Source organism: Sphingomonas sp. PAMC 26621 (assembly GCF_000251145.1).
Taxonomy (GTDB): domain Bacteria; phylum Pseudomonadota; class Alphaproteobacteria; order Sphingomonadales; family Sphingomonadaceae; genus Sphingomonas.
This window is the reverse complement of sequence record NZ_AIDW01000004.1, coordinates 166638-281980: the sequence shown is the minus strand read 5'-3', so window position 1 is coordinate 281980 and position 115343 is coordinate 166638. Positions and strand designations below refer to the sequence as shown.

104 protein-coding genes (2 of these 104 cut by a window edge) are annotated in these 115343 nt (G+C 67.5%); 53 read left to right on the top strand and 51 right to left on the bottom strand.

Annotation, left to right across the window (positions count from 1 at the left end; genetic code table 11):
- Positions 1-1223: the 3' end of an NAD-glutamate dehydrogenase gene (locus tag RI03_RS02600; RefSeq protein ID WP_010214972.1), read on the top strand. Its footprint begins 3403 nt before the window's first position; 1223 of the gene's 4626 nt are visible here — the last part of the coding sequence; the start codon falls outside the window, past its left edge; it ends in the stop codon at positions 1221-1223.
- Positions 1224-1479: 256 nt separating this feature from the next.
- On the opposite strand, the gene RI03_RS02595 is transcribed toward RI03_RS02600, so the two are convergent.
- The 9 genes from RI03_RS02595 to RI03_RS02555 form a co-directional block, all read right to left on the bottom strand.
- On the bottom strand, positions 1480-2565 hold the full coding sequence (locus RI03_RS02595) for a PepSY-associated TM helix domain-containing protein (RefSeq protein WP_010214970.1): 1086 nt from the start codon (positions 2563-2565) through the stop codon (positions 1480-1482).
- A complete protein-coding gene (locus RI03_RS02590; protein WP_010214969.1) occupies positions 2565-3248 on the bottom strand; it encodes a Fe2+-dependent dioxygenase in 684 nt (227 codons plus the stop codon). Before RI03_RS02590 ends, RI03_RS02595 begins: the two co-directional genes overlap by 1 nt.
- Positions 3242-3982, bottom strand: coding sequence for a tetratricopeptide repeat protein (locus tag RI03_RS02585; protein WP_010214968.1), 741 nt, complete (start codon positions 3980-3982; stop codon positions 3242-3244). The genes RI03_RS02590 and RI03_RS02585 overlap by 7 nt, the downstream gene beginning before the upstream one ends.
- Positions 3982-6477, bottom strand: coding sequence for a TonB-dependent receptor domain-containing protein (locus RI03_RS02580; protein ID WP_026046387.1), 2496 nt, complete (start codon positions 6475-6477; stop codon positions 3982-3984). The genes RI03_RS02585 and RI03_RS02580 overlap by 1 nt, the downstream gene beginning before the upstream one ends.
- A gap of 314 nt (positions 6478-6791) precedes the next feature.
- Positions 6792-7046, bottom strand: a complete 255-nt coding sequence (locus tag RI03_RS02575) for a ribbon-helix-helix domain-containing protein (protein ID WP_010214965.1) — start codon at positions 7044-7046, stop codon at positions 6792-6794.
- Positions 7043-8875, bottom strand: a complete 1833-nt coding sequence (gene cobT, locus RI03_RS02570) for a cobaltochelatase subunit CobT (protein ID WP_010214964.1) — start codon at positions 8873-8875, stop codon at positions 7043-7045. Before cobT ends, RI03_RS02575 begins: the two co-directional genes overlap by 4 nt.
- A 175-nt stretch (positions 8876-9050) precedes the next feature.
- Positions 9051-9263, bottom strand: coding sequence for a hypothetical protein (locus RI03_RS02565; protein ID WP_010214963.1), 213 nt, complete (start codon positions 9261-9263; stop codon positions 9051-9053).
- Positions 9260-9547 (bottom strand): hypothetical protein, encoded by a 288-nt coding sequence (locus RI03_RS02560; protein ID WP_010214962.1) that lies wholly within the window; start codon positions 9545-9547, stop codon positions 9260-9262. The genes RI03_RS02565 and RI03_RS02560 overlap by 4 nt, the downstream gene beginning before the upstream one ends.
- Positions 9548-9614: 67 nt before the next feature.
- Entirely contained in the window at positions 9615-11141 is a 1527-nt protein-coding gene (locus tag RI03_RS02555; protein ID WP_010214961.1) for an acyl-CoA carboxylase subunit beta, read from the bottom strand.
- A gap of 174 nt (positions 11142-11315) precedes the next feature.
- Between RI03_RS02555 and RI03_RS02550 the strand changes: the two genes are divergently transcribed.
- On the top strand, positions 11316-13361 hold the full coding sequence (locus RI03_RS02550) for a M13 family metallopeptidase (protein WP_010214959.1): 2046 nt from the start codon (positions 11316-11318) through the stop codon (positions 13359-13361).
- Between the two features lie 215 nt (positions 13362-13576).
- Here the strand turns inward: RI03_RS02550 and gorA are convergent, their stop codons facing one another.
- From gorA to pgi, 3 genes are all read right to left on the bottom strand, one after another.
- Complete coding sequence (gene gorA / locus RI03_RS02545; RefSeq protein ID WP_010214957.1) at positions 13577-14926, bottom strand: glutathione-disulfide reductase; 1350 nt, start codon at positions 14924-14926, stop codon at positions 13577-13579.
- Positions 14927-15013: 87 nt separating this feature from the next.
- Complete coding sequence (locus RI03_RS02540) at positions 15014-15388, bottom strand: DUF4174 domain-containing protein (protein WP_010214956.1); 375 nt, start codon at positions 15386-15388, stop codon at positions 15014-15016.
- A complete protein-coding gene (gene pgi / locus RI03_RS02535) occupies positions 15385-16875 on the bottom strand; it encodes a glucose-6-phosphate isomerase (protein WP_010161020.1) in 1491 nt (496 codons plus the stop codon). Before pgi ends, RI03_RS02540 begins: the two co-directional genes overlap by 4 nt.
- 114 nt (positions 16876-16989) lie before the next feature.
- On the opposite strand from pgi, the gene lepB reads away from it, so the two are divergent.
- The 4 genes from lepB (at position 16990) to RI03_RS02515 (ending at position 20630) form a co-directional block, all read left to right on the top strand.
- Entirely contained in the window at positions 16990-17832 is an 843-nt protein-coding gene (gene lepB, locus RI03_RS02530; RefSeq protein WP_010214955.1) for a signal peptidase I, read from the top strand.
- Positions 17829-18494: a ribonuclease III gene (gene rnc, locus RI03_RS02525; RefSeq protein WP_010214954.1), complete on the top strand. Its 666-nt coding sequence runs from the start codon at positions 17829-17831 to the stop codon at positions 18492-18494. Before lepB ends, rnc begins: the two co-directional genes overlap by 4 nt.
- 208 nt (positions 18495-18702) lie before the next feature.
- Positions 18703-19704, top strand: a complete 1002-nt coding sequence (locus tag RI03_RS02520; protein ID WP_010214953.1) for a threonine aldolase family protein — start codon at positions 18703-18705, stop codon at positions 19702-19704.
- Positions 19701-20630 (top strand): DMT family transporter, encoded by a 930-nt coding sequence (locus RI03_RS02515; RefSeq protein ID WP_010214951.1) that lies wholly within the window; start codon positions 19701-19703, stop codon positions 20628-20630. The genes RI03_RS02520 and RI03_RS02515 overlap by 4 nt, the downstream gene beginning before the upstream one ends.
- Here the strand turns inward: RI03_RS02515 and RI03_RS02510 are convergent.
- Both RI03_RS02510 and RI03_RS02505 read right to left on the bottom strand, forming a co-directional pair.
- A complete protein-coding gene (locus tag RI03_RS02510; RefSeq protein ID WP_010214949.1) occupies positions 20540-21376 on the bottom strand; it encodes an epimerase in 837 nt (278 codons plus the stop codon). The two genes, RI03_RS02515 and RI03_RS02510, sit on opposite strands and share 91 nt — an antisense overlap.
- 384 nt (positions 21377-21760) lie before the next feature.
- Positions 21761-23365: a M28 family peptidase gene (locus RI03_RS02505; protein ID WP_010214947.1), complete on the bottom strand. Its 1605-nt coding sequence runs from the start codon at positions 23363-23365 to the stop codon at positions 21761-21763.
- Positions 23366-23463: 98 nt separating this feature from the next.
- On the opposite strand from RI03_RS02505, the gene pepN reads away from it, so the two are divergent.
- Complete coding sequence (pepN, locus tag RI03_RS02500) at positions 23464-26070, top strand: aminopeptidase N (RefSeq protein ID WP_010214946.1); 2607 nt, start codon at positions 23464-23466, stop codon at positions 26068-26070.
- Positions 26071-26265: 195 nt separating this feature from the next.
- Here the strand turns inward: pepN and RI03_RS23990 are convergent, their stop codons facing one another.
- The 3 genes from RI03_RS23990 to pabB all read right to left on the bottom strand — a co-directional run bounded on the left by RI03_RS23990 (position 26266) and on the right by pabB (position 29553).
- Positions 26266-26403, bottom strand: coding sequence for a hypothetical protein (locus tag RI03_RS23990; protein ID WP_170318333.1), 138 nt, complete (start codon positions 26401-26403; stop codon positions 26266-26268).
- Positions 26404-26535: 132 nt separating this feature from the next.
- Complete coding sequence (locus tag RI03_RS02495) at positions 26536-27735, bottom strand: pyridoxal phosphate-dependent aminotransferase (protein ID WP_010214945.1); 1200 nt, start codon at positions 27733-27735, stop codon at positions 26536-26538.
- A gap of 36 nt (positions 27736-27771) precedes the next feature.
- Positions 27772-29553, bottom strand: coding sequence for an aminodeoxychorismate synthase component I (gene pabB, locus RI03_RS02490; protein WP_010214944.1), 1782 nt, complete (start codon positions 29551-29553; stop codon positions 27772-27774).
- Between the two features lie 94 nt (positions 29554-29647).
- Here pabB and RI03_RS02485 point away from each other — a divergent pair, with 94 nt between their 5' ends.
- Positions 29648-30307 carry an MBL fold metallo-hydrolase gene (locus RI03_RS02485; RefSeq protein WP_010161031.1) on the top strand — a complete coding sequence of 220 codons (660 nt, stop codon included), beginning with the start codon at positions 29648-29650 and terminating at the stop codon, positions 30305-30307.
- A 61-nt stretch (positions 30308-30368) separates the two neighbouring features.
- Here RI03_RS02485 and RI03_RS02480 read toward each other — a convergent pair whose 3' ends face one another.
- Positions 30369-30791 (bottom strand): MAPEG family protein, encoded by a 423-nt coding sequence (locus RI03_RS02480; RefSeq protein WP_010214943.1) that lies wholly within the window; start codon positions 30789-30791, stop codon positions 30369-30371.
- A 219-nt stretch (positions 30792-31010) separates the two neighbouring features.
- Between RI03_RS02480 and rpmF the strand changes: the two genes are divergently transcribed.
- From rpmF to RI03_RS02455, 5 genes are all read left to right on the top strand, one after another.
- Positions 31011-31190 (top strand): 50S ribosomal protein L32, encoded by a 180-nt coding sequence (gene rpmF / locus RI03_RS02475; protein WP_010161033.1) that lies wholly within the window; start codon positions 31011-31013, stop codon positions 31188-31190.
- Positions 31191-31260: 70 nt separating this feature from the next.
- Positions 31261-32292: a phosphate acyltransferase PlsX gene (plsX, locus tag RI03_RS02470; RefSeq protein WP_026046386.1), complete on the top strand. Its 1032-nt coding sequence runs from the start codon at positions 31261-31263 to the stop codon at positions 32290-32292.
- Positions 32289-33263, top strand: coding sequence for a beta-ketoacyl-ACP synthase III (locus tag RI03_RS02465; RefSeq protein ID WP_010161036.1), 975 nt, complete (start codon positions 32289-32291; stop codon positions 33261-33263). Before plsX ends, RI03_RS02465 begins: the two co-directional genes overlap by 4 nt.
- Positions 33264-33356: 93 nt before the next feature.
- Positions 33357-33656, top strand: coding sequence for an integration host factor subunit alpha (locus RI03_RS02460; protein ID WP_026046385.1), 300 nt, complete (start codon positions 33357-33359; stop codon positions 33654-33656).
- A gap of 8 nt (positions 33657-33664) precedes the next feature.
- Positions 33665-34027: a MerR family transcriptional regulator gene (locus RI03_RS02455; protein WP_010214942.1), complete on the top strand. Its 363-nt coding sequence runs from the start codon at positions 33665-33667 to the stop codon at positions 34025-34027.
- A gap of 174 nt (positions 34028-34201) precedes the next feature.
- Here RI03_RS02455 and RI03_RS02450 read toward each other — a convergent pair whose 3' ends face one another.
- The 6 genes from RI03_RS02450 to rpmI all read right to left on the bottom strand — a co-directional run bounded on the left by RI03_RS02450 (position 34202) and on the right by rpmI (position 41175).
- The gene (locus RI03_RS02450) at positions 34202-35773 is read right to left on the bottom strand and encodes a peptide chain release factor 3 (RefSeq protein WP_010161039.1); all 1572 of its coding nucleotides are present in this window, start codon (positions 35771-35773) and stop codon (positions 34202-34204) included.
- Between the two features lie 17 nt (positions 35774-35790).
- Positions 35791-36666 (bottom strand): aldose 1-epimerase family protein, encoded by an 876-nt coding sequence (locus RI03_RS02445; protein WP_010214940.1) that lies wholly within the window; start codon positions 36664-36666, stop codon positions 35791-35793.
- Between the two features lie 141 nt (positions 36667-36807).
- Positions 36808-39171: a phenylalanine--tRNA ligase subunit beta gene (pheT, locus tag RI03_RS02440; protein ID WP_010214939.1), complete on the bottom strand. Its 2364-nt coding sequence runs from the start codon at positions 39169-39171 to the stop codon at positions 36808-36810.
- Positions 39168-40253: a phenylalanine--tRNA ligase subunit alpha gene (gene pheS / locus RI03_RS02435; RefSeq protein ID WP_010214937.1), complete on the bottom strand. Its 1086-nt coding sequence runs from the start codon at positions 40251-40253 to the stop codon at positions 39168-39170. Before pheS ends, pheT begins: the two co-directional genes overlap by 4 nt.
- 335 nt (positions 40254-40588) lie before the next feature.
- The gene (gene rplT, locus RI03_RS02430; RefSeq protein WP_010161044.1) at positions 40589-40954 is read right to left on the bottom strand and encodes a 50S ribosomal protein L20; all 366 of its coding nucleotides are present in this window, start codon (positions 40952-40954) and stop codon (positions 40589-40591) included.
- Between the two features lie 17 nt (positions 40955-40971).
- The gene (gene rpmI, locus RI03_RS02425; protein WP_010161045.1) at positions 40972-41175 is read right to left on the bottom strand and encodes a 50S ribosomal protein L35; all 204 of its coding nucleotides are present in this window, start codon (positions 41173-41175) and stop codon (positions 40972-40974) included.
- A 166-nt stretch (positions 41176-41341) separates the two neighbouring features.
- On the opposite strand from rpmI, the gene RI03_RS02420 reads away from it, so the two are divergent.
- The gene (locus tag RI03_RS02420) at positions 41342-43465 is read left to right on the top strand and encodes an AsmA family protein (protein ID WP_010214935.1); all 2124 of its coding nucleotides are present in this window, start codon (positions 41342-41344) and stop codon (positions 43463-43465) included.
- A gap of 110 nt (positions 43466-43575) precedes the next feature.
- Here RI03_RS02420 and hisN read toward each other — a convergent pair whose 3' ends face one another.
- Positions 43576-44361 (bottom strand): histidinol-phosphatase, encoded by a 786-nt coding sequence (gene hisN / locus RI03_RS02415; protein ID WP_010214934.1) that lies wholly within the window; start codon positions 44359-44361, stop codon positions 43576-43578.
- Positions 44362-44444: 83 nt separating this feature from the next.
- Here hisN and RI03_RS02410 point away from each other — a divergent pair, with 83 nt between their 5' ends.
- The 3 genes from RI03_RS02410 to RI03_RS02400 all read left to right on the top strand — a co-directional run bounded on the left by RI03_RS02410 (position 44445) and on the right by RI03_RS02400 (position 48511).
- Positions 44445-45536, top strand: a complete 1092-nt coding sequence (locus tag RI03_RS02410) for a phospholipase A (protein WP_238542201.1) — start codon at positions 44445-44447, stop codon at positions 45534-45536.
- A 117-nt stretch (positions 45537-45653) separates the two neighbouring features.
- Positions 45654-46676 (top strand): GGDEF domain-containing protein, encoded by a 1023-nt coding sequence (locus RI03_RS02405; RefSeq protein ID WP_010214931.1) that lies wholly within the window; start codon positions 45654-45656, stop codon positions 46674-46676.
- A gap of 518 nt (positions 46677-47194) precedes the next feature.
- Complete coding sequence (locus RI03_RS02400; RefSeq protein ID WP_010214930.1) at positions 47195-48511, top strand: S41 family peptidase; 1317 nt, start codon at positions 47195-47197, stop codon at positions 48509-48511.
- 199 nt (positions 48512-48710) lie between these two features.
- Here RI03_RS02400 and RI03_RS02395 read toward each other — a convergent pair whose 3' ends face one another.
- The gene (locus RI03_RS02395; protein ID WP_010214928.1) at positions 48711-49232 is read right to left on the bottom strand and encodes a YciE/YciF ferroxidase family protein; all 522 of its coding nucleotides are present in this window, start codon (positions 49230-49232) and stop codon (positions 48711-48713) included.
- Positions 49233-49463: 231 nt separating this feature from the next.
- On the opposite strand from RI03_RS02395, the gene RI03_RS25040 reads away from it, so the two are divergent.
- Both RI03_RS25040 and RI03_RS02390 read left to right on the top strand, forming a co-directional pair.
- Entirely contained in the window at positions 49464-49592 is a 129-nt protein-coding gene (locus RI03_RS25040; protein ID WP_274517549.1) for a hypothetical protein, read from the top strand.
- Positions 49593-49594: 2 nt separating this feature from the next.
- Entirely contained in the window at positions 49595-49909 is a 315-nt protein-coding gene (locus RI03_RS02390; protein ID WP_010161052.1) for an alkylphosphonate utilization protein, read from the top strand.
- Positions 49910-49946: 37 nt separating this feature from the next.
- On the opposite strand, the gene RI03_RS02385 is transcribed toward RI03_RS02390, so the two are convergent.
- Together RI03_RS02385 and RI03_RS02380 are read right to left on the bottom strand one after the other, a co-directional pair.
- Complete coding sequence (locus RI03_RS02385) at positions 49947-51380, bottom strand: GH1 family beta-glucosidase (RefSeq protein WP_010214927.1); 1434 nt, start codon at positions 51378-51380, stop codon at positions 49947-49949.
- Between the two features lie 199 nt (positions 51381-51579).
- Positions 51580-54786, bottom strand: coding sequence for a TonB-dependent receptor (locus RI03_RS02380; RefSeq protein ID WP_010214925.1), 3207 nt, complete (start codon positions 54784-54786; stop codon positions 51580-51582).
- 264 nt (positions 54787-55050) lie between these two features.
- Between RI03_RS02380 and RI03_RS02375 the strand changes: the two genes are divergently transcribed.
- The 3 genes from RI03_RS02375 to RI03_RS02365 all read left to right on the top strand — a co-directional run bounded on the left by RI03_RS02375 (position 55051) and on the right by RI03_RS02365 (position 60546).
- Entirely contained in the window at positions 55051-56088 is a 1038-nt protein-coding gene (locus RI03_RS02375; RefSeq protein WP_170318336.1) for a LacI family DNA-binding transcriptional regulator, read from the top strand.
- Positions 56085-57410: an MFS transporter gene (locus RI03_RS02370; protein ID WP_010214922.1), complete on the top strand. Its 1326-nt coding sequence runs from the start codon at positions 56085-56087 to the stop codon at positions 57408-57410. Before RI03_RS02375 ends, RI03_RS02370 begins: the two co-directional genes overlap by 4 nt.
- 484 nt (positions 57411-57894) lie before the next feature.
- Entirely contained in the window at positions 57895-60546 is a 2652-nt protein-coding gene (locus tag RI03_RS02365; RefSeq protein ID WP_026046382.1) for a TonB-dependent receptor, read from the top strand.
- Between the two features lie 61 nt (positions 60547-60607).
- Here the strand turns inward: RI03_RS02365 and RI03_RS02360 are convergent, their stop codons facing one another.
- From RI03_RS02360 to RI03_RS02325, 8 genes are all read right to left on the bottom strand, one after another.
- Positions 60608-61954: a sensor histidine kinase gene (locus RI03_RS02360; protein WP_010214920.1), complete on the bottom strand. Its 1347-nt coding sequence runs from the start codon at positions 61952-61954 to the stop codon at positions 60608-60610.
- On the bottom strand, positions 61951-62628 hold the full coding sequence (locus tag RI03_RS02355; protein ID WP_010214919.1) for a response regulator transcription factor: 678 nt from the start codon (positions 62626-62628) through the stop codon (positions 61951-61953). The genes RI03_RS02360 and RI03_RS02355 overlap by 4 nt, the downstream gene beginning before the upstream one ends.
- 88 nt (positions 62629-62716) lie before the next feature.
- Complete coding sequence (locus RI03_RS02350) at positions 62717-63100, bottom strand: hypothetical protein (protein ID WP_010214918.1); 384 nt, start codon at positions 63098-63100, stop codon at positions 62717-62719.
- A 95-nt stretch (positions 63101-63195) separates the two neighbouring features.
- Entirely contained in the window at positions 63196-63615 is a 420-nt protein-coding gene (locus RI03_RS02345) for a hypothetical protein (RefSeq protein WP_010161061.1), read from the bottom strand.
- Between the two features lie 141 nt (positions 63616-63756).
- A complete protein-coding gene (gene flgH, locus RI03_RS02340) occupies positions 63757-64521 on the bottom strand; it encodes a flagellar basal body L-ring protein FlgH (RefSeq protein WP_010214917.1) in 765 nt (254 codons plus the stop codon).
- 187 nt (positions 64522-64708) lie between these two features.
- Positions 64709-65182 (bottom strand): flagellar basal body P-ring formation chaperone FlgA, encoded by a 474-nt coding sequence (gene flgA, locus RI03_RS02335; protein ID WP_010214916.1) that lies wholly within the window; start codon positions 65180-65182, stop codon positions 64709-64711.
- Complete coding sequence (gene flgG / locus RI03_RS02330) at positions 65179-65961, bottom strand: flagellar basal-body rod protein FlgG (RefSeq protein WP_010161064.1); 783 nt, start codon at positions 65959-65961, stop codon at positions 65179-65181. The genes flgA and flgG overlap by 4 nt, the downstream gene beginning before the upstream one ends.
- A 24-nt stretch (positions 65962-65985) precedes the next feature.
- On the bottom strand, positions 65986-66726 hold the full coding sequence (locus RI03_RS02325) for a flagellar hook basal-body protein (RefSeq protein WP_026046381.1): 741 nt from the start codon (positions 66724-66726) through the stop codon (positions 65986-65988).
- 123 nt (positions 66727-66849) lie between these two features.
- On the opposite strand from RI03_RS02325, the gene RI03_RS02320 reads away from it, so the two are divergent.
- The 4 genes from RI03_RS02320 to RI03_RS02305 are packed head-to-tail and all read left to right on the top strand — an operon-like array spanning position 66850 to position 69276.
- A complete protein-coding gene (locus RI03_RS02320; RefSeq protein WP_010214913.1) occupies positions 66850-67425 on the top strand; it encodes a flagellar basal body-associated FliL family protein in 576 nt (191 codons plus the stop codon).
- Positions 67422-68438, top strand: coding sequence for a flagellar motor switch protein FliM (fliM, locus tag RI03_RS02315; RefSeq protein ID WP_010161067.1), 1017 nt, complete (start codon positions 67422-67424; stop codon positions 68436-68438). Before RI03_RS02320 ends, fliM begins: the two co-directional genes overlap by 4 nt.
- Complete coding sequence (locus tag RI03_RS02310) at positions 68435-68776, top strand: hypothetical protein (protein WP_010214912.1); 342 nt, start codon at positions 68435-68437, stop codon at positions 68774-68776. Before fliM ends, RI03_RS02310 begins: the two co-directional genes overlap by 4 nt.
- A 2-nt stretch (positions 68777-68778) precedes the next feature.
- Positions 68779-69276 (top strand): MotE family protein, encoded by a 498-nt coding sequence (locus tag RI03_RS02305; protein WP_010161070.1) that lies wholly within the window; start codon positions 68779-68781, stop codon positions 69274-69276.
- On the opposite strand, the gene RI03_RS02300 is transcribed toward RI03_RS02305, so the two are convergent.
- The gene (locus tag RI03_RS02300; RefSeq protein WP_010214910.1) at positions 69257-69646 is read right to left on the bottom strand and encodes a hypothetical protein; all 390 of its coding nucleotides are present in this window, start codon (positions 69644-69646) and stop codon (positions 69257-69259) included. The genes RI03_RS02305 and RI03_RS02300 overlap by 20 nt on opposite strands.
- A 79-nt stretch (positions 69647-69725) precedes the next feature.
- Here RI03_RS02300 and RI03_RS02295 point away from each other — a divergent pair, with 79 nt between their 5' ends.
- Positions 69726-69953 carry a hypothetical protein gene (locus tag RI03_RS02295; protein WP_010214909.1) on the top strand — a complete coding sequence of 76 codons (228 nt, stop codon included), beginning with the start codon at positions 69726-69728 and terminating at the stop codon, positions 69951-69953.
- Positions 69950-71689 (top strand): hypothetical protein, encoded by a 1740-nt coding sequence (locus RI03_RS02290; protein WP_010214908.1) that lies wholly within the window; start codon positions 69950-69952, stop codon positions 71687-71689. The genes RI03_RS02295 and RI03_RS02290 overlap by 4 nt, the downstream gene beginning before the upstream one ends.
- A gap of 27 nt (positions 71690-71716) precedes the next feature.
- On the opposite strand, the gene flhB is transcribed toward RI03_RS02290, so the two are convergent.
- A complete protein-coding gene (flhB, locus tag RI03_RS02285; protein WP_010214905.1) occupies positions 71717-72781 on the bottom strand; it encodes a flagellar biosynthesis protein FlhB in 1065 nt (354 codons plus the stop codon).
- Between flhB and RI03_RS02280 the strand changes: the two genes are divergently transcribed.
- The 3 genes from RI03_RS02280 (at position 72752) to RI03_RS02270 (ending at position 76411) form a co-directional block, all read left to right on the top strand.
- Positions 72752-73486: a flagellar basal body rod C-terminal domain-containing protein gene (locus RI03_RS02280; protein WP_238542200.1), complete on the top strand. Its 735-nt coding sequence runs from the start codon at positions 72752-72754 to the stop codon at positions 73484-73486. The two genes, flhB and RI03_RS02280, sit on opposite strands and share 30 nt — an antisense overlap.
- An 11-nt stretch (positions 73487-73497) precedes the next feature.
- Positions 73498-74400 carry a flagellin gene (locus RI03_RS02275; RefSeq protein WP_010214902.1) on the top strand — a complete coding sequence of 301 codons (903 nt, stop codon included), beginning with the start codon at positions 73498-73500 and terminating at the stop codon, positions 74398-74400.
- A gap of 112 nt (positions 74401-74512) precedes the next feature.
- Positions 74513-76411, top strand: a complete 1899-nt coding sequence (locus tag RI03_RS02270) for a methyl-accepting chemotaxis protein (protein WP_010214900.1) — start codon at positions 74513-74515, stop codon at positions 76409-76411.
- 86 nt (positions 76412-76497) lie between these two features.
- Here RI03_RS02270 and map read toward each other — a convergent pair whose 3' ends face one another.
- The 3 genes from map to RI03_RS02255 all read right to left on the bottom strand — a co-directional run bounded on the left by map (position 76498) and on the right by RI03_RS02255 (position 77971).
- Positions 76498-77268 carry a type I methionyl aminopeptidase gene (gene map, locus RI03_RS02265; protein ID WP_010214899.1) on the bottom strand — a complete coding sequence of 257 codons (771 nt, stop codon included), beginning with the start codon at positions 77266-77268 and terminating at the stop codon, positions 76498-76500.
- Between the two features lies 1 nt (position 77269).
- Positions 77270-77488: a ParD-like family protein gene (locus RI03_RS02260; protein ID WP_010214897.1), complete on the bottom strand. Its 219-nt coding sequence runs from the start codon at positions 77486-77488 to the stop codon at positions 77270-77272.
- 72 nt (positions 77489-77560) lie between these two features.
- Positions 77561-77971, bottom strand: a complete 411-nt coding sequence (locus RI03_RS02255; RefSeq protein ID WP_010214896.1) for a flagellar assembly protein FliX — start codon at positions 77969-77971, stop codon at positions 77561-77563.
- Positions 77972-78056: 85 nt separating this feature from the next.
- Here RI03_RS02255 and RI03_RS02250 point away from each other — a divergent pair, with 85 nt between their 5' ends.
- From RI03_RS02250 to RI03_RS02240, 3 genes are read left to right on the top strand one after another with little or no spacing between them, the layout of a single operon-like run.
- Positions 78057-79184, top strand: coding sequence for a flagellar basal body P-ring protein FlgI (locus tag RI03_RS02250; protein WP_010214895.1), 1128 nt, complete (start codon positions 78057-78059; stop codon positions 79182-79184).
- A complete protein-coding gene (locus RI03_RS02245) occupies positions 79184-79492 on the top strand; it encodes a rod-binding protein (protein ID WP_010214894.1) in 309 nt (102 codons plus the stop codon). Before RI03_RS02250 ends, RI03_RS02245 begins: the two co-directional genes overlap by 1 nt.
- Positions 79482-79904: a hypothetical protein gene (locus RI03_RS02240; protein WP_010214893.1), complete on the top strand. Its 423-nt coding sequence runs from the start codon at positions 79482-79484 to the stop codon at positions 79902-79904. Before RI03_RS02245 ends, RI03_RS02240 begins: the two co-directional genes overlap by 11 nt.
- Positions 79905-79994: 90 nt before the next feature.
- Here RI03_RS02240 and RI03_RS02235 read toward each other — a convergent pair whose 3' ends face one another.
- The gene (locus RI03_RS02235) at positions 79995-80402 is read right to left on the bottom strand and encodes a flagellar basal body protein (protein WP_010214891.1); all 408 of its coding nucleotides are present in this window, start codon (positions 80400-80402) and stop codon (positions 79995-79997) included.
- Between the two features lie 144 nt (positions 80403-80546).
- Here RI03_RS02235 and RI03_RS02230 point away from each other — a divergent pair, with 144 nt between their 5' ends.
- The 12 genes from RI03_RS02230 to RI03_RS02175 all read left to right on the top strand — a co-directional run bounded on the left by RI03_RS02230 (position 80547) and on the right by RI03_RS02175 (position 94377).
- The gene (locus tag RI03_RS02230; RefSeq protein ID WP_010161119.1) at positions 80547-81578 is read left to right on the top strand and encodes a flagellar motor switch protein FliG; all 1032 of its coding nucleotides are present in this window, start codon (positions 80547-80549) and stop codon (positions 81576-81578) included.
- 15 nt (positions 81579-81593) lie between these two features.
- Entirely contained in the window at positions 81594-82271 is a 678-nt protein-coding gene (locus tag RI03_RS02225) for a FliH/SctL family protein (protein WP_010214887.1), read from the top strand.
- A gap of 14 nt (positions 82272-82285) precedes the next feature.
- Positions 82286-82825, top strand: coding sequence for a heme NO-binding domain-containing protein (locus tag RI03_RS02220; protein WP_010214886.1), 540 nt, complete (start codon positions 82286-82288; stop codon positions 82823-82825).
- Entirely contained in the window at positions 82822-84837 is a 2016-nt protein-coding gene (locus tag RI03_RS02215; protein WP_010214884.1) for a putative bifunctional diguanylate cyclase/phosphodiesterase, read from the top strand. Before RI03_RS02220 ends, RI03_RS02215 begins: the two co-directional genes overlap by 4 nt.
- Before the next feature lie 97 nt (positions 84838-84934).
- A complete protein-coding gene (fliF, locus tag RI03_RS02210; protein ID WP_010214883.1) occupies positions 84935-86554 on the top strand; it encodes a flagellar basal-body MS-ring/collar protein FliF in 1620 nt (539 codons plus the stop codon).
- Positions 86554-86943 carry a flagellar motor switch protein FliN gene (fliN, locus tag RI03_RS02205; RefSeq protein WP_010214882.1) on the top strand — a complete coding sequence of 130 codons (390 nt, stop codon included), beginning with the start codon at positions 86554-86556 and terminating at the stop codon, positions 86941-86943. Before fliF ends, fliN begins: the two co-directional genes overlap by 1 nt.
- 4 nt (positions 86944-86947) lie before the next feature.
- Positions 86948-88249, top strand: a complete 1302-nt coding sequence (locus RI03_RS02200; RefSeq protein WP_010214881.1) for a sigma-54-dependent transcriptional regulator — start codon at positions 86948-86950, stop codon at positions 88247-88249.
- A 3-nt stretch (positions 88250-88252) separates the two neighbouring features.
- The gene (gene flhA, locus RI03_RS02195; RefSeq protein ID WP_010214878.1) at positions 88253-90334 is read left to right on the top strand and encodes a flagellar biosynthesis protein FlhA; all 2082 of its coding nucleotides are present in this window, start codon (positions 88253-88255) and stop codon (positions 90332-90334) included.
- Positions 90335-90488: 154 nt separating this feature from the next.
- Entirely contained in the window at positions 90489-91610 is a 1122-nt protein-coding gene (locus RI03_RS02190) for a glycosyltransferase family 4 protein (RefSeq protein ID WP_010214877.1), read from the top strand.
- A 104-nt stretch (positions 91611-91714) separates the two neighbouring features.
- Complete coding sequence (locus tag RI03_RS02185; protein ID WP_010214875.1) at positions 91715-93028, top strand: MFS family transporter; 1314 nt, start codon at positions 91715-91717, stop codon at positions 93026-93028.
- Positions 93029-93109: 81 nt separating this feature from the next.
- Entirely contained in the window at positions 93110-93400 is a 291-nt protein-coding gene (locus tag RI03_RS02180; RefSeq protein ID WP_010214874.1) for a hypothetical protein, read from the top strand.
- Positions 93401-93759: 359 nt separating this feature from the next.
- Positions 93760-94377 carry an N-acyl amino acid synthase FeeM domain-containing protein gene (locus RI03_RS02175; protein WP_238542198.1) on the top strand — a complete coding sequence of 206 codons (618 nt, stop codon included), beginning with the start codon at positions 93760-93762 and terminating at the stop codon, positions 94375-94377.
- Positions 94378-94440: 63 nt separating this feature from the next.
- Here RI03_RS02175 and RI03_RS02170 read toward each other — a convergent pair whose 3' ends face one another.
- Both RI03_RS02170 and RI03_RS02165 read right to left on the bottom strand, forming a co-directional pair.
- Positions 94441-95013 carry an FxDxF family PEP-CTERM protein gene (locus RI03_RS02170; protein ID WP_010214870.1) on the bottom strand — a complete coding sequence of 191 codons (573 nt, stop codon included), beginning with the start codon at positions 95011-95013 and terminating at the stop codon, positions 94441-94443.
- A 117-nt stretch (positions 95014-95130) separates the two neighbouring features.
- Positions 95131-97452, bottom strand: coding sequence for a GH92 family glycosyl hydrolase (locus RI03_RS02165; protein WP_010214868.1), 2322 nt, complete (start codon positions 97450-97452; stop codon positions 95131-95133).
- Positions 97453-97529: 77 nt separating this feature from the next.
- On the opposite strand from RI03_RS02165, the gene RI03_RS02160 reads away from it, so the two are divergent.
- A complete protein-coding gene (locus tag RI03_RS02160) occupies positions 97530-98114 on the top strand; it encodes a hemerythrin domain-containing protein (protein WP_026046380.1) in 585 nt (194 codons plus the stop codon).
- 10 nt (positions 98115-98124) lie between these two features.
- Here the strand turns inward: RI03_RS02160 and RI03_RS02155 are convergent, their stop codons facing one another.
- Both RI03_RS02155 and RI03_RS02150 read right to left on the bottom strand, forming a co-directional pair.
- Positions 98125-99426: a sigma-54-dependent transcriptional regulator gene (locus RI03_RS02155; RefSeq protein WP_010214865.1), complete on the bottom strand. Its 1302-nt coding sequence runs from the start codon at positions 99424-99426 to the stop codon at positions 98125-98127.
- The gene (locus tag RI03_RS02150; RefSeq protein ID WP_010214864.1) at positions 99423-101144 is read right to left on the bottom strand and encodes a sensor histidine kinase; all 1722 of its coding nucleotides are present in this window, start codon (positions 101142-101144) and stop codon (positions 99423-99425) included. Before RI03_RS02150 ends, RI03_RS02155 begins: the two co-directional genes overlap by 4 nt.
- 229 nt (positions 101145-101373) lie before the next feature.
- On the opposite strand from RI03_RS02150, the gene RI03_RS02145 reads away from it, so the two are divergent.
- From RI03_RS02145 to RI03_RS02125, 5 genes are all read left to right on the top strand, one after another.
- Positions 101374-102723, top strand: coding sequence for a dicarboxylate/amino acid:cation symporter (locus RI03_RS02145; RefSeq protein WP_010214863.1), 1350 nt, complete (start codon positions 101374-101376; stop codon positions 102721-102723).
- A 17-nt stretch (positions 102724-102740) separates the two neighbouring features.
- Entirely contained in the window at positions 102741-104234 is a 1494-nt protein-coding gene (locus RI03_RS02140) for an alginate export family protein (protein WP_010214862.1), read from the top strand.
- Positions 104179-105852 (top strand): NAD-dependent malic enzyme, encoded by a 1674-nt coding sequence (locus tag RI03_RS02135; RefSeq protein ID WP_010214861.1) that lies wholly within the window; start codon positions 104179-104181, stop codon positions 105850-105852. Before RI03_RS02140 ends, RI03_RS02135 begins: the two co-directional genes overlap by 56 nt.
- Positions 105853-105916: 64 nt before the next feature.
- Positions 105917-106645 carry an extensin family protein gene (locus RI03_RS02130; RefSeq protein ID WP_051007224.1) on the top strand — a complete coding sequence of 243 codons (729 nt, stop codon included), beginning with the start codon at positions 105917-105919 and terminating at the stop codon, positions 106643-106645.
- Between the two features lie 172 nt (positions 106646-106817).
- Complete coding sequence (locus tag RI03_RS02125) at positions 106818-109190, top strand: hypothetical protein (RefSeq protein ID WP_010214859.1); 2373 nt, start codon at positions 106818-106820, stop codon at positions 109188-109190.
- Positions 109191-109353: 163 nt separating this feature from the next.
- On the opposite strand, the gene RI03_RS02120 is transcribed toward RI03_RS02125, so the two are convergent.
- Genes RI03_RS02120 through RI03_RS02100 form a run of 5 tightly spaced genes read right to left on the bottom strand, consistent with a single transcriptional unit; the run spans position 109354 to position 115127 of the window.
- Positions 109354-110091: a PP2C family protein-serine/threonine phosphatase gene (locus tag RI03_RS02120; protein ID WP_010214858.1), complete on the bottom strand. Its 738-nt coding sequence runs from the start codon at positions 110089-110091 to the stop codon at positions 109354-109356.
- Positions 110088-111110 (bottom strand): type VI secretion system-associated FHA domain protein, encoded by a 1023-nt coding sequence (locus RI03_RS02115; protein ID WP_010214855.1) that lies wholly within the window; start codon positions 111108-111110, stop codon positions 110088-110090. Before RI03_RS02115 ends, RI03_RS02120 begins: the two co-directional genes overlap by 4 nt.
- A 14-nt stretch (positions 111111-111124) precedes the next feature.
- Positions 111125-112798, bottom strand: coding sequence for a serine/threonine-protein kinase (locus tag RI03_RS02110; protein WP_010214853.1), 1674 nt, complete (start codon positions 112796-112798; stop codon positions 111125-111127).
- Complete coding sequence (locus tag RI03_RS02105) at positions 112795-113526, bottom strand: LysM peptidoglycan-binding domain-containing protein (RefSeq protein ID WP_010214851.1); 732 nt, start codon at positions 113524-113526, stop codon at positions 112795-112797. The genes RI03_RS02110 and RI03_RS02105 overlap by 4 nt, the downstream gene beginning before the upstream one ends.
- Positions 113526-115127 (bottom strand): putative bifunctional diguanylate cyclase/phosphodiesterase, encoded by a 1602-nt coding sequence (locus RI03_RS02100; protein WP_010214850.1) that lies wholly within the window; start codon positions 115125-115127, stop codon positions 113526-113528. The genes RI03_RS02105 and RI03_RS02100 overlap by 1 nt, the downstream gene beginning before the upstream one ends.
- Before the next feature lie 152 nt (positions 115128-115279).
- On the opposite strand from RI03_RS02100, the gene RI03_RS02095 reads away from it, so the two are divergent.
- A protein-coding gene (locus RI03_RS02095) for a hypothetical protein (RefSeq protein WP_010214848.1) crosses the window boundary here: on the top strand, positions 115280-115343 show its 5' portion. Its footprint extends 137 nt past the window's final position; only the first 64 of its 201 coding nucleotides appear in the window; it begins with the start codon at positions 115280-115282; its stop codon lies off the right edge, out of view.

Below are 115343 nucleotides of genomic sequence, written 5' to 3'. Positions count from 1 at the left end.
TCGCCGGGATGACCGACGACGTCGCGCATCTGGTGCTCGAGGACAATCGGCTCCAGACGCTCGCGCTGTCGATCGCCGAGGCGGGCGGGGCACAGACCGTGCCGAGCTATGTCCGGCTGATCGAGATCTTCGAGGCGGCGGGCTCGCTCGACCGCGCGGTCGAGGGGCTGGCGGGGAATGACGACCTGCTCCGCCGCTCGGCCGAGGGCCGCGGGCTGACCCGGCCCGAGCTTGCGGTGCTGCTCGCAACCGCCAAGCTTGCGTTGCAGGCGGCGATCGAGCGGTCGGGGCTTGGCCTCGCCGATGAATTGCTGCCTGATCTCCACGCTGCCTTCCCGGCAGCGATGCAGGAACGGTTCGGCAAGGCGATCGACGAGCATCGGCTGCGCGGCGAGATCGTCGCGACCAAGCTCGCCAACCGGATCGTCAACCGGATGGGCGTGCTCTACCCGTTCGAACTGGCCGAGGAAGAAGGCGCCGCGATGAGCGACATCGCGGGCATGTTCGTCGTAGCGGAACGTCTGTTCGACCTGCCCGCCTTGTGGCGCGAGATCGAGACGACCGACATGCCCGAGGCGGCGCGGATCGCGCTGTTCGACGAGGTCGCGGTGGCGACGCGCTCGCAGATCGCGGACCTGCTCCGCGCAACGCGGACCGGGTCGGGGCCGGGCGATACGCTCAAGCGGCTCGGCAAGGGCATCGTCGAACTCGACCGGCAGACCAAGGCGTTGCTGCTCGACGAGGCGAGCGCGCAGAGCGCGCGGATCGCGGGGGCTTTGGAAGCGGCGGGCGCGCCGGCCGCGCTGGTGCAGAAGGTCGTGCGGCTGTTCGAGCTTGACGGCGCGGTCGGGCTTGCCGATCTCGGCGACCGGCTTGAGATCGACGAGACCGTGCTGACGCGCGCGTTCACGCGGCTCGGGCAGGCGCTCGGGCTCGACTGGGCGCAGGCGAATGCGGCGCGTATCGATTCGAGCGACCCGTGGGAGCGGCTGCTGATCGCGGGGCTGGCGCGCGACTTCCAGCAATTGCGGCTCGAGTTCCTCGCGCGCTCGGCGGGGGGCAAGCGCGATCCGCAGGCGCTGGTCGAGACGTGGCTCGGCGACAATGCGGCGCGCGTCGCGCAGTTCAAGGCGGTGGTCGACCGCGCGCGGCTGGCGCCTGCGCCCAATGCCGCGATGCTGGCGCAGATCGCGGGTCAGGCACGGGTGTTGCTGGGGCGGTAGGCGCGGTTCCGGTTATCAGGTTCGCGTCCCTGCCCGGCGCAGGGACGCGGCCTTTTTGCGACGTCGGCGTCATGAAAGCACCGCGCGCCCTCACCCAATTCGTCATTCCCGCGCAGGCGGGAATCCATTAGCGCAGCGGTTCCGCAAACGGGCACGGCGAGCCAGTATGGATCCCCGCCTCCGCGGGGATGACGTCTGATTGGGACCGTTCGTCGCGGCAATCAATCGTGGCGAAGAACTGCGGAGGCGCCTCCCCCTACGCCGCAGCCCGCGCGCGCTGCTTCGCCTTCACCGCCGCCTTCCACCCCAGCGCGCGCCACCACATGATGATCCCGGTCACCGCGAGCACCGCGGGCAGCACGCCACCCAGGAACACCAGCAGCTGCCAGACGAACCCCATCTGCGTCCCGTCGTGCAGCCGCCGCATCGTCCGCGCGAGCGTTTCGGGTTCGGCGCGTGCGATCTTCGCCATGCCCGAGGCGTCGTCGACGGCGACCCCCGGAGCCCGCGCGAACGTCACCTGCCACGCCGGCTTGCGATCGGTCGGCCATTCGATCCGCACGATCCGACCCGGTTCGACCGCGCCCGCGCGCGCCAGCACCGCTTCGAGTGAAAGCGCAGGCCGCTCCAACGCGACCGGCCGCCCGCCGCCGCCGCCCGGCCCGCGTCCTCCGCCGCCCCCATTGAACACCAGCGGGAACGCAATCCACACCCCGGTCAGCGACAGCACGAACAACGGCAGCGCGATCCAGAAGCCGAACAGATGGTGCAAATTGGTATCGGTGTTGCGATGCCGCCGCCAGCGCAGGCCCCGCGCCCAGCGCCCGACCGTCGGCCACCACAGCCACAAGCCCGACACGCTTGACAGCAGCATCGCCACCCCGATCCACCCGACGATCTGCCGCCCGACGCCGGGCACCAGCAGATTCCCGTGGAGATTGTGCAGCACGCGGAGCACGCCGCTCGCGCTGGAGCCGACCGCAAGGATCTTCGCGGTCGGCGGATCGAGATAGACGGTCGTGCGCAGCGGCGGCCCGCGCCGGGCAGGATCGGGCGGGGTGATCGCCGTCACCTGCACCGGCCCCTCCCGCTCGGGCAGCGCAAGACTGGCGATCCGCTCGCCGGGCTTGAGCACCCCACGTGCCACCGCGACATAGCGTTGCGGGTCGAGCGTGGTCGTGCCGGTCGTCGCGTAGCGTGCCGGGTTGAGGACGTGATCGACCGCCTCGTCCCACACCAGTACCGCACCGCTCAGCGAGAGCGGGATGATCAGCACCGCAAGCAGCAGCCCGATCCATTTGTGCACCTGGAACCAGGCGTTGCGCAGCGCAATTCTCGACATCAGACCTCCGCCCAGCGGCGTAACAGATTGTGATAGACGCCCGTCAGCCGGACGATTTCGGGATCGTCGCTGCCGAGCCGCGCCGCGATCGACTGGATCGCGGTATCCTGCTCGAACAGCAGCGCCCGCGCGCCGTCGTCGCGGACCATCGACTGAATCCAGAAGAACGACGCGACACGTGTGCCGCGCGTAACCGGGGTGACGTGATGGACGCTCGACGCGGGATAGAGCACGAGTTGCCCCGCCGGCAGCTTGACCCGCTGCTCCCCGAACTGCGTCGAGATCGTCAGCTCACCGCCGTCGTAGCTCTCGGGATCGGACAGGAACAGCGTCGCGGACAGGTCGCTGCGGATGCGGAAATCGCTCCCGCGACGGATCCTGATCGCGCTGTCGACATGCGCGCCGAACGCATCGCCCTCGGCGTAGCGGTTGAACAGCGGCGGAAAGACCTTGAGCGGCAAGGCTGCCGCCACGAACAGCGGCGACGCCGCGAGCGCATCGAGCATCATGCCGCCCCCCGCGCGCGCGGCAGCGCTGTCCTCGGGCAATTGCGTGTTGCGCTTGGCGAGCGCGGACTGCGCGCCCGAGGTCGCATTGCCGTCGATCCAGTCGGCGGCATCGAGCGCCGCGCGCAGATCGGCGACCTGCGCGGGCGCGAGCAGGTCGGGGATCACGGTCAGCATGACGGCCCCCGGATCGCCTGGACGCCGCGCGCGCGGAACGCCGCGATGTCGGATGCCGCGAGCCACGCCGCCGCCTTGTCGACGAACGCAGGGGTCGCGCTCGCGCTCGCGCGGCGGAGCCAGCCGAGCGCATCCTCAATCTTGCCCGCCGCGCCGAGCATCCGCGCATGGTTGAACGCGCCGCGAAAGTCGCCGCCCTGCGCCGCGCGCGCGTAGCAAAGCGCCGCTGCCGCCATGTCGCGCTCGACCACCCAGCCGTCCTCGTGAAAGCTGCCGATGAAATTGATCGCCTTCGCGTTGCCGAGCGCCGCTGCCTTGCGGAACCAGCCGAGCGCCGCCGCCTTGTCCTCCGCCACGCCCTGCCCGAGCGCGAGCAACGTCGCGTAGTTATACATCCCCCAATCGAGCCCCCGCTCCGCCGCGATCCGGTAACACGCCGCGGCGCGCGTCTTGTCGGGCGTGGTCCCCCAGCCGAGATCGTAGCAGCGCCCGACCATGTTGATCGCCATGACATGATGCTGTGCCGCCGCGCGCATGAACCAGCCGAGCGCGGCGGGGGCATCCGCCGCCACCCCTACCCCGTCGAGCAGCATCTGGCCGTACACCGCCTGAGCATCGGCGATGCCCGTCTCCGCCGCCGCGCGGACGAACGCCGCGCGCTGCTCGGGCGGCCCTGCCAGATGCCCGGCGATCTCCTCGGGCGACAGCGCCGCCAGTTGCTCCGCGTCCAGCATCAGAATTTGGCGGTGATCGTGCCGAATACCGTCCGGCCCGGCGCGATGCTCGCGTAATGCGAAGCGAAGGTCTGCGTGAAATAGACCTTGTTGGTCAGGTTCTGCGCATTGACGCTGAGTTCGATATTGCGAGTGACCGCGTAGCTCGCGCGCGCATCGAAGCGCCAGTAATCGGGGATGCCGCGCGACAGGGTGACGGTAGCGGGACTGATCGAGACGACCCCGGCGGTGGTCTGCGTCGCAGTGCGATTGTCGGCATAGCCGCCATATTGCCGCCCCATGTAGATCGCGCTGCCGCCGATCTGCACGCCCTTGACCAGTTCGTAGTTGGTCGTCGCGGTGAAGCTGTGTTGCGCGGTCTGCGGCACCTGCTTCCCGGTGTTGACCGACGCGACATAGACCGTCTGCGCAGCCGCCGGACCGTTGGCGGCGGCGGTCAGCGCGCTGTTGCCGCCGTCGATGATCTTCGGGTCGAGATAGGTATAGCCGCCGAACACCGTCCAGCCGGGCAGCACCGTCCCGCTCGCGTTGAGCTCGATCCCGCGGATCCGCGTCTTGCCGAAAAAACCGACGGTATTGGCGTCGATCTGGACGCGTGCGTTGGTGATGTCGGTCTGGAACACCGCGAGACCCAGCGCGAGTTGCTCGTGGAACAGGCTCGCCTTCGCGCCGACCTCATAGGATTTTGTCTTCTGGACCTTGAGGCTGTCGAGGATCGTGAGATTGACCGCGGTATTGGTGGTCGGCAGCGCATTGTCCTCGCGCCCTTCGCCAAGCAGCGCGTTGGGTGGGGTCGCGGCGGTGGCGTAGCTCGCGTAGAGGCTCGTCTCGCTGGTCGGCTTGAACACCAGCCCGGCCTGCCAGTTGAACAGGGCGTCGGTCCGCGACAGCTTCGAGGCGGTGGCACCGGTGGCGAACGGCAGCGTCACGCTCGACTTGAACCGGTCATAGCGCGCGCCGAGGTTGAGGATCAGTTGCGGGAGCAGCGTGATCGAATCGAACCCGTAGACCGAGATCGTGGTCGCATCGTTCTGCGTTTCGGTGTTGGCAGCCCCGCGCACGATCGGCGTCGCGACGCTCGACGTGTCGCTGGTGTAATTGACCCAGGGGTCGGACGGGTTGGGGTCGAACAGGCTGGTGCAATAGAAACGCGCGATCGTCGCGGTGTTGCAGCGCGGGCTGATGGTCGACCCGTTCGCCGACACGAAGGTGCCGCGCCGCGTCTTTTCCCACGCGACTTCGGTGCCGACCGCGAAGCTGTGCTTGATCCCGCCGGTGGTGATCGTCCCGCTCAGGTCGGTCTGGTCGATCAGGCTCTTGGTATAGCCATAGCGCGTATTGCCGCGCCGCCAGACATAGCCGCCGGTCAGCACGTCGCCGCGCGCGCCTGCCGCACCCGTGGTTGGGTTGGTCGCAGCGGTGCCGAAGACATTGCCCTGGCTGTCGTCGGGGAGCGTGAAGATATAGGACTGGTCGCTGTGCGCGTAGCGCGCGGTGTTGCGCAGCGTGATCTTGCCGAAATCATGCTCGACCCGGAGCATCCCCTGATTGGTGGTGGCATCGCGGAAGTCGCGATCCTCGAGGCCGTAGAACGCCGAGCGCTTGACGGTGCCGGTCTGCCCGCCACGCGTGGTGATCGTGCCGATCGCGGGCGTGGTGAAGACGTTGCCCGCCGGCAACGCGCAATTGGTCGCCGAGCAGACATATTGGTACGGGATGCCGCTGTCGGGCAGTTCGTGGTTCTCGAGATAGTAATAGCTCGCGGTCAGCCGGGTCGGCGTGCCGAGGCCAAGCGTGACGCTCGGCGCAAAGCCCCAGCGCTTGGCGTAGATCGAATCGCGGTCCGCAAACTTCTGGTCGTGCCACAGCCCCTGAAGCCGGACCGCGGCGGTGTCGCTCACGCGCACGTTCACGTCCCCGGTGACGCGCTTGAAGTCGGCATTGCCGTAACTGCCGCTGACCGAACCGAAGGTCTTGAGTTGCGGCAGCCGCGACAGGATGTTGAGCGACCCGCCGGCATTGCCGCGCCCGCCGAGCGTCGAATCCGACCCGCGCACGATCTGGATCGTCTCGACCGCGAACACCTCGCGGGTCTGCGACGACAGGTCGCGCACGCCATCGACATAGACGCTGCCCTGACTGTCAAACCCACGGATGAAGGGGCGATCGCCGATCGGATTCCCGCCCTCGGCCGCACCGAAGGTGATGCCGGGAACGGTGCGGAGCGCATCCTGAAGCGAGGTCGACCCGGTCTGCTGGATCACCTGCTTGTCGAGGACGAGGATCGACTTGGCCGTGTCGACGAGCGGCGCGACCTGCTTGGGGTCGCGGCGCGGCTCGCGCTGACCGTGGACGACGATGTCGAGCTTCTGGTCGGGGTCTTCGTCATTGGCGGGCGGCGGCGGCGCATCATTGGCAAAAGCGGGCAAGCTGGCAAACGCGCCGACGCAGGACATAGCGAGATAGGCAGGCTTGCTGGTTGCGAGACGTGACACTGTGAGACCCCCTGTTGTTGGGACCTCGCTATTGCGAGTCACTCGCACTGTCAACGCTATTGCGAATTATTCGCACTTGCTAGCCGCCGGGGAACCGCCACCAAGGGAGGGTCAACTAACGAATACAAACGCTTACGAACTTCCATTGGCCGGAATTAGGCTGCCTCCCACCACCGCTGTCACCCTGAACTCGTTTCAGGGTCCACGGCGCCGCAAATCCGGCCAGTGCCTGCTACGCAGTGGACCCTGAAACGAGTTCAGCATGACGGCGGTGTGGGACAAGTCCACCCTGCTCCGCCTTCGCCGCCCGACCATCACACGCTCGCAGAAACCACCCAGCTTCGCAGCGCACTCCCCAGGTTCGGCGGCTCCTCGGCGGTGATCCGCAGCGCATCGACCTGCGCAATCAACGCATTCAGCGGCAACCCGCGCGCACGCGCCGCATCGTCCAGCGCACGCCAGAAGACGGGCTCAAGACTGATCGAGGTCGCATGCCCGGCGATCGTCACGGACCGTTTGACGGGGCCGATGAACCCCCCCGGCGGCGCGACGATCCCCGGCACGCTCACGGCGTGTCGAACAATGCCGCGAGCTGCTCGATCAGCGTGCCCCCCAGTTGCTCGGCATCCATGATCGTCACCGCGCGCACATAATAGCGCGTCACGTCATGCCCGATCCCGATCGCCGCGAGTTCGACCGGCGACTTCGCCTCGATCCAGCCGATCACCTGCCGCAGATGGCGTTCCAGATACGAACCCGAATTGACCGACAGCGTCGAATCGTCGACCGGCGCGCCGTCCGAGATGACCATCAGGATCTTGCGCTCCTCGGGCCGCGCGATCAGCCGCGAATGCGCCCACAGCAGCGCCTCGCCGTCGATATTCTCCTTCAGCAGCCCCTCGCGCATCATCAGCCCGAGCGAATTGCGCGCGCGCCGCCACGGTTCGTCGGCCTTCTTGTAGACGATGTGGCGCACGTCGTTGAGCCGCCCCGGCTGTGGCGGACGCCCCGCCGCAAGCCACGTCTCGCGGCTTTGCCCGCCCTTCCAGGCACGCGTGGTGAAGCCGAGGATCTCGGTCTTGACCCCGCACCGCTCGAGTGTGCGCGCGAGGATGTCCGCGCTGATCGCCGCGATCGAGATCGGGCGGCCGCGCATCGATCCCGAGTTGTCGATCAGCAGCGTGACGACGGTATCGCGGAAATCGGTCTCGCGCTCGATCTTGTAGCTGAGCGACAGCGTCGGGTTGACGACGATCCGCGCGAGCCGCGCCGCGTCGAGGATGCCTTCTTCCTGGTCGAAATCCCAACTGCGGTTCTGCTGCGCCATCAGCCGGCGCTGGAGCCGGTTCGCGAGCTTGGTCACCGCGCCCTGCAAGTGGACGAGCTGCTGGTCGAGGTACGACCGCAACCGCACGAGTTCGTCCGCATCGCACAGGTCGGTCGCGGCGATTACCTCGTCATAGGCGGTGGTCCACGCCTTATATTCGAACTGCGGCGCGAAATCCTGCGCGGGGCGGTTGGGGCGGACCGGAAGCATCCCCTCCTCGCCATCGTCGCCCGGCTCGCCGTCCATGTCGTCGAACGAATCGTCGCCCTGCTCCTGGCCTTCGCCGTCCTCGGACTCGGACTCCTGGTCGGAGCCGCGCGCCTCGATCTCGCCCTGGCCTTCCTCGCCCTGATCGTCGCCGTCCTCGCTCTCGTTTTCCTGCTGCTGCTCCTCGGTGCCTTCGTCCTCGTTGCCGCCCTCACCCGATTCATCGGGCGTCATGTCGCCCTCGACCAGCTCGAGATCCTCGAGCACGCGCGTGACCATGCCGGCGAACGCACGCTGGTCGTCGATCGCGAGCGCGAGGCCGTCGAGGTCGGTCCCCGCCTTCTGCTCGATCCAGTCGCGCACCAGCGCCAGCCCGGAGTCGGCGACGGCGGGCGGTGCCGCGCCGGTCAGCCGCTCGCGCACGAGCAGCGCAAGCGCGGTCGACAACGGCACCTCGTCGCGCGTCCGTGCGCGCGTGATCGGGTCGGCGCGCAACCGCGTCTCGAGGGCGCTGTCGAGGTTCGCGGTGATCCCGGCATAGCCGCGGCTCCCCAGCGCCTCGACCCGCGCATTCTCGACCGAATCGAACACCGCGCGCGCGACCGCGTCGCCCGGCGCGTGGCGCGTGTGGATCGCGGCGTTGTGATGCCGCAACCGCAGCGCGAACCCGTCGGCGAAACCACGCGCTTCGGCGACCTGTTCGGGCGGCAGGCTGCGCGCAGGCATCGGCACCTTGATATGCTTGCCGGATTGCGTCGGCGCGTCGGCGGTATAGGCGAGCTCGATCTCGGGTTCGTCCGCGAGCACCCGCGCGGCCCCGCCGAGCACGGCCTTGAAACGATCGAGAGGGGTATCAGTAGCCACGGCTCAACTCCGGCACGACGCTGTGCCCGGGTGCAAGATCGTGATCCATGCGGATCGTCGCAACCCGGGTGGTGGGATCGGCGGGCGCCACGTGCAGGACAGCGCCACGAAACCTAGCTACCAGATTGCGCCCGCGCCGAAAGGCAAAACCGCGGATGGCGCACCGGTGCGGGGTTCAGCCTTCGATCCGCGGCTGGGCGCTGCTCCGCGTGCCCATCTCGATGATCGTCTCGATCCGCACGACTCGCTTGTCGATGATTGCGGCATAATCGCTCAGGCCCTTCACGTCGGTGGCGAGCCGGTCGACCTTTCGGTCCATCACTTCCAGGCGTTCCTGCATCAGCACGACGTTGCGGATCGCCTCCAGGGCGTCTCCCAGCGAACTCACTTGCGGATGCCCGCCGCGCGCAGGGTCCGGTCGACCTCTTCGTGCGTGGCGTCGAGCGTCTGTATCATCCGGTCGAGCGCGGCGGCCATGCGCGGCATTGCCACGTTGACTTCGCTGACCAGCGCCGCGAGGTCCGCGTCTTCACCGGCCGCGCCTTCGGCCATGTATCGGCTGGACGCCTCGCGCAGCACGTGCCCGACCGAATGACCGGTCCGCGCGGCATAGGCGTCGAGCGCTGCCTTGTTGTCGGGCGTCGTCAGAAACGTCACGCGCGCGGTCTGCATCGAGGCACTCCTTATAAGCACATTATAAGGTGGACCGGGCCGGTTGCAAGACGGCGCGCGGATGGATTCAGAGCGGAATGTTGTCGTGCTTCTTCCACGGATTCTCGAGCGCCTTGCCGCGCAGCTTGCGCAAGCCGAGCGCAATCCGGCGGCGAGTCGAGTGCGGCTGGATCACTTCGTCGATGAAGCCCTTGCTTGCCGCGACGAACGGGTTGGCGAAGCGCGCTTCGTACTGCGCGGTCTGCTCGGCGATTTCCTCCGGCGTGCGGCCGCGGAAGATGATCTCGACCGCCCCCTTCGCGCCCATCACCGCGATCTCGGCGGTCGGCCAGGCATAGTTGAGGTCGCCGCGCAGATGCTTGGACGCCATCACGTCATACGCGCCGCCATACGCCTTGCGCGTGATGACGGTGATCTTGGGGACGGTCGCTTCGGCGTAAGCGAACAGCAGCTTCGCGCCGTGCTTGATGATCCCGTTCAATTCCTGAGCGGTCCCCGGCAGGAAGCCCGGCACGTCGACGAAAGTGACGATCGGGATCTCGAACGCATCGCAGTAGCGCACGAACCGCGCGGCCTTCTTGGACGAATTGATGTCGAGGCACCCCGCCAGCACCATCGGCTGGTTCGCGACGAACCCGACGGTGCGCCCCTCGATCCGCCCGAAGCCGATGATGATGTTGGCAGCGTGCGTCGGCTGGACCTCGAAGAAATCGCCTTCGTCGACGGTCTTCCGGATCAGCTCGTGCATGTCATAGGGCTGGTTCGCGGACGCGGGCACCAGCGTGTCGAGCGACTCCTCGAGCCGGTCCCACGGATCGGACGAGGGCCGCTCGGGCGATCCCTCGCGGTTCGACGCGGGGAGGAAATCGATGAAATCGCGCGCCGCGAGCAGCGCCTCGATATCGTTCTCGAACGCGACGTCGGCGACGCCGGACTTGGTCGTATGCGTGACCGCGCCGCCGAGATCCTCCTGCGTGACGACCTCGTTGGTGACGGTCTTCACGACATCGGGGCCGGTGACGAACATGTAGGAGCTATCCTTCACCATGAAGATGAAGTCGGTCATCGCGGGCGAATAGACCGCACCGCCAGCGCATGGCCCCATGATGAGCGATATCTGCGGGACGACGCCGCTCGCCAGCACGTTGCGCTGGAACACCTCGGCATAGCCGCCGAGCGAGGCGACGCCCTCCTGGATGCGCGCGCCGCCGCTGTCGTTGAGGCCGATCACCGGCGCGCCGACCTTGAGCGCCATGTCCATGATCTTGCAGATCTTCTGCGCGTGACGTTCGGACAGCGAGCCGCCGAACACGGTAAAATCCTGCGAAAAGACGAACACCAGCCGTCCGTTGATCGTGCCCGACCCGGTGACGACGCCGTCGCCCGGGACGATCTGGTCCTGCATCCCGAAGTCGACGCAATTATGCTCGACGTACATGTCGAGTTCCTCGAACGAACCTTCGTCGAGCAGCACGTCGAGCCGCTCGCGCGCGGTCAGCTTGCCCTTGGCGTGCTGTGCGGCAATGCGTTTCTCGCCCCCGCCCAGCCGCGCCGCAGCGCGCTTGCGTTCCAGTTCGGCGATGGTCGAGGACATGGCAACTCCTAAGGATCGGCTTGAACACCCGGTTGCGGGTTCTTTTCGCGTTTTCAGGGCAGAAGGCAACAGCGCGTCCTTCAAACCAACGATGCGCGCGGCCAATTGCGCCGCCAGAAGTCAGCGCTATAGTCGGGTAAAACACAGGGAGGGAAATCCATGCGTCCTTTGCTTATGCTTCGTCTGTCCACCGCGCTTGCGCTGGGCACGCTGGCGACACCCGCGTTCGTCGCCGCCGAACCGACCCCCGCGGCACCGGCCACGGGCGCGCGCTACGGCAGCTTCGGCCTCGACCTGACGACGCAGGAGAAGACGATCAAGCCCGGCGACGATTTCTGGACCTATGCCAATGGCGGCTGGGACAAGCGGACGCAGATCGCGGCGGATCGCACTTCGGCAGGCTATGCGGTCGTGCTGGTCGACGAGGCGGAAGCCAACGTCCGCAAGATCCTCGACGATGCCGCCGCCAACCCTGCCGTGGTCGGCGCAGGCGCGAAGCAGTTCGGCGATCTCTACGCGAGCTTCATGGACGAAGCCGCGATCGACAAGGCAGGCGCAGCACCGCTCGCGCCCTATTTCGCCAGGATCGACGCGGCGACCGACCGCGCCAAGCTGCAGGCGTTGTTCGCCACCCCCGGCTACGCCAGCCCGGTCGAGATCGGCCAGCTCCCCAACCCGTCCGATCCATCGAAATATACCGTCGGTACCGGCCAGGGGTCGCTCGGCATGGGCGGTCGCGACTATTATCTCGAGACCGGCCCCAAATACGACGCGTTCCGCACCGCCTACCGCGCCTATGTCGAGCGGATGCTGACGCTGTCGGGCCTGACCGACGCGAGCGCGCGCGCCGACCGGATCATCGCACTCGAGACAGCGATGGCGAAGGTGCAATGGTCCCCGGTCCAGTCACGCGACCTGATGGCGATGCTGAAGCCGATGACCGCGGCGCAGCGGACCGCGCTCGCGCCCGAATTCGACTGGCCGTTGCTACTCCAGACATCGGGATACGGCGATTTCCCGGTCGTCATCATGAGCAACTCGACCGCATTGACCGGGCTCGGCAAGATCTTCGCCGCCACGCCGGTATCGACCTGGCAGGACTGGATGAAATTCCGCTTCGCGGTCGCCGCAGCGCCGATGCTGCCGAAGACGTTCGACGCGGCAACCTTCGATTTCTACGGCAAGACGCTCAGTGACCAGCCCTCGCAGCGGGCGCGCTGGAAGCGCGGGATCGCGATGGTCAACGGGACGATGGGCGAGGCGATCGGCGAGATCTACGTCAAGCGCCACTATCCGCCCGAAAGCGAAGCCAAGATGGGCGAGTTGATCACCAACCTGCGCGCCGCCTACAAGGACCGGATCGCCGCCAACAGCTGGATGGACGAAAAGACCAAGACCGCGGCGCTCGCCAAGCTCGCGGCGTTCGACCCGCGCGTCGGACATCCGGTGAAATATATCGACTACACCTCGCTGCAGGTCGTCCGGGGCGATCCGCTCGGCAATGCGATCCGCGCGGGCGAATTCCAGCACCGGCTCGATCTCTCGCGATTGAAGGCCCCGGTCGACCGGACTTTGTGGGACATGACCCCGCAGACGGTGAACGCCTATTACGACCCGCTGGCGAACCAGATCACCTTCCCCGCCGCGATCCTGCAGGCACCGTATTTCGACCCCAAGGCGGATGCCGCGATCAACTATGGCGCGATCGGGGCGATCATCGGACATGAGATGGGGCATGGCTTCGACGATCAGGGCAGCCTGTTCGGGCCGAGCGGCAAGTTCGAGAACTGGTGGACACCGGCCGCAAAGACCGCCTTCAAGGCGCGGACCGGTGCGCTCAGCCAGCAATATGACGCCTATGAGCCGATCCCCGGCGTCCATGTGAAGGGCGCACTGACGCTCGGCGAGAACATCGGCGATCTCGGCGGGGTCGAGACGGCGTATGCCGCCTATCAGAAATACCAGCAGACCCACGGCAAGGCCCCGGTGATCGACGGGCTGACCGGCGACCAGCGCTTCTTCCTGTCCTATGCGCAGGCGTGGCAGTCCAAGGTCCGCGAGGGTGCACTCCGTACCCGGTTGCTGACCGACCCGCATTCGCCACCCTTCTACCGGGTCAACGGGATCGTGCGGAACGTCGACGCCTGGTATGCGGCGTTCGGGGTGAAGCCTGGCGACAAGCTGTATCTGGCCCCGGCGGACCGGGTGCATATCTGGTAAGCGGGAGGGGATGGGCTGGACAGGTTTGCGGCCTGCCCGTTGGAAACAATCGCGTCACCCTGAACTCGTTTCAGGGTCCACCGTACAGCAAGTCCGGTCCGAGATCGTTGCGCGGTGGATGCTGAAACAAGTTCAGCATGACGCTGGGTGGGGCGGGTGCCGCGTGCTGCATCGGGCGATGCGCACGCGGGGTCGGTTGTAACGGCCAGCAGCCCTTACCGCAGCAACACCAGTTCCTCCGCCATCGACGGGTGCAGTGCGACGGTCTGGTCGAACGCATCCTTGGTCAGCCCGGCCTTCACCGCGACCGCCGCCGCCTGCAGGATCTCGGGCGAGTCCGGCCCGATCATGTGGAGCCCGAGCACCTGGCCCGTCTCGGCGTTGCACACCATCTTGTACAGCGCGCGCTCGTTGCGGCCCGCCAGCACGTTCTTCATCGGGCGGAAGTCGGACGTGTAGACCTTGACCGAGCCGAACTTGTTCTTCGCCTGCGCCTCGGTCAGCCCGACGCCCGCCATCGGGGGATGGCTGAACACCGCCGAGGGGATGTTCTCGTAATCCACCCGGTGCGGCTTGTTGCCGTACATCGTGTCGGCGAACGCCTGCCCCTCGCGGATCGCGACCGGGGTGAGCTGGACGCGGTTGGTGACGTCGCCGACCGCGTAGATGCTGTCACACGTCGACTTGTTGTCCTCGTCGACCACGATCGCGCCCTTGTCGTCCATCGTGACGCCCGCGCTGTCGAGCCCGAGCCCCTCGGTGTTGGGCGACCGCCCGGTCGCGAACAGCACGCAATCGACGTCGATCGGCTCATGCCCGGTCATCGACACGCGGAGACACCCGTCGGCCTGCTTCTCGATTCCCTGGAAGGCGGCGTTGAAGCGGAATTCGAGCCCCTTCATGATAGATATTTGCAACAGCCGGTCACGGATCGATTCGTCGTACCCACGCAGGATCACGTCGGTCCGGTTGATCAGCGTCACCTTGGTGCCGAATTCGTTGAAGATGCCCGCGAACTCGTTGGCGATATAGCCCGCGCCCGCGATCAGGATCCGCTTGGGGAGCGCGTCGAGATGGAACACTTCGTTCGAGGTGATGCCGAGGTCGCTCCCCGGGCATTCGGGGACGACCGGGGTCGCACCGACCGCGATCAGGATCTTGTCCGCGGTCACTTCGCGCCCGTCGCCGAGCCGGACCGAATGCGGACCCGTGACGGTCGCGCGGTCGAGGATGATGTCGACGCCATTGTTGTTGAGCGTGTCGGTATAGGCGCGGTTGATCCGGTCGACCTCCTCCATCACATTGTCGCGCAGGCGCGCCCAGTCGAACCCGAGATTGTCGGGCACGTCCCAGCCGAACCGCTTCGCGTCCTTCAGATCCTCCGCGAAATGCGCGCCATAGACGAGCAGCTTCTTGGGCACGCAGCCGCGGATGACGCAGGTGCCGCCGACACGATGTTCCTCGGCCACCGCGACCTTCGCGCCATGCGCCGCCGCAACGCGCGAGGCGCGGGTGCCGCCGGAGCCTGCACCGATGACAAAGAGGTCGTAGTCATACTCAGCCATGTCTTGTCCTTCTCAAGCCGCGAAACACGCGGCCTGTAAACTTGGTTGGTCACCGCCCCCCACGGATCGGGACAGATCCGCGTATCGCTAGCGTTGCCCCGCCCGGCGCATCGGCATCGCGTCGATCGTCGCGACCAGCGTGGCGGCGTCGATCGGCGCGGACCGGCGCAGCGCCGCGTGCCCGTCCTTGCCGACCAGCACCACGCCAAACGCCGCTTTGGGCAACCGCCACCGTTCGCGCAGCGATGCGGCAGAGTCCGCCGCGCCTTTCACCGTATCGCCCGTAACCTCGACCACCGTCACGTCACGGTCGTCGAGGTCCTTGGTCATCCCCGCCAATGCAGCGTCCTGCGCGACCCTGCGCGCATCCGCCATACCGGGCGCGGCGACGATCAGCACCCGGCGCTGGTGGCGCATGTCCGCCACCGTCATCGAAGCCATCGCCGCCGCCAGCACGATCATCCGAACGCGCGCTTAATCAGGTCGGTGGTCGACACGTCGAATTCCTGACCACCCGCATCCGCCGCCTTGGCCATTTCCTTGCCGAGCTCGACCCCGAACTGGTCGAACGGGTTGATCCCGATCAGCACCGCATTCACGAACACGCGCTGTTCGTAGAAGGCGATCAGCGCACCCAGCGTCCGCGCGTCGAGATCGTCGAGCAGGATCGTCGACGACGGCCGGTCGCCCGAATAGCTGCGCGCGGCATCATCATTGGGCCGGCCCTTCATCAGCGCGGCCCCTTGCGCGAACGCGTTGAGCAACAGCTGGCGGTGATGATCCTCGGCGAGCGTATCGCCCGCCTCGATCACCGCGACGAACTCGACCGGAACGAGATGCGTACCCTGATGCAGCAGCTGGAACACCGCATGCTGCGCATCGGTGCCGACCCCGCCCCAGGTGATCGGCGCGGACGGGCCCTTGAGCGGCTCGCCATCGATCGTCACGCCCTTGCCGTTCGATTCCATCTCGAGCTGCTGGAGATAGGACGGGAGCAGCCGCAACCGCTCGTCATAAGCGAAGGTCGCGCGCGTCTCGGCGTGGCGGTTGTGGGTGTAATACAGGTCCGCAAACGCAGCGAGAACCGGTGCGTTGTGTGCCAGCGAAGTCTGGCGGAAATGCCGGTCCATCTCGCCCGCGCCCTCGAGCATGTCCGAGAACTCGTCCCAGCCGAGCGCGAGCGCCGCGGGGAAGCCGATCGACGACCAGAGCGAATAACGCCCACCGACGCTTTCCGCGAATGGCAGGACGCGGGTTTCGTCGACACCCCATTCGACCGCCTTGTCGGGGTCCGCGGTCAGCGCGATCACGCGGCCATAGACGTCGTCGACGCCACCCTCGCCCATCCACTGCATCACCGATTCGGCGTTGAGCATGGTTTCCTTGGTGGTGAAGGTCTTGGACGCGACGACCAGCAGCGTCGCGGTCGGGTCGAACTTTGCGAACGCTTCCTCGAGCGCGACGCCGTCCACGTTGGAGACGATCGCAACGTCGTAGCGGCCCGATTCACGCCCCAGCGCATCGACCAGCAGGTCCGGCCCGAGCGCCGAGCCGCCGATCCCGACGTGGAGCACGTGACGGATCTCCCCGAGCGCGCCGCCCTCGATCGCATCGATCAGCGCACGCATCCGTGCGTGGAGGATGCGCGCGGCGGCGACATCGTCCTCGGAACCCTCTCCGCGTTCGGCGACATGCGTCGCGGCGCGGCCCTCGGTCGTGTTGATGACGGCACCCGAGAACAACGCCTCGCGCTTGCCGTGCAGGTCCTGCGCCTTGGCAAGCGTTTCGAAGGCGGCAAGCGCCTGTTCGGTCAGATGCGTCTTCGACCAGTCGAAGTGAATCCCCGCGACGTCGACGCTGAAGCGCGCCAGCCGCTCGGCATCGTCTGCGAACAGGGTTTCAAGCCGGGGGCTGGGAAGCCCCTCGATCGCGGTCCAGTCGGCTGCCATGAGTACCTCGTTGCTTGTAAGGGGTTGGTCGAATCCCGGTGTAGATCGCCCTAGCGTCACCCAGTTACAACCGCCAGCTTGACGACGCGCTCCGTCCCCCGCAAACCGCGCCGCATGGCCGATACCCAACCCTCCCCCGCCCCGATCGGCAAAACCCGCGCGCGCGCGGCCAAATCCGAGACGCGCGAGACGCTGAGCTTCTTCCTGAAGCTCGCGATCGTCGTTTTCGTGTTCCGCAGCTTCATCTTCGCGCCGTTCAGCATTCCGTCGCAGTCGATGCTGCCGCGACTGTACGTCGGCGATTACCTGTTCGTGTCGAAATGGAACTACGGTTATTCGCGCTGGTCGCTCCCGTGGGGGCTGCCGCTGATTCCCGGCCGGGTCCTGGGGCGGGATCCGGCCCGCGGCGACGTGGTCGTGTTCCGCGGACCTCCGGGCGAGGACCATGACGTGATCAAGCGCGTGATCGGCCTGCCCGGCGACACCGTCCAGATGCGCGGTGGCCAGGTGTTCCTCAACGACAAGGCGATCCCCAAGGTGCGGATGCCCGATTTCACGATCCCGCTCTCGCCCAATTATCCGGGCGGGACCGAATGCCCGGCCGAGTTCGAGGATGCCGATGCGGCGGGCAAGCCGATCTGCCGCTACCGCCAGTTCCGCGAGACGCTCCCCAACGGCAAGAGCTACGCGGTGCTCGATCGCGGCGAGATGCCGAGTGCGGACGATACCGCGGTGTACCAGGTCCCCGCAGGCAACGTCTTCGTGATGGGCGATAACCGCGACGACAGTGGCGACAGCCGGTTCGACCCGCCGCAGGGCATGGGGTTCGTGCCGATGGAGCGGATCGAGGGCAAGGCGGTCGTGTCGTTCTTCTCGACCGATGGCTCGGCGAGCTGGCTGCTCCCGTGGACGTGGTTCAGCGCGGCGCGCTGGTCGCGGATCGGGGAAGGTTTTTGACCGTTTCGTTGCAGGATTGGGTTGCCGCCGGCTTCGGGCATCGTCCGGTCGACCTCGCGCCGTTCGAACGCGCGCTGACGCATGGCAGCCAGGCGGCGGCGAATTACGAGCGGCTCGAGTTCCTGGGCGATCGCGTACTCGGGCTGGTAATGGCGGAGTGGCTGTTCGAGCTGTTCCCGAAAGAGCCCGAAGGCGCACTGTCCAAGCGACTGAACGCGCTGGTGACGGGGGCGATCTGCGCCGATGTCGCGCGGTCGATCGGGGTCGTGCCGTATCTCAAGCTCGGCAAGCAGGCGCGCGATGACGGCGCGTCGGACAGCGACAATGTGCTGGGCGACGTGATGGAAGCGCTGATCGGTGCGGTCTATCTCGAAGCGGGGCTCGAGGGCGCGCGCCATGCGGTCCGCACCTGCTGGGGCGACCGCGCGAGCCGGCAACTGGCCGCACCGCAGCATCCCAAATCCGGCCTGCAGGAATGGGCGGCGGCGAACAACCGCAAGGCGCCGATCTATGAGGTGATGGAGCGGTCGGGCCCGCATCACGCGCCACGCTTTCGCGTGAAGGTCGCGTTGGGCGGGTTTGCCGAGGCCGAGGCGGAGGGCAGCTCGAAGCAGGAAGCGGAGACCGCGGCAGCGACCGCACTGCTGGAGAAGCTGCGCTAGTTTCCCAACTTCAACCTCCTGCGCTTCCCCGGCGAAGGCCGGGGCCCAGTCGAGGAACAGGAGATTGCTGGCGACTGCGCACAGTTACCTCGACCATCGCTCCTGGGCCCCGGCCTTCGCCGGGGAAGCGTTAGTTACAGAAGGAAGCGCGCCTAGCCCCTCCTCCCTTCGGTTGACGCCCCCGCGACCGCGCGCGTAGGCACGACCCATGCGCTTCTTCTCCGATAATGCCGCCCCGGTGCACCCCGCCCTGTTCGCCGCCATGGCCGATGCGAACACCCTCGACACCGCCTATGACGGCGATCGTTGGAGCAAACAGCTCGACGCGCGCTTCTCCGAAGTGTTCGAGACGCAGGTCCGTGCCTTGTGGGTGCCCTCGGGCACTGCCGCCAACTGCCTCGCGCTCGCCGCGATGTGCCCGCCGCACGGGAGCATCATCTGCCACCGCGACGCGCATATCCAGAACGACGAATGCGGCGCACCCGAATTCTACACCCATGGTGCCAAGCTGTTCCTGGCCGAGGGCGACGGCGCGAAGTTGACGCCCGGGACGATCAGCGCGGTGCTCGACGCCACCCGCTACGATGTCCACCAGACCCAGCCGCACGCGATCTCGATCACCAACGCGACTGAATATGGCCGGGTCTATTCGCCCGCCGACGTCGCCGCGATCGGGGATCTCGCCAAGTCGCGCAAGCTCGGGCTGCACATGGACGGTGCGCGGTTTGCCAATGCGATCGCGTCGTCCGATTGCTCGCTTGCGGACATGACGTGGCGCGCGGGCGTCACCGCGCTCAGCTTCGGGTTCATCAAGAACGGCGGGATGAACGCGGAGGCTTTGGTGTTCTTCGACACCGACCTCGCCGACGCGACGCTGTACCGCCGCAAGCGCGCCGGGATGCTGCTGTGCAAGGGTCGCTATCTCGCCGCGCAGTTGCTCGCGATGCTCGAGGGCGACCTGTGGCTCGATCTCGCGCGCAACGCCAATGCGGGGGCGGCGCTGCTGGCGCAGGGCGCGGGCGACCGCCTAATCCATCCGACCGAGGCGAACGAGGTGTTCATCCGCGTGACCACGGAGGAAGCCGCAAAACTCCGCGCGCTCGGGTTCGACTTTTACGACTGGGGCCCCGGCGAGGCACGTCTGGTCGTTTCGTGGGACCAGAGGCCGGAGGACATCCGCCCGCTCGCCGACGCGATCGCCGCGCTTTGAGTTCCGCGCCCCCCGGCGCCTGGCCACCCCGCTCGAGCCAGCTCGCGATCCTGATCCCGTTCGGGATCGTGACGCTGATCTGGGGATCGACCTGGCTGGTCATCCGCGGGCAATTGGGCGTCGTGCCCGCAAGCTGGTCGGTCACGTACCGCTTCCTGATCGCGGGCATTGTGATGGCGGGCTATGCGCTCGCGCGGCGCGAGAAACTGCGGCTCGATGCGCGCGGCTGGCGGTTCGCGATCCTGCTCGGGCTCAGCCAGTTCTGCCTCAATTTCAACTTCGTCTACCGCGCCGAAATGCACATCACCTCGGGGCTGGTGGCGGTGGTGTTCGCGCTGATGCTGCTCCCCAATGCGGTGTTCGGGCGGATCTTCCTCGGGCAGAAGCTCGGGCGGCAATTGGTGATCGGGATGGGGGTCGCGATGGCGGGGGTGACGCTGCTGTTCGTCCGCGAGATGCGGGTCGATCCGCATGGGCCGACGCAGGTGCTGATCGGGATCGGGTTTACCGTGCTCGCGATCTTCTCTGCCTCCACCGCCAATGTGATGCAGGGCACGCAGACCGCGCGGGGCTATCCGATGATCCCGATGCTCGCGGTGGCGATGGTCCTCGGTGCCTTGTTCGACGGCGCGTTCGCCTGGATTACCACCGGCCCGCCGGTGTTCGAGCCGACGTTCGGCTATGTCGCGGCAACATTGTACCTTGGCGTGTTCGCCTCGGCGGTCGCCTTCCCGCTTTATTACGGCGTGCTCCGCGTCATCGGCCCGGCGAAGGCGGCCTATTCGGGCGTCCTCGTCCCCGTCATCGCGATGCTGCTGTCGACGCTGTTCGAGGGCTATCGCTGGTCGACACTTGCGGGGGCAGGCGCGGCGCTGGTCGTCGGCGGGCTGGTCATCGCCTTGAGGGCGCGCAGACCCGCGCGGTAATCGGGGTAGCGCGGGCTCCAGTAGAGCACGCGCTTGGCCTTGCCGTTGGCGACGCGGCGGTTCTCGGCATAGAAACCCTGCGCCATCGGTGACAGCGTCTCGAGCGCGACGAACGGTGGCGGGGCCATCCCGAGCAGCCGCGCGGCGAAGTCGACGACGTCGTTCTGGCTCGCGGGCAGATCGTCGGAGAGGTTGTACGCGCCCGCCGGGCCATTCACCCCCGCGATCACCCCCGCGACGATGTCCTCGACATGGCAGCGGCTGAACACCTGCCCCGGTGCTTCGATTCGGTGCGCCGCGCCGCTCGCGACGCGGTCGAGCGGCGAGCGCCCGGGGCCGTAGATGCCCGGCAGCCGGAACACGTGCGCGCCCGCCGCAAGCCACGCCGCATCCGCCTCGGCGCGCGCGCTGCGGCGGCCGGTGCCGGTCGGGGTGGTCTCGTCGACCCATGCGCCATTGGCGTCGCCATAGACGCCGGTCGACGACAAATACCCGCGCCACCCGCCCAGCCGGTCGAGGTCCGCGCCATAGGTCGCGAGGACGGGGTCGGCCTCGTTCGCTGGCGGAACCGAGGATAGCACGTGGGTCGCCACCGCGATCTCGCGCCGCACCGCATCCGTATCGTCGAAGCGGATCGTCCCGGCGCGGCCATCGCGGCTGGTGCCGGTGACGCGCCAGCCGTCCTTGCGCAACCGGTCCGCGAGGTGTTGCGCGGTGTAGCCGAGGCCGAAGATCAACAGGCGCATGACGGTTCCTCAGTTCGCCGGGTACACTTCAATAGCCCCGACCGTTCGTTTCGAGCGTAATCGAGAAACCGGGCACAGCGCAGGTTTCTCGACTACGCTCGAAACGAACGGACGGGGGATTCCCGACTATCCTCGCAACGAACGGCCAGACGGACGGTCATGTTCCTGCGGCTATCGCTACGAGCCCCGGCCTTCGCGAGACCTCTGCGAAACCATAATTGTTCTCCCGCGAAGGCGGGAGCCCAGGAGTCGCGGGAACTGTAAGCAGTTGTTTTGCTTGGCCCTGGATTCCCGCCTTCGCGGGAAAACAGCAAACGAGGGGTCCGTGAACCGACTTTCGCAGAGGTCTCGCCTTCGCCGGGGAAGCGAAGGCGGGCGTAACCTTCACTTCGCGCCATACCCCCCATAGAGCAGCCCGAAGAAATCGCCCTTGTTCCACCGCGGCCGCGCGTCGCCATCGGCGATCTCGCGCGCGATTGCGTAATTCGCGTTCACGAAGCGGATCCCCTGCGCCCAGTCGATCGGCTGCGCCAGATCGTCCGAGACCTGGTGATACCGCTTCGCGAAGAACTCCGCGGTCGCGGCCTTGCCCGGGCCCTTCTGCCCCGGCCACAGGAACACCGAGGGCACGCCCTGCTGGACGAAACGATAATGGTCCGACCGCACGAAGATCCCCTGCGCGGGATCGGGATCGGGCGACATCGTCACCCCCAGCGTCCCGACCGCCTTCGCCACGATCGGCCCGAGCGTCGAGCGATCCGCGCCGAACACGGTCATGTCCTCGAACGGATAGGACAGGATCGGCATGTCGAGATTGACGTCCGCGACGATGCTCCGGATCGGCACGGTCGGATGCCTTGCGAAATAGTCCGAGCCGACGAGCCCCTTCTCCTCGGCGGTCACTGCGAGGAACAGGATCGAGCGGCGCGGCGGCCTGCCCGATGCCTTGAAACGTTTCGCCTCCTCGATCAACGCAGCGATCCCGACCGCATTGTCCTCCGCGCCATTGTAGATCAGGTCGCCCGTCCCCTCGGCCTTGACCCCGAGATGGTCGAGATGCGCCGACAGCACGACGACGTCCTTGCCGAGCGCGGGGTCGCTGCCGCGGATCATCCCGGCGACATTCGCGCTCGTGCCCGCCTCGAACACGGTGCGGATCGCGACCGCGAGGTTCGCGCCGAGCGGCTCGGCGGCGAAGCGCGCTTCGCCGTCGCTCGCCTTGGCGAGGATCGTCTTCCACGGCGTCCGCGCACCCGCGAACAGCTTGGCCGCGCCGCCTGCGCTGAGCGTTGCGAGCATCGGCGCGCCCTGCATCTCGCCGGTCCCGTCGGGCCGCGCCCAGGTCGTGCGGGCGCGGTCCCACCCGCCGCCGCCGGGCGGCAGGGTGCCGCGCGACAGGACGATCACGCCGACCGCGCCATGCGCCGCCGCGATCGCCGCCTTGGTCGCGGGGCTCTGGAAATGCGCACGTTCCTCGCTCTGGAAACTTGCGGGCGCACCAGCGAAGAGCGCGACGACCTTGCCGCGCACGTCGACCCCGGCATAATCGTCGCGCTTGTAGCGCGGCGCGACCAGCCCGTGCCCGACGAACACGACCGGCGCATCGAGCGTCGTCCGCGCCGCGCCGGCGATTGCCCCCGGCGTGTAATCCTCGGCAAAGACAAATGGCTGCGGTGCGGTGCCGGGGCGCGTCAGCACCACGTCGCCGTGGTCCGCGGGGTGAAACGCGACGAGCGGCACCTTCTGGAGATACCCGCCGGCATCGCCCGCGGGTGCCAGCCCCGCCGCGAAGAACTGCGCCGCGACATATTCCGCCGCGATACGATATTCGGGGCTCGCCGCCTCGCGCCCGCGCAGCGCATCGGACGCCAGGAACAGCACATGCGCCTTCATCTGCGCCTGATCGTCGGGCAAGACGGGCGGCGTCTGCGCGAAAGACGTCGTGGTCAGGGAAAGGGCCGCCAGCGCGGTGAGGACGGAGCTACGCATCGCCCTCGGGTAGCAGCGCCGCGAGGCGAGACAAGCGCCATGACCGGCAAAACCGATTTCGGTGGCACCGCGCGCATGCCCCCCTTACATCTCGGGACATGCTCGATATCCAGACCAGCCTCGCCCAGCCGCACGTCACCCGCCGCGCGGACTATACCGCGCCCGACTGGCAGGTTCCGGAAATCGCGCTGGATTTCGATCTCGATCCGGCGAAGACGCGGGTGAAGGCAACGCTCCACGTGCTCCGCACCGACGCGCATGATCGCCCGCTGCGGCTCGACGGCGAGGGCCAGACGCTGCTGTCGGTCAAGGTCGACGGTGCGCAAGTCAACGACTGGGTGATCGAGGACGGTGCGCTGCTGCTCCACCTGACGGGCTCGGCGCACGTCATCGAGACCGAAGTCGAGATCGCGCCCGATCGCAACACGCAGCTGATGGGGCTCTATGCCTCGGGCGGGAACCTCTGCACCCAGTGCGAGGCGGAGGGCTTCCGCCGCATCACCTTCTTCCCCGACCGGCCCGACGTGCTCAGCCGCTACACCGTGCGGATGACCGCGGACAAGGCGCGCTATCCGGTGCTGCTCGCGAATGGCGACCCGGTCGCGCAGGGCGATGCGGGCGACGGGCGGCATTGGGCGGAGTGGAACGATCCCTTCCCCAAGCCGTGCTATCTGTTCGCGCTGGTCGCGGGCGATCTCGCGGTCAATCGCGGCACGTTCGTCACCGCCTCGGGCCGGACGGTCGAGCTCGGCATCTGGGTCCGCGCGGCGGATCTGGAGCGCACGCACCACGCGCTCGACGCGCTCAAGACTTCAATGGCGTGGGACGAGCGGACCTATGGCCGCGAATATGACCTCGACGTGTTCAACATCGTCGCGGTCGACGATTTCAACTTCGGCGCGATGGAGAACAAGGGGCTCAACATCTTCAACAGCCGCTACATCCTGGCGGACCCCGACACCGCGACCGATTACGATTACGACGCGATCGCCGCGGTCGTCGCGCACGAATATTTTCACAACTGGTCGGGCAACCGAGTCACCTGCCGCGACTGGTTCCAGCTCTCGCTGAAGGAAGGCTTCACGGTCTACCGCGACCAGACCTTCTCCGCCGACCAGGGCTCCGCCGCGGTCAAGCGGATCGAGGACGTCCGGGGCCTGCGCGCCGCGCAATTCCCGGAAGATGCGGGGCCGCTCGCGCACCCGATCCGGCCGGACGCGTATCAGGAAATCTCGAACTTCTACACCGCGACGATCTACAACAAGGGTGCCGAGATCATCCGGATGCTGGCCACGATCCTCGGCCCGGACCGCTTCCGCGCGGGCACCGACCTGTATTTCGACCGGTTCGACGGGACCGCCGCGACCTGCGAGGACTTCGTCGCGAGCCTCGAGGACGCGAGCGGGGTCGACCTTGCGCAATTCCGCCGCTGGTACGGACAGGCGGGCACGCCACGCGTCACCGCGTCGCTGACGCACCACCTGGGCTCGGCGCGCGCCGAACTGGTGCTGACGCAGCGCACCCCGCCGACGCCCGGCCAGTCGGACAAGCTACCGGTCGTCCTCCCGCTCAAGATCAAGCTGTTCGGTGCGGAGACCGGCCACGCGCTGACCGACGAACAGACGATCCTGCTGACCGATGCCGAGCAGACGATCGTGTTCGAGACCGTCACCGAGCGGCCCGTGCTGTCGATCAACCGCGGCTTCTCCGCACCCGCGATCATCGCGACCGACCGGAGTGCCGAAGACCTCGCCTTCCTCGGCGCGCACGACGACGATCCGTTCGCGCGCTACGAGGCGCTCCAGCAGCTGATGCTCGATACGCTCGTCCAGGGCGCATCGAACGGCCGCGCGGATCATGCGGCGGTGGTTGCCGCGATCAAGGGCACGCTTGCCGACGCGAAGCTCGACTCGGCGTTCATCGCCGAGGCGGTGCTGCTCCCGTCGGAGAGCTTCATCGGCGACCAGTTGGCGATCGTCGACCCCGAGGCGATCTTCCGCACGCGCGAGTCGCTCCGCCGCGACATCGGACGTGCGCTGGAGAGTGAATGGCGGTCGGCCTACGATCGCGCCCGCGCCAACACCGCCGGCGGCTATGTCTATTCACCCGACGCGAAGGGCCAGCGCCGGCTCAAGGCGGTCGCGCTCGGCTATATCGCGGCATCGGGCGCGTCGGACGCGGGCGACCTCGCGTTCGCGCAGTTCGAGGCGGCGGACAACATGACCGACCGGCAGAGCGCGCTCACCACGTTGGTCGGCGGCGAAGCCCCGCAGCGCGAGCCCGCGCTCGACATCTTCTACAACCGCTACAGCGACAATGCGCTGGTGCTCGACAAGTGGTTCTCGGTGCAGGCGATGGCCCCGCGCGACGATACCGGCGCGGCGGTCGAGGCGCTGTCGCGGCATCGCGACTTCACCTTGTCCAACCCCAACCGCGCGCGCGCGCTGATCGGTGCGTTCGGGGTGAACCAGCGTGCGTTCAATGCGGCATCGGGGGCGGGGTATCGCTTCCTGGCGGACCAGTTGATCGCGCTCGACAAGCTCAACCCGCAGACCGCGGCCAAGCTGATCCCGCCGCTGGGCCGGTGGCGGCGGTTCGATACGGCGCGTGCCGGGCTGATGCGCGCGGAGCTGGAGCGGATCGTGGCGACGCCGGGGCTGTCGAAGGACATGTTCGAACAGGCGTCGAAGAGTCTGGAGGGGTAGGTCCGGGGGGGGTGTGTCTCCACCCCCCAAACCGTCATCCCCGCGGAGGCGGGGATCCATACTGGCTGGCGGCGCCCGCCTTACACACCGCTAGTATCAATGGCTTCCCGCCTTCGCGGGAATGACGAATGGGTGGCGGTGGGAATCACGAAAAATGGGCGCGGGGCCGAGCACAGCCGGCACCGCAAACGCGCTTCAGCGCGTCGCCGCAACCTCGGTCCGCATCGCGGCGTGCGCGCCCTCGACCGGGTGCAACGTGACGAGCGCAACCGCGCCCAGCGCGAAACCGCCAACGAACTGCCAGATGAAATCGGACTTCAGGATGCGGCGCATCGTCTTACCTCTTCGTCGCCGGCAGGAACGCCGGAAAACGTAGCGGTCAGATCGTCCTGATGCTGCACCGCGACAAGAGCCAAATCGCAAACGCAGCGTTGCCAAAAGCTGAACGATCGTTTCGGATACGGTTCATCGGAGCGCCGAGCATGCTGCCTGGATCCGCTCGCATGCCGATTTCAGCAGCACGTCCGAGGTCGCATAGGAGATCCGCATCGCGGGCGACAGACCGAACGCCGCACCCTGCACCGCCGCAACCTTTGCATCGTCGAGCAGATAGGCGACCATCGCCTCGTCGCTGTCGATCAGCTTGCCCGACGGGGTCGACTTGCCGATCAGCGCGGAGAACTCCGGATATACGTAGAACGCACCATCGGGCTTGGGGCAGGTAATCCCTTCGGCATCGTTGAGCATCCCGACCACCAGATCGCGCCGCACCTGGAATGCGGCCGCACGGTCCTTGAGGAACGACTGGTCGCCGTTGAGCGCCGCCACCGCCGCCGCCTGCGCGATCGAGCAGGGGTTGCTGGTCGATTGCGACTGCAGCTTGGCCATCGCCTTGATCAGCCACGACGCGCCCCCCGCGAAGCCGATCCGCCAGCCGGTCATCGCGTAGGCCTTGGAGCAACCGTTCACCGTCAGCGTGCGCTCGTACAGCGACGGGCAGACCTGCGCGATCGTCGCGAATTCGAAGCCGTCGTACAGGATGTGCTCGTACATATCGTCCGAGAAGATCCACACGTGCGGATGCCGCTCGAGCACATCGCCCAGCGCCTTGAGCTCGGCGGCGGTATAGGCCGCGCCCGTCGGGTTGGACGGCGAGTTGAGGATCACCCACTTGGTCCGGGGCGTGATCGCCGCCTCGAGCTGCTCGGGGAGCAGCTTGTAGCCCTGCTCGGGGCCAGCCGCGACGAACACGGGTGTGCCGCCTGCGAACAGCACGACGTCGGGGTAGCTGACCCAATAGGGCGCGGGGACGATCACCTCGTCGCCCGCTTCGACGGTCGCGACGATCACGTTGAACAGCGTGTGCTTCCCGCCGACGTTCACGCTGATCTGGTCCGCTGCATAGGTCAGGCCATTGTCGCGCGTGAACTTGGCGGCGATCGCCGCCTTCAGCTCGGGCGTGCCGTCGACGTTGGTATATTTGGTCTGGCCGTCCCGGATCGCCTTGATCGCGGCTTCCTTGACGAAATCGGGGGTATCGAAATCGGGTTCACCAGCGCCGAGGCCGATCACGTCGACGCCCGCGCGCTTCAATTCCTGCACGCGCGACGTGATTGCCAGCGTCGGCGATGGCTTGATCCGGTTGAGCGCGGCGGAGGGGTGCATAGCAAAGGCCTAAATGACGAACGGTCGGGCGTGCGCTTATCGTGGCGGTGGCGTCGTCGCAACCGTTCGTCGCGCACGAATCAGACCGCGCACTGCATTGCCGATGAAAAATTCGTGCGCGAGGTCGTCCGCGGTCAGCACACCCTCGACCGCGCGACCGGTCGCGAGCAGCTCGGTGCGCAATACCCCCGGGAGCAACCCGTCGGGCAGCGGCGGCGTCACCAGCACGTCGCCGCGCGGGACGAACAGCGCGGTGAAGCTCCCTTCGGTCAGCCGGCCGTCCGCGCGTTCGAACAGCACCTCGAAACACCCGGATGCGACTCGCGCAGAATCGTAGAAGGCACGGTCGGTCGTCTTGTGGCGCAATCGGAAATCGGCGGGCGCGACCGGGAGCGGGACGATCGCCACCGCGACGGGTTCGGCGGGCATTGCGGGCAATGCGGCGACCTCGATCGCCACCGCGCCGCTCGGCGCGAGCATCAGCCGCACGCGCGACGCGACGCGCAGCCGGAAGGTCGCCGCCTGCAATTCGTTGCGCGCGCTGTGCCGGTCGAACGCGAACCCGAGCGCGGCCGCGCTCGCCGCGATCCGGCGGAGATGCCGGTCGAGCAGCAGCAGCCCCTCTTCGGGGTCGAATGCCATCGTCTCGATCAGGTCGAACCGGCGAACCCCGTGCGTCAGGAACGCGAGCTTGGCGCGCGCCTCGTCCCATTCCGCCGCCGGGTCGGAGTCAGCGACGATCCCGCCGCCCGCGCCGATCGTCGCTTGCTCCGCGCCGTGGGGCCACACCAACGTGCGGATCGCGACATTGGCGATCGCGTCGCCGTTCGCATCGAACCGCACGACCGCCCCGGTGTAGAGCCCGCGTGGGCCATCCTCGATACCCTGGATCGCGCGCATCGCGGCGATCTTGGGCGCGCCGGTGATCGACCCGCACGGGAACAGCGCGGCGAGCACGTCGACCGCGTCCTGCCCGGGCGCGAGTTCGGCGGTCACGGTCGACACCATCTGGTGGACCGTCGGGTAGCTTTCCACTGCGAACAGCGTCGGCACCGCGACCGAGCCGGCGCGCGCAACTCGCGCGAGATCGTTGCGCATCAAGTCGACGATCATCAGATTTTCCGCGCGCTGCTTCGGGTCGTCGCGCAGCGCAGCGATCGCCGCCGCATCGGCTGCGGGCGTCGCTCCCCGGCGCGCCGTGCCTTTCATCGGGCGACACGTCAGCCGGTCGCCGTCGAGCGCGAAGAACAGCTCTGGTGACAACGACAGGATCGTCTCCGCGCCGGTATCGATCAGCGCGCCGAACCCCGCGCGCGCACTGCCGCGCAACCGGGCATAAAGCGACAACGGATCACCGCACGCCGGCAGCGTGGCGCGATAGGTCAGGTTCGCCTGATACAGCCCGCCCGCGACGATCTCCTCGCGGACTGCGGCAAACTGCGCGTGATAGGTCTCCGGCGTTATGGCCGGCTCGGGCGGGCCATTCCAAGCCCCCGCCGGATCGGGCAGCAACGCCGCAACCGCATCGGGCGCGATTTCGCGATAGGTCGCAAAGAAGCCGAACCACGCGAGCAGCTGGCCGGTCGTGGGGGGCGAGTCGAGCGCGGGTTCGAACGCGGCAGCCGCCTCATATGTGAGGAAGCCGACCGCATGGAGCCCCTCGGCGCGCGCCGCGCGTACCGCCGCCAGCACCGCGTCGATCTCGTCGACCGTGCGCGCCTGCACGATCCTTAGCGGATCGGTATAGAGCCGCGCCGGTGCGCCGCCGTCCTGCGCGTCGTCGAGCAGGATGAAGGGAGGGGTCTGTAGGCTCAGCATCGTCCCCCGGCAAATGCCTCGCTTGTTGCCTTGGGGGCAACCCCAAACCCGGTGAAGCTTGCCGCAAAAGCCGCGCCGCCGTATCGAGTCGGGCATGAGCACCCCGCCCCTCCGCGCCGCGATCCTCCCCGTCACCCCGCTCCAGCAGAATTGCACGCTGCTCTGGTGCACCGCCACGATGCGCGGCGCGTTCGTCGATCCGGGCGGCGACCTGCCCCGGCTGCGCGAAGCGGCGGCGCAGCATGGCGTGACGATCGAGAAGATCATCCTGACACACGGCCACATCGACCATTGCGGCGAGGCCAAGCCCCTTGCCGACGAGCTCGGCGTACAGATCGAGGGCCCGCACGAGGAAGACCGTTTCCTCACCTCCACGCTGTCCGAGAGCGGCGCGCAATATGGCATTCCGGGGGTCAATTTCGAGCCGGACCGCTGGCTGGTCGAAGGCGATACGGTAACGGTCGGCGATCTCGTGCTCGATGTCTACGAGACGCCCGGGCACACGCCCGGCCACGTCATCTTCCACCACGCACCGTCGAAGCTGGCGATCGTCGGCGACGTGCTGTTCGCAGGCTCGGTCGGTCGGACCGATTTCCCGCGCGGGAATCACCCCCAGCTGATCGAGTCGATCGTCACGAAGCTGTGGCCGCTCGGGGACGACACGACGTTCCTCCCCGGCCACGGCCCGGCCAGCACCTTCGCGCACGAGCGCGCGACCAACATGTTCGTCAGCGACTCGGCGCTCGCGGACTAGAAGCCGGTCGTCCTCCCGCGCCATGCCGGGCCAAACCCGGCATGGCGAAGGCGAAAGAACGTCACCCCGCCGGCGCGACACTCGGTGCGACAACGCTCGCCGTCGAATGCCCGATCAACGGCATTACGATCGCATAGCCGCCCAGCCCGAGCAGCAGCAGGAAGGTGATCAGCGTCCCCGCCATCCGCCCGAAACCCCAGCCGTCCATCCCCAGCGGATGCGCGACGCGCGCGACCAGGAACAGCGCGCTCGCGCTCCACAGCCACCACGAGCTGCCAGCGGTGAACTCGATCAGCGCAAGCAGGATCAGGATGAACGGCGCATATTCGACGAAATTGGCCTGTGCGCGCATCTGGCGGATCAGCCGCTCGTCGCCGCCGTCGCCAATAAACACCTTGGCCTTGCCGCGCGCCGCTCCAACGCGTGCCGCCAACCACAGGTTGATGATCGCCGCCGCGCCTGCGGTCACCAGCGTGATCGTCATGTCGGATCCCGAAACCATCGCACTCTCCCCTTTTGTATCAGGCCCGGTCCGTCGCACGAGCGCGCAAAGCTTGCAACGCCGCGAAGAATCGCTATAGCCCGCCATCTTCGCGAGATGTCTGGCCACCCGTGCCGCTTGCGCGGTCGACCTTGCGTCGATTGCGTCGCAACGGGTTCGGGCTTATCGCACCGGTTCAGACAAGTATAAGGTTTCGCCGAAATGGCCGTCCCCAAAAGAAAAACCACGCCGTCCAAGCGCGGCATGCGTCGTTCACACGATTCGCTCACCGTTGCGTCGTTCCAGGAATGCCCGAACTGTGGCGAACTGAAGCGCCCGCACAACCTGTGCGGGTCGTGCGGCCACTATAACGGCCGCGAGATCCTCTCGGTCGAAGGCTGATCCCGACGGATCGGCGGCGGCTCGTGCGATCGAGCGGGTGCTCAATGCGCGTATTCAGGGAGCGGCCAGCGTGACGAACAGCTCCCGAATCGCCGTCGATGCGATGGGTGGCGACGAGGGACTGGCGGTCATGCTCGCCGGTGTCGCACGCGCGTGTCGTAAATATGAAGACATGCGCTTCCTTCTCGTCGGTGACGAGTCGGCGATCGCAGCCGAACTCAAGCAGCATCCGGCCCTGAGCGCCTGCAGCGAGATCGTCCACGCCCCCGAGGTCGTCGGATCGAGTGAAAAGCCGACTCAGGCGATTCGTCGGTCCAAGAAGACGTCGATGGGGATTGCGATCGACATGGTGAAGCAGGGGCGTGCCGCTGCGTGCGTCTCAGCGGGCAACACCGGCGCGATGATGGCGATGGCGAAGCTGTCGCTGCGGATGATCCCCGGGATCGATCGGCCCGCACTCGCCGGGTTGATGCCGACGCTTGGCGACAATGACACGGTCGTGCTCGACCTCGGTGCCAACACCGAATGCGATGCACGCAACCTCATTCAATTCGCGGTGATGGGGGCAGCCTATGCCCGCACCTCGCTCGATCTCGCGCGTCCCCGGGTCGCGTTGCTCAACATCGGCAGCGAGGACCAGAAGGGCACCGACGTGATACGCGACGCCGCGCACGCGTTGCGACATGCGTCGCACCTCCCGCTCGACTTCACCGGCTTTATCGAGGGCGACAAACTGTCGCGCGGCGATGTCGACGTGATCGTCTGCGACGGTTTCTCGGGCAATATCGCGCTCAAGACCGCCGAGGGCACCGCGCGCTTCGTCGCGGACCTGCTCAAGCGCGCGTTCCGTTCGTCGGTCCGGTCGAAAATCGGGTTCCTGATCTCCAAGCCCGCGACAGACCTGTTGCGGCATCATCTGGACCCCAACAACCACAATGGCGCGGTCTTCCTCGGGCTCAACGGGCTCGTCGTCAAAAGCCATGGCAGCGCAAACGAGATTGGCGTCGCAACCGCGATCGCGGCGGCGGCAAAAATGGTGCGCGACGACCTGACTCGGCGAATCGCCGAGGACTTGCGTGAATTCGAGGCGAAAGCAGCATGATTCGATCGGTCATCGTCGGCACCGGATCGGCGCTCCCCGCACGGCGCGTCTCGAATGCCGAGCTTGCCGAGACCGTCGACACCTCGGACGAATGGATCGTCGAGCGGACCGGGATCCGCTTCCGCCATATCGCGTCCCCCGACGAAACCACCGCGACGCTCGCTGCCGATGCATGCCGCGCTGCCTTGGGTTCGGCCGGCCTCTCCGCGCAGGACATCGACCTGATCGTGCTCGCGACCGCGACGCCCGACCAGACGTTCCCGTCGAGCGCGACCAAGGTGCAGGCGAGCCTGGGCATCAACGACTGCGTCGCCTTCGACGTGGCGGCGGTCTGCTCGGGCTTCCTCTATGCGGTGCAGGTCGCCGACAGCATGATCCGCGCAGGGTCTGCCCGCCGCGCGCTGGTGATCGGGTCCGAGACGTTCAGCCGCATCCTCGACTGGGAGGACCGCACCACCTGCGTCCTGTTCGGCGATGGTGCGGGTGCTATCATTCTGGAAGGGCAGGAAAATAACGACAGCGGCAATGCGGGGCGCGGGATTCTCTCGACACGCCTGCATGCCGACGGTCGCCACAACGAGCTGCTCTACGTCGATGGCGGCCCCTCCACCACGGGCACCGTCGGCAAGGTCCGCATGAAGGGTCGCGAAGTCTTCCGCCACGCGGTCGTCAACCTCGCGAGCGTGATGACGGAGACGCTCGCCGCCAGCGGCCTTTCCGCCGAGGATGTCGACTGGGTCGTCCCGCACCAGGCGAACGCGCGCATCCTGGATGCCACCGCACGTAAGCTGGGCCTGCCGCCCGAGAAGGTGATCGTCACGGTCGACCAGCATGCGAACACCTCCGCTGCCTCGGTTCCGCTCGCGCTCGATACCGCGGTGAAGGACGGCCGGATCAAGCGCGGCGACCTGATCGTGCTCGAAGCGATGGGCGGCGGGTTCACGTGGGGCGCTGCAGTGGTCCGTTTTTGAGATTAACCTTGTTACGGTACTGTAACTAGCCCTTTCCGTTCGTGCCTTCTGTGTGTTAGACCAACGTCTTGCCGCTTGGGGAGGGAAACCGGAATGGCGCCTGCAGGAACGTTGACACGGGCCGATCTGGCCGAGGCTCTTCATCATCAAGTCGGCTTGTCGCGCGCGGATTCGTCGCGCCTCGTCGAACAAATTCTGTCGCACATGTGCGGGGCCCTCGCGAAGGGGGACAACGTCAAGATCTCGGGCTTCGGGACCTTCGTTCTGCGCGACAAGGGCGAACGGATCGGGCGCAATCCCAAGACCGGGGTCGAAGTGCCGATCGCGCCGCGTCGCGTCCTGACGTTCCGGGCAAGCCAGATGATGCGCGACCGCATCGTCAGCGCGGACTGAGACACATCATGGCAACGCCGCCGACGATCCCCGGCAAGGCCGAGGGGGCCTTTCGCACGATCGGAGAACTGTCGAAAGAGACGGGCTTGCCGCAGCATATCCTGCGCTATTGGGAAACCCGCTTTCCGCAGCTGCGACCGCTTCAGCGCGCGGGAAACCGGCGCTATTACCGGCCCGAGGACGTCGTTCTCGTCCAGCGGATCGCGCGAATGCTCAACGATGAGGGCTACACGATCCGGGGCGTGCAACAGGCGTTGATGGCGGATCGCAAGCGTTCTCCCGCGACGCCGCTTCCGCCCGCGAGCTATGGCGCGATCCTGGCGGTCCGCGAGGCGCTGGTCGAGGCGTTGGAACAGGACGCGCTGGCTTAGGCCTCTAGGCGCATCCCCTTACCCCCCCGTTCGTTTCGAGCGAAGTCGAGAAACCTGCGCTGTGCCGGGTTTCTCGACTTCGCTCGAAACGAACGGGGGGAAGGAATCGTAGAATATCCGCAACTGACGGGCCGACCCCTCCGTTCGCCCTGAGCGAAGTCGAAGGCCCCCGCATCAGCGCTCGCGCGTCGCCGCGAAGGTGACCTTGGGGTAACGATCCGCGACATAGCCGACGTCCCACGCGGTCTTCGCCATATAGACCGGGTTGTTGTCGCGATCCTTCGCCATCGACGTGCGGTTGAGGTCCATGAACGCCTTGAGATCCGCCGGATCCGCCGCTGATACCCAGCGCGCGGTATCGTACGGCGCCATCTCCAGCCCCGCATCGACCTTATATTCCGCCTCGAGCCGCGACAGAAGCACTTCGAGCTGGAGCTGACCGACCACCCCGATGATCCAGTTTGACCCGATCTCGGGGTAGAACACCTGCGTCACCCCCTCTTCGGCCATGTCGTCGAGCGCCTTGCGCAACTGCTTGGTCTTGGTTGGATCCTTGAGCGCGACGCGGCGCAGGATTTCGGGCGCGAAGTTCGGCAGGCCGGTGAAGCGCACGTCCGCCCGCTCGGACAGCGTATCGCCCACCCGCAGCGTCCCGTGGTTGGGAATGCCGATGATGTCGCCCGGAAACGCCTCGTCCGCCAGTTCGCGTTCGCGCGCGAAGAACAGGATCGGCGAGTGGATCGCGATCGGCTTGCCGTGGCCGGTCGGCGTCAGCTTCATGCCGCGCTTGAACGTGCCCGAGCAGAGCCGCATGAACGCGATCCGGTCGCGGTGGTTGGGGTCCATGTTGGCCTGGACCTTGAACACGAAGCCCGTGACGTCGGCGCGGTCGGGCAGCACCTCGGCGGGCTCTGCCGGCTGCGGGCGGGGGCCGGGTGCGTGGCGGCCGAGCGCGTCGATCAGTTCGGCGACCCCGAACTCCTTCAGCGCCGAGCCGAAATAGACCGGGGTCTGGTCGCCGCCGCGATACGCCTCGACGTCGAACGCGCCGTAGCCGCCGAGCGCGAGCTCGGACTCGTCCTGGAGCAACTGGAGCCCCGCCGGGCTAAGCGTGGCGGCGAGCGCGGGGTCGTCGAGCCCGGTGAACGACAGCGCCTTGCCGAGGAACTCGCGGCTCGGCCCCTCGGGCCGGCTCAGGCTGTTGGCGTGGAGATCGTACACCCCCTCGAAATCGCTCCCCATGCCGACCGGCCAGCTCATCGGCGTGACGTCGAGCTGGAGCATCTCGGCAATCTCGTCGAGCAGCTCGAACGGCGGGCGCCCCTCGCGGTCGACTTTGTTGACAAAGGTGATGATCGGCACCGAGCGCAACCGGCAGACCTCGAACAGCTTGCGCGTCTGCGCCTCGATCCCGCGTGCGGCGTCGATCACCATGACTGCCGAATCGACCGCGGTCAGCGTGCGATAGGTGTCTTCGGAAAAGTCTTCGTGGCCCGGCGTGTCGAGCAAGTTGAAGGTCAGCCCGTTGCGCTCGAACGTCATCACCGACGACGTCACCGAGATCCCGCGCTGCTGCTCGATCTTCATCCAGTCCGAGCGCGCCCGACGGTTCTGCCCGCGCGCCTTGACCTCGCCGGCAAGATGGATCGCGCCGCCGAACAGCAGCAGCTTTTCGGTCAGCGTGGTCTTGCCGGCGTCTGGGTGGGAGATGATCGCGAAGGTGCGGCGGTCGGACGTGTGATTCATCGCTGCGCTGTAGCGCCTCAGGCCTCCAACGTCACCTGCATCCCACAGGCGAGCGTCGCGCCCGGCGCGATCGCGACGATACCGGGTTTCTCGCGGATATCGCCCGCGAAGCCCGTCGGATCGGCGATGCCGTGCCACGGCTCGATGCAGACGAACGCGGCCCCCGGCTTGGTCCAGATTCCGAGCATCGGCATGAGAGGAAAATCGACGCGCAATTGCGGGCCGGTCGGCGCGCCGTAACGGACGCTGCGCGAGTGCGGCTGGTCCCAGATCAGCGCGTCGCGTTCGAACAGCGCATCGTTCAACGCCAGCGTACGGTCGTCGAGCGGGGACGGACGGAGTTGCTCGATGATAGCGCTGTCGACCAGTTCGCGGAGCGCTTCGGACTCGTCCTCGGCAAAGACGATGCGGTGGTCGGCGCGCGGCGCGCCGTAAGGGAGGGGCCAGGCAAAGGCGGGGTGGAAACCGAAGCTCGCCGGGAGCACGTCGCCGCCGCGATTCTCGATCACCACCGCAATGTCGAGTGTGGCATCGGTGATCGTGTAGGTGACGCGCAGCGCGAAGGCGAAGGGATAGATTGCGCGGCTTTCGGCGCTGTCCTCGAGCAGGAAGACCGCCTGCGCGTCGCTATGCTCGACCAGCGCGAACACGCTGCGGCGCGCGAAGCCATGCTGCTGCATCGGATAGTCGGTGCCGTCGATGTGGAGCACGTCCCCGTTGAGCCGCCCGACGATCGGGAACAGCAACGGCGCATGGCCGGTCCAGAACGCGGGGTCGGCGTTGGTCATCAGCTCGCGACCCTCCGCATCGTGCAGGTGCGTCAGTTCCGCGCCGAGCGGGTTGATCGCGGCGGAAAGCTGCGGCGTGGCGATGGTGATGAGAGCGTCGGCCATGTCGGTCTGTCCTTGTATGAAAATCACCTCCCCCACCCCGTCATGCCGGGCTCGTCTCGGCATCCACCGCGCCGCGCATCCCGCAGCCGGCAAGCGCAATCCCCGGTGGACCCCGGGACAAGCCCGGGGTGACGGAAGAGGTTACCCCCGCAAACTCGCCCCCAGCTTGCCAGCCGCAGCAACCACCTTGTCCGCGACCGCCTTCAGCTCCGCCTCGGTGAAGCTCTTGTCCCCCGGCTGGAGCGTCACCTCGACCGCGATGCTCTTGTGCCCCGGCTCGACACCCGCGCCCGTGAACACGTCGAACACCCGCGCCCCCACGATCGCCGCCTTGTCCGCCCCGCGCGCCGCGCGCACCAGCGCCTCGCCCGAAACGCTGTCGGGCACGAGGAACGCGAAGTCGCGCCGCACCGCCTGCAACGCCGGCGGCGCATAGGCCGCGCGCGCGAAGCTCGACGCGCGCTTGGCGGGGATCGCATCAAGATACAGCTCGACCGCCGCAACGGGACCATCCACGTCGAACGCGCGCGTCGTCAGCGGGTGGACCATGCCGAACGCCGCGAGCACCGTCTTTGGACCCAATCGCAGCGTGCCCGACTGGCCGGGATGCCACGCATCGCCAGCCTCGCCCATCACCTGCAGATTATCGACCGGAGCGCCTGCCGCCGCCAGCAGCGCGAGCGCCTCGGCCTTGGCGTCATAGGCAGTGAACTGAGTCGCCTTGCCATCCTGCCAGCCGCGTGACCGCGCCTCGCCCGCGAGCACCACACCCAGCGTCGGGCGTTCGCCATCGGCGAGATACCGCCGCCCGAGCTCGAACAGCCGGACGCCACCCGCGCCGCGCTTCATGTTGCGCTCCGCTGCCGCCAGCAGGCCGGGGAGCAGCGACGGGCGCATCACCTTGAGCTCCTCGCTGATCGGGTTGGCGAGCGTCCACGCCGCCCCGCCGATCGCGGTCGCCTGTGCGTCCGAAAGGAAGCTCCAGGTGATCGTCTCGTTGAGCCCCCGCGCAGCCGCCGCCCGGCGGACGCGACTCTCAATCTTCTGCGCTGGCGTTGCGGTCGGCTTCGCCACGCCCGCTGCGCGCGGCAGCGGGGTCGCGGGGACCGAATCGATCCCGACGATGCGGATCACTTCCTCGACCAGATCGGCCGGGCCATCGACGTCGCGTCGCGCGGGCGGCGGCAGGACGGTCCAGTCGTCCTCGACCGTGAAGCCGAGCGCAGTCAGGATCTCGCGCTGCCGTTCCGGCGCAACCGCGAGACCACCGAGCGTTTCGGCACGCGCGGGATCGTAAGCGATCCGCTTGCGCGTCGTCGGCGGGGTGCCCGAATGCGTCGGCGCGCTCGCGCTGCCGCCGCACAGGTCGAGCACCAGCCGCGTCGCGATCGCGAGGCCCTCTTCGAGGAACGCCGGGTCCACGCCGCGTTCGAACCGCGAGCGCGCGTCCGAAGTCAGCATCAGCGCCTGGCCGGTGCGGGCGATCGAATCCGGGTCGAAATAGGCGCATTCGATCACGACGTCGGTGGTCTCGGGGGTAACGCCCGAATCCTCGCCGCCCATGATCCCGCCGATGTCGTGGACATGTGCGTCGTCCGCGATCACCGTCATCGTCTCGGCCAGCGTATAGGTCTTGCCGTTGAGCGCTACGACCTGCTCCCCCGCCGCCGCCTTGCGCGCGACGAGCCCGCCCGACAGCTTCGCGCGATCATAGACATGAAGCGGACGCCCGAGATCGAACATCACGTAATTGGTGATGTCCACCAGCGTCGAGATCGACCGCTGGCCGATCGCAGTCAGGCGGCGGCGCATCCATTCGGGCGCGGTGCCGTTGACGAGGCCGCTGACGCCCTGCGCGAAGAAAGCGGGGCAGCCGTCGGCATCCTCGGTACGCACGTCGGGACCTGCGCCCTCGCCCTCAACCGGCGCGTAGGCGAGCGGCTTCGCGGTGCCGAGCCCGGCAGCGACCAGATCGAGCGCGATCCCGCGCACGCCCATGCAATCCGGGCGGTTGGGGAGGACGTTCACCTCGATCACCGGGTCGTTGAGCCCGGCATAGTCTGGATAGGCCATGCCGATCGGCGCATCGGCGGGAAGCTCGATGATCCCGTCATGCTCCTCGCCGAGTTCGAGCTCGCGCGTCGAGCACATCATGCCGTTCGATTCGACCCCGCGGATCGCCGCGACCTTGAGCACCATGCCGTTCGACGGCACCGTCGCGCCGGGCGCGCCGAACACACCGACTAGGCCAGCGCGCGCATTGGGCGCGCCGCAGACGACCTGCAGCGGGCCATCGCCGGCATCCACGGAAAGAACCTGGAGCTTGTCCGCCTGCGGATGCGGCGCGGCACTCAGCACCTTGGCGACGCGGAACGCAGCCAGCGTCGCGCCGGGGTTCTCGACCCCTTCGACCTCGAGGCCGATCCGCGTCAGCGTCTCGACGATGGTATCGAGCGTAGCGTCGGTGTCGATATGCTGCTTGAGCCAGTCGAGCGTAACCTTCATGCGCCGACTCCCTGGCTTAGCGTGGGCACGTCGAGTGCCGAAAAACCGTAATGCTTGATCCAGCGCGCATCGCCTTCGAAGAACGGGCGCAGGTCATCCATGCCGTATTTGAGCATCGCGAGCCGATCGACCCCGACCCCGAAGGCGAAGCCCTGCCACTCGTTCGGATCGAGCCCGCACGCGGCGATCACCTTGGGGTGCACCATTCCGCTGCCGAGCAGCTCCATCCAGCCCTCTGACCCGCCGAGCACGCGGCGGCCCTTTTCCATCGTCCAGCCGACATCGACCTCGGCCGAAGGTTCGGTGAACGGGAAATAGCTCGGGCGCAGGCGAAGCACGATGTCGTCTCGCTCGAAGAACGCCTTGAGGAAGGTCTCGAGCGTCCACTTCAGGTGACCGAGCGTGATGCCCTTGTCGATCACCAGCCCCTCGATCTGGTGAAACATCGGCGTGTGCGTCGCGTCCCAGTCCGAGCGATAGACCCGGCCCGGCGCGATGATGCGGATCGGCGGCTCCTGCCCCATCATCGTGCGGATCTGCACGGGGGAGGTGTGGGTGCGCAGCACCTTCGCCTCCTCGCCCTCGCCCGCCTTGAGATAGAAGGTGTCGTGCATCGCGCGCGCGGGATGGCTCTCGGGCATGTTGAGCGCGGTGAAGTTATGCCACTGGTCCTCGATCTCGGGTCCGGTCGCGACCGCGAAGCCGAGGTCGGCGAAGATCTCCGCCATCTCGTCGAGCACCTGGCTGACCGGATGGACCGACCCTTGCGGCGCCGCGTCGGCGGGGAGCGTCATGTCGATCGTCTCGCGCGCCAACCGCGCGTCGAGCTCGGCGCGGTCGAGCGCTACCTTCCGTTCAGCGATCGCGGTGGTCACCGCCTCGCGCACGCCCTGGATGCGCGGACCTTCCACCAGTCGCTCGTCGGGCGACATCTTGCCGAGCGTCTTGAGCAACGCGGTGATGCTGCCCTGCTTGCCGAGCAGCGCGACGCGGAGCGTTTCGAGCTCCGCCGCATCGGCCTGGCCGATCGACGGCAACTGCGATTCAATCTCGGCAAGGTCAGCCACGTACATCTCCGTCATTCCCGTAAGGGCGGGAACCCATCATGGGTGACGCCGTAGCGGGAGGTGAAGCCCTTGATCAACCCTGCGCGGTGCTGATGCAGCCGGCCAGGGAGGTTCATGGTAACGCCGACGGAGTGCTGTTCTTCAACCCGTCCGTCATCCTGAACTCGTTTCAGGATCCAGCCCTCCGCGAGCCCGGACCATGCCCGTTACGCGGTGGATGCTGAAACAAGTTCAGCATGACGCCAGCTTTTGGGTCGAGAGGATGGCCGCCGGAGGGACACCCCCAAACAGAAAAAGGGCGCCGGTGTTGCCACCGGCGCCCCAAATCTCAGTCTCGCAACAGATCGCCCTCAGGCAGCCTGGGGCAGAGCCGCCTTCGCCTGCGCGATGATGGCGCTAAATGCGGCACCCTCGTGCATCGCGAGATCCGCGAGGACCTTGCGATCGAGTTCGACGCCGGCAAGCTTGAGGCCATGCATGAAGACGCCGTAGGTCAGACCCTCGACGCGGACCGCTGCGTTGATACGCTGGATCCACAGGGCGCGGAAGTTGCGCTTCTTAACCTTGCGGTCACGATACGCATACTGGCCGGCCTTCTCGACGGCCTGACGGGCGATACGGATCGTGTTCTTGCGACGGCCATAATAGCCCTTCGCCAGATTGAGGATCCGCTTGTGCTTTGCGTGGGTAGTTACACCCCGTTTTACGCGTGCCATTCTCTAATTCCTTCCGCTCAGCCGAGACCGTAAGGCGCCCACGCCTTGACGGTGGCCGTGTCGGCCTTGGACAGCAGCTTGGTGCCGCGGTTCTGGCGGATGTACTTGCTGTTGTGGCTCATCAAGCGGTGACGCTTGCCAGCGACGCCATGCTTCAACAGGCCGGATGCGGTGAGCTTGAAGCGCTTTTTGACGCCGCTCTTCGTCTTGAGTTTGGGCATTTTCGTCCTTTCAGTTTTGCGACGATCTATGAACGGCCACGGCAGCCCATACCGGCCGGGCAGTTCCTCTTACTCGCAGGAAAGCGGGCGCATACCCGGCCCCTTGCGAAAACGCAACCTCGGATGCGCGGAGGAACGATTACGCAAGGCGAACGGTTTGGCAGCGATGGACGCTGCACCCTCCCCGCCCCCTGCCGCGCCCCCGGCGCAGTCCGCTGCAACCGTCAAGCGCCGCAGCGCGTGGCGAATCGCGCGCAACGTCGTGATCGGCCTGGTGGTCGCGCTCTTCCTCGTGTGGCTGGTGCTCTACATCACCAAGGGACGGTTCCTGAAGGGTCCGTTCGAACGAATCGTCTCCTCCGCGACGCATCGCGACGTGAAAGTCACCGACGACTTCCAGCTCTATTTCGATCCGATCACAATCCACTTCCGCGCCGACGGGATGACGATCTCCAATCCGTCCTACGCCTCCCGCCCCAATCTGTTCGCGGCCAAGCAGATCGACGCGCGAATCGCGCCGCTGTCGATGCTGTTCGGCAAACGCCATTTCTACACGCTCGACCTGACCGGTGGCGCGGTCGATCTCGAGTGGAACAAGCAGCACACCCACAATAGCTGGACGTTCAGCGAGAAGAAGGGCGGCAAGCCGCTCGATTTCCCGCGGATCGACGTCGCGACCGTGGCGGGAACGACGCTGCGCTACCTCGACCCCAAGATGCTGTTGCGCACCGATCTGGCGTTCCAGACGATCACCTCGACCGATGCGCGAATCGGCAAGTCGGTCCGCTTCACCGGCGACGGCAAGGTTCGCGCCACCCCGTTTACGCTCAAGGGCGCGCTGCTTTCCCCTGACGCCACCGTCGCGCGCGGCAGGAACCAGCTCGAACTCGCCGCCGATGCCGCCAACAACCACGTTACCGTGGCAGGCACGCTCCCGAGCATCGCCGACATCGAGAACGTCCCGCTGACCGTCACGTCGCGCGGGCGCAACCTCGCCGAGCTGCTCGACATCATCGGCGTCGCGATTCCGCGCAGCCGGACCTATCACGTCAAGGCAATCCTGACGAAGACCGGCACGACCTACGCCTTCACCCGGCTTACCGGCCGCTTCGGGGACAGCGACCTGGCGGGTGCGTTCACTGTGCAGAACATCGAGCCCCGTCTCCACATTGGTGCGACGCTGACCACGCGCAAGCTCGACATCATCGATGCGGCACCGTTCATCGGCTACAACCCGGACATCGTCGCGACTAAGGGTGCGGTCGCCGCTGCTGCGGACACCGGTGCCGCGCCCGCGCGAATCCTGCCCAACGCGGCAATCCCGGTCGAGACCTTCAAGAATTTCAACGCCGACCTCAAATATCGAATCGGCGTCGTGCGTTCGAAGAACGTCCCCGTCTCCGATATCGATCTGACGCTGTCGCTGAAAGACAGCCTGCTCAAGGTATCGCCGCTCACCTTCGTGATGGCGCGGGGCAACGTTGCCGCAGATATCACCTTCGACGCCCGCCGCCGTCCCGCGCACGATACCTACGACATCCGCCTGTCGCCCACCCCGATGGGGCGGCTGCTCGCGGGCTATGGTGTCATCGAATCGGGCACGACCGGGATCGTCAAAGGCCGCATCGCGCTGACCGGCGACGGCGATACGGTCCACGACTCACTGGCGACGGCACACGGGCGGATCGCATTCGTCATGCCCGGCGGGAACTTCTCCGCGCGCAACGTCCAGCTCTCTGAACTGGACATCGGCACCTTCGCGCAGAAGCTGTTCCAGGGGAAGCTCAAGGAACCGGTCAAGATCAACTGCGGGCTGATCGGCTTCACCGTGCGCGGCGGGGTTGCGGCGGCGGACCCGATCCTGATCGATACCGAGAAGAATGTGATCGCGGGACGCGGTGGGTTCAGTTTCCGCGACGAGCATCTCGATCTCGTGTTCCGCGCGGATGGCAAGCGGATCAGCCTGTTCTCGGCACAATCCCCGGTCGGGCTGGTCGGATCGTTCGCCAAACCCGGGATCAACGTGTTGACGCCGCAGTTGCTGGAACGCGCGGGGGCGGCGGCGGGGCTCAGCCTCGTCGCGACTCCGGTGGCGGGGCTTCTCGCGTTCGTCGACGTCGGCGACGCGAAAGCCGCGCAATGCGGCCCGATCCTCGCGGCGGCCCCCGCCAGCGCGCAACGCACCACCAAGGGCCACCAACGCGACGATGTCGGGCACGGCACCACCGCAACCGCTGAGAAGGACAAGACAGGCAAGGCACCGCGGAAGAAGTTCCTCGGGATATTCTGAGGAATTGCGTTCGAAGCCCGCCTCGGGCGTAATGGCGGCTTTCCCTACCGTTGTCAGACGCCGCGCGATGGTGCGCGCCGAAGGGCGTTCGGCATGACGCTGCTAAGCGGTCAATGCCCCCCGCGGCACGCCAGCGCCTCGAGGATCTCCTCGATCCGCGCCGGATCACCCGCTGCGACGACTTCGCCGACGCTGTCCGCGGTCAGCGGGTCGCCCGCCCAGTCGCACATCCGCCCGCCGGCCCCCTCGACGATCGGCACCAGAGCGGCGAAATCGTGGAGCTTGAGCTCGGCTTCGACCACCACGTCGAGCCACCCGCTCGCGACGCAGCCGTAATTGTAGCAATCGCCCCCCAGCACGGTGCTGCGGACCTTCGCGTCGAGGTGCTCGAACGCATGCAACTGATCATCCGTGAACAGCGCGGGCGAGGTCGTCGCGAGCAACGCCTCCCCCAGATCCGCGCAGCGCCGCGTGGAAGCGGGCTTGCCGTTGAACAGCGTCGGCTTGCCGGTCGTCCCCACCCAGCGCTCGCCGATGATCGGCTGGTCGAGCACGCCGAGCATCGGCCACCCCTCGACCACCAGAGCGATCAGCGTCCCGAAGATCGGCCGCCCGGAAATGAACGCACGCGTCCCGTCGATCGGGTCGAGCACCCACGCGCGCCCCGAGGGCCCCTCGCGTACGCCATATTCCTCGCCGATGATCGCATCGTCGGGGAAGGTCCGTTCGATCAGCGCGCGCATCGCGGCCTCCGCCGCGCGGTCGGCGAGCGTGACGGGCGACGCATCGCCCTTCATCTCGAGCCCCTGCTCGGTGCGCCAATAGGGACGGATCGCGGCGCCCGCGGCATCGGCGAGCGCGGCGGCAAGGGCTAAATCGGATTCGGTAATTCGCATCCGGCCTGCGTAATCCGGCTGGCATCAAATCGCCAGTCCATGCGATGAGGCGGCGGGGTCTGGCGAACGGGGAAGCCAAGCAGATGCGGCTGCGAATCTTGGGACTTGGCGGCGGCGCGCTGATCGCCGGTGTCGCCCCGCCGGCGGCAGCGCAGCTTCGTCCGCTGCTCGATCCGCCCGCTTCCGCCGATGCCGCGCGCGCCGGGGTCGAGGTGTTCGTCCTCAACGAAACCACCGCCGCGCAACCTGCACACGGGCCCGCCGAAATCGAGACGGTCGCGCGCGACGGCACCCGGCTGCGGCTGATCGCCGCCCCCGACGAACCCGCGACGGTCGCCCCGGGCGGATTTGCGCGGCTGCGCTACCGGCTTGCGGCCTCCTATCCGCTCGCCGCCGTGGCACCGCCGGCCAGGCCGGAGGCGACGGCGGCAGCGCCTCTCGCGGGTGCCCCGGCAAAGGGCGAGTCGCTGGTCGCGACCTCGCGTGGCGGGTCTGGCGCGTTTCTTGACCGGCTGCATCCGTTCGCACCGACCTATGCGGTGATGGGTGCTGGCAATTCGGGGTCAAAACTGTCGGTCAGCTTCGATTTCAGGGTGCTCGGCCGCGATGACGGTCCGCGGCTCGATTTTGCCTATACCCACACCTTCTTCCTTGCGACCGACAAGCCGTCCGCCCCGCTGACCGCGCAGGGTTTCGCCCCCGAGGTGTTCCTCGACGTGCCGGTCGACCGCACGCTCGTCATCGGCGGCGGCTATCGCCATGATTCGAACGGTGGCGGCGTGACCAACTCGATCGACGTCAACCGCTTCTTCTTGCGCGCGAACAAGACGGTCGCGCTGGGCAAGGGGTGGAACCTCGGGATCGCGCCGATGGTGTGGGGCTATTTCGGCGACCAGGGCCTCGCACCCGATCTCGACCGCTATTGGGGCTATACGTCGCTCGGTCTGTCGATCGGCCAGCGCGACGGGGTCAAGGTCGCGGTGAGCGGCCGGGGCAATCCGGGGACGGGCAAGGGCAGCGCCGAGACCTTCGTCTCCTATCCGCTCGCGCGGATCGACCAGCGCCTGCCGCACATCTACCTGTTCGGCGATTTCTACACCGGCTATGCCGAAACGCTGATCGCGTACAACCGGATCGTCAATCACGCCCGCTTCGGCATCGCGCTGACGCGCTGACGCACCGCCCCGCTATCGTTACGCATTCGGTCACTGTATTTTAGCAGTTTCGGCCTAGCACGGGCCACAGACAAGGGTCGTTTTGACGCGACCGGGATCAAGGGACGGGTTCTACCGATGGCGACGGCAAGGGAGGCACGACGGGTTGCGCTCGACAACCGCGCCGACCCGGTGTTCGACCGGATCGGGTTGTTTCTGGCCCAGCACCGGCTGAGCCCCGATCCGCTCCATTATGCGTTTGCGCACCGCGTGGTTTCCAATCCTGCGGGCGTGCTCGCGCAATCGGTGGCGGCACTGACCGAAGGCGGGATCCGGCTGACCGCACGCGATATCGAAAAGCTCGGCGGACAGGTCGTGACCGCCGTAACGCAACCGGAAGGGGCGGAGGCGCCAAGCGCCACCGACGGACTCGTCGCGCAAACGCAGATGCAGGTCGAAGGCTTCACCGACATGATGCACGCGATCCGCGCGGAGACGCAGGATTTCGGGCGCAATCTCGCAGCGAGCGCGGACGCGATGCGATCGACCGATCGCACGGAGGATATCGTCCGGTTGACCAACGTGATGCTCGATCGGGTCCAGTCCGCCGAGGCGCGACTTGCTGCGGCGACTCACGAAGCCGAGGAACTTCGGCTCAAGCTCGAGGAAGCGCGCGACAATGCGCGGCGCGACCCGCTGACCGACCTGCCCAACCGGCGCGCGTTCGAGGAGAGATTCGCGGCGCACATGGTCGCCGGGGAGCAGGTATGCCTCGCGGTGTGCGACGTCGATCGGTTCAAGCGAGTCAACGATCGCTTCGGCCATTCGGTCGGCGACCGGGTTCTTCGCGCGATCGCCGAAGCGTTGACCACGGCCTGTCCCGGGCATCTCGTCGCCCGCTATGGCGGCGAGGAATTCACCGTGTTGTTCGCCGGTATCACGCTCGATCAGGCCTATGCCACGCTCGACCAGGCACGCGGCATCGTCGCGACGAAGCGGTATCGCCTGCGCGAGTCGGACGAACCGCTCGGCGCGGTGACCTTCTCTGCCGGGATTACCGAATCGCAACCCGGCGAGTTCCTCGGCGCGGTTTTCGGACGGGCCGACAAGCTGCTTTATGCCGCCAAGGACAACGGCCGGAACAGGATCCATCGCGCGTAGCAAATATCCCCAAGATTTGGCGAGAATCACTGGCCTCCCAACTAGACTCACCGGGAACTTTTCGAAAAAAGCGCAGTAACCCGCCAGATTCATCATCTGGCACGGTCCCTGCAAAACCTGAAATGTCGGCGACGGAATGGTCCGGACCGCCACATCATCCAGGAGTTACCCCCATGTTCGCTCGTTTCGAAGCAGTCCAGCGCGTCGCCGTTTCGCTCGCAGCCGCGCTCGTCCTCACCACCGTTCTTGCGTCGACTGCGGTATCCTTCGCCCCCATCGCGTAATCGCTTCCCGACAAGGCTTTGCGATCCCGCACTTTTCGCGCTGACATCGGCAAAGCGACGCGCTAGCCTCGGACTTCGAGGTGGCACATGAGCCGAATACGTTACGGTGTTTCGATACTGACCCTTGCCGCGCTGCTTTCCGCCTGTGGCGGGGGCGGCGGTGGATCGGGCGCGGCGACCGGCGTCGTCGCCGCACCGGCCCCTACCCCTAGCCCGACACCGACCGCAGCCGCCGTGAGTTGCACGCTGCGCGACCGGCAGGATTGGGCGGCGGCGCAATTGCGCGAATGGTATCTGTTCCCCGAAACGCTCCCCGCCGCGCTCGACCCGACGCCCTATACGACGGTCGATGCCTATATCGACGCGCTCACCGCCACGGCGCGCGCGCAACGCAAGGACCGGTATTTCACCTATCGCACCTCGATCGCCTCCGAGGATGCCTATTACGACTCCGGGGCGAGTGCCGGGTTCGGGTTCCGTTTGTCCTATGACACCGGCGCGCGGCGCGTGTTCGTTTCCGAAAGTTTCGAAGGCACCGCCGCACTGTCCGCCGGGATCGATCGCGGCACGGAAATCGTTGCGATCGGCACCAGCGACACCGACCTGCGCTCGGTCGATTCGATCATCGCGGCGCAGGGGACCGCGGGCGTCATCGACGCGCTCGGGCCAAATACCGCAGGCACCACGCGACGGTTGCGGATCACCGATTCACAAGGGACACGCAGCGTATCGCTCGCCAAGACCGATTATGCGCTGACCCCGGTGTCGAGCCGCTATGGCGCACAGATCCTCACCGATGGCGGGCAGCAGGTCGGTTATATCAACCTGCGCAGCTTCATCTCGACCGCCGACCCGGCGTTGCGCGCCGCCTTCGCGCGCTTCAAGACGGCGGGCGTCACCAATGTCATCATCGATGTGCGCTACAATGGCGGAGGGCTGGTCTCGATCGCGGAGTTGATGGCGAATCTGCTCGGCGGTGCGCGCAACAGCAGCGACGTGATCGACTACACGACCTTCCGCCCCGAAAAGTCCGCGAGCAACGTCACGGCCTTCTATGCGCGACAGCCCGAGTCGATTGCGCCGACCAGGATCGCGTTCATCGGAACCGGGAGCAGTGCCTCGGCGAGCGAATTGGTGATCGCGCAGGCGATTCCGTATTTCCACGCCAATGTCGGACTGATCGGCGCCAATACCTATGGCAAGCCGGTCGGCCAGATCGCACTGGACCGGCCGCAATGCGACGACCGGCTGCGCGTCATCGCCTTTGCGCTGCAAAACTCTGCGCGACAGGGGGCCTATTACGACGGGCTTGCGAGCATCATGGAAGCAAGCTGCAAGGCGGGTGACGACCTGACTCATCCGCTGGGTGATCCGCAGGAGGCCTCGACCCGGGCGGCGCTGGATTATCTTGGCGGCAAGAGTTGCACGCCGATCGTGGCGGCGGCGGGGACACAGGGGACGCTATCGCTGCGCACCAGGACGAACCCGCTTGAATTGCTGACGCCTGACGCGCCCGACACCGTACAGCGCGAGGTGCCAGGATCGTTTTAAGGCGGAGGGGTCAACGTTTAGCCCCCTGCCCGGCCTGGACGTGGCCCCGGTAGCACAGCGGTAGACGGCAGCGTCTACGTGTACCTGCGTCGACTATTTCCACCAGGCCCCGACTTGTGCCACGCGTGGGTCAGCAGGCGATTTCCGCCATCCCGGGGTTACCCAAGGATGGCGAAGTCACGTTTTTCGCTAGCCGGCCTTACTCGGCCGGGCTCGCTGCCTCTGCCTTCGCGTTGGTCTTGCTCGTCGCCATCTGCGTCAGCTTGTCGTCGGTGGCATATTCCTCGTCGAGCGTTTCCTGCAGGATCGCGGCGATCTGGTCGCGGCCGAGCTGCCTCGACCAGGCGATCAGCGTGCCGTAACGCGTGATCTCATAATGCTCGACCGCCTGGGCCGAAGCGATGAGTGCGGCATCGAGAACCGCCTTGTCCGCGATTTCGCTGGCGACCTCGTTGGCTTCCTTGATGATGCCTTCGATCGCAGGGCACGTCGCACCCTTGGGCTGCTCGCCCAGCAGGTCGAACACCTGCTCGAGCCGGCGGATCTGGACTTCGGTCTCGGTCAGATGCGTCTGGAAGCCGCTCTTCAGCCCAGCGTCGGTTGCCTTGTCGATCATCTTGGGCAGCGCCTTGGTGATCTGGTTCTCGGCGTAATAGACGTCCTGGAGCTGATGCAGGAAGAGATCCTCGAAGGTCGCGATATCCTTGGTGAACAGGCCCATGTCGTGTCTCCTGGCGTGCGGCTACTGGAAGGGGGGTAGCCGGACGCGAGGGGTGGCACGTCCGGCTTCTGCTCCAAACGGACCGGGTCGAGGGTGGTTGCGTCCGGTCCGATCAAATCAGGTTAACCTCGGTTAACCGCGCCGTGCCTGCGCCAGACCGAAAAGATGCCGGTGCGGCGCCGCTTTGGCGCTACAAGCACCCGGGGCCTCCCGCCTCCGAAGGTAAGTCCGATGGCCAAGAGCCAGAAGAAGTCGAACAAGGAAACGCGCAAACCCAAGGCCGAAAAGGCACCGAAGGCGAATGCCTCCAACCCGACCGCCAAGGGCCAGCCGGTCGCGATGGTCAATATCAAGGGGTGAGCATGGCCGAGGGGGACAGCGACGCGTTCGTCTATGACGAGGCGAGCGGCGAGTGGATCAGCGCGAGCGATGCCGCCGCGAAGGGCACCGCCGATGGCGATGCAGTGGTCGTCCGCGATTCGGTCGGCAACGTGCTCGCCGATGGCGATCAGGTGACGTTGATCAAGGATCTGACCGTTAAGGGCGCGGGCCAGACGCTCAAGCGGGGCACGCTGATCAAGGCGATCCGCCTGACCGGCGACGCGCAGGAGATCGATTGCCGGTTCGACGGGATCAAGGGCCTCGTGCTGCGCGCCGAGTTCGTCAAGAAACGCTGACGTCGCGGCGCGATTGCCGCGCCGCGACCTCGACGTTTCAGACCAGTGCGTTCCGGCGGATCAGTTCGCGATACCAGGCCGCGCTCAGCTTGGGGGTGCGGACCTGTGTCGCGAAATCGACGTGATGGAGCCCGAAGCGCTTGGTATAGCCATCCGCCCATTCGAAATTGTCCATCAGGCTCCACAGGAAATAGCCCTTGAGCGGAAAGCCCTCGGCGGTCGCGCGATGGAATTCGGTCAGATAATTGCGCAGATACATGATCCGGTCGCTGTCATCGACTCGCCCGTCGACCATCACGTCATCCGCCGACGTGCCGTTTTCCGAAATGTAGATCGCCTTTGGCTTCCACAGTTCGGAGACGGTGCGCACGCCCCAATAGGCGACCTCTGGCCCGACATAGAGCCACGGCGACGCCATTCGGGGCGACGACGGGAGATGCGGCAGAATCTTGTAGCCGCTCGGCCCCGCATCGGCGCGGACGTAGTTCGGCGCATAGATGTTCAGCGCGACGAAATCGAGCGGGCTACCGATCGCCGCCATGTCCCCGCTCGCAACGCGCGGCGCGTTCGCACCCTCACGCGCGAGGTAACCGTCGGTATAGCGCCCCTCGAGCACCGCGGTCAGGAACATCGCATTTTCCTCGCGCACTGCCTGTTTGGCGGCGGCGATATGCTCGGGGGTCTCGATCACGGGGACGTAGAAGTTGCTGTTGTCCGCAAGCCCGACCTGCGTCCCGCTGCGGGCGTGCGCGCGGATCGCCTGGACGCCAAGCCCGTGCGCGAGCACGCCGTGGTGCCGGACCTGGTTTCCCGCGGCCGGTGGCAATTGGAGGCCGGGCGCGTGGCGACCCTCGACATGGCCGATATCGGTGAAGCAGCGCAGTTCGTTGACGGTCATGAAATGCCCGACGCGGTCGGACAATTTGCCCGCCATGAACCCGGCGTAGTCCGCAAATGCCAAGGCGGTGTCGCGCGATTGCCAGCCGCCCGGCAGGGCTTCGGGCAGGTCCCAGTGGAACATCGTGACATAGGGCGTGATCCCGGCAGCGAGCAGCGCGTCGATCAGTCTGTTGTAATAATCCACGCCCTTCTGGTTCGGCGTGCCGCGCCCGTCGGGGAAGATCCGCGACCAGGCGAGCGACATCCGATACGCCTTGACGCCCAATCCCTTGAGCAGCGCGATATCCTCGGGATAGCGATGGTAGCTGTCGCACGCGATATCGCCGGTATCGCCGTTGGCGACTCGGCCCTTGCTGTGCGCGAACACGTCCCAGTTGGTGCGCCCACGCCCGTCCTCGGCGACTGCACCCTCGATCTGATACGAAGCGGTCGCGCACCCCCACACGAAATCCTCGGGGAAGGACGACGGGCCGGCAGGCGCACGCTGCGCCACCGCGGCCAGTGCGCCCCCCGATCCACCGGCGAGCGCCGCGCCTAGCACGCCGCCCCTGATAAAATCGCGCCGGTCCATATTCCTCTCCCGTTCAGTGCCTTGATATCAGTGAAAACCTTGACATCGTTGTCAATGCACGACCGCAGATGTGCCTGAACCACGCCTGGCGAACGGCTCGAAGGGCAGGCCGGCGGGTTCGCTTCGTAATTTACAGGACAGAAGAGGGAGGATGCCGCCAGGGCGACCATGCTCCCTCCCCTTTTTCGTCAGAACCGGTTCAGAACTTGAACCGAGCGCCCAACAGATACCGCGCCGACCCTTCCTGTTCGAAGAAGACCTCGTTCGGCGAACGGCCATAGATCTTCAGGCCATCCTCGAAGATGTTGATCCCTTCCACCGACACCGCGATGTGCGGCGTAACGTCGTAGCTGACGTTGAAGTCGACCTGGCTGTGCGCCGCAGTAAAGCGCGGGCTGTGGTAGCTGTCGGCGTTGATCCCCGACAGGAACTTGTCGCGCCAATTGTACGACAGGCGAGCCGAGACGCCATATTTGTCGTAGATCAGCGTTGCGTTGGCGGTGTCCGACAAACCGACGAGCGCAAACTGGTCCTCGTTGATCGACGCCGCGACGTTGATGCCGATATCGCTCTCGACGTGCGTATATTGCGCCGCGATACCGATCCCGGTCCGACCGAAGAAATACTGTCCGGCCAGTTCGAAGCCGTAGATCTCGGCATCCTTGTTGTTGATCGGCGTGCTGACGTTGAACTTGAACAAGGGATCGTTCGCATCGGCGATGATGTCCACCGCGTTCAACGTCGAGTCGACGAACGATTGGGTCAGCGACCGGTTCACCGTGTTGTAGTTCGCCAGGAACGTGCTGGTCGCGGTGTTGGTATTGCCGCCGTTCTGAACCAGCAGCGCCGTATAGGTGAACAGATTGACGTCGGTGACGTCCGCCCCGATCGCCTGGAGCTGGGTCTTGGCGGTGCCCGACCGTCCCGACACCCCGGAGGACGGATCGCGCAGACCGTACAGCGACTGCGGAACGACCGACGTGCCGATGAAATTGTGGACGCGCTTGTCGAAGAACCCCGCCGAGAGATAGGCGCCGGGCTTGAAATACCACTCCAGCGCGACGTCGAAATTGTCGGAAATCAACGGCTTCAGATTGGGGTTGCCCGAACTGCCACCGGTCTGGCCGCCAACTGCGGTGGCATCGTTGGGATTCCCGACACTCGCCGAAGTGAACAGGTTGTTATAGGTCGGGCGCGCGATCGTGCGGCTCGCCGAGAAACGACCGATCAGGTTCGACTTGATGTTGAACTGGAAATCCATCGACGGCAGCAGATTGTTGTACTTGCCGCGCCCCTGCGTCGTCTGCAGGTATTTGGCATCGAAGATCAGGTCCTGCGTGAAGTCGTTGTCGGACTGCCAGCGGATATCCGCCGGTGCATACAGCGTGCCGTTGGCATGCACGGTGGTCTGCTCGTAGCGAGCGCCTGCGACGAGACCGGCATCATGCCCGGCGAGCTGACCCTTCCATGTCACCTGACCGTAGGCCGCCCAGATTTCCTCCCGGACGCGGTCGTTGCCGTAGCCGTTCACACCATTGGCATGCCCCGGAACGTTGGCATACGCGCTGCTGAGCGCGTTGTAGAGTGCCGTCGGATCTTCGGTACGGAACGCCACCAGACCGTCACCGCTCGCCTTCGGGTCGAAGTGCGTGAATTTGCAGACCAGGCAGAACTGGTTCACCTGACCGGGTGCGATCTTCTGGACGTCCCCGGGGAAGTTGTTCCCCCAGTCGCCCAGTGTCTGGTAATAGGTCGTCTGCGTCGATCGCGTGTCGGTCTTGCGATAATCGCCGCCGAAGTGGAAACGGCTGCCGCCGCCAAGATCCCAACCGGCGTCGATCCGGCCTTCCTTGATCGTCTGCCGCAAGCTGGTCGAGATCTGGCGTCCGACCTGGCTGCCGAGATCGCCGACGTCCAGTTTGCCGTTGCCGTTGCCCTTGATGATCGCATTGCCCGGGGCCGGAGTCGCCGGATCGCTGAACTGCACGGTCTGCACCGGGAAGCCGTTGTTCGAATAATCCCACGAATGCTGCGCCAGCAGCGGGATCGACAGCGAGATCAGCGTCGAGCTCATGCCATTGGGGTTGTCAGGCGTGCTGCGGGAGAGACCGACGTGGCCATCGGCGGTGACCGTGAAATTGTCGGTCAGGTCCCACTTGGCGTTGAGGCCGAAATCCTGCAGCTGGTTCTTCTGCGCACGATACTGCTGCTCCGCACCGGAATCCTTCTGGGCCCCGCTGTTCGTCTCGTGCAGATACGTCGCGGTCGCGACGTCCTTGTTCTTGTCGAAGGTGATCTCGTCGAAGAGGCCGGCGAACCAGTTCGCCTCGTCCGAGCGCCGCTCCGAAGCGCGATTCTGCGCGTAGAGGCCATCGGCGGTGAGGGTCAGCCGATCGGTCGGCTTGAATTGCAGCGAACCCTGGAAATTCATCCGCTCGTTGGTATCTTCGGCGAAGTGATAGCGCGCATCGTCCGGTCGGGCGACCAGCGTGTTGGGGTCGCTCGGGGCGTTGTTGATCTTGGTCGCGGCGTTGACGTGGCTGCCGCTCGGGTCGAGCAAGGCCGCCAGCGTGCTGATGTTCCAGCCGTTGACCGATGCGCTCGCCGCCGAGAAGTTGCGCTTCTGATAGCTGCCGAACAGGGACGCACCGAAGGTGTGGCTGGGGTTCGACCAGCTCAGCAATCCGGAGCCCTGCGGGGTGACGTGACTGCCGCAGTCGATGCAGGCATCCGCGCTCGTGTCGTAATCCGCCTTTACCCCGAACGAGCCGTTCAACCCGCTTTCGCGCGCGTCGAGCGGGCGACGGGTAACGACGTTGATCGCGGCGCCGATCCCGCCCGACGGGATCGCTGCCCGCCCGGTCTTGTAGACCTCCAGCGTCCTGACGCCTTCGGATGCGAGATTGGAGAAGTCGAACGAGCGGCCGGTGCTGCGCGTGAAGTCGTTCTCGCCGCCGACCGACGTCTGGTCGGACGCGGCAAGCTGGCGTCCGTTGAGCGTCACCATGTTATAGTCCGGACCGAAGCCGCGGACCGTCACCTGCGCACCCTCACCGTTGCGCCGGTTGATCGACACGCCGGTGATGCGCTGCAGCGATTCCGCGAGATTGGTATCCGGGAACTTGCCGATATCCTGCGCCGAGATCGCGTCGACGATGCCGAACGAGTTGCGCTTGATGTCGATCGAACGCTCAAGCGAGGCGCGGATGCCGGTGACGACGATATCGTCCGAAACCGGCGGTGCCGTGGCGGCCGGATCCTGTGTGACCGGCTGCGCATTGGTTGCTTCCGCACCAGCGGCGGGCGCGGTCTGCGCGAACCCGTGCGCCGGAATGGCGAGCCCGATGGCAAGTGCGATGGTGGATGTCGTACGCGCGAGCATGCTCGCCGGGTAAAAACCCTTCATTGTAATCCCCTCCCTGGCCGCGATCCCTGTTTCGCGGACGGCTGCTGTCCGTTTTGAACCACTTACCGTGTTGGTAGCGGTAGCAAATTGTCTTACGTTGTCAATTCAAGATTTGACATGGCCGGGAACCAAACGGAAAAGCGCTTTGAATTCGTATATTTGCTCGACGCGCCTTGGGAACCGCACGCGAATCCGACACCGTTGTCTGTATCGTCCGTACCGTTTCGTCCGAACCCGTGAAGGACCGATTCCCTGCCCCGAGAGATCAAACGCACAACGATCGTCGATGTCGGACGCCACGCAGGCGTCTCGACCAAGACCGTATCGCGCGTCTTCAACGACGAGCCGCACGTCAGCGATGCGGTGAAACAACGCGTCCGCGCGGCGGCCAGCGCGCTCAATTATCACCCAAACGTGTTCGCTCAGTCGCTGGTGCGGCGACGCTCGCACCTGATCGGGCTGGTCTATGAAAAGCCGAGCGCGAGCTATGTCGTCGAACTGCAGGAGGGGGTGCTCGAGCGGCTGGAGGGGGAAGGCTATCGGCTGATCGTGATCCCGGTGCAATCGGTCCAGCAGAACGCGGCGGATATCGTCGGGCTGTTGCGGGCGGCGGCGCTCGACGGGGTAGTGCTCGCGCCGCCCGCGTCCGACCATCTCATGATCCTGGCGCAACTCGACGCTGCGGGAATCCGCTATGCGCGGATCGCACCGACGCGTCAGCTCGAGCTTGGCTCGTCGACCCTGCTCGACGACGTCGCGGGCGCGCGCGCGGTCGCGGCGCATCTGCTCGCGCTGGGGCATCGCGACATCGGGATTATCAAGGGCGACCCCGATCATGCCGCGACCGACGCGCGACTGATCGGCTATGGCGAGGCGTTCCGCGACGCGGGCTGCACCATGCGGCTCGATCGGATCGAGACCGGTCTGTTCACCTTCGATGGCGGACATGCGGCGGGGCGACGTCTGCTCGGCGGCATGGACCGGCCGACCGCGATCCTGGTGCAGAATGATGAAATGGCGGTCGGCGTCATGCTCGCCGCGCGCGAGCTCGGGCTTTCGCTGCCCGACGACCTGTCGATTGCCGGGTTCGACGATGCCGAAGTCTCCCGGATCGCCTGGCCGCGGCTTACCACGGTCCGTCAGCCGGTGTTCGAAATGGCGGTCGCCGCGACCGACATGCTGATCGCCGACCTCGAGGGCCGCGCCTCGCAGCGCCAGACACATCACACGAACATGCTGCAGGTTCGCGATTCAACGGCAGCGTTGCCGCGGCCGACCGCGCCCGGCGATCCATCGGCATGATTTCCCGCCGCGAACGCTGGAGCTATGCCGCCGGGGATCTCGGCTTCAACTTCGTATGGCAATCGGTCGAGCTCTACCTGCTGTTCTATTACATCCGCACGCTCGGAATCGCGCCGGCGGTCGCCTCGGCGATCTTCCTGGTCGGCGCGGTGGTCGACTGGGGAATCGATCCGCTCGTCGGCGCGATCGCGGATCGTGCCGCACCGCGCATCCCGCTCCGGTTATGGGTTCTGGCGGGCGGGCCGCTGTCGGTGCTGCTGCTCGCCTTGGCGTTCGCGCCCTTGCCTGTGCCCCGGGCGTGGATCCCGCCTGTCGCGCTCGCGGTCTATCTTGCGCTGCGGATTGCTTACGGCATCGGCAACATCCCTTATGGTGCACTGACCGCACGGATCTCGACCGACCCGGCCGACCATCTCGCGTTGAGCAGCGCGCGGATGCAGGGGGCCGCGATCGGTGGCCTGATTGCCGCGCTTGTCTTTGCGCTGCTGCCGACCGCGCAGGGGACGACCGATTTTCGCAGCGGCGCACTGCTCCTCGCGGTGCTTGCGCTTCCGGCGTTCCTCGCGACGTTCCTTGGCGTGCGCGAACGGGTTCCCGCGCCGACACGACCACGACCGATCGGCGAGACCGCGAGCCTGTGGCGCGGTGCCCGGGCGACCGTCGGGTTGCTGCGATACTCCCCCGCGCTGCGTCGGTTGCTCGCAACCATCCTTGCGGCGGGGCTTGCGGTGACGGTGATCAACAAGTCGCTGCTGTTCCTGTTCGAGGAAATCGGCGCGCCCCGGCTCGGGCTGTTCGTGGCGCTCGCCCCGGCGACGGCGCTGCTCGTGACGACCCCGGGATGGGCGATGGTCGGCACCCGGATCGGGCGGCCGTCGACCCTCCTCGTCGGCGCGGCGCTGCAGGTGGCGGCGACCGTATTGACGTATCTGCTGCGGGAGAATGTCGCCGCGGTCATCGTGCTGACGTGCGTTGCGATCGTTGCCGGCTGCGGCATTTCGGTCATGTTCTGGTCGCTCGTCCCCGCTGCGGTCGCCGAATGCGAACGGGAGATGGAAGGCGGGGGCTATGCCGGGCGAGTGTATGCGCTCGCCAATATCGCGCGCAAGCTCGGGCAGGCGCTGGCCCCGACGGTGATCGCGCTGACGCTCGCCAGGTCTCCCGGGGCGACGCTCGCGGGGATGGTGGGCTGTTCGAGCGTCGCACTATTGGTGGTGCTGCTGTACCGGCCCATTTCGGACGAAACCACGCCTGGTCCGATCGAGTCGACGCGCTTACCCGACGCACGGATGACGCGGGATGCGCTCCGCGATGCAGGCTGATCAGGCGGTGCAGCGCCGCTTCACCGCAAAAGATCGCGGGGGGCGTGGCTGATTCAGGACCCTAGGCATTTCCCGAGGCGTTTCCCGGGCGAGTGTGACGCTTCTGCAACGGTATCCTGCGCCGATGCAGTTTGGATGTGGCAAGCGAAAGGGGACTTCTTCAAGTATGTCCCGTTGCGGTCTCTAGCTATAGCTGCCGATAAGTCGCTTTCTTGCATGATCGACGATCTTCTTACTTCATCTTGGTAACAGCTTTATAGTTTGACTTAGCAGATTTTCATCTCGTCCAATGGATAGGGATATTATGATTTGGACTACTTAACTTGCATACGTTCTGAGATCAGAATCCATAACTGCAACATGACGCGAACATGACAGAGGTGAAACCCGCATGTTACCGTGACTGTAACAATGATGACCTAATCGCTCTGTAGCGGGCGCTGGACCGGGATGAGACACGTCTCAGGGTTCAGGGGAATTCACAATGACTGTTCGATCGGGCCTGCGCCTGCAGTTGCTTCTGGGTGGCGCGATGCTGGCCCTCACCGCCGCGCCGGCCATGGCGCAGACCACGACCGCTGCCGATGCCGCGCAGACGCCTGCTGGCGATGTCGCGCCGACCGCGACTGCCGCGACCGACCAGCAGGGGATCGGCGATATCGTCGTCACCGCGACTCGCCGCGAAACCAACCTGCAGAAGACGCCGATCTCGATCAGCGTACTGAGCAGCCAGGGCATCGCCGATCGCCACGTCCAGAGCCTGTTCAACCTGGCGGATGGCTCGATCCCGTCGCTCCGCGTCGCGACCTTCGAAGCGCGCCAGTCGGCGCTGACGATCGGCATCCGCGGCATCGTTCCGTACGACCAGAACCAGACCGCCCGTGACGGCGGCGTCGGCGTCTACATCGACGGTATCGCGCTCGGAAAGACGCAGGGCCTCAACGCCGCGCTGTTCGACATCGAGCGGATCGAAGTCCTCAAGGGTCCGCAGGGCACGCTGTTCGGCCGCAACACCGAGGGCGGCGCGCTGTCGCTCGTCTCCAAGGCGCCGACCGGCATCCTCGGCGGTCGCGTCACCGCGGGCGTCGGCAACTATGGCAGCCACAACGCCGATCTTCACCTCGACCTGCCGAGCTTCTACAACATCTCGCTCAAGTTCGATGGCGTCTACCAGCATCAGGATCCGACCGTGAAGGATCCGCTCACGGGTTCGACCGGCTGGAACTATTACGACCGCAAGGGCGGCCGCGCTGCCGCGCGCTGGCAGCCGATCGACGGCTTCACCGCCGACTTCGCCTATGACTATGCGAAGGACGAGAACACTCCGCAGTACAGCCAGCTGCTCAACTACAACCCGAACAACTACGCCGTCGGCACGTACAATGCAGCGGGCGGACTCACGCTCAACGGCGCTGCTTGCGGCGGGACGATCACGCCGGCCCAGACCGCGGCCGGCCGCCAGATCTGCGTCGCACCGAAGGGCCCGCTGGTTGGGGTTCACCCCGATCGCCAGACCGTTGCCGACGTGGGCGTACCGCAGCAGCCCAGCGTCGATATCACGCATGGCTTCTCGGCCAACCTGAAGTACAAGCTCGCACCCTGGATCGAGCTGCGCTCGATCACCGCATGGCGCGGCGTCAGCACCGACCAGTGGGACAACTCGGGCGGACCGGAGCGCAGCACCTTCGCGCCGTTCGTGCCCAACACCGCAAACCCGACCGCGATCAACACGACCGGCACGTTCAGCCGCTACAGCCTGTCGTTCCTGCGCCAGCATCAGTTCAGCCAGGAAGTCCAGGCAGTCGGCAGCATCCCGCAGTTCGATTATGTCGTCGGCGGCTATTACTACACCGAGCAGGCGTCCGAATATGCCGCGACCCCGCTCAGCAACCAGTGGAACACCGACGGCACCGCCTACACCGTCCGCTCGCCGATCCCGGGCAATGCCTCGGCGATCACCGCCGCGAACTCGGGTTATCAGCAGTATGATCCGTCGTGCAACAACGGCCTGGCAAACACCGCGCCGCAATTCCGCAACAGCTGCCAGTTCATCACCCGCGCCAGCGCGGCGACGGACCACAACTACTCGGTGTTCGGCAACTTGACCTTCACCCCGGAAGCGCTCGGCAACGTCGTGCACATCACGGCTGGCGGTCGCTGGACGAAGGACGATCGGCACGGTCTGCTCTACGTCGTCAACAACCGGACCGATCTGAACCCCGTCACCACGGTCGCCAACAGCACCGCGACGCCGTTCACGTTCAAGAGCAACATCAGCCGCTTCGACCCGATGATCAACATCGCGTTCGACGCAACGCCGGACGTTCACCTCTACGCAAAGTATGCAACGGGCTTCCGTGCCGGTGGTGCGAACGACCGTTCGCTCCAGTTCAACGCCTTCGGTCCTGAATCGGTCAAGTCGTATGAAGTCGGCGCGAAGATGGACTTCCTGCAGCATCGCGCGCGCTTGAACCTCGCCGGCTACATCATGGATCGCAAGAACACCCAGTTCGACTTCGATTATTTCGATACGAACGGTTCGAGCGTCACCAACGGCAGCCACATCGAGCAGACCGTCAATGCCGGCAACAGCAAGATCCGCGGCATCGAAGCCGATCTGACGGTGAAGCCGTTCCCGGAACTGACGCTGACCGGTTCCTATGCCTACACCTACTGGAAGGCGCCGTCGGCGATCAGCCCGCTGGGTGGTGGTCTGCAGCAGCTGTACATCGTCTACACGCCTAACAATGCGGCATCCGGCGCGATCGACTATGTCACGCCGATCCACATCGGCGATGCCAGCGTCCGCCTGCATCTCGACGGCAACTATGCGAGCAGCCAGTACAGCTTCCAGCTCGAGCCGACCAAGACCGATGCGAGCTTCGTGATGAACGGTCGCCTTGCGCTCGCCGACATCTCGGTGAACGACCATAACAAGGTCACCGTCGCGGTGTGGGCGCGCAACCTGCTCGACACGACGTACGTCTACCGTCGCTCGGCGGCGAACTCCGGGCCGGTCCAGAACATCGGTGCCAACGGTCAGTTGATCTCCACCAACTACGGCGGCATCCTCGGCGATTACGGCAACTTCAACCCGCCGCGGACCTGGGGCCTGGAGCTCTCGGCCAAGTTCTGATCGTTCCGATCACGACGGGCATCTGACGACCCGGCCCGAGCGCATGCTCGGGCCGGGTTTTTCATGCCTGCGCGGGAAGCGTGACCACGGCGCGCAGCCCGGGTGCCGCATCTTCCAGCCGCAACGCCCCGCCATGAAGCCGCGCGATCGCGTCGACCAGCGTCAGCCCAAGGCCCTGCCCTGGGCGGTCCGCGGCGGTCTCCAGCCGGCCGAACCGCAAGATGACGGTGGCATGCGCTTCGGCCGGAATGCCGGTGCCGTCGTCCACGACGCTTATGGCGACCCACCCGGCGCCGGGCCGCACGTCGATTGCGACCTGCGCCCCCTCCGGCGTGTGTCGGATTGCGTTTTCGACGAGGTTGACCACCAGCTGGCGCAGCAGCCGCATATCGCCGCGCACCAGCGCCGGCCCGGTCGCACTGACCGTCAGCCGGTCCCCGCGGTCCTCCGCCACCGGGCGCAGCGTGTCGCCGACCTCGTGCGCGAGCTGCGCCACGTCGACCGCGCCGAATCGCCCGCGGCGTTCCCCGCCCTCGATCTCCCACAGCCGCATCAGGCTGGCGAACAGCTCGAGCAGTTCGTCGGTCTCGGCGAGGATCGCGGCGCTATCCACCGCGAACGGTGAATCCCGCGCGCGTCGCTCAAGCCCCGCGACACGGTTGCGCAGCCGCGCAAGCGGGCTTTTCAATTCATGCGCGACGTCGCGCGCGGCGTGTTTGACGTTCGCCATCAGCGCGTCGATCCGGTCGAGCATCGCGTTGAAGGCAGCGGCCTGCCGGTCGAACTCGCTGCCCGAGCCGTCGACCGGGATGCGGCTGGCGAGGTTCCCCGCCATGACCGAATCGAACGTCCGCTGCATTGCGCGGAGACGGCGGCTGACTTCCCAGACGATCGCCGCCGCGCCCCCCGCAAAGACCAGCAATCCGATCGCGAGGCTGGCAAGCTGGACCTGAAACAGTAGCGCGTCGAACCCGTCGACGACATCATTGTCGGAAACGATCGTCAGGCTCGCGCCCCCGGTCACGCGCGCAACCAGCACGCGGCCGTGTGCGACGCCGTCGACGCCCGCGATATCGCCGACGTCCGAAAAACCAACCGGTGGCGGAGCCGCGAGCCGGAGCTTCCCGGCGACGGCGCGGCCTGCCGGGTCACGCAGCAGGAAGATGAGATCGGCGCTTTCGTGCGTGGCTTGCTTCGCCGCGATCCGCTGCGCCATCGTTGCCACCGTGGCGTCGCGCGGAGGACCCGCGATCTCGTCCATCTCCTCTTCCAGCCGTCGATCGACCGCACGGTTGAGCGCGTCGTGCACGATCACTTGGTTGGTCACGCGGACCGCGATCAGCGCGACGAAGATCACCCCCACATAAACCGCCACCGTCGCGCGGAACGAGCGCGGGCGGAACCTCATCCCTGGTCGACGAGCATGTAGCCGACCCCGCGGATCGTCACGATCGGGTCGGGTTCGTCGGCGGCGCACAATTGCGCGCGGACTCGCCGGATATAGGATTCGACGATGTTGGTGGCGGGCTCGAAATCATAGTCCCACACCGTCTTGTAGAACATCTGCCGCGTGACGACGCTGTTCTTGTTGCGGATCAGTTCGCACAACATGTCGAACTCGAGTTTCGGCAAGCTCAGCACGCGGCCGCCGCGGACCACGCGATGCTTGACCTCGTTGACCTCGATATCCCCCGCGCGCATCAGCCCGCTGTCGGTCGCGCGCGCTGTACGGCGCAGGATTGCGCGGATTCGCGCCTCGATCTCGGTCGGCGCGGCGGGCTTCACGAGATAATCGTCGGCACCGGCATCCAGCCCGGCAAGGCGCTGTTCGAGATCGCCGAGCGCAGTGAGCATCACGATCGGGACGCTCACACCTCGTTCGCGCAACGCGGTCGCCACCCCGACCCCATCGACATGCGGGAGCATCACATCCAGCAGCACCGCGTCGAACGGATCTTCGGTCGCGCGCAGCAAGGCGATGCGCCCGTCCTCGGCCACCACGCTGTGATGCCCGAGCTCGGCCAGATCGCTGACCAGCATCCGTGCCGCGCGGGCATCATCCTCGACGACCAGAAGACGCATGATCGGTGGTTCCCTGACGCAAAATCGCGCCAGAGCCATCGCCTGTTCGGGCGGAGGTTACAAATGCAATCGCGCGGACGACCGCAGCTCAGGAACCGATGCCCGCGCCGGGCAGGGAAACGCTGCGCGGGGTTCCGCGCGCGTCGTGCCCGGGCAGCCCCGGGATCGTATCGATCCAGAAATCATCGGCATGGCAGCCCGGAACCGGCACCATGCGGAGGAAGGCCGCGGGGTCGCACAGAACGGCGAGACAGTCCTCGAGCGACGGAGCATCGGGGGGGCCGATCGTCTCGTGGACCATCTCGTCGGTCGTCAGGCCGTCCGCAAGCAGGCGCTGTCGCGCGGCCGACCATAAGGCGCTTTCATCGTCCAGCACGAAGGTAAGCGTGACCCGGAACTGCGGTTGCGGACCGATAGGAACGGCTTGACCGGCCGGCGTGCTGGCGAAGGCGTTATGATCGAATGCGTACATCGTACATCCTACAAAACAGGCCGTTCAACGACCCGATGGGTATAGGCCCCCACGCAGCGCCAAGATATACTGGACAACTACTGTTGTATGTACTCTTATTGTAGCGCATGCCGGGGAAATACTTTCGGATCGGCGCGGCCGTGTGCAAGGATCAGGCACAGTTCGGCGAAGAGACAGTCCCACAGCGTGCAGGGAATCCATAACGGCGGTCCGGTCCGGTCGGTCTCGAGCTCGATCCGGCTGACCGGCTCGCTCACCAGCCGCAACGTTGCGCTCCAGGTGCCGAAAATCCGTTCGTCGGGGAGCACGCCCGGGACCGCCAGCCGCGCGGACATCAGGAACCCCCACAGCACTTCTGCACCGTGCAGATCGAGCGTCGCCTGCGGTTGCCCCGCGACATCGGGCCGCTGGACCATGATCCGCGCGCCCGCCGGGTGCCGCTCGGCATACAGGCGCACCCTGAGGCCGAGCGCGTCGACGATCTCTCTGACCCGGGGAAAGCCATCTTGCTGCATAGGCTATAGTAAGACGCCGCCACCATTGCCGGACGCGCGCATGCGCTTAAATCCGCCCGAAACGGGTGACGGGCGCGTGCACCTTGCTGCACGCGCCCGTCGAAGAAGCCGACCGTAGTCGGAGGGGCAGAACGGTAGCCGTCAGAACGGGAACAACGCGTCGTAGATCTGCTGGCCCCAGCGCGCCTGCTGCGCATCGGACAATTGCCCGCGCCCGCCGTAGCTGATGCGCGCCTCGGCGATCTGCGAATGGAGCACCGAATTGTCGCGTGCGATGTCCTGCGGGCGGACGAAGCCGGTGACGATCAGCTCGCGCAGCTCGTTGTTGACGCGCACCTCCTGCCGTCCCCGCACCGCCAGATTGCCGTTGGGCAGGACGTCGGTGACGATCGCGGACATCGTCATGCTGATCGTCTCCGACCGGCTGATGTTGCCGCCGCCGGCCGAGGCGGACTTGCTGCTGGTGCTCGCCAGATTGGTCGGGTCGATGCTCTTGGGCAGCAGCTTCTGCAGGCCGAGCAGGCTGCCGACACTGGCGTTCTCGGATCCGGTGCGGTTGCGCGTGGTGTTGTTGCCGACCTCGGCCTTGTCCGCGATGTTGATCCGGATCGTCAGGATGTCGCCGGTCCGGGTCGCGCGCTGGTCAGCAAGGAAGGCGGCGGCGCCCGCGCGGAACAGCGAGGCGGTGACCGGGCGGGCCGGGGTGGCGGCATAGCCCGTTCCCGGGGTCCGCGCCTCGCGCCGCAGCGTCGCGCCCGCCTGCCCCAGCGAAGGTTCGGCGGCGACGGTCTCGGTCATTTGCGTGGGCGACATCCTGGGTGCCTTGCCGATCGTCTGCAGCCGCCCGACCGCGCCGCAGCCGGACAGCAACAGCGCGCCGCCCGCAATCGCAAAAATGGTCTTCATTTCATCTGTCCCTTGTTAGCGTGCCCGAACCTCGGCGGTGAACCCACCCCCCCCCCCCGGCGAAGGCCGGGGCCCAATCGCGCGGATCGTGGTAACGAAGCGCGGTCCTCAAGCTCCGGCTGTCCTTCGACTGGGCCCCGGCCTTCGCCGGGGGGGTGATCTACGGAACGATCCAGCTCGCCCGCGTTTACGGCCCGACCAGCACCAGCCCGCTCGCCGCCGCGACGCCGTCCAGCGTGCGGGTGGTTGCGGTGGAGACCACGCGGACCGGTTCGCCCGATCCGGCGCTGGCGAGCGCGCGGCCGCTGGTGGTGATCAGCAGACCGTGGCTGCGATAGGCGATCAGCACCGGCTCGCCGCGGCGGACCAGCCGGGGCGCGACCACGTCGGTGATCCGCACGACGCTGCCGGGCGCGAGTCCGCGCACCGCTTCCTTGCCGATCGCGTCGGCCGGATCGAGCGCCCCACGGGCCTGGCCGATGGCGCGGTCCTCATAAGTAAAATCTTTTGCGACAAGCGTTTTCCCCTGCCCGACCGGGTGCCCCAGCACCGCGACCCGGACCATTGCGGGCCGCGCCACGGGGGCAACACCCTGCCCCGGCACAGGACCGGTGACAGCGCCGAGCGCCAGCAGCGCGAACTTCGCCAACCGCACGCTCATCGCATCTGGCTCGTCGTCGCGAGCATTTCGTCGGCGGTCTTCACGACGCGGCTGTTCATCTCATAGGCGCGCTGCGCGGTGATCAGCGCGGTGATCTCGGACACCGGATTGACGTTCGACGCCTCGATGAAGCCCTGCTGGATCGTCCCGAACCCCGGCTCCCCCGGATTGGCGAGCGTCGGCTGCCCCGACGATCCGGTCGCGAGGAACATGTTCCCGCCCTGCGCCTCGAGCCCGCCTTCGTTGACGAAGGTCGCGAGCTGCAACTGGCCGACGGTCTGCAGGTCAGGCTGCCCGGCCAGCTTGACCTGGACCAGCCCGGTCTTGGACACGCTGACATCGACCGCCTCGGGCGGCACGGTGATCCCGGGTTCGACCGGCAGGCCATCGGCCGTCACGAGCTGCCCCTGGTCGGAGAGCTGGAACGACCCGTCGCGCGTGTAGCCAGTCTCGCCCGAAGGCAAGGTGACGGGGAAATAGCCCCGACCCTGCACCGCGATGTCGTAGCGATTGTCGGTCTGCGTCAGCGCACCCTGCGTCGCGATGCGGTACACCCCGCCGGTCTTGACGCCCGCGCCGATCTGGATCCCGGTCGGCACGCGATTGTCGCCCCCCGCCGCAGCGCCGGGGCGCGAGACCTGCTCGTACAGCAGGTCCTGGAATTCGGCCCGCTGCCGCTTGAACGCGGTGGTGTTCATGTTGGCGATGTTGTTCGAGATGACATCGACGTTGGTCTGCTGCGCGAGCATGCCAGTGCCGGCAATCGAGAGGGAACGCATACAGGTCTCCTGGGTGGAAAGGGGTCAGCCGAACCGGCCGAGCTTGTCGATCGCGGCCTTGCGCATGTCGCCGATCGCCTCGCTCATCTTCATGCTGGTCTGATAGGCGCGCAGGATCTCGACCATGTTGGTCGTCTCGACGATCGGCTGGACGTTCGAGCCCTCGATCCCGCCGCTGCGCAGCTTGGTTTCGGCGGCGGTCAACGCGCGGCCACCGCTCGCGGTGAACAGTCCGTCGCCACGCGGATCGACCCCCGCCTCATTGTCGAACACGGTCACCTCGATCCGCCCGAGCACGCCGCCCGGCCCTGTCACCGAGCCGTCCGTACCGATGCTGAGCTTGCCGATCTGGTCGGGCGGAATCGCGATCGGTTGCCCGCCCTCGCCGCGCACGGGCAAGCCGCCCGCGGTGACGAGTGACCCGTCGTCGCCGACCTTGAGATACCCCGCGCGCGTATAGGCGACGGTCCCGTCGGGCGCGTCGACCGCGAGATAGCCGGCACCGTCGATCATCACGTCGATCGCGTTGCCGGTCGGCTGGAACCCGCCCGGCGCGGTGTCGTGCGTCGCGCCCTGGTCGAGCACGAAGGAGGTGGTCTGGACCGGGGCCTGCGGATCGGCGGTCTTCTCGACATATTCGCGGAACACCGGCGCTTCGCGCTTGAACCCGGCGGTCGAGACGTTGGCGAGATTGTTCGCCGCGACGTCGAGCTGGCGGCGCAGCGCCTGCTCGTGGCTCAGCAATACGGTAGAGGATATGTCCACCAGGCAGTCCCTCGGGAAAATCGCTTTTTGTCGCCGCTAGGCAAAAACTGCCCGGCTGCGCTTCTATAATAGTCGGCAAATGGCCGGGGCGGTCGCCGCCGTGGTGCCAAGAGGGGACCGATCATGAGCAAGGCGGACAAGGACAGCGGTGCCGGCGCAGCGGGCGAAGGCGGCGAAGCGCCCGCGCCCGCGCCCAACAAGAAGAAGAAGCTGATGCTGTTCGGCGCGATCGGTGCGGTGTTGCTGCTGGGCGGCGGGGGCGGCGCGTATATGCTGCTCGGCAGCAGCGGCAAGACACCCGCGCAGGAGGAGGCTGCGGCCGAAGCGTCCGCCAAGGAAGGCGGTGGTGCCGGTGAAAAGGGGGGCGAGAAGGAGGGCGAAAAGGGCAAGGAAGCCGCGCATTTCGTCGACGTCCCCGCGATGGTCGTGAACCTGCGCAGCGCGGACGGCGCTTCGCGCTTCCTCAAGCTCCATTTCGTGCTGGTTCCGGGCGACAAGGGCAATCCCGAAGCGATCACCGCGAAACTGCCGCTGCTGCTCGACGCCTATCAGCCGTTCCTGCGCGAATTGCGCCCCGACGATCTCGCCGGATCGGCGGCGGTGTATCGCGTGAAGGAAGAGATGCTCGTCCGCGCACACCAGACGCTCGGCGACGGCGCGGTGAAGGACGTTCTCATCCAGGACCTGATTCAGCAATGAGCATCGATCTCGAGGATTTCGACCTGCCCGAACCCCCGGTCGGGATGATCGGCGGCGACGCGATGCTCGGCCAGGCCGATATCGACGCGCTGTTCGGCGATATCGGCGCGCCGGTCGACCCCAAGCAGGGGCTGCGCGCGGTGATCGAATCCGACGTGATCAGCCACGAACGGTTGCCGATGCTCGAGGTCGTGTTCGACCGGATGGTGCGGATCTTCGCGACGTCGATGCGCAACCTCACCTCGGACGCGATCGACGTCAGCCTCGAGGAAGTCAGCTCGGTGCGCTTCGGCGATTTCCTCAGCCGGGTTGCGCTGCCCGCGATGATCGGCGTGTTCCGGATCGAGGAATGGGAGAATTACGGGCTGGTCACGGTGGATTCCGGGCTGATCTACGCGGTCGTCGATGCGCTGCTCGGCGGGCGGCGCGGCGGCGCGACGGTGCTGATCGACGGGCGCGGCTTCACCACGATCGAAAGCGACCTGGTCGGACGGATGCTCCGCACCGTGCTTGCCGACATGAGCGCGGCGCTCGCGCCGATCACCCCCAATACGATGAAGCTGGAACGGATCGAGACGAGCCCGCGCTTCGCGACGATCGCTGGGTCGACCAACATCTGCACGGTGGCGACCTTCCGCGTCGACATGGACGAGCGCGGCGGGCGGTTCAGCATCCTCCTCCCCTACGCCACGATCGAACCGGTCAAGCACCTGTTCGGCCAGCGCTTCATGGGCGAGAAGCTGGGGCGCGACGGGATCTGGGAACCGCATATGGCGGACGAGGTCCGCAAGACCACGGTCAGCGTCGACGTCGTGCTCGGCGAGCGGCTGCTGCCGCTCGAAACGGTGCGCGATTTCGCGGTGGGGCAGACGATCCCGCTGCGGCGCGGACCGGACGATCCGCTCGACCTGCAATGCGGCGGCGTCACGCTCGGGCGCGTGCAGATCGGGCAACGCTCGAACAACATCGCGGTCCGGATGATGACCGATATTGCGAAGGGACCAAGGGCATGACGTTCGCGACGATCGCCAATTTGCTGACGATGCTGCTGTGCATCGCGGTCACGGTGCAGAGCCAGCGGGTCAAGCGCGCGCTCGACACGATCCGGCGCGGTGACCTCGCACAGGTCGTGACCGCGCTCGACCAGTCGACCGTCCAGGCGCGGATCGTGCTGTCCGAGCTCAAGGGCACGCTTGCCGCCGGAAGCGGGCAGGTCGCCGCCGCCGCCGAGGGCAAGGCGGTGCTCGATGAACTCCGGATGATGATCGAGATCGCCGATGCCGCCGCCGAGCGGCTCGCCACCGCGGGCTCGGCGAACCGCGCGGCGGACGTTTCCGAGGCGGTATCGTGACGATGCGGATCCCGTTGCTCACGCTCACCGCCGGAATGGCGGGGATCGCCGCGATCGGCAATGCGGTGGCGGTCGCGTCGCCTGCGACCGACAGCCGGCTCGGGCTGTCGGTGCAGCAGGACATCGCCACGCGCGACCGGCAATCGGCGCAGCGCCAGCAGGCGCTCGACCTGCGCGAACAGGCGGTCCGTGCGAGCGCCGCGCGGATCAAGGCCGAGCTCGAGGCGGCGCGCGCCGCGCCCGCCGCCGGGCCGCAGGCGGGCGCGCCCGAGGCGGCGACCGACAGCTTTTCGGACCTTGCGAGCATCTATCAGGCGATGAAGCCCGCCAAGGCCGCGCTGGTGTTCGAACAGCTCGAGCTCGACGTGCAGGTGAAAGTCGCGCGGAAGATGCGCGAGCGCTCTACGGGTATGATCCTCGCGGCGATGACGCCGAAGGGGGCGGCAAAGCTGACGATGGCGCTGGCGCGCGCGCCGCGCGCTATGGCTGCCGCGCGCTGAGGTCGAGGATCAGCACGCGCCGGACATGCGGGTCGACGCTGCGCGCCGCGCGGGTCAGCGTTTCCGAAAGCAGCGCTGCATCGATCGGCGCGAGCGCGGACACATGGAGCCGCGCGAAGTCCAGCCCTGCCGCGAGCGCCGCCGCGCGCAGCTCGGGTGCGCGTTCGGTGGCGGCCTTGCCGTCCGCCGGATTGGCATAATCGAGCGCCGACTGGACACGGAGCGTGCCCGCAAACCGCCCGGCATCGAGGATCGGCACCCGCAGTTCGGCGACCGGCACGATCGACGCCGCGCCGCCCTCCGACGCCAGGGCGGGGGCCGGCAGCACCGCCAGCAGCGCAAACACAAGCGAACCGGCCGCACGCGGCATCGAACGTCTCCCTCGGCGCGGCCACCCGGTGCGCGCCCCCGCCTCTATAATAGACACGAACCCTCACAGGCGGATCGCAATGAGCCAGGACCAGAAACCGGCGCGGGTGCGCGTCGTCTCCGTCGGACAGACACCGCCGGAAACGGGCGGCACCGGTGGCGAAGACGCGGCGACGGCAATCGGTGAACCCGGCTCGGGCACGCCGCAATCCGCCTCGCGCGAAAGTGTCGCCACCCTGCTGCTGGCGCTGATATTCGTGGCTGCGGCGGGGATCGGCGGGGCGCTGGCGGCGGCGCTGTTGCCATGATCCGCCCGCGCCTCGCTTTGCTCGCGCTGTCGACGAGCCTGATCGGGACCGCGCCCGTGCCGGCTCCGCCCGCCGCGCGTCCGGTCGCTTCCTTCGCCGCGATCCTTGCCGAGCAACCGCTTCCCGCCGCCAACGGTGCGTGGCTGCGCACGCAGGATTCGACCGCCTGGGCAGCGATCGCACGGTCGACCGCCGAGACGCGCCAGGCCGCGCGCTGGACGCTCGCGCAGGCGCTGATCGCCACGGACCGCATGGCCGAGGCGGCGGGCGTGCTCGACACGATGGTCGCCGACGATCCCGCGCTCGCGCTGACCGCGGCGTGGCAGCTCGCGCACGGCGTGGTGCTCGCGCGGATGGACCGGTCGCGCGCGGCGCTGGCCGCGCTCGATGCGCCGTTGCTGGAAAGCTATCCCGAGGCGTGCGCATGGCGGGTGCGCGCCGCCGACGCGCTTGGCGAGACGGCGACCGCGGCGCGCGCGATGCGCTGTGCGGTGCCCGCCGTCTCGGCGCGCGGCCGCGCGGCGCGACGCGGTTTCGTGCTCGCCTTCGCCGATGTCGCGCTGGCCAGCGCGCATCCCGGCGACGTCACGCGGATGCTTGCGACGCTCGGCGAACAGGATTCCGCCGCCAACCTCCGCCGCGCGCGCGCCGCGCTCGCGCTGGGGGACCGGCCCGGCGGGCGGCTGTTGCTCGAACGCGTCGCGCTGCACGGGACGCCTGGCGAGCGCGCGGAGGCGACGCTCGCGCTTACCGAGGATCGTGTCGCGACGCGCGAACTGACCAACGCCGCCGCACTCAAGGCGCTCGACACCGTAACCTTCTGGCGCGGCGATGCGGTCGAGCGGCGGGCGTTGCAGCTGCGCTGGCGGCTCGCGGACGGGCGCAGCGACCCGCGCGCCGCGCTCGCGGCGGGGGCGACGCTGTTCCGCTATTTCGATCTGGGCGACCAGACCGCGCCGACCTTGCTGCGGCTGCAGGATCATCTGCGTGCGTTGGTCACAAGCGCGGATGGCGCGGCGGTCGGGCCGGCGGCGGGGCTGTTCTGGGATTATCGCGACCTGCTCCCCGGCGGGGGCGAGGGCGAGACGATCGCCGCGCGGCTGGCCGACCGGCTCGCGGCGGCGGGGCTCTATGCGCGCGCGGCCGATCTGCTGCGCTTCCTGCTCGAGCGCCGCCCGGCTGATGCCGCAACCGGGCCGCTGTCGATCCGCGTCGCCGAGCTCGACCTGCTCGCGGGCGCGCCCGACCGCGCGGTGCGGACGCTCCGCGCGGGGCAGGCGATCGTCTTCCCCGCCGACATTCAGGCGCGGCGCCGCACGATCGAGGCGACGGCGCTGGTTCGGCTGGGCAAGCCGGACGAGGCGCTCGCGCTGCTCGACGGGACTCCCGGGGGCGACGCGTTGCGGAACGATATCCTGTGGCAGAAGCACGACTGGCCGCGCTTCGCCGCGGACAATGCGCGCGCGCTGCCACCACCGCGCGCGCTCGACGCGGCGGCGCAGGCGCGCGTGCTGCGGCAGGCGGTCGCGCTGTCGCGGACGGGGGATCGCGCGGCGCTTGGCGCATTGCGCGCGCGCTACGCGGGCGGCTTCGCCGCGCTCGACACGCACGATGCGTTCGATTTCCTGACCGCGCCCGCCGCGACGCTCGATCCGGCGAAGGCGGACAAGGCGTTCGCCAAGCTGTCGGCGCTGGATGCGCCCGCGCCGCTCGCGGGGCTGGCCGGGCGCAACTGAAAGGGGTTCGGGCTGCCCCAATGCCGCCTACCCGCGTTCGCGCGCCAGCCGCAGGACGTAGCCGATCACTTCCGCGACCGCGGCATACTGTTCGACCGGGATCGCGCGGTCGATCTCGGCGCTGGCATACAGCGCGCGCGCGAGCGGGCGGTTCTCGACCAGCGGCACGCCCGCGGCGGTGGCGACTTCGCGGATCCTGAGCGCGACCGCGTCGGTGCCCTTGGCGACGACGATCGGCGCGGACCCCTTGCCGTGATCGTAGCGCAAAGCGACCGCATAATGCGTCGGGTTGGTGATCACCACACTCGCGCCCGGCACCGCCGCCATCATCCGCCGCCGCGCGCGCTGCATCCCGATCGCGCGGATCTTGGCCTTGATCTTGGGGTCGCCTTCCTGCTGCTTGTGCTCGTCCTTGATCTCCTGGAGCGACATCCGCATCTTCGCCATCCAGCTGCGGCGCTGCCAGACGAAGTCGAACAAGGCGATCGCGCCGACGAGGATCGCGACCGAGCGGATCAGCTGCGCGACGATCCCGCCCGCGACCGTGCCAATCGCCATCGGATCGAGCCCGACCAGCGTCTCGAACCCCGGCACGAACGGCCGCAGGGCGACACCCGCGATCGTACCCACCCCGACCAGCTTGGCGAGCGTCTTGCCGAATTCGACCAGCGCGCGCGGACCGAACAGCCGCTTCGCCCCCGCAATCGGCGACAGCTTGGACCATTTGGGCGCGATCCGCGACCACACCAGCATCGGGCGCGCCTGCACCACCCCGCCGACCAGCGCGCACCCGACGAGGCACGCGAACAATGGCAGCAGCGCGGTAAAGGTCGCGCCGAACAGCGCGGTCAGCAGCGCGTGCGCGCCGTCGGGCGCGAGCGGGACCGCCTCGGCATTGCCCCACAGATGCGCGAGGCCGGTGCCGAGCCGCGCGAATGCGATCGTGCCGACGCTGCCGGTCGCGATCAGCATCGCGACGAAGCCGAACGCGTGGCGCAGCTCGGGTGCCTGCGCGACATCGCCCTTCTTGCGCGCGTCGCTCAGCCGTTTTTCGGTTGGGTCGTGAGTCTTCTGGTCCTTGTCCGCGGCCATGCGATCATGCTGCGCGACGGTGCGGGGCGGCTGCTCGCGCAATATACGCTGGCGCCGGTCGCGGGGGGCACGTTCGGCGATCTCGTCACCAGTCTCAACGCAAGTCCGCTCGGGCAGTTCGGCCAGGTCTCGCTCGATGCGACGGGCCGCATGCGGTTCGCCGCCAACCCCACTGTCGCGGGCGCTTCGCTGAGCATTCCCGGCGATTCGACCGATCGCGCGGGGACCGGGCGCAGCTTCACGATGATCGCGGGGCTGACCGGCGGGGCAAGCGTGCTCCAGTCGGGCAAGATCCGCCCCGATATCCAGGGCAATACCGGCCGCCTGCCGCTCGCGCTGCTCGATACGCGCGCGGTGCCCGGCGGAATCGCGCTCGGCAGCACCGACCGTACGGGCGCGGCGGGCTATGCCGACGCGCAGGGCAAGCCGATCGACCTCGGTGTCGCGGGCACGGTTTCGGTAGAAAAGCTGGCCGCGCAGGTGCTCGGCGGCGCGGGCAGCAGTGCCGCGCTCGCCAAGATGCGGCTGACCGAGGCGACCGCGCGGCGCGACGATGCGGTCAACCGGCGCGACAGCTTTTCGGGCGTCAACATCGACGAGGAACTGTCGCAGATGGTCGTGCTGCAGAACAGCTATTCGGCCGCCGCGCGCGTCATCTCCACGGTGAACGCGATGTACGACACGCTGCTCACCATGGTCCGTTGAAAGGAACCGGCATGACCCGTATCGCCACCATTCCGCAGCAACGCCTCACCGCCGACGCGATCCAGCGCAACCAGGCGCGGCTTGCGGAAACGCAGGCGCAGCTTGCGTCGGGCAAGAAAGCGAACGACCTCGCCGCGCTCGGCAGCGATGCGGTGCGCACGCTGACGACGCATTCGATGCTGGCGCGCGCCGAGGCGCAATCGACCGTCGCCAGGCAGCTCGGCACCACGCTATCGCTGTACGACACCGCGATCAGCGGGATCGACACGCTCGGCACCGACCTCCAGCAAAGCCTGCTGACCGCGAAGGGAACCGGAGAAACCGCGGGGCTGCAGGATACGATCCAGAGCGCGTTCGCGCAATTTTCCGCGCTGCTCAATACCGAGGAGGGCGGCGTTCCGCTGTTTGGCGGCGGGCAGGACGCGAAGCCGTTCACCCCTGCCACGCTGCAGGACCTGTCGAGCGACCCCGCCAAGGATTTCACCAATGGCAGCGTCCGCGCCAGCGCGCGGGTCGGCGACAATCGCGACATGGTGTACGGCATCTCCGCCAGCGATCTCGGCGGCGCGGTCGCACAGGTGTTCCGCAAGCTGGCGGATGCGGGGCCGTTCACCGGCCCGCTGACCGCGGCGCAGAGCACCGCGCTGAAGGACGCCGGAACCGCGCTCGACCGTGCAATGACGGGGGTTCGCGCGCTCAACGCCGAAAACGGGCACCGCCAGGCGCAGGCCGAGACGCTCACGACGCGCGCCGAGGACCGCGCGACGCTGTTCAAGGGGATCATCAGCACCCAGGAGGATGCCGATCTCGGGCAGATCGCGATGGACCTGTCGCAACAGAAGACAATGCTGCAGGCAAGCTATTCGGTGTTCAGCCAGTTGAGCGGGCTCAGCCTCGCCGATTACCTGCGGTGAGCGAATTGTCGGCAGGGCGACAACGGGCGCGCCGCCTGCACTCTATAATATCCGGGATCGATCCATCGCCGCTCCTTCCGTGCGGTGGAGTCTTGCACGCAAAGGGGCAACGATGACCTTCTTCACCAATCTCAAGATCGCGATCAAGATCGCGGTCCTGATCCTGTCGCTCGGGGTCGTGACCCTGTTCGTCGTGTTCAACGGCGCAAGCCAATTGGGCTCGATCAGCACCGGCTATGCCGCGCTGTCGGGGACGACCCTGCCCAACGATACGCGGCTGGCGCGGATCAGCGATCTGTCAGGATCGCTGGTCTATGCCGGTTACAAGACGATGGCGTATGACGGCGCCAGCAAGGAAGCGCGCGACGCCGCCGCGCAGGAACGCCGCGACACCGCCGAGGCGCATGACCTGCTGCGGAAGGTGGCACAGGCCGAACCCGCCGCCGCCGCAGCGCTTCGCGCGATCGAAACGCGATTGTCGCGCCTCGATGCCAGCGTCGGGCACGCGATGGAGCAGGGCCTGCGCAACGACAATGACGGCGCGCGCCGCTCGTTGAGCGAGGCCGACCAGCTTGCCGCGCAGTTCAGGGAGAGTATCGCCACGCTGATCGACACGCGCGAAACCGCCTCGAACGACACCACGGCCGCGCTCGCGGCGCGCGCGTCCGCGACGCAGCACAGCCTGGTGCTGATCGGCGTGATCGGCGTGATCGTCGCGATCGGCGCCAGCATCCTGGTGACGCAGCGGACGATCACGGGGCCGCTTGGCGCGCTCGAGAAGGGCATGCGCACGCTTGCCGGCGGGACCAACGCGATCGACGTCGACGGCACCGAACGGCGCGACGAAGTCGGCGCAATGGCCCGCGCGTTGCTGGTGTTCCGCGACAATGCGGTCGAACAGGACCGGCAGGCCGCCGCGAAGAAGATTGCCGACGCGGACCAGGCGATGGTGATCGAGACCGTCTCGGGGCATCTCGAGCGGATGGCGAAGGGCGACCTGACCCAGCCGATCACGCGCGAGTTCCCGCCGAGCTACGCCGAGTTGCGGGCGCATTACAACGCCGCGCTCGCCAGCCTGCGCGACCTGATCGGCGCGGTGTCGGACAGCGCGCGGACGATCCGTGCGGGATCGAGCGAGATCGAACAGGCATCGGAAGACCTTGCCCGCCGGACCGAGGCGAGCGCCGCGTCGCTGGAGGAAACCTCGGCTGCGGTCACGCAGATCAACGACCGGCTCCGCACCGGCGCTGACAATGCGCACCGTACGGTCGAGCGCGCGGACCAGGCGATCGCGACGGTCGGCACCGGTCGCGGCACCGCGGGCGAGGCGGTCCAGGCGATGCACCGCGTGTCGGACAGCGCGAAGGGGATCAACAGCGTGATCGAGGGGCTCGACAAGATCGCATTCCAGACCCGCGTGCTCGCGATGAACGCCGCGGTCGAGGCGGGGCGCGCGGGCGAATCCGGGCGCGGCTTCGCGGTGGTCGCGGATCTCGTCGGGCAGCTCGCGATGCGCTCCGAGGAAGAAGCCAAGCGCGCCCGCGAGCAATTGACCACGACGCAGAACGACGTCGTCCTCGCGGTCGACGCGGTCCACAAGGTCGATCGCGCGCTGCTCGCGATTTCGGACGATGTCGGCGTGGTGCACGAGCTGCTCGCCTCGATGTCGGTGGACAATGCCGCGCAGGCCGCCGCGATCCAGCAGATCGCCACCGCGATCCACGACATGGACGAAGGGACGCAGAAGAATGCGGCGATGGTCGAGGAGGCCTCCGCCGCCGCGCGCAACCTCAACGGCGAAGTCGGGACGCTGACGCAGAAGGCGGCGGTGTTCACGATCGGGCAGCACGTGACGACGGCAAAGACGGTCGCCAGGCCCGTTGCGAAGGCGGCTGCTAAAAATGCCGCACCGGCCAAGACGACGCCCGCCTATCTCGCACCGGTCAAGCCGCTCCCCGCCGCCGCGATCCCCGCGCTGGTGCGCGACAAGGACGATTGGGACGAGTTCTGAAGACCATCGATGGGGAGGGGCATTCCTGCGAATTGCCCCTCCCCGTTCGTTTTGCGCGTCGCCCACCTGCATCACGTTGAAGGATGCTACCGCTCGCCCGCGGTTTCCCCCTGACGCAGCGTCAGCACCTCGACCCCGGTGGCGGTCACTGTGACGGTATGCTCGAACTGCGCGGACAATTTGCCGTCGTTGGTGACGACGGTCCAGCCATCCGCCTTGGTCGAAACCTTGCGGGTGCCCTGGTTGAGCATCGGCTCGATCGTGAAGACCATCCCCTCGCGCAGCAGCATCCCGGTCCCGGCGCGGCCGAAATGCAGGACGGTCGGTTCCTCGTGCATCTCGCGACCGATGCCGTGCCCGGCATAGTCGCGCACGACCGCATATCCGTTCCACTTGGCATGGCGTTCGATCGCGAAGCCGATGTCGCCGAGATGCGCGCCGGGCCGCACGGCGCCGATCCCCTTCCACATCGCTTCCTGCGTCACGCGCACCAGCCGCCGCGCGGCGGGGGTTGCCGTACCGACGATATAGGTCTTGCTCGAATCCGCGATGAAGCCGTTCTTCTCGAGCGTGATGTCGAGGTTGATGATGTCGCCCGCCGCGATCACCGCGTCCGCGCTGGGGACGCCGTGGCAGACGACGTGGTTGATCGAGCAGTTGAGCACGTATTGAAACCCGTATTGCCCCTTGCTCGCGGGGCGCGATGCGAGATCCACGGTGATGAACCGCTCGACTAGGTCGTTAACCTGCAACGTCGTCATGCCGACCAGATCCTGCGTGTCGAGCATCTCGAAAACGGACGCGAGCAATTTCCCCGACACGCGCAGCAGCGCGATTTCGGCAGCGGTCTTGATCATCTCAGACGGTGTCGCGCGGCGCAGCGATCTCGGGCCGATGGACCCGCGCGGACGCCAGTTGCGCAGTGACGATGTCGTTGAACGACAAGGTCGGATGCGCTTCCGCAAGCATCCCGATCTTCATCCAGAATTCGGCCTGCGCGTTGATCGAGCGGCACATCACGCTCGCCGCCAGTCGCGCATCCTCGTGCAAAACGTCGTCGATCTTCACGATACCCATATCACCGCCTTGCCTAACCAGACCATATGAACCGTATATGGTCCATAGTGCTGACCGTCAACGCAGGCGGGGTTACAGGTGTCGTTCGTGCCGCGCGAGCTCGACGCGGACGCGCAGTTCGACGTCGCGCGCGATTGCGGCGGCCTGGGGATCGTCGGGCGGAACGAACCGCGCCGCCCAGTCCGCCAGCTCGGTGAGCATCGCGGGCGGGGCCACGCCGGCGGCCGTGGCGGCGTGGAGCCGTTCGAGCAGCCCGAGGCCGTGATCGACCTCGGCGACAAGCCGGCGGCGGCGCTCGCGCGGGGGTTCGGTCGCCGCCAGCGCGACGAGCATCTGGACCGAGGTCGCCGCCTGCAGCGGGCGCGGTGGCGCGGGCAGTTCGGTTGCGGCGGGCGCGGCGTCGGTCGCGCGGAACCCGGCGGTCGCGCGCGGCAGCGCCGCGAGCAACGCCTGAACCGGCACCGAAACCCCTTCGACGCGCAAAACCCGTTCTCCCCGGCGAACCGTCACCGCTCTGTCTTCCTATAAGAGAAGCGAACGGTCTTTGGTGACCGAGGGGAAGGGAAATATGCGCAGCGTCGCGACGCTTCAGGCCTTGAGGGTGATCCGCATGCTTGCCACGCTCGCGATGGTGCTGGCGGCTCCGGCGGCGCTCGCCAACGGGCGGATCAAGGATGTCGTTGACGTCGAGAACGTCCGCTCCAACCAGCTGGTCGGCTATGGCATCGTCGTCGGGCTCGCGGGCACCGGCGACCGCACGCGCAACGCGCCGTTCACCGAGGAATCGCTCCAGGCGATGCTCGAGCGGATGGGGGTCAACGTGCGCGGCTCCCCGCTCAAGACGCAGAACGTCGCCGCGGTCTCGATCACCGCGACGATGCCGCCGTTCGCGCGCACCGGCTCGCGGATCGACGTCACCGTCTCGGCGATCGGCGATGCCACCAGCCTGCAGGGCGGCACGCTGATCGTCTCCTCGCTGCGCGCGCTCGACGGCGAGATCTATGCGGTCGCGCAGGGGCCGCTCGCGGTCTCGGGGTTCAAGGCGCAAGGGGCCGGCGCGAGCGTCAGCCGCGGCGTCGCCACTTCCGCGCGGATCGCGGACGGCGCGATCATCGAGCGCGAAGTGCCCTACGCACTGCGCTCCGCAACGACGCTCAAGCTCGCGCTCAAGAACCCCGATTTCACCACCGCCAACACGATCGCGGCGGCGGTCAACGGCCGGTTCGCGGGGACCGCGACGGTGCTCGACCCCGCCACGGTCGAGCTGCATTCGGGCAGCGGCTTCGGCGGATCGATGGTCGACCTGGTCGGCGCGATCGAGAATCTGCCGGTCAAGGTCGATCAGCCCGCGCGCGTCGTCATCAACGAGGCGTCGGGAACGGTCGTGATGGGCGCGGACGTGCGGATCAGCCCGGTCGCGATCGCGCAGGGCGGGCTGACGATCAGCGTCACCGAAAGCCCGGTCGTGTCGCAACCCGCGCCCTTGTCGAACGGCCAGACGACGACCGTCCCGCGCACGGCGATCACCGTCAACGACGGCAACAACGCCTCGCTCGGGCTGGTCGGCGGGGAACCGACGCTCGCGGCACTCGTCTCCGGGCTCAACACGCTCGGGGTCAGCCCGCGCGACCTGATCACGATCCTCCAGGCGGTGAAGAGCGCAGGCGCGCTTCAGGCCGATATCCAGGTGCAATGATGGACTCCGCGCGCCCCGCCCTCGCTGTGCCCGCCACGCCCGCCCCGACAGCGACACCGACGGCGACCCCGAAGGACCGCAAGACCGCGGAATCGTTCGAGGCGGTGTTCCTCGGCCAGATGACGCAGCTGATGATGGAAAGCGTCGACCCCGGCGAATTCTCGGGCGGCAATGGCGAGGACGTGTTCCGCGGCGTGCTCGCGGAGAAGCTCGGCACCGCAATGGCCGCGCGCGGCGGGCTCGGCCTCGCGCCGAGCGTCCTCGACCAAATCCTGCGCCTCCAGCAAGGAACCCCCGATGCCCGCTGAACTCCTCGATCTCGTCCAGTCGCTCACGCTCCTGATCGGCGAGGAGAGCGACCTGCTCGCCCGGCCCGGCGGCTATCGCCGGATCGGCGAACTTGCCACGGCCAAGGGCCGCGTCGTCGCCGCGCTTGAGACTCGGCTCGCGCGGAACGACCGCGAGACCCCGGGCTGGCAGGCGACGCTCGATCCGGACACCCGCGCGGTGCTGGCAACGGCGTCGGAAGCCCTGATGCAGGCGGCGCGCGCCAATGCCGTGGTCCTCGAACGGCAAATCGCGCTGTCTGACGATCTGCTCGGCGCGATCGCGCAGGAAGCGCAACGCCGCACCGGCGCGACCGCGACGGCTTATAGCGCGGGCGGGCTGCTGTGGAACACCGAACAGGCAGCACCGATCGCGATCAATACGAGTTTGTAAGAGGCCTCACGCGGTTCGCCCTCAGCGAAGTTGCAGGGCCCGCGGCGTGCCAGGGGCTTCGACTGCGCTCAGCCCGAACGGATGGGGGGATCACCCCCCATGCTTGCCGAGCGCGGTCTGGAGCAGCGCCTGCTGCTTGCGGTAGATGCCCGTGACTGCCGCGAAGTCCGCCTGGATCTGGCCCATCTTGAGCAACTGATCCTCCAGCGTGACCGTGTTGCCGTCGGGCTTGGTCTCGAACGTATCGCGATCCGGAATGAGCGCGGTGCCCGCCCCCGGCCGTGCGCCGAGCGCGACCATTGCCGCGGTCGGCGCGACGCGCGGCGCGGCGACGCTGGAACTTCCGCCCCCGTCCAGCAGCGTCCCGAAATCGGGGGCCGCGACGTCCTGCGCCTTGAAGCCGGGCGTCTCGCTGTTGGCGATGTTCTGCGCGACCACGCGCTGGCGTTCGGCAAGATGCTTCATCTGGCGGACTGCACCGGCGATCAGATCGGTCATTCTCGTGCAGTCCCATCCTGGCTGGCGCGGGCAGCGCTTCTAAACACACGGGCGGCGGCCCGAGATGGGCCGTCCCGCCTCTATAATAGACGTGCCGCGCGGCATCCGGCGGCGTTACCAAGTCTGTTGCTGGAGCATTCCGTCATGCTGATGGCCCCCGTCGCCGAACCCGCCGAGCTCAAACGCTTCTCGCAACGCGAGCGCGCCGCCGCGCTGATGCTCGCGCTCGGGCAGGATTATGGCGCGCCGATCTGGGAGCAGCTGTCGGTCGAGGAGATGAAGGAGCTGTCGTCGGCGATGTCGCAGCTCGGGCGCGTGCCCGCCGCGGTGATCGAGCATCTGCTGCTCCAGTTCACCACCGAGATTTCGAGCCTTTCCTCCTGCCACGGCTCGTTCGAGACGACCGAGCGGCTGCTGAACGGAATGATGCCGCCCGAGCGCGTGCGCGACATCATGGAGGATATTCGTGGGCCGTCCGGCCGGACGATGTGGGACAAATTGTCGAACGTTAGCGAAGGCGTGCTCGCCGGCTATCTGCGCAACGAATATCCGCAGACGATCGCGGTGATCCTGTCCAAGCTCAAGTCCGACCATGCCGCGCGCGTGCTCGCCGCGCTGCCGCGCGATCTGGCGGTGGATGTCGTCCAGCGAATGCTGCGGATGGACACGGTGCAGAAGGAAGTGCTCGCGCAGGTCGAGGCGACGCTCAAGAACGAGTTCATGGCCAATTTCGCGCGCTCGCAACGCCGCGACCCGCATGAATCGATGGCCGAGCTGTTCAACGCGATGGACCGCGCGACCGAGGAAGCGATGCTCGAGGCACTCGATGCCAAGGCGCCCGAGTCCGCCGAACGGATCCGCGCGCTGATGTTCACCTTCGAGGACCTCGCCAACCTGCTCCCCGCCGCGATCGGCGTGATCGTCCGCCAGGCCGACAAAAGGCAGATGGCGCTCGCCCTCAAGGGCGCGCCCGAGCTCATCAAGCAACTGTTCTTCTCGACGATGACCGAGCGCTCGGCGAAGCTGCTGCGCGAGGACATGGCCGGGATGGGCCCGATCCGCGCGCGCGACTGCGAGGAAGCGCAAAGCGCGCTCGTGCGGCTCGCCAAATCGCTCGCCGAACGGGGGGAGATCGTGCTGGTCGACCCCAAGAGCGACGATACGATGATCCTGTAACCGAAGGGGATTTCGATGGATTTGTCGTTCCACGCGCGCCCGTTCGCGTTCGACCGCGTGTTCACCGCCGCCGCCCCGCAGGCCGAAGACGAGCCCCGCGATGCGGAGTCGCTCGCGATCGAGCTCGAGCTGGCGCAGGCCGAAGCGGCGCGCCGCGATGCAGCGCACCGCGACGAACTCGCCCGCGCGCGCGCCGACGGCTTCGCCGCAGGGCTGGTCCATGCCCGGGCGGACCGCGAGACCGCGCTGCTCGCGGCGATCGATGCGCTCCATTGCGGGGTCGAGGCGCTGACCGACACGCTCGGCGAAACCCGCGCCGAGCTGCTCCGCGATGCCGCCGCCCTCGCGCGGACCGCCGCCGAACACCTCGCCGCGCACACGCTTGCACTCGATCCCGCCGCACCGGTCGACGCGGCGATCGGCCGCGCACTCGCGCAGGTGGCGCGCGGGACCGAGCTGGTCGTGCGAGTCCACCCCGATCTCCTGGAACCAGTCGCGGATCGCATCGCGCAGCGGCAGGCGCAGGACCGTCGTCGTCTAAACCTGCACGTCACTGCGGACCCGGCGCTGGCACCGGGCGACGCGCGGATCGCGTGGGACGACGGTGGCCTGAGCCTCGACCGCGCCGCGCGCGATGCCATCGTCGGCAACGAAATCGCAATGTTATTGTCTCATTCCAGCCCGGTTCAGTAAGGGGCAGCCGGCGTATGAAGGGCATTATTTTCAATATCCTGGAAGAAGCCGTCACGCTTGAGCACGGACCGGACACATGGGATGACCTGCTCGATGCAGCAGGCGTCGACGGCGCCTTCACCTCGCTTGGCAGCTACCCCGACGAGACGATGCTCGCGCTCGTCGACGCCGCCGCCGCCGCGACCGGCGCCGCCCCGCCGGACGTCCTGCGCTGGTTCGGCGAGGCGGCAATCCCCTTGCTCGCCGAACGCTATGGTGTCTTCTTCCAGGGGCACCGCAGCGCGCGCAGCTTCATCCTGAGCGTCAACGAGATCATCCACCCCGAAGTCCGCAAGCTTTACTCGGGCGCGGGCTGCCCGCACTTCCAGTTCAGCACCACGCCCGATGGCGACCTGATCATCGGCTACCAGTCGCCGCGCCGGCTGTGCGCGCTGGCGGAGGGGTTCATCCGGGGCGCGGCGGTGCATTATGGCGAACAGGTAACGGTCTCGCATCTGGCCTGCATGCTGGACGACAGCCCGCTCTGTCGGCTTCGCGTCCGGTGGGACGGATGAAACACGCCCTCGTGGCGGCGGCTCCGGCGTTAGAGCAACAGCTCGCGCGCGCCGAACGGATTGCCCAGCGCGAACGCGCGGCGCGGCTAGAGGCCGAGCGAATCGCCGAACACGGGCTCCGCACGCTGTACGAAAGCAAGCAGCGGTTGCAGCTGCTCCAGCATATCACCGAGCTTGCCAACAGCGCGCGCACGATTCCCGAGGCACTCGATGCCGCGCTGGAAATGATCTGCGAGCGGATGAGCTGGACGGTCGGCAACGTGTTGATGGTGTCGCACGATCTGCTCCGGGTCGAGGCGTGCGACATCTGGCGCGCGACCGATGCGGCAGACGTGATGGCGTTCGTCGAGGCATCGCGGCGCATGCCGTTCGGCCGTGGCGAAGGGCTGCCGGGCCGGGTCTTCGCGAGGGGGCGCTCCGAGTGGATCACCGATCCGGGCCATTCCGAACACTTCCTCCGCGCTGACGTCGCCGCGCGTTGCGGGCTCGGCACCGGCTGCGCGTTTCCGGTGCTCGCGGGCAATGACGTGGTAGCCGTGCTCGAATTCTACATGCGCCAGGCGGTGCCCGAGGACACCGAGATCATCGGCATCCTCGAACAGGCGGGGATCCAGCTCGGTCGCGTGTTCGAGCGGGACCGCGCGCAGCGCGCGCTGGTCCATGACGCGCTGCACGATCCGCTGACCCGCCTGCCCAATCGCGCGTTGTTCAGCGATCGGCTGCAGGCGAGCTTCGACCGACTCGCGCCGCCGCGGCGGCATGCGCTCGCGGTGATGGTGCTCGATCTCGATGGCTTCAAGCTGGTCAACGATTCGCTTGGCCACCATGCCGGGGACCGCGTGCTGATCCGCGTCGCGGATATCCTGCGCGACACGCTGGCGCGGCTGGAGGGCGAGCGCGAGGCGCATCCCGCCGCTTGGCGCGCCTCCCCCGCACGGATGGGCGGCGACGAATTCACGATTCTGGTCGAGGATCTGGCGGGCGAGGACCTTGCGGCACACGGCACGATCGGCACGATCGCCACCGCGCTGCACGACGCGTTGCAGGACAGGCTTGGCCTCGTCACCGACATCGCGCCGGTCGGAACCTCGATCGGCTTTGCGATCGGCAATGCGCTCCACGCCAATGTCGACCATTTGCTGCGCGACGCCGATCTGGCGATGTACGAGGCGAAGGCGGGGGGCCGTGGCCGCACGATCGGCTTTACCGAGGCGCTGGGGGAAACGCTGCGCGACCGCGCGCGGCTGACCGACGAATTGCGCGCCGCGATCGAAAGCCGTCAGTTCGAGCTCGATTACCAGCCGATCGTGACGCTCGACGCAAGCCGGTCGGTCTGCGGGTTCGAGGCGCTGGTGCGCTGGAACCATCCGCTCCGCGGTCGGCTGTTGCCCGCCGAGTTCATCGACGTGGCGGAAACGAGTGGGCTGATCCTGTTCCTCGGCGACTGGGTGCTGCGCGAGGCCTGCGCGACCGCGGCGAGCTGGCCGATGCGCGACGGGGTCGCGCCGTTCATCAGCATCAACATTTCCGCGCGCCAGTTCGCGCAGCCGGGCTTTGCCGCGCGCGTGCGGCAGATCGTGCTCGAGACCGGGGTCGACCCGACGCGGATCCGGCTCGAGCTGACCGAAAGCACCGCGATCGTCGATATCGACCATACCTGCCAGGTGATCGAGGAAATCCGGCGCTGGGGGGTGCAGACCAGCCTCGACGATTTCGGGACCGGCTTTTCCTCGCTGTCCTCGCTCCACCGCCTGCCGTTCGACGTGCTCAAGATCGACCGCAGCTTCGTGATGGCGATGGACGGGCACGGCAAGGGCGACGGCATCGTCCGCGCGATCGTCGCACTCGCGCGGACCATCGGCATGACGATCGTCGCCGAGGGGATCGAGACCCCGGCGCAGGCGGAGTTGCTGATCGAGCTCGGCTGCGAGCTGGGCCAGGGCTATCATTTCGGCCGCCCTGCGGTCGCGAGCCATGCCGCGACGCTGCTCGCGCCACGGGACGCGGGCTGACCCGGCAAGTTTTTCCCACCGGCAAGACCTGCCCCGCCCCCGCCTGCCTATAATTCGGCAAACGGGGCTGTTGCCCCGCAACGCCACGGGGTCGCGCTTGGAGCAGTTCCGCCAACTGATCGCCCAATTGGGGCCCAAACGCCTGATCGTGATGGGTGTGGTCGCCGCCGCGCTGCTCGCGGTGCTCGGGGTCGTCGCGCTGCGCGGCGAGGACCGGACGATCGCGTTCCTGTTCACCGACCTCGACCCGACCGCCGCCGCCGCGATCGGCGAGAAGCTGCGCGCGCAGAACATCCCGTTCCAGCTTTCGGCCGACGGCAGCGCGGTGCTCGCGCCGCAGGACAAGATCGCCACCCTCCGCATGACGCTTGCGGGCGACCGGCTCGGCGGCAAGATCGGCTATGACGTGCTCGATGCCGAACAGCCGTTCGGCGTCTCGGCCTCGCGCGCCAAGATGGACGAGACCCGCGCGATCGAGGGGGAACTCGCGCGCTCGATCCAGAGTATCGACGCGGTAACGCAGGCGCGCGTCCATCTCGTCATGCCCGAACGCCAGATGTTCGCCGCCGAGGCGCGCCGTGCATCGGCCGCCGTCACGGTCAAGACGCGCGGACGGCTCCCCGCCGAGACGATCCAGGCGATCCGCTACCTCGTCTCGTCCGCGGTTCCCGAACTGGCGCCCGAAGCGGTGTCGATCGTCGACCAGACCGGCGCGCTGCTCGCGCGCGCGGGCGAAGCGAATGCGATGGGCGGCAGCGACGCCGACACGCGCCAGGCGCAGGTCGAGGGGAAGCTGCGCGACCAGATCGTCGCCTTGCTCGAGCCGATCGTCGGCCAGGGCAAGGTCCGCGCGGAAGTCGCGGCGCAGATCGACCGCGACCAGACGCGCGAGGATTCGACCGTGTTCGATCCCGACAAGCAGGTGATCGCGCGGCAGGTGACGGTCGACAATGACGACCAGAATCGCGAACTCCAGAGCACCGGCGCGGCAACCGTCGCGACGCAACTTCCCGAAGCGCAAGGGCAACCCCCGGCTACCGGGGGCGGCGACACGCGGCAGACCGCGCGCAAGGAGACCTCCGAGGACACGACCTACGCCAACAGCACCACGCACAGCATGGTCGTCCGCGCGCCGGGGAAGATCAACCGGCTGACCGTCGCGGTGATGGTCGATGGCGGCACCAAGGGCCTGCCCGCGCCGCAGATCCAGCGGCTGAAGGGGCTGGTCGAGAATACCGTCGGGCTCGATGCGCAGCGCGGCGACAGCGTGGTGATCGAAAGCATGGCGTTCGCCGCGGACGGCGCGCTGGCGGACAGCAAGAGCGCATGGTGGGCGGTGCTGACGTCGGATCAGGTCGTCGGGCTGGTCAAGCTGCTGGTGATTGCCGGGGTCGGGCTGGTCGCGCTGCGGATGATCCGCGCGCGGCGCGATCCGGCGGTGGCGGCCCCCGCCGAAGACCCGCAGGTGGCGCTCGCCGACCAGCAGGCGGAAATGCTCGCGATCGCCGAGCAGGCCGCAGGCGGCGATCCCGACGCACTGCGCCAGCTCGAGGCGCTGCAGGCCGCGCAGAGCGACCAGCCGCTGCTCGACCATGAGATCACCGTCGCGCAGGTCGATGGCCGCGTGAAGGCATCGGTCCTGAAGAAGATCGGCGACAGCGTCGCCGCCAGCCCGCCCGAGGCGGCAGCGGTCCTGCGCCAGTGGATGAACGCATGATGGAGCAGAGCATGTCCGACCCGGTCTTTCCCGACGACGCGCAGGCATCGCACGATCTGGCGACATTCGCCGGCACGACCGAGGACTCGATCGGTCCGGTCTATCAGGAATTCGACGATCCGGTGGCAGCGACGCCCCCTGCCCCCCCGACCGGGCTGGAAGCAGTGCACGAGGTCCCGGTCAAGGTGCAGGCGGTGCTCGGGCGCGCGCAGATGCCGGTCGGGGATCTGCTCGGGCTGTGCACCGGAATGGTGTTCGAACTCGACCGGCGTGTCGGCGAACCCGTCGACGTGTTCGTCAACGATCGCCTCGTCGCGCGCGGCGAGGTGGTGCTGGTCGATCACGCGCTTGGCGTGACGCTCACCGAAATCGTCCGGGCAGGGCGCTGAACCGGTGGCGGGGGCGATCGTCCGGATGCTGCTGGTCGGGCCAGCCGATGGCGCGTTTCACGTCGCGGCGGGAATGGCGCGCGATGCGGGGGCCGAAGTCGCGACCGCAACGACGGTGGCGGCGGCGCTCGACTGCCTGCGCCAGCAGGGCGCCGCGCTGGTGATGATCGACGTCGCGGCGGACGTCTGCGGTTTCCTCGCGGATCTCGCGGCGGAACGCTTCGCGGTCCCGGTGATCGCGTGCGGGATCGACGCCTCCGCGGCGCGCGCGGTCGCCGCGATCCGCGCGGGCGCGCGCGATTATGTCCCGCTGCCGCCCGACCGCGACCTGATCGCCGCCGCGATCCGCGAGATCGCCGCGCTCCCCGCCGGGCCGCTGATCGGCGACCACCCGAGCTTCACCCGCGCGCTCGATTTCGCGCGCGCGATGGGGCCGAGCCACGCGCCGATCCTGCTGACCGGCGAACGCGGCACCGGCAAGGAACGCGTCGCGCAGGCGATCCACCAGGCCGGGCGCGGCATGGGGAGCTTCGTGACGATCGAATGCGCCGGTGTCGCGCCCGACATCCTCGAATATGAACTGTTCGGCCATGACGGCACCGCCTTCCCCAGCGCGCGCGCGGGCCGGCGTGGCGCGATGACGACCGCGCGCGGCGGTACCGTCTTCCTGCGCGATATCGACGTGTTGCCCGCGCCGTTGCAGACCCGGCTGCTCGGCGGACTCGAAGACCCCGGCGCGCCGCGGCTGATCGCGAGCGCGCGGCGGGCGCTGGACCCGCTGGTGGAGGCAGGACGGTTTCGTGCCGATCTGCTCGCGCGCTTTGCGCTGGCGACGATCGTGCTGCCGCCGCTGCGCGCGCGCGGGGGCGACCTCGCGTTGCTCGCCCGCAGCTTCGCGACCGCGTCCGCCGCCGCCGAAGGCCGCACCGCGCCGACGCTGAGCGACGACACCTGCCGCCTGCTTTGCGGTTATGGCTGGCCCGGCAACGTCGCCGAGTTGCAGGAGGTGATGCACCGTGCGGTCCTGCTTGGCGCAGGGCCGGAGATCACCCCGCCCGCGCTCGTCCTCGCCGACGGATCGTCGCTCGCCGCGACCGCCGGCAGCGCGAACGGCCCGGCCGAAATGGACGCGCTCGTCGGGCGCACGGTCGAGGATGTCGAGCGCGACCTGATCCTGCTGACGCTCGAGCGGTGTCGCGGCAACCGCACCTCCGCCTCGCAGATCCTAGGGATTTCGGTGCGGACGATGCGCAACAAGCTCCGCGCGTTCGTCGAGGCGGGTATCCCCGTCACTCCGGCGCTGTAGCCGATGCCCGCGCTCAACCGCCTGCTTGGCCAGATCGGCGCCAATCGCGACATGGCGCTCGCGTTCGGCGTCATCGCGATCATCGCGATGCTGATCCTGCCGATGCCCGCGTGGCTGCTCGACCTCGGGCTCGCGCTGTCGATCACGCTGTCGGTGATGATCCTGATGACCGCCTTGTTCATCGAGAAACCGCTCCAGCTCTCCGCCTTTCCGACGATCCTGCTGATCGCGACGATGCTCCGGCTCGGGCTCAACCTTGCCTCGACCCGGCTGATCCTCGCGCATGGGCATGAGGGCGCGCATGCCGCAGGCGGGGTGATCGGCGCGTTCGGGGAATTCCTGATCGGGGGCGACACGATCATCGGGCTGACGATCTTCGCGATCCTCGTCGTCATCAATTTCGTCGTCATCACCAAGGGCGCGGGGCGCATCGCAGAGGTCGCCGCGCGCTTTAGCCTCGATGCGATGCCCGGCAAGCAGATGGCGATCGACGCGGACCTGTCCGCGGGGATGATCACCGAGCAGCAGGCGCGCGACCGTCGCGCCGAAGTCGAGGCCGAAAGCGGTTTCTACGGCGCGATGGACGGCGCGTCCAAGTTCGTGAAGGGCGATGCGATCGCCGCGCTGCTGATCACCGCGATCAACGTGCTGGTCGGGCTGGTGATCGGCGTCGGGGTCCACGGCGTGCCGATCAGCGAGGCGTTCCACACCTATACGTTACTGACGATTGGCGACGGGCTGGTCAGCCAGATCCCCGCGCTGATCGTGTCGATGGCGGCGGGGCTGCTCGTGTCCAAAGGCGGGGTCGCGGGCAAGACCGGCGCGGCGCTGGGCGAGCAGCTCGGGCGCTACCCCAAGGCGTTCGGGATGGTGTCCGCGTTGATGGGCGCGCTCGCGCTGCTGCCCGGCCTGCCGTTCGTCCCGTTTGCGCTGTTCTCGGGGATCGCGGGCTATGCCGCCTGGGCGCTGTCGCGAGCCGCGACCCAGCGCACCGAGCGCGCCGTCGCCGCAGAGGCCGCCGCCGAAGCGGAAGCCTCGGCGACCGCGGAGGAACCGATCTCGCGCACGCTCGCGATCGACGCGGTGCGGATCGAGATCGGCTACGGGCTGCTCCCGATCATCAACGACGCCGCGCGCGAGCCGCGGCTCGACGATCAGGTCCGCGCTTTACGGCGCCAGATGGCGACGGAGTTCGGCTTCGTGCTCCCGGCAGTCCGCATCATCGACAATCTCGCGCTCAAGCCCGACGAGTATCTCGTCTATATCAAGGAGACCGAGGCCGCACGCGGCGAGATCCGGCTCGATCGGCTGCTCGTCATCAATCCCGGCGGCGGGCCGGTCGGCATCCCCGGAGAGGCGACGCGCGAACCCGTCTTCAACCTGCCCGCCTTGTGGATCGACCGCGATCTGCGCGAGGAAGCGGGGTTCCGCGGTCTGACCGTGGTCGACGCAGGCACGATCATCACCACGCACCTGACCGAGCTGGTCAAGGGCAGCATCGCCGACCTGCTGAGCTATACCGAAGTGCAGAAGCTGCTCGGCGAGATCCACCCGGATTCGGCCAAGCTGGTCGCGGAGATCGTGCCAAGCCGGATCTCGGTGTCGGGGGTCCAGCGGATCCTGCAGAACCTGTTGAGCGAGGGCGTGTCGATCCGCGACATCCCCACGATCCTCGAGGGCATCGCCGAGGCCGCGCCGATCACCGCCAACCTGACGCAGATGACCGAACACGTCCGCGCGCGGCTGGCGCGGCAGATTTCTGCGCAACAGGCGCTCGACGGCGCGATCCCGATCGTCACGCTGTCCCCCGATTGGGACATTGCGTTCGCGGAGAGCATCATCGGCCACGGCGACGAGCGCCAACTCGCGATGGCACCGTCCGCGTTGCAGGGGTTCATCGCCGCGGTCCGCGAGACGTTCGACCGGCTGGCGGGCGAAGGCGAGATCCCGTGCCTGCTGACCAACCCGACGATCCGCCCGTTCGTCCGCTCGGTGATCGAGCGCGTCCGCCCCGCGACCGTAGTGCTGTCGCAAAACGAGATCCACGCGCGCGCACGGGTACGCGCGCTCGGGAGCATCGGCTAAGACGCGACGACGAATAGGTTGGCTCCGCGTCTTCGGGATATTCTCCGGACTCGTCTTTTCGGCGATATTTGGTATGCCTTTTCTACAGGCGTTGGGCGGCTTGCGTTCCTTTACCGACCCACGGCGCACAAAATCAGCATAAGGGACTGTCATCTTGCGGGTCTTCGTGCATCTGGCCTTCGGGTTCGGCGACGAGAATTGGGCGCGTCGGTATGATGCGGGCGCGCTGATCGGCATCAACGACCGGGATGCCTATGGCTACCGCCGGGCGGAAGCGATGGGTGCGACGCTCGAGACATCGCACGATCACCGCGAGGGACGGCTCGGGCGGCTGGTGCGACTGGGGTTTCGCTGGCTGCTTGGGTTCGACCTGCTCCACGCCGTGCGCAACCGCCGCCGCGCCTTCGCGGCGGAGGTGATCTGGACGCACACGGAGTCGCAATTCCTCGCCTTCTGCCTGCTGTTCGCCGTGCTGAAACGCGGACGGGACCGGCCGAAACTGATCGCGCAAAGCGTCTGGCTGATCGACCATTGGGATCGCCAGCCGGTCCTGCGCCGGATGCTGTGGCGTCGGCTGGTCCGCGAAGCCGATGTGCTGACGTTCCACTCCCCCGACAATCTGGCCCGGGCCCGCACGATGTTCCCGGAGAAGCGATGCGAGCTGGTGTTGTACGGAATCCGAGCGGATGACCGCTATCCGCGCGATCCGCAGCGTCGCTTCGGGGTGCCGCTACGCCTGCTTGCGGTGGGCAATGATACCGAGCGCGACTGGCCGTGCCTCGTCGAGGCAGTTCGCGACTTGCCGACGTGCCGGTTGCGGATCGTATCGACCACCTGCCCGCCCTCGCTGGCCGACGGCATCGCCAATGTCGAGATCGCGGGCGTCGCGAGCAACGACGCCTTGAAGACGCTGTACCACGACGCTGATATCGCGGTCCTGCCGCTCAAACCCAATCTCCACGCGTCCGGTTGCACGGTCGCGGAAGAGGCGGCGCTGTTCGGTCTGCCGTTGATCGTCAGCGATACCGGCGGCCTGCGTGCCTATTTCGCTCCCGACGCGGTGCGCTACACGCCCCCCGGCGACGCCGCGGCGCTGCGACAGGCGATCCTCGACTTGGACACGAATCCGGCCGCGGCATTGGAAATGGCGCAACGTGCGCAGGCGCGGATGGGGAACGACGGGCTCAGTGCGCACAGCTTCGTCCGCCATCACGTCCTGCTCTCGCGATCGTTGCTCGACCGCATCCCCGCGCCGGCTCAAGCGGTAGCCGCGTGACACGGTGCCCGATGCCGTGAGCGGTTGGCGGGGGGCGCCACGCTTTGCAACGTCTTGTGTCTGTGCGGTTGCGGGCCTGAACGCCAGGGTTCACAAGCAGGTCGATGACGACCGAACCACAGGCCACCCCGATCGGCAACCCTGCCGCCGAGCTCAGCACCGCTGGTCGCGCGCGCGCCATCATCGCGGGATCGATGGGCAATCTGATCGAATGGTACGACTTCTACGTCTATGCCTTCACCGCGCTGTATTTCTCCGCCGAATTCTTCCCGATCGGCGATCGCACCGCGCAGTTGCTCGGCACGTCGGGGATTTTCGCGGTCGGTTTCCTGCTGCGCCCGCTCGGCGGCTGGTATTTCGGGCGCTTTGCGGACCGGCACGGGCGACGCCGCGCGATGGTCGTGTCGATCGTGCTGATGGGGATCGGCTCCGCGCTGATCGCGGTGCTGCCGACCTATGCCGCGATCGGCGCGTTCGCCCCCGCCTTGCTGTTGCTCGGGCGGATGATCCAGGGTTTCTCGACCGGGGGGCAATATGGCACCGCCGCGACCTATCTCAGCGAGATCGCGTTTACCGGGCGGCGCGGCTTCTTCGCATCGTTCCAATATGTCACGCTGATCGGCGGGCAGTTGATCGCGCTCGCGGTGATCCTGGTCCTCCAGCAGCTGCTGACCACCGAGGAGATGCGCGCGTTCGGGTGGCGGATTCCGTTCGCGATCGGCGCGGTCGCGGCGATGACGATCCTGCTCTTCCGGCATGTCCTGCACGAGACCACCCGCACCGGCGCGCAGCATCCCGACGCGGGGACGATCCGCGGCCTGCTCCCGCACTGGCGCGCGTTCGTCACCGTTCTCGGGCTGACGGCGGGCGGATCGCTGATGTTCTACGTCTTCTCGACCTACATGCAGAAATACTTGGTCAACACCGCGCACATGGACCCCAAGACGGTCAATTGGGTGATGACCGCGGTGCTGATCCCGTTCGCGCTGTTGCAGCCGGTGTTCGGGCTGCTGTCGGACCGGATCGGTCGGCGCACCAACATGCTGCTGTTCGGCGCGCTTGCGACGATCACGACGGTGCCGTTGCTGTCGTTGCTGGCGCAGGTACAGAGCGCGACCGCGGCGTTCGTGCTGGTGCTGGCGGGGCTGGCGATCAACAGCCTCTACACCTCGATCAGCGGGCTGTTCAAAGCGGAGCTGTTCCCGGTCCATGTCCGCGCGCTCGGCGTGAGCCTCGCCTACGGGATCGGCAACGCGCTCTTCGGCGGATCGGCGGAATATGTCGCCTTGTCGTTCAAGGCGGCGGGGCGGGAATCGGGCTTTTACTGGTATGTCACCGCGATCTGCGCGGTCGCGTTCCTTACCGCATTGCTGATGCGCAACACCCGCGGGACCGATCCGCTCCACGACACGCGCTGAGCGCGACCCGCCAGCGTCACGGTGGCGCCCTGATTCCTCCGCCGGACGGAACCTCCGGGTGGACACGAGGGTTAGACGATCATGCTGCAGGACCAGAACCTGAACGATGTGATCGACGCCTTCGAGGCGGGATATGCCGATGCGGTTGGCGCGATTTGGCAGGCTTCGCCCTGCCCGTTCGGCGCGCATGACCTGCTCCGCCGGACGGCCTGGATCGACGGCATTTCCTTCAACACCGCAACGGCCGCCAATCCATCCAAGTATGGCGAATCGCCCTTCCTTCCGACAAGCGCCGCCAACGGTTACGGTGTCGGCCCGCAACGTCATCCTTTTGTTGTAAAATTTATCCCGACGGGGCCGCGCGCAAAGTAGTTCGACGCGTTAACCTTGCAAACGGCACGTCTGGCCGAAGCGGTCCTGCCCTCGGCCTAGTCTTCATTAACCAAGCTGTGCAAGGCAGCGGCGTCTGGAACGCCGTTCATAAACAGTATCTTATAGATCGAGCCTCCAGGCTAGAAGCGTGATCGGCAAGCGCTGCCGAAAACTGGGGGTTTGCGATGTTGTTGCAGCCGAGTGCGTGCGTTCCTGACCGAGACCCTGCGCCCCCGCAGGAGCTTGAGCGTTTGGTATCGGGGGCGGAGTTACGGCCGCAACTGCATGCGCGCTCGTCCGCGAAGGTCGTCGATATCCAGCTTGCCGATACATGCGACCGGCGCGAAGGCGCGCGTTCTTTGATCAACCGCCGCTATGCCTGGCGTGGTTATGGCAGCCACCATGTCGTTCCGGCGCATCGCGCGACCGCGACCTTTACCGCGTCCGACGACAGCAGTGTTCTCGGGACGGTCACGCTGGTGGTCGATTCCGAAGCGGGTCTCGCGGCCGATGCGATCTTTGCCGACCAGCTTCATCCCTTCCGCGAAACCCCCGGACGCAAGATCTGCGAGCTCGGCAAACTGGCGTTCGACGCTGGAATGCCGTCCAAGCCGTTGCTGGCGGCGCTGTTCCACATCGTCTTCATCTACGGCTATCATCATCACCGCTGCACCGACCTGTTCATCGAGGTCAATCCGCGCCACCGGCGGTTCTATCAGGCGATGCTGGGGTTCACGCCGATCGGCACGCCGCGCACCAACACCAGCGTCGCTGCGCCGTCGCAATTGATGTGGCTCGAGATATCGAGCATCCGCCGGCGGATCGAAGCAGCCGCCCTGGACGGGTCGGACCCGATCCCGCGCTCGCTCTACGCGCTGTTCTTCTCGCACGGCGACGCGCTCGAACTGGCCGAGCAGCTCACGTCCGATCGCGCGACGCAGGACGCGCGGGTCAAACTGTTCCTCCCCGCATTCTGACACAAAAAATGCCGCCGGTCGGAACCGGCGGCATTCCTTTACCAGAAGTCTGGCAAATCGCTTTTAGGCGAAAGCAACCGTCGACTTGCGACGACCGTAGCGCAGGCCTGCACCCATCATGCCGAAGCCGACGAGCATCATCGCCCAGGTTGCTGCTTCCGGAACAGCCGTCGGGGTGAACGACAGGCTGCCGCCGATCGATGCGCCGCCATACGAGAAGCCGTTGACGGTTAGCGTGTTGAGCTGGCCAGCCGTGATCGGAACGAGCTCAAGCGACGCGAACTCGAAACGACCGTTCGGCATCATTGCAGCAGCCGTGCCGTTGAAGAACACCGACGTGAAGTTGATGTCGGTGGTCGACATCAGCTTGCCCGATGCGATCGAGGTTACCGAACCGCTGCCGAAACCGTCGGTCGGCAGGGTGAACGTGAAGATCTCGGAGAAGTTGCCGAGGGCAATGTTCTGCACGCCGAACGTGCCGTTGAACGTGCCGTTCGCGCCGGGGGTGCCGGTGAACGAACCGCCCTTGGCGGTGTTGCCGACCGTGTCGTTGACCGCGAAGGTTGCAGCCGACGCCGGAGCGACAGCAGCGATGGCGACGAGGGCAGCAGCGGCAGAAAGAAGCTTGGTACGCATGGGTTACTCTCCAACTAAGATAGCCACATGGTAGCAAGGAGCGTGCCAACCCCTGTTTTTCAACAATGTCGCGTAACCCCCTTACCCAGACTGTAATTTCTACTGACAGGGGGTTGGCTAATCGCGGGTGCTGCGGGAATACGGCCGATCCGTGCGCGCGCCCCCCCAGGCCCGGTCAGGTGTCGCTTGCATCCGGAAACGCACTTCTCCTCCGGCCATGATCTGCTCATGTCGCAGATACGCCTTGGTCACCGACACGCCGTTCAACGTCACCCCGCCGACATAAGGGTGCGTCGCGTCCAGCCCCTCTGCCACGATCGTCAGCCGCTTGCCGTTGGGGAGCGCGAGCACGGCGTGGTCGACGAAGGGGCGACCGATGACATATTCGAGGCTCCCGGGCGTGACCGGATAGAAACCGAGCGCGGTGAAGACCAGCCACGCCGACATCTGGCCGAGATCGTCGTTCCCCGCGAGCCCGTCGGGCGTCGGATGGTACTGGCTTTCGACGATCTGCTTCAGCCTGGCCTGCGTTCGCCACGGCGCACCGGCATAACTGTAAAGATAAGCGACATGGTGGCTGGGCTCGTTGCCGTGGATATATTGGCCGATCAGCCCGGCGATATCCTCGGTATGGCTATAGTCGAGTTTCGAGGTGTCATAGGCGAACATCGCGTCGAGCTTGGCGACGGTCGCCGCGTCGCCCCCCAGCGCGGTGACCAGCGCGGCCTGGTCCTGCGGCACGAACCAGCTGTATTGCCACGCATTGCCCTCGGTATAGTCCGACCCGTAGTTGATCGCGGTCGGATCGAACGGCACACGGAACGTGCCGTCGCTCTTGCGCGCGCGGACGAAGCCGGTCTTCGCATCGAAGCTGTTGCGCCAGTTGGCGGCGCGCTTGCCGAAGGTCGCCGCGACATCGCGCCGACCCATCGCCGCGGCCATCCGCGCGATGGTCCAGTCGTCATACGCATATTCGACCGTTTTGGAGGCTGCCTCGGGTTCGCGGTCGATCGGGACATAGCCGAGCTTCATATACTCCCCGAGCCCGCCATACGGGGCGTAGGTCGCGCTCGCGACCATCGCGTCGAGCGCTGCGGTGGCATCGAACCCCCGGATTCCCTTGAGATACGCGTCGGCGATGACCGGGGCGGCATGATAGCCGATCATCGTCCACGTCTCGCGCCCCTGGAACTGCCACACCGGCAGGATGCCGTACGGGCTGTCCGCACGGCTCGCGATCAGCGAGCGGACGATCTCGCTTGTCGTGGCGGGCGGCTGGACCAGCGTCAGCAGCGGATGTTCGGCGCGGAACGTATCCCACAGCGAGAAGGTCGAGCGGAAGGTGAAGCCCTGCGCCAGATGGACCTGATTGTCGGTGCCGCGATAGCGCCCGTCGACATCCCCCGCGACCGACGGCGCGAGCAGGCTGTGATACAGCGCGGTCGCGACATTGCGGCGCATCGGCGCGGGGGCTTCGAGCGTCAGCACGTCGAGCGCCGTGTGCCACGCCGCCACCGTCTTCGCGCGGACCGTGTCGAAATCGCCGGGTTCGCTCGCGAGATTGGCGATCGCGCCCGCTCCGTCGACCGACGAGATCGCGACGCGGACCTCGAGCGGGCGCGCGAGCCGCCCGAAATCGAGCCGCGCGACCAGCGCGCGGCCGAGCCGCTCGGCGACCGCATCGCTGTCGCGGCCAGGGCCCTGGAAGCCCTTGTATGCGACATTCTGTTCGGTGCTGACGAAGGCGTGGCCGGTCAGCGGCGCGGAGAAGCGCATCGCGAAGAACAACTGGCGGTCGGGCGTCCATCCCCGCGTCTCGCGTGCGCCGACCATCGTCCCGTCGGTGAGCAGCCGGAGCGACGACCAAAGGATCTTCCCCGGATAGTTATAAAGCGACGAGCGCAGGTCGAGCACGAGATGCGCCGCCTTGCCCGCCGCGAAGGTATAGCGATGGATGCCGACGCGGGTCCCCGTGGTCATCTCCGCGCGAACGCCGGGATCGCTGAGGGTCACCGCATAATAGCCGGGTGCCGCGACTTCGCTGCGATGGTCGAAACGCGAGCGGTAGCCCGAACCGGGCTTGGCGGCATCGCCGGGCTCGAGCGGGACGGTTTCCCCCGAAACCGGCATGACGAGGAAGTCGCCGAGATCCGAATGCCCCGCGCCCGAGAAATGCGTGTGCGAGAAGCCCTCGATCGTCGGGTCCGAATAGCGATAGCCCGCCGCCCATTTGTAGCTGTCGCGGACGACATGGCCGGTGTCGGTATCGGGGCTGAGCTGGACCATCCCGAACGGCGCGACCGCCCCGGGGAACGTATGCCCCTCGCCCCCGGTGCCGATCATCGGATCGACCTGGTCGTAGGTCGATTGCGCGAGCAGCGGAGTCGTCGCGAGCGCGGACGCGGCGGCAAGGGTTGCGAACGTGCGGAGCAAGGTCATTTCTCAAGTAGAGCAGGCGCCTGCGGGAATGAAAAGGGGAGTTGCCTCGCCCGTCCGGCATGGCCAAGGGCTGGAGCATGACTGAAGATCCCAACGCGTGGCCGCTCGCCAATCGGCTCGGACTTCCCGACACGATCGCCTATCTGCGCGATACTTATCCTGCGCCGGAATGGCGGCAGCACCACAATTTCGGTGAACTCGCGGCATTCTGGCTGCAGGTGCACGCCAGCCTACGCGAGCAGGGCGGGCAATTGCAGCAGATCATGCAGGCCTTCCGCGAGGGCGTGCTGGATGCACCGACCTTCCAGCAGGCGTTCGTCCCGCGCTTCAACCATTTCCTCCAGCACCTCGAGGGGCACCACGGGATCGAGGACAGCCTCTATTTCCCCAAGTTCCGCGCGCTCGACCCGCGAATGGAGCGTGGCTTCGACGTGCTCGAAAGCGACCACGAACTGATCCATTCCGCGCTGATCGGCGCTTTGGACGGCGCGCGCGATCTGGTCGCGGCGTTGCCGCGCGGTGCGGCATCGGTGCAGGACGCAAGCAACCGCTATGCCGACGCGACCGACCGGCTGATGGCGCTGCTTGCCCGGCATCTCGCGGACGAGGAGGATCTCGTCATCCCCGCGATGCTCGAACATGGCGAGCGCAGCGTCGGGTAGAACGCCCCCGCTATCCAGCGCGCTTGAGCGGGCCGAGGTCGATCCCGAGCCGCTTGACCCGGTAATAGAAGGTCTTGCGCGGTATTCCGAGCTGTTCGATCGCCGCGCCGACTTCGCCCCCGGCCTGCGCCATCGCCGCAATGATCGCCGCGCGCTCGAACGCGTCGAGCCGTTCGGGGAGACTTGCCGGGCGATCGTCCGACGCTTCGCCAACAGGATTGAGCCCGATCACGAACCGCTCCGCGAAATGCGCGAGCTCGCGGACATTGCCCGGCCAGTCGTGCGTCGCGAGCTGGTGCTGGACCGCCGCCGTCATCGCCGGGACCGGTCGCGCGATCCGCCGTGCGGCCTGCGCGACGAAATGCGCGAACAGCGGGACGACATCCTCGCGGCGTTCGCGCAGCGGTGGCATGCGCAGCCGCACCGCCGCCACGCGGTACAGCAACGCCGGTGCGATGGCATCCTCGGCCCGCGCGCCTTCCTCGGCTGCGGTGGCGATGATCCGCAGGTCGATCGGGATTGCGTCGCGCGCGCCCGGCGTCACCAGCGCGCGCGCCTCGACCAGCGCGGTCAGCCGCGCCTGCAGGCCACGCGAGGCGTGATCGAGATCGTCGAGCAACACCGTCCCCCGGCTCGCCGCCACCACGCTGCCGGTGCCGACGCGTGCGAACAGGTCGGTGTCGAGCAGCGCATCCGGATAGGCCGCGCACGCCACCCCGAGCAGCCGGTGCCGCCGCCGCTTGCCCGCCGCGTGGATCCGCCGCGCGAGCAGCGCCTTGCCCGTCCCCGTCTCGCCTTCGATCAGCAGATCGATATCCGCATCGGCGAGCGTCGGGATCATCGCGCGCAATCGCTCGATCGCAGGGGACGTGCCGATCAGGCCATCGCCGGCATCCTCCTGCGCCGCCGTGCGCAGTTGCCGGTTGTCGAGCTCGAGCGCACGCGCGGTTGACGCGCGCGCCACCGCAGCCAGCAGCACGTCCGGGTCGAACGGCTTGGTCAGAAAATCCCACGCGCCCGCCTTGAGCGCCGCGACTGCCATGGTCACGTCGCCATGCCCGGTGATGAGGATGACCGGCAGCGTCGGATCGCGCGTGCGCAGCAGCTCGAACACTTCGGTTCCCGACAAAAGCGGCAACCGCACGTCGGTGACGACCACGCCCGCGAAATCGGCCTGGATCGCGGCGAGCGCGGGGGCGGCGCTGGGATAGGCGTCGACCGCGAACCCCGCGAGCGACAGCAACTGCGTCGTCGAGACGCGCAGGTCCTCGTCGTCCTCGATCAACGCGACGCGCGGCAGCGGCGCGGTCATGGCGCGCGCCGCAACAGGATTTCGAAACACGCGCCACCGGAAGCGGGAACATGTCGCAGGCTTCCGCCGAGATCCTCCATGATGTCTTTCGCGATCACCAGCCCCAGCCCGAGCCCGGCGGGTCGGCTGGTGGCGAACGGCGTGAACAAACGGTCGAGGATCTCGGGCGCAATCCCCGGACCGGTGTCGCTGATCCGCACCGCGACCGTGTCGCACCCCGGTTTCACCGTCACCGTGATCCCGGGCGCATCCTGCCCCTGGACCGCCTCGCTCGCATTCTGGAGCAAATTGACGAACACCTGTTCGAGCCGGATCCGCCCCGCGATTACGCGCAAGTCGGGCGCGACCTGCGGCCAGTCCACCGCGACCCGGGAAAGCGGTTCGCGCAGCAACAATTGCGCACCCTCGATCACCTCGACCAGCGCGACCGGGCCGATCTCGCCACTCGCCTTGCGCGAGAAGCCGCGCAGTTGCGCGGTAACGGTGCCGATCCGCTCGGTCAGCCGCGCGATCGCGCGCAGGTTGCCGCGCACCTCCTCGGTCGCACCACGGTCGAGCAGCGTCTCGCCGGTCGCGGCATAGGTGCGGATCGCGGCGACCGGCTGCGCGGTCTCATGGGCGACGCTCGCGGTGATCTGCCCGAGCGTCGCGAGCCGGTTGGCCTGGCGCAACGCCTCGCGCAGCGTCGCGGCGCGGGTTTCGAGCAAGGCGCGTTCCTCGATCTCGCGGCGGAGCAGGGCAGTGCGATCCGCGACCGCACGTTCGAGCAGACTGGTGCGATCAGCGCGCCGCCGCGCGCGTGTCCAGGCGGCCTGCGCGAGCCACAGCACCGCCAACATCAGCGCCCCCGCCACCAGCGCCGCCGCGCGCGCGACATCATCCACCGCCACCCGGCTCGGCTGCGCAAGCGCGACCCGCCAGCCCGCCGCATCGGGCTTGGTCCGCGCGACGAGCAGCGCGCCTTTCTCGCCGGGGATGCGGATGCGGCCATCGTCCCCCGTGCGGAACGGCGGCTGGGTGAGCGTCGGCGCGCCGCTGACGCGCAATTCGGTCGCGCGCTCGGCGGGGGCCAGCGGTCGGGTCGTGGCGAAACGCCAGCCGGGGCGGCTCGCGATCAGGATCAGCCCGGCGGGATCGGTGACGAACGTCACGCCCCCCGCCGCCGCCCATTGCCGTTCGAGCGAATCGAAATCGAGCTTCACCACGACCACGCCCCCGCCGACGGTCCCGCGCGCGAGGTACAGGCCCGGGCGATTGCTGACCGTACCCAGCGCGAACTGGCGCCCTTCCGCGCCGCGCCGCGCCTGCTGGAAATAGGGCCGGAAGCGATAGTCGCTGCCGACGAAGCTGCGCGGGCTGCGCCAGTTGCTCGCCGCGATCGCATGGCCGTCCGGCGCGATCACGTACATCACCGCCGCCCCGGTAATGCCGGCGAGCCGCTCGAGTTTCCGATCGAGCGCCCCGGTCGCCCCTGCCCCGCCTGCCAGCGCGGCGACGACGTCGCGGTCGTCCGCCAGCGCCAGCGGCAGCAGGCGGAACCGCGCAATCTCACTCGCGAGCAACGCCGCCCGCAAGCGCGCGTCCGACGCGACCGAGGCGGCGAGCCGGTTGCGGGCCGCAGCGCCGACCGCCATGCCGACGCCCCAGGCACTTCCCAACACCATCAGCAGCGCGGCAAAAAGCGCGGCGAGTCGCTGCCAGGGGATCGCACGGACCATCCCCGACCCTACCAACCCCCGGAGATTGTGCAACTTTCTGCACATTGCCGGCTGTGCGGTGGCAGGAACTGGCGCAGCCACACTTAGGGTGTTGGCACTAGTATATTGATATATAATGATTTTATCAAATTCTGGAAATCACGTCTCCCCGCACGTCAGACACGGCGATACTGATTCCCACAGGTATCGCCGCAGAGCAGAACCTCGCGACCAGAGGATGAAGGCCCCCATGACCATTTCGATTCCCGCCGCCGGCGACCAGCCGCCCGCCGCCCCCAAGCGGTGGTATGCGCAGCTCTATTTCCAGGTGCTCACCGCAATCGTCGCGGGCGTGCTGCTCGGCCATTTTGCGCCGCACGCGGGCGAGGCGATGAAGCCGATCGGCGATGCGTTCATCAAGGCGGTCAAGATGGTGATCGCGCCGGTCATCTTCCTGACGATCGTGACCGGCATCGCCGGGATGCGCGATCTCGCCTCGGTCGGGCGCGTCGCGGGCAAGGCCTTCGCCTATTTCCTGTTCTTCTCGACGCTCGCGCTGATCATCGGGATGATCGTCGCCAACGTCGTGCGCCCTGGCGCGGGGCTCAACATCGACCCCGCCTCGCTCGACACCTCCAAGATCACCGAATATGCCGAAAAGGCGCATGAAACGACGCTGACCGGCTTCCTCACCAGCATCATTCCCGACACGTTCCTGTCGGCGATGACGCAGGGGAACATCCTGCAGGTGCTGTTCGTCTCGATCCTGTTCGGGATCGCGCTCGCGCTGATCGGCGACCGCGGCACCAAGGTGGTCGACCTGCTCAACGACGTGTCGATCGCCTTCTTCCGGCTGGTCGGCATCGTGATGCGCGCGGCACCGATCGGTGCGTTCGGCGCGATGGCGTTCACGATCGGCAAATACGGCGTCGGCACGCTCGCCAATCTCGCGACGCTGGTTGCCACCTTCTACGGCACGTCGCTGCTGTTCGTGCTGGTCGTGCTCGGGCTGGTTGCGCGGTTTACCGGTTTCTCGATCATCAAGCTGATCATCTACCTCAAGGCCGAACTGCTGCTGGTGCTCGGCACCTCGTCGTCGGAAAGCGCATTGCCTTCGCTGATCGAGAAGATGGAGCGCGCGGGCTGCCCCAAGTCGATCGTCGGGCTGGTCGTGCCGACCGGCTACAGCTTCAACCTCGACGGCACCAACATCTACATGACGCTGGCCGCGCTGTTCATCGCGCAGGCGTGCAACGTCGACCTGACGCTGGGGCAGCAATTGCTGCTGCTGAGCGTCGCGATGCTGTCGTCGAAGGGTGCGGCGGGCGTGACCGGTGCGGGGTTCATCACCCTCGCCGCAACGCTGTCGATCGTGCCGTCGGTGCCGGTCGCGGGGATGGCGCTGATCCTCGGGGTCGATCGCTTCATGTCCGAGTGTCGCAGCCTGACCAACTTCATCGGCAATGCGGTCGCGACCGTCGTCGTGTCGAAGTGGGAGGGCAAGCTCGACGTCGAGCAGCTCAACGCCGCGCTCTCGGGCAAGGTGCTTCCGGCGCCGGCCGTCTCGTCCGCCCCTGCCGCGCTTAGCGTCGCCAACTAAGCGCCAAAGGACTTTTCATGACACATCTTTCGCGGCTGCGCGCCGCCACGGCCATCCTCGTGCCTTTCGCCGGCCTCGTCCTCGCCCCTTCGTCGGCGCTCGCACAGGCAAGTTCGGTCGAAAAGGCCCCCGCCACCCCGATCGCGACGGGCTATCCCGCCGCCGGGTCGGGCGATGGCGCGAACGCCAACGGGTACAATTTGTCGCGCTGGGCCGAGGATTGGCGCGGCATGGCGGACCCGGCGAAGCGCGACGATCCGCTTGACCGGCTCAAGTTCCTGCCGCTCGACTCGAATGGCGACATCTACCTCACGCTGTCGGGTGAAGCGCGGCTGCGAATGAACCACACCACCAACCCCAATCTGCGCGAGAGCAAGGCGCAGCGGCAGGACATTCTACGGATCGTCGGCGGTGCCGACCTGCACGTCGGCTCGCATCTGCGCGGCTATATCGAAGTCGCGCATGGCGGGATTTCGGGCGTCGAGCTCGGCGCGCCCGCCGCGACGCTGCGCAATGACCTCGTGGTCCAGCAGGCGTTCGTCGAGGGTGACGTCGACGTCGGCTCGGTCCAGCTCGGCGCGCGATACGGGCGGCACGAATTTACCGACGGCCCCAACCTGCTCGTCTCGCAACGCGACAACAACACGATCCGCTATACGCTCAACGGCATCCGGCTGTGGGCGAAGGGCAAGACCGTCCGCGCCGACCTGTTCGACCTCAAGCCGACCGCATATGGCGATCTCGGGACCGAGGACGACATCAGCGATCCTGCGCGGCGCTTCTCGGGCGTGTCGCTCGGCTTCGCGTTGCCCAAGACCGCGTTTGGCGGGTCGAGCCTGTTCGTCGACCCGTTCTTCTGGAGGCGCAAGAATTCGGTCGGCGCATGGGGCGGGCGGATCGGCCCGGCGGAGCGCTTCTATGCCGGCGTCCATGCCTATGGCGACGCCGGGCCGCTGACGATCGACTGGACCGTCAACCATCAGTTCGGCACCTATATCGAACAGCGGATCGATGCGTGGCAGTTCTTCGTCGCGCAGACCTACCGCATAGGCAAGGCCAAGACCGCCCCGCGCGTCGGCGTGCATTTCGATTATTCGAGCGGTGGCGGCGGCTATGGCGGGCAGACGCTGCGCAACGCCTATGCGCCGTTCGGGAACAACATCTATTACAGCTACCAATTGTTCCTGACGCCCTCGAACCTCATCACGCTCGCGCCGAACGTGACCGTCTCCCCCGCCAAGTCGCTGCGGGTGACGGCGGAATATGCGCTCAATTGGCGTGCCAACGTCACCGATGCGGTGTATCGCGCCAGCGGTGCCCCGTTTGCCGGGACGCAGAACTTCCGCGCCGCGCGGATTGCCAACGTCTCGCGGTTGCAGGCGGTGTGGGCGGTAACGCCGCGGGTCTCGGTGACCGGGCGCTACGAACATCTCGCCGCCGGGCCGGCGCTCAGGGATGCAGGCTTCAAGAGCTCCGATTTCCTCGCCGGCTGGATCAGCCTGCGCTTCTAAGAAAAGGACCCCCGCCATCGTTCATGCCATCCATGCCGCCGCGCGTGCGCTGCTCGCCGATCCGCTGACCAACAAGGGCACCGCTTTTACCGAGGCGGAGCGCGATGCGTTCGGGCTGCACGGGCTGCTCCCGCCGCACATCGGGACGCTGGAAAGCCAGATCGACCGGCGGACGCGCGCGCTCGACGGGATGGCGGACGATTTCCACCGCTATGCCTTCCTCCGTGAACTCCAGGATTCGAACGAGATCCTGTTCCACGCGCTGGTCCAGCGGGACCTGCCGCGGATGCTCCCGCTGATCTACACGCCGACCGTCGGCGAAGGGTGCGAGCGGTTCAGCGAAATCTGGCACCGCCCGCGCGGGCTGTTCCTGAGCTACCCCAACCAGCACCGGATCGCGGACATCCTCGCGGACCCCGCGTTCGACCGGGTCAAGGTGATCGTGGTCAGCGACGGCGAACGCATCCTCGGGCTCGGTGACCAGGGTGCGGGCGGGATGGGCATCCCGATCGGCAAGCTCGCGCTCTACACCGCGTGCGCGGGGCTGCATCCGGCGGAGGTGCTGCCGATCCTGCTCGACGTCGGGACCGACAATGCCGCGCGGCGCGATGATCCGTTGTATGTCGGCTGGCGGCATGCGCGAGTCCGCGGCGACGAATATGACGCCTTCCTCGAGAGCTTCGTGACCGCGGTCTCCGAACGCTGGCCGAACGTGCTGCTGCAATGGGAGGATTTCGCAGGCCATAACGCGCATCGCCTGCTCGATCGCTATCGCGACCGACTGCTCAGCTTCAACGACGATATCCAGGGCACCGCCGCGACAGCGCTGGGCACGTTGCTGTCCGCGATCCGGCGGACCGGCGGCGCGCTGGCGGACCAGCGGATCGTGCTGTTCGGCGCAGGCGCTGCGGGATGCGGGATCGGCGAACTACTGGTGCGCGCGATGGTCGCCGACGGGCTGAGCGATGCCGAAGCCCGTACACGGATCTGGGCGGTCGATCGCGACGGGCTGGTCGTCGCGGGCATGCCGGGGCTGACCCCGTCGCAGACGGCGCTCGCGCGGCGTGAGACGGACATCCCAATCCCGCTCGACCTGCTCGGCACGGTCGAGCGGATCCGGCCGACCGTGCTGGTCGGCACTTCCGGCCAGAGCGGCGCGTTCGGCGAGGCGGTGGTGCGCGCGATGGCGGCGGGCGTCGAGCATCCGATCCTGTTCCCGCTGTCCAACCCGATCTCGCGCGCCGAGGCACACCCGACCGACCTGTTCAACTGGACCGAAGGCCGCGCGATCGTCGGCACCGGCAGTCCGTTCGGCGTGGCGGGCGTTACGCAGGTTAACAACGTCTTCATCTTCCCCGGCGTCGGGCTCGGCGCGCTCGCGGTGGGTGCGCGGAGCGTGACCGAGGGCATGTTCATGGCCGCCGCGCGCGAACTCGCGACGATGGACGGCGAAGGCGGCACCCTGCTCCCGCCGATCACCCGGTTGCGCGACATCGCGCTGCGCATCGCCACCGCGGTCGCACGGCAGGCAATCGCCGAGGGAGTCGCGCAGCCCGAGTGCCGCGTCATCCAGGAAAGCGACATCGCAGCGACGATGTGGGCAGCGCGCTACGATTGATCCGCGTCGCTGATCGACTGCGTTGGGTGCAGCCGATGCGCCGCGTGCAGCGTTGGCTGCGCTGATGGCTGTATCGATTGCTCTTCGCTGGGTGCGCCGGATCGTGGTGCTCGCCTTCTGTGCCGCGACCGCGCTGGTGCTGTTCGCTGTGTTCCGCCCGCCGCCGCAGGATCTGCCGTGGACTCCGCTCCGGCTCGACCAGCCTGCCGGTCTGTTCACCGGGCGCAAGACCGTCGCGCTCGGGCGCGACGCGACCGCGTGCCGGGCCGTGCTGAAGGACGCCGGCTTGCGCTTCACGGCGGTGACCCCGCGCGGCCCGGAGGCGTGCCGCGTCGGGAACAGCGTCCGGATCGCGCCGCGCCAGGAGATGCTGACGCTCGCACCCGTCGTCGCGACCGCCTGCCCGGTCGCCGCCGGACTGCTGATATGGCAGGCGCAGGTCGTCCAGCCCGCCGCGCAGGGCCTGCTGGGCACGACAGTGGCGCGGATCGAGCATTTCGGGAGCTATGCGTGCCGCCGGATGTACGGCCGGTCCGAGGGCAATTGGAGCGAGCATTCGACCGGCAATGCGATCGACATCAGCGCGTTCGTGCTCGCGGACGGGCGGCGCGTGTCGGTGCTGCGCGACTGGTCGAAGGGCGATGCGCCCGGGCGCTTCCTCCACGCGGTGCGCGACGGCGGGTGCCCGCTGTTCGCGACGGTCCTGTCGCCCGACTATAACGCCGCGCACCGCGACCACCTCCATCTCGACCAGGCGGATCGCGGCGACATGGGCTGGCGCGCCTGTCGCTGAGCGGGGGGCGTCCAGCCCGCGCCCCCTTGCGCGGGATCGTTCACACGCTAAGCCCTGCGGCGGACGAAGGGCCTGGCACGCGCCTTATTGTGAACACCCGACGGACGCAGGAGACCTGATGCATTTCAGAGCGTTGCCTCAATCCGCAGGACGTATCGCACGGCAGCTTGGTTTGGCCGCGGCCCCGCTCGTCGCGCTGGCCGCGCCCGTCGCCGCGTCCGCCGCCTCCTCCTCGTTCGATCTGGCAGGCCCCAACGTCGTCGTTTCGGTGCGCCACGGGACGGTGACGCTCCCGCTGGAAGCGGTTCCCAATCTCGTCGAGGGCGACGTCGTCTCGATCAAGCTCGACCTGCCGCCCGAGCAGACCGAGGGCTTCCGGATCGTCGCGGGCTTCCTGCGCGGCGCGATCGACCGGCCTTCGAAGGACTGGTTCCACGAGGCACACAGCCGCAAGGGCAAGAGCCCGGACTTCTCGCTGACCGTCCCCAAGGGCGCGCAGCAGATGGCGCTGCTCGTCATCCCCGAAAGCGGCGGCGGCGCGGATGCGGTGATCAGCACCGTTCGCAAGCGCCCCGGCGCGTTCGTCCGCGCGGTGCAGGAGCTCAACCAGGCAACGCTCGACCGCGCCCGGCTCGACGCGTTCTTGCGCGAGACGTTGAAGGCCGAACGACAGAACCCCGAAAGCGTCTCCGCCGCGTCGCAGGTGCTGACGCGCAGCCTCGCGATCAAGCTCAAGGCGGAATGCCTCCAGCAACCCGCCGAACTCCAGGCGGCCTGCCTGACCGGCGACCGCGAGACGCTGTTGCTCGCAGATACGCACAGCTCGGCGCTCGCCTCGACGCTCGCGGGCGCGCCGACCGACCTCGCGTTCCAGCTCAGCGCGACCCCGCAGGCGGGCTATGGCTCGTACAGCTCGTACATTGGCGTGGTGCGCGACATGTTCCGCCTGCTCGGCGCGTTCCAGTCGACGCAACTGCAGTTCATCCCCGCGCTGGCGCAGATCGGCAACGGCCGCGCGACATTGTTGCTCAACACGCCGCTGTCCTTCGCCAAGCCGACCTCGGTGATGGTCGTCGCGATGCCCGCGATCGAGGCGCCCAAGCCGCCGCCGCTGCGCCCCTCGACCCCCGACATCGCCTTGTGCGCTGCACCCGGGCTGGTGTTGCCGGTGGAAGGCGCACCGCTGATCTACGCCACGCAGTTCGCGCGCGACATGGCGCTGCGCTTGAAGCGCCCGGACGGGACGCTGGTCGACGTGCCGGTCCATGCCGATGCGCGGCGCGGCGGCTATGTCCTAGATGCCGCCCTGCCCGCGGGGCCGTTCGGGGGGGCGATCCCCGCGCAGCTCCACGGCATCTGGGGGTTCGCGCCGTTCGAGGGGCCGAGCTTCGCGCTGTCCAACCCCGCGCTCAATGCGTGGAAGACCGCCGAGGGCACTTCGCTGGTGGTCGGCCGCCCGAACGACGTCGAGATCCTCGGCGGGGGCGCGGGCTGCGTGACGCAGGTGTCGCTCCGGCGTGGCGACGGTGCGGCGAAGCCGGTGACGTGGAAACAGGCGGGCACGCGCGGGATCGTCGCGACGCTGCCACTCGACAAGACCGCGCCCGGTGCGGTGTCGGTCGTGATCGAGGGGGCTGCCGGGACGACGCCCGCGGTGATCACGCTGTCCGCGTTGCAGGAGGCAGGGAGCGTCGACGACCTCACCTTCCACGCCGGCGACGACGAGGCGGTGCTGACCGGCGCGCGGCTCGACCAGGTCAAGGCGATGACGATCGGGCCGCTTGCCTTCCACCCGGGTGGGCTGACGCGAGTCGACAATCAGGACCGGCTGACGCTGCTCGCGGACGATTCCGCCAAGGCGCAGACGATCGGCGCGGGGACGAGCCTGACCGCCGAGGTCACGTTCAGCGCGGGGCGGCGCAAGACCGTGCCTGTCACGGTCGGCGGACGCCGGACCGGGGCGACGCTGGTGCGGATCGCGGGACAGGTCCCCGCGCATGACGGCATCGTGCCGATCACGCTGAGCAACCCCGACGTGTTCGCGCAGGACGCGCGGATCAGCTTCGCCTTCCACAAGGACGGCATGGAACCGCTCGACGGGCAGGAAAGGATCGAAATCGCGACGGCCGACGGGCGCGCGACGGGGACGATCAAGGCGGGCAAGGGCTATGACCTGCAGGATGCAACGACCGGGATCGTCGCGTTCGCGCCGACCGAGACGCTCGGCACGCTTGCTTATGGCCCGGTTCGCTTCCGCATCTGGCATGACGATGCGCCGTCGAACTGGACCGCGCTCGCGACGATCGTGCGCCTGCCCGACATCCGTTCGGTGACCTGCCCCGCGCGCGACAAGTGCCAGGTCGCGGGCGACCGGCTGTTCCTCATCAAGGCGATCGGCGCGAGCGAACAGGCCGATACGTTACAGGCGATTCCGGATGGTTTCGTCAATCCGCGGATCACGACGACAGCGGCGCGCGACGGGCGGATCTTCCTGCAGTTGCGCGACGCGCCGACGGTGTTCGCGAGTGTGACGGCGGGGAAGTAGCGGGGTCGCAACGCAGCGCGTTCCTTCCAGCAGGCGCTTCCCCGGCGAAGGCCGGGCCCAGCAGTGATGGCCGAGGTAACGTAACGCAGTCGCTCGCAATCTCCCGTCTGGCTATTGGGCCCCGGCCTTCGCCGGGGAGGCACACGGGAGGATTGCAATCCTGTCAGCCGTACCGGATCGCCACGAGGCTCGTATTGTCGCTCCCGTCGCGCGCGAGTGCGTTCGCGATCAGCGTATCGGCCAGTGCATCGAGCGACCCGGCCGCCAGCAGATCGCCATCATGCAGCGAGCGCGACAGGCCGTCCGAGCAGAGCAGCAGCAGATCGCCGGGCAGCAACTTCACCACCACCGTCGCCACGTCGAGCGCAAGCGCGACGCCGAGCGCGCGCGTTACGACATTCGCGCGTGGGTGTCGCACCGCCGCCTCGACGCTGAGCAAGCCCGCGTCGATCAGGTCCTGCACGAAACTATGGTCGTGCGTCAGTTGCCGTACCGCCCCGCCGCGCACCAGATACGCGCGGCTGTCCCCCACCCAGGCGATCGTCGCGGTCGCGTCGGGCGCGATCTGCGCGGCGACGACGGTCGACCCGGCATCACTCCCGAGCGCGCCGTTGCGCGCGACGATCGCGGCGTTGGCGGCGTGGATCGCGCCGATCAGCGCTGGTGCATCGGGCGCATCCCCGCCCGCCACCATCGCGCGCAACGCGGTGACGATCGTCTGCGCGGCGATGTCCCCGCCGGCGTGGCCGCCCATCCCGTCGGCGACCCCCCACAGGCCATGATCGGGGCAATCGAACACGCGATCCTCGTTGATCGCACGGACTCGCCCGACGTGCGACCGTGCGACCGACTGCCCCATGAACGCGCCACCCGCAACGCGCGAGGCTACGGCGGGCATCATGCCGGCTCCGCGGGCGACGGGCTGTTCGACTGCGCCTCGGCCGAGTCATAGGCCGCGACGAACGCGCGCTCGAGCGACCCGCCGCTGCCCTGGTCGAGCTGCCCGGTCAGATCGCCATGCCGCCGCGCGACTTCCTCGGCCTGCAAGGCGGTGCGGCTCTTGAGCATCGACGCGCGCGGCGCGACCGCCGCGTCGAGCGCGACGGGATCGAACGTGTCGATCGCCGCGCGCAGGCTGCCGTGGAGCCCCGCGAAGGTCGCGATCAGATGGCGTTTGACGTCGCGGAACGACACCTGCAGCGCCGCCGGCCCCGACAGGAAATTGCCCGATCCCGCCAGCAGCAGGTCGATCGCGAGCCGCTGCGTCGGCGCCCATTTGAACGGATTGTTGTTGGCCCCGCCGATCGTCGTACGCGACAGCTTGTACTGGCCGCGCGCGCGGTCACGCTCCGCCATCAGGTCGCCGACGCCGAGCACCATCTGCCGGTACACCGCGCCCGCGCGGCGCATGATCTCGGCCGGATCCTCGCTCGAAAGCAGCGAGGCGTCGAGCCCGGCCCCCTCACAAAACGCCTCGAGCAGCGATTCCCCGCCGAACCCGGCGAAGGACGCGCCGTCGCTCCAGTCGTCGGGCACCGCGACCGACGAGCCGAGCGGCGGGGTCAGCACCATCGTCCGTGCGGCGTCGACCGGATCGTCGCCGTGCGGCGCGCGGCTTGCCTTGAGGCGAAACCGCCCGAAGCGGATCGTCGACGGGATCTCCACCGCGACGTCGGTGGCGTCGGGAAAGCGCCTGCCGGTCGTATCGTCATACACCCCGTTCGCGCCGAGCGCGCGCAGCCGCAGTTCGTCCGCGACCACCGCCAGCTCGCAGTGCGACCGCGACAGTTCGCAATCAGGATCGGCGATCGTCCAGTCCGCCGCGCTGTCGCGTCCGATCCGGATCAGGCCGTCGCGCATCAGCCGCGCGTCGATCGGCTGGAGTTCGTTCGCGGCATCGAACAGTTGCAGCATGTACATCGGGCAGCGTCCCTTCAGGCAGCGCGTCTGGCGGGGGCGACGCGCGTCGCGAGCATCGCCGCCTCGCCTTCGTCCTCGCCCGACAGGCGCGGTTCGATCGCGGCGGCGGTGCGGTTGAACGCCTCGAACACCGCGCCGAATTCATCGCCACGCCGGTCCGAGATGCGCAGTGCGAACGACGCGCTCGCCGCATCGTCGAGCGCCTTGCGCAGCCGGCCAAGCGGGCGCGCGACCATCGCGCCGCTGAGATAGCCGACCAGCAGCACCGCGAGCATCACCACCGCGCTCAACAGCAGCAGCGACGTACGCGCGCCCGCAAGCGCAGCGTCGAGCCCGGTGCGCCGCACGACGAGATCGACCGTCCCGAACCGCGCGCCGGCATAGACGATCGGGTGGACGAAGCGGATCCCCGCCCCGCGCCCGCTGTCCGCGACGCCGCTGACCTGTGAATCGCCCGCGCGTTCCATCACCGGCTCGCCCGAGGCGGGGCGATAGCGCTGGCCGACCAGCTTCGCGTCGCCTGCCGCACGGATCGTCCCGCCGCTGTCGGTGACGATCAGGTCACGGATTGCGGGGTCGCGGCTCGCGGTGACCGCGAACGCCTGGAGTGCAGACCAGTCCTGCTCGCCCGCCGCAAGTCCGGCATTCTCGGCCGCAAGCACCGCGGCATTGTTGGTGACGAACGACGCGATCGACCCGCCCGAGGTGATCGCCATATGTTCGAGCGTGCCGCGCTCACGCGCCATGGTCGTCGTCGTGCACGCCACCAGCGCCGCTGCGGTGACGAGTGACAGCGCGAGCGGCAGCTTGATCCGCAACGACAGGCCGCGCCTGCCGACCGGCTTGTCGGCATGCGCCGCAAGCTCCTGCGCGAGCGCGCGTTCGAGCGCCTCGCCGGTCGCGAACCGCTGTTCGGGCTTCTTCGCGAGCAGCTTGTCGATCACGAAGCGCAGCCCCGGTGGGCAATCGCCGACGTTGCGGTCGATCGGCTCGACCTTCTCCTGCGCGATCTGGATCGCGAGCGTCGCGAGCGCAGTGCCCGGGAAGGCGACCTTTCCCGTCACCATCTCGTACAGCACGACGCCGAGCGAAAACAGGTCGGAGCGCTGATCGACCGGCAGCCCGAGCGCCTGCTCGGGGCTCATATAGCGCGGCGTGCCGATCAGCTGGCCGACCTGCGTCCGGCCGAGCTGCGCATCGGCGGCGAGCGGATCGAGCTCGCCGATCCGCGCGACGCCGAAATCGAGCAGCTTGGCGGTCCTGCCGTCCGACGACAGCAGGATGTTGGAGGGCTTGATGTCGCGGTGGACGACGCCCGCGCGATGCGCATAGGCAAGCGCACTCGCAAGCTGCTGGCCGATCGCGAGGACACGTTCGTACGGCATCCGCCCCTGCGCCTGGAGCGCGACGTCGAGCGGCTGGCCGTCGACCAGTTCCATCGCGATATAGGCAACCCCGTCGGTCTCGCCGACGTCATAGATCGTCGCGATGTTGGCGTGGGAGAGCGCCCCCGCCGCGCGCGCCTCGCGCAGGAAGCGCGCGCCGATCTCGCGGTCGCGCGCGAAATCGGGCTTGAGCACCTTGATCGCGACCTGCCGGTCGATCTCAGGATCATGCGCGCGATACACCTCGGCCATCGCGCCTTCGCCGAGGCAATCGTCGATCCGGTAGCGGCCGAGCCTGTTCATCGCCGTGCCTTCACGGTCGCCGCGATCCGCTCGGCGCGCGCACGATCGCGTGCGATCATCGGGTTCGCCGGGTCGAGCGCGGACGCGCGCCGCAGCAACGCGACCGCGCGTGCGACATTCCCCTGGTTGAGCGCGGCAAGCCCGGCCGCACGGAGCGGTCGCGCGGCGGCGGGGTTGGTAGCGAGCGCAGCGGCGGCGGGGGCAACCGGCCGCGCCGGGGTCGGCCTGGCGCGGGGACCGGCGCGGCTCGGCGCGGGATCGGCGCGACGGACCGGTTCGGGCCGGGGCGCCTCGCCGGGAATCTTCAGGCTCTGCCCCGCGGTCAGCGCAAACGGCGCGGTCAGCGCGTTGTAGCGCGCGAGCTGGTAGGCCTTGAGCCGGTTGCCGAGCAATTTATCCGCAAGCGACACGATCGTGTCCCCCGCCTGCACCGCGTACGGATGGTTTTGCGGGCCAAGCAATTCGACGGGATCGCGATCGAGCGAATCCTGCAGCAGCCGCGCGGTCGGGTTCATCGGGTCGCGCTTGAGCAGCACCTTGAGGCGCTTGACCGCGGTCGCGGTATCGCCGCGCAGCATCAGGTCGAAGATCGCGTCCGCCTCGGCACTCGCGCTCACCGCGACCGGCGGCGCGGTATCCGCGCGTGGGCGCGCCGGCCCGCCCGAACAGGCGGCGAGCGTCGCCATTCCGGCGAGGACACACCCCAGCTTCCATCGACCGATCGTCATCACGCGCTTACCTTCTCGCCCTGTGCCTGAACCCCATCGCCCAGCGACAGCAGCGCGCCGAGGCTGCGCGTGTCGCGGACGAACCCTGCGAACCGCTCGGGATCGAGCGGTCGGCTGAAATAATACCCCTGGAAATGCTGGCAGCCGTGTCGGCGCAGCCACGCATATTCGGCCTGCCGCTCGACCCCTTCGGCCAGCACCTTGATGCCAAGCCCGCGCCCGAGCGCGAGGATGCTCTGGCAGATCGCCTGGCTGTCGCGGCGGCTATCGATCCCGGTGACGAATTCGCGGTCGATCTTGATCTTGTCGAACGCGAGCGCGCGGAGCGAACTGAACCCCGAATAGCCCGTCCCGAAATCGTCGACCGCGAGCTTTACGCCCATGCTGCGCAATTGCTGGAAGATCCGGCGGCAATGGTCGGCATCGTTGGTCGCGACGCTTTCGGTCAGCTCGATCTCGAGCGCCGCGGGCAAGACCCGGTGGCGCCTGAGCGTGCGCTCGACCAGGATCGGCAGGTCGTCGCGTTCGAGCTGCAACCCCGAGACGTTGACCGCGACTCGCAAGTCGCGCAGCCCCTGCGCCTGCCAGTCGGCGACGCCGCGCACCGCCGTATTGAGCACCCACGCACCGATCTCGCTCGCCAGCCCCATCGCTTCCATCACCGGCACGAACCGCGTCGGCGACACCGTGCCGCGATCGGCGCTGGTCCAGCGCAACAGTGCCTCCGCACCGACCACCCGCCCCTGGACCGCATCGATCAACGGCTGATATTCGAGCCGCATCTCGCGCCGCGTGATCGCCTGCCGCAGATCCTGCTCGAGCCCGTAGCGATCGCGCGCGAGTTCGGCATGATCGACCGTCACGCCCGTCGCCGCCTCCGCCCCGCGCGACAGCGCGAAGGAGGCGAGCGTCCGCGCGAGGAACGCACCCGCATTCAGCCCCTCGGCATGATCGAAGGTGGCAAGCCGGAGATGCACTTGCGGGACGATCTCGCGGTCCTCGTCGATGACCGCTTCACCCAGGGCGTAGGAAATCGCGTCGAGCTCGGCCCGCGCCTCGGCTTCGGCGACCTGTTCGCCGAACCAGAGCCCGACATGCCCGCGATCGACCTGCGCGAGAAAGCGCGTCGGCGGCACCATCTTGCGCAGCCGCGCGACCGACGCCGCGAACACGCGCTCGCCGAGCGCGGGGTCGAACGCGGTCAACCGCTCGAAATCTTCGAACGCGATCGCGCCCAGGATCCCGCGCTGGTCCGCCGCCATCTGCGCAAGCAACGCCTCGCGCATCGGCAGGCCGCTGACCGGGTGCGCGGGCGACAGGCGGTAATCGACCGTCGCCAGCCGGTCGCCGAGCGCGGCGATCCCGTCCTCGAGCGTCGCGGAGTCGCTGTCCACTGCCGCCTGCACCTGATCGAGCGCGCGCGCGACGGTGCGCTGCAACCGCCACGTCCAGGAGAGCAGCAGCGTGGCGGTGATGCCGAACAAGACGGTCGCGGCGGTCCGCGGCGCGACCGAGGACGCGGCGACCAGGATTCCCACCGCAAGCGCGACGGTCACCAGGATCACGGTCGGGGCCGTGCGGAAGGATGCGATACGCTGCACAGGTCGCGATACCGCATCAAAGGATACGAGTCGGTTAATCGAAATGCGTCCCGATCAACGTCTTGTAGCGGGTTGTTCGCGAGTTTGGGCGTTCCCGCGGGTGTTTTTCGGGGTCTGGACAGCCAGGCGGCAAGCCCGGTATCGCCGCGCAGATGAGCATTACCGCAACGATCATGAACACGGCCACCGGCCAGCCCATCCAGAAAATGGTTTTCG

Excerpts from the sequence above, each read along its gene's own strand:
- RI03_RS02595 (WP_010214970.1), bottom strand. The coding sequence starts at position 2,565 with ATGTCGAGAATTGCGCTGCGCAACGCCTGGTTCCAGGTGCACAAATGG.
- RI03_RS02590 (WP_010214969.1), bottom strand. The coding sequence starts at position 3,248 with ATGCTGACCGTGATCCCCGACCTGCTCGCGCCCGCGCAGGTCGCCGAT.
- RI03_RS02585 (WP_010214968.1), bottom strand. The coding sequence starts at position 3,982 with ATGCTGGACGCGGAGCAACTGGCGGCGCTGTCGCCCGAGGAGATCGCC.
- RI03_RS02560 (WP_010214962.1), bottom strand. The coding sequence starts at position 9,547 with ATGCAGACCGCGCGCGTGACGTTTCTGACGACGCCCGACAACAAGGCA.
- RI03_RS02555 (WP_010214961.1), bottom strand. The coding sequence starts at position 11,141 with ATGTCCTCGACCATCGCCGAACTGGAACGCAAGCGCGCTGCGGCGCGG.
- RI03_RS02550 (WP_010214959.1), top strand. The coding sequence starts at position 11,316 with ATGCTTCGTCTGTCCACCGCGCTTGCGCTGGGCACGCTGGCGACACCC.
- gorA (WP_010214957.1), bottom strand. The coding sequence starts at position 14,926 with ATGGCTGAGTATGACTACGACCTCTTTGTCATCGGTGCAGGCTCCGGC.
- RI03_RS02540 (WP_010214956.1), bottom strand. The coding sequence starts at position 15,388 with ATGATCGTGCTGGCGGCGGCGATGGCTTCGATGACGGTGGCGGACATG.
- pgi (WP_010161020.1), bottom strand. The coding sequence starts at position 16,875 with ATGGCAGCCGACTGGACCGCGATCGAGGGGCTTCCCAGCCCCCGGCTT.
- lepB (WP_010214955.1), top strand. The coding sequence starts at position 16,990 with ATGGCCGATACCCAACCCTCCCCCGCCCCGATCGGCAAAACCCGCGCG.
- RI03_RS02520 (WP_010214953.1), top strand. The coding sequence starts at position 18,703 with ATGCGCTTCTTCTCCGATAATGCCGCCCCGGTGCACCCCGCCCTGTTC.
- RI03_RS02510 (WP_010214949.1), bottom strand. The coding sequence starts at position 21,376 with ATGCGCCTGTTGATCTTCGGCCTCGGCTACACCGCGCAACACCTCGCG.
- RI03_RS02505 (WP_010214947.1), bottom strand. The coding sequence starts at position 23,365 with ATGCGTAGCTCCGTCCTCACCGCGCTGGCGGCCCTTTCCCTGACCACG.
- pepN (WP_010214946.1), top strand. The coding sequence starts at position 23,464 with ATGCTCGATATCCAGACCAGCCTCGCCCAGCCGCACGTCACCCGCCGC.
- RI03_RS23990 (WP_170318333.1), bottom strand. The coding sequence starts at position 26,403 with ATGCGCCGCATCCTGAAGTCCGATTTCATCTGGCAGTTCGTTGGCGGT.
- RI03_RS02495 (WP_010214945.1), bottom strand. The coding sequence starts at position 27,735 with ATGCACCCCTCCGCCGCGCTCAACCGGATCAAGCCATCGCCGACGCTG.
- pabB (WP_010214944.1), bottom strand. The coding sequence starts at position 29,553 with ATGCTGAGCCTACAGACCCCTCCCTTCATCCTGCTCGACGACGCGCAG.
- RI03_RS02485 (WP_010161031.1), top strand. The coding sequence starts at position 29,648 with ATGAGCACCCCGCCCCTCCGCGCCGCGATCCTCCCCGTCACCCCGCTC.
- RI03_RS02480 (WP_010214943.1), bottom strand. The coding sequence starts at position 30,791 with ATGACGATCACGCTGGTGACCGCAGGCGCGGCGGCGATCATCAACCTG.
- rpmF (WP_010161033.1), top strand. The coding sequence starts at position 31,011 with ATGGCCGTCCCCAAAAGAAAAACCACGCCGTCCAAGCGCGGCATGCGT.
- RI03_RS02465 (WP_010161036.1), top strand. The coding sequence starts at position 32,289 with ATGATTCGATCGGTCATCGTCGGCACCGGATCGGCGCTCCCCGCACGG.
- RI03_RS02460 (WP_026046385.1), top strand. The coding sequence starts at position 33,357 with ATGGCGCCTGCAGGAACGTTGACACGGGCCGATCTGGCCGAGGCTCTT.
- RI03_RS02455 (WP_010214942.1), top strand. The coding sequence starts at position 33,665 with ATGGCAACGCCGCCGACGATCCCCGGCAAGGCCGAGGGGGCCTTTCGC.
- RI03_RS02450 (WP_010161039.1), bottom strand. The coding sequence starts at position 35,773 with ATGAATCACACGTCCGACCGCCGCACCTTCGCGATCATCTCCCACCCA.
- RI03_RS02445 (WP_010214940.1), bottom strand. The coding sequence starts at position 36,666 with ATGGCCGACGCTCTCATCACCATCGCCACGCCGCAGCTTTCCGCCGCG.
- pheT (WP_010214939.1), bottom strand. The coding sequence starts at position 39,171 with ATGAAGGTTACGCTCGACTGGCTCAAGCAGCATATCGACACCGACGCT.
- pheS (WP_010214937.1), bottom strand. The coding sequence starts at position 40,253 with ATGACGGAGATGTACGTGGCTGACCTTGCCGAGATTGAATCGCAGTTG.
- rplT (WP_010161044.1), bottom strand. The coding sequence starts at position 40,954 with ATGGCACGCGTAAAACGGGGTGTAACTACCCACGCAAAGCACAAGCGG.
- rpmI (WP_010161045.1), bottom strand. The coding sequence starts at position 41,175 with ATGCCCAAACTCAAGACGAAGAGCGGCGTCAAAAAGCGCTTCAAGCTC.
- RI03_RS02420 (WP_010214935.1), top strand. The coding sequence starts at position 41,342 with ATGGACGCTGCACCCTCCCCGCCCCCTGCCGCGCCCCCGGCGCAGTCC.
- hisN (WP_010214934.1), bottom strand. The coding sequence starts at position 44,361 with ATGCGAATTACCGAATCCGATTTAGCCCTTGCCGCCGCGCTCGCCGAT.
- RI03_RS02410 (WP_238542201.1), top strand. The coding sequence starts at position 44,445 with ATGCGGCTGCGAATCTTGGGACTTGGCGGCGGCGCGCTGATCGCCGGT.
- RI03_RS02405 (WP_010214931.1), top strand. The coding sequence starts at position 45,654 with ATGGCGACGGCAAGGGAGGCACGACGGGTTGCGCTCGACAACCGCGCC.
- RI03_RS02395 (WP_010214928.1), bottom strand. The coding sequence starts at position 49,232 with ATGGGCCTGTTCACCAAGGATATCGCGACCTTCGAGGATCTCTTCCTG.
- RI03_RS25040 (WP_274517549.1), top strand. The coding sequence starts at position 49,464 with ATGGCCAAGAGCCAGAAGAAGTCGAACAAGGAAACGCGCAAACCCAAG.
- RI03_RS02390 (WP_010161052.1), top strand. The coding sequence starts at position 49,595 with ATGGCCGAGGGGGACAGCGACGCGTTCGTCTATGACGAGGCGAGCGGC.
- RI03_RS02385 (WP_010214927.1), bottom strand. The coding sequence starts at position 51,380 with ATGGACCGGCGCGATTTTATCAGGGGCGGCGTGCTAGGCGCGGCGCTC.
- RI03_RS02380 (WP_010214925.1), bottom strand. The coding sequence starts at position 54,786 with ATGAAGGGTTTTTACCCGGCGAGCATGCTCGCGCGTACGACATCCACC.
- RI03_RS02370 (WP_010214922.1), top strand. The coding sequence starts at position 56,085 with ATGATTTCCCGCCGCGAACGCTGGAGCTATGCCGCCGGGGATCTCGGC.
- RI03_RS02365 (WP_026046382.1), top strand. The coding sequence starts at position 57,895 with ATGACTGTTCGATCGGGCCTGCGCCTGCAGTTGCTTCTGGGTGGCGCG.
- RI03_RS02360 (WP_010214920.1), bottom strand. The coding sequence starts at position 61,954 with ATGAGGTTCCGCCCGCGCTCGTTCCGCGCGACGGTGGCGGTTTATGTG.
- RI03_RS02355 (WP_010214919.1), bottom strand. The coding sequence starts at position 62,628 with ATGCGTCTTCTGGTCGTCGAGGATGATGCCCGCGCGGCACGGATGCTG.
- RI03_RS02350 (WP_010214918.1), bottom strand. The coding sequence starts at position 63,100 with ATGTACGCATTCGATCATAACGCCTTCGCCAGCACGCCGGCCGGTCAA.
- RI03_RS02345 (WP_010161061.1), bottom strand. The coding sequence starts at position 63,615 with ATGCAGCAAGATGGCTTTCCCCGGGTCAGAGAGATCGTCGACGCGCTC.
- flgH (WP_010214917.1), bottom strand. The coding sequence starts at position 64,521 with ATGAAGACCATTTTTGCGATTGCGGGCGGCGCGCTGTTGCTGTCCGGC.
- flgA (WP_010214916.1), bottom strand. The coding sequence starts at position 65,182 with ATGAGCGTGCGGTTGGCGAAGTTCGCGCTGCTGGCGCTCGGCGCTGTC.
- flgG (WP_010161064.1), bottom strand. The coding sequence starts at position 65,961 with ATGCGTTCCCTCTCGATTGCCGGCACTGGCATGCTCGCGCAGCAGACC.
- RI03_RS02320 (WP_010214913.1), top strand. The coding sequence starts at position 66,850 with ATGAGCAAGGCGGACAAGGACAGCGGTGCCGGCGCAGCGGGCGAAGGC.
- fliM (WP_010161067.1), top strand. The coding sequence starts at position 67,422 with ATGAGCATCGATCTCGAGGATTTCGACCTGCCCGAACCCCCGGTCGGG.
- RI03_RS02310 (WP_010214912.1), top strand. The coding sequence starts at position 68,435 with ATGACGTTCGCGACGATCGCCAATTTGCTGACGATGCTGCTGTGCATC.
- RI03_RS02305 (WP_010161070.1), top strand. The coding sequence starts at position 68,779 with ATGCGGATCCCGTTGCTCACGCTCACCGCCGGAATGGCGGGGATCGCC.
- RI03_RS02300 (WP_010214910.1), bottom strand. The coding sequence starts at position 69,646 with ATGCCGCGTGCGGCCGGTTCGCTTGTGTTTGCGCTGCTGGCGGTGCTG.
- RI03_RS02295 (WP_010214909.1), top strand. The coding sequence starts at position 69,726 with ATGAGCCAGGACCAGAAACCGGCGCGGGTGCGCGTCGTCTCCGTCGGA.
- RI03_RS02290 (WP_010214908.1), top strand. The coding sequence starts at position 69,950 with ATGATCCGCCCGCGCCTCGCTTTGCTCGCGCTGTCGACGAGCCTGATC.
- flhB (WP_010214905.1), bottom strand. The coding sequence starts at position 72,781 with ATGGCCGCGGACAAGGACCAGAAGACTCACGACCCAACCGAAAAACGG.
- RI03_RS02275 (WP_010214902.1), top strand. The coding sequence starts at position 73,498 with ATGACCCGTATCGCCACCATTCCGCAGCAACGCCTCACCGCCGACGCG.
- RI03_RS02270 (WP_010214900.1), top strand. The coding sequence starts at position 74,513 with ATGACCTTCTTCACCAATCTCAAGATCGCGATCAAGATCGCGGTCCTG.
- map (WP_010214899.1), bottom strand. The coding sequence starts at position 77,268 with ATGATCAAGACCGCTGCCGAAATCGCGCTGCTGCGCGTGTCGGGGAAA.
- RI03_RS02260 (WP_010214897.1), bottom strand. The coding sequence starts at position 77,488 with ATGGGTATCGTGAAGATCGACGACGTTTTGCACGAGGATGCGCGACTG.
- RI03_RS02250 (WP_010214895.1), top strand. The coding sequence starts at position 78,057 with ATGCGCAGCGTCGCGACGCTTCAGGCCTTGAGGGTGATCCGCATGCTT.
- RI03_RS02245 (WP_010214894.1), top strand. The coding sequence starts at position 79,184 with ATGGACTCCGCGCGCCCCGCCCTCGCTGTGCCCGCCACGCCCGCCCCG.
- RI03_RS02240 (WP_010214893.1), top strand. The coding sequence starts at position 79,482 with ATGCCCGCTGAACTCCTCGATCTCGTCCAGTCGCTCACGCTCCTGATC.
- RI03_RS02235 (WP_010214891.1), bottom strand. The coding sequence starts at position 80,402 with ATGACCGATCTGATCGCCGGTGCAGTCCGCCAGATGAAGCATCTTGCC.
- RI03_RS02230 (WP_010161119.1), top strand. The coding sequence starts at position 80,547 with ATGCTGATGGCCCCCGTCGCCGAACCCGCCGAGCTCAAACGCTTCTCG.
- RI03_RS02225 (WP_010214887.1), top strand. The coding sequence starts at position 81,594 with ATGGATTTGTCGTTCCACGCGCGCCCGTTCGCGTTCGACCGCGTGTTC.
- RI03_RS02220 (WP_010214886.1), top strand. The coding sequence starts at position 82,286 with ATGAAGGGCATTATTTTCAATATCCTGGAAGAAGCCGTCACGCTTGAG.
- RI03_RS02215 (WP_010214884.1), top strand. The coding sequence starts at position 82,822 with ATGAAACACGCCCTCGTGGCGGCGGCTCCGGCGTTAGAGCAACAGCTC.
- fliN (WP_010214882.1), top strand. The coding sequence starts at position 86,554 with ATGGAGCAGAGCATGTCCGACCCGGTCTTTCCCGACGACGCGCAGGCA.
- flhA (WP_010214878.1), top strand. The coding sequence starts at position 88,253 with ATGCCCGCGCTCAACCGCCTGCTTGGCCAGATCGGCGCCAATCGCGAC.
- RI03_RS02185 (WP_010214875.1), top strand. The coding sequence starts at position 91,715 with ATGACGACCGAACCACAGGCCACCCCGATCGGCAACCCTGCCGCCGAG.
- RI03_RS02180 (WP_010214874.1), top strand. The coding sequence starts at position 93,110 with ATGCTGCAGGACCAGAACCTGAACGATGTGATCGACGCCTTCGAGGCG.
- RI03_RS02170 (WP_010214870.1), bottom strand. The coding sequence starts at position 95,013 with ATGCGTACCAAGCTTCTTTCTGCCGCTGCTGCCCTCGTCGCCATCGCT.
- RI03_RS02165 (WP_010214868.1), bottom strand. The coding sequence starts at position 97,452 with ATGACCTTGCTCCGCACGTTCGCAACCCTTGCCGCCGCGTCCGCGCTC.
- RI03_RS02160 (WP_026046380.1), top strand. The coding sequence starts at position 97,530 with ATGACTGAAGATCCCAACGCGTGGCCGCTCGCCAATCGGCTCGGACTT.
- RI03_RS02155 (WP_010214865.1), bottom strand. The coding sequence starts at position 99,426 with ATGACCGCGCCGCTGCCGCGCGTCGCGTTGATCGAGGACGACGAGGAC.
- RI03_RS02150 (WP_010214864.1), bottom strand. The coding sequence starts at position 101,144 with ATGGTCCGTGCGATCCCCTGGCAGCGACTCGCCGCGCTTTTTGCCGCG.
- RI03_RS02145 (WP_010214863.1), top strand. The coding sequence starts at position 101,374 with ATGACCATTTCGATTCCCGCCGCCGGCGACCAGCCGCCCGCCGCCCCC.
- RI03_RS02140 (WP_010214862.1), top strand. The coding sequence starts at position 102,741 with ATGACACATCTTTCGCGGCTGCGCGCCGCCACGGCCATCCTCGTGCCT.
- RI03_RS02135 (WP_010214861.1), top strand. The coding sequence starts at position 104,179 with ATGCAGGCTTCAAGAGCTCCGATTTCCTCGCCGGCTGGATCAGCCTGC.
- RI03_RS02130 (WP_051007224.1), top strand. The coding sequence starts at position 105,917 with ATGGCTGTATCGATTGCTCTTCGCTGGGTGCGCCGGATCGTGGTGCTC.
- RI03_RS02120 (WP_010214858.1), bottom strand. The coding sequence starts at position 110,091 with ATGATGCCCGCCGTAGCCTCGCGCGTTGCGGGTGGCGCGTTCATGGGG.
- RI03_RS02115 (WP_010214855.1), bottom strand. The coding sequence starts at position 111,110 with ATGTACATGCTGCAACTGTTCGATGCCGCGAACGAACTCCAGCCGATC.
- RI03_RS02110 (WP_010214853.1), bottom strand. The coding sequence starts at position 112,798 with ATGAACAGGCTCGGCCGCTACCGGATCGACGATTGCCTCGGCGAAGGC.
- RI03_RS02105 (WP_010214851.1), bottom strand. The coding sequence starts at position 113,526 with ATGACGATCGGTCGATGGAAGCTGGGGTGTGTCCTCGCCGGAATGGCG.